The 115,343-nt window shown below is 64.2% G+C and carries 92 protein-coding genes and 1 tRNA gene (2 of these 93 cut by a window edge); 43 read left to right on the forward strand and 50 right to left on the reverse strand.

What is annotated here, in order from left to right:
• The 4 genes in view from AC1Q7F_RS18815 to AC1Q7F_RS18830 are tightly spaced (each overlapping or abutting the next) and all read right to left on the reverse strand, a layout consistent with a single transcriptional unit that may run on beyond the window.
• Positions 1-2,013: the 5' portion of an ATP-binding protein gene (locus tag AC1Q7F_RS18815; RefSeq protein ID WP_492509647.1), read on the reverse strand. Its footprint begins 1,233 nt before the window's first position; 2,013 of the gene's 3,246 nt are visible here — the first part of the coding sequence; its start codon is at positions 2,011-2,013; its stop codon lies off the left edge, out of view.
• Complete coding sequence (locus AC1Q7F_RS18820) at positions 2,010-4,121, reverse strand: trypsin-like peptidase domain-containing protein (RefSeq protein WP_492509649.1); 2,112 nt, start codon at positions 4,119-4,121, stop codon at positions 2,010-2,012. Before AC1Q7F_RS18820 ends, AC1Q7F_RS18815 begins: the two co-directional genes overlap by 4 nt.
• Positions 4,118-5,275 (reverse strand): trypsin-like peptidase domain-containing protein, encoded by a 1,158-nt coding sequence (locus AC1Q7F_RS18825; protein ID WP_492509651.1) that lies wholly within the window; start codon positions 5,273-5,275, stop codon positions 4,118-4,120. The genes AC1Q7F_RS18820 and AC1Q7F_RS18825 overlap by 4 nt, the downstream gene beginning before the upstream one ends.
• Positions 5,265-9,083: a DNA/RNA non-specific endonuclease gene (locus AC1Q7F_RS18830; RefSeq protein ID WP_492509652.1), complete on the reverse strand. Its 3,819-nt coding sequence runs from the start codon at positions 9,081-9,083 to the stop codon at positions 5,265-5,267. The genes AC1Q7F_RS18825 and AC1Q7F_RS18830 overlap by 11 nt, the downstream gene beginning before the upstream one ends.
• Before the next feature lie 817 nt (positions 9,084-9,900).
• Here AC1Q7F_RS18830 and AC1Q7F_RS18835 point away from each other — a divergent pair.
• Both AC1Q7F_RS18835 and AC1Q7F_RS18840 read left to right on the forward strand, forming a co-directional pair.
• The gene (locus AC1Q7F_RS18835) at positions 9,901-10,326 is read left to right on the forward strand and encodes an IS66 family transposase (RefSeq protein ID WP_492509653.1); all 426 of its coding nucleotides are present in this window, start codon (positions 9,901-9,903) and stop codon (positions 10,324-10,326) included.
• Positions 10,327-10,870: 544 nt separating this feature from the next.
• A complete protein-coding gene (locus AC1Q7F_RS18840) occupies positions 10,871-12,076 on the forward strand; it encodes a tyrosine-type recombinase/integrase (protein WP_492509655.1) in 1,206 nt (401 codons plus the stop codon).
• A gap of 56 nt (positions 12,077-12,132) precedes the next feature.
• Here AC1Q7F_RS18840 and AC1Q7F_RS18845 read toward each other — a convergent pair whose 3' ends face one another.
• The gene (locus AC1Q7F_RS18845) at positions 12,133-12,423 is read right to left on the reverse strand and encodes a type II toxin-antitoxin system RelE/ParE family toxin (protein WP_492509657.1); all 291 of its coding nucleotides are present in this window, start codon (positions 12,421-12,423) and stop codon (positions 12,133-12,135) included.
• Positions 12,423-12,632 (reverse strand): addiction module protein, encoded by a 210-nt coding sequence (locus AC1Q7F_RS18850; protein ID WP_492509659.1) that lies wholly within the window; start codon positions 12,630-12,632, stop codon positions 12,423-12,425. Before AC1Q7F_RS18850 ends, AC1Q7F_RS18845 begins: the two co-directional genes overlap by 1 nt.
• 298 nt (positions 12,633-12,930) lie before the next feature.
• Between AC1Q7F_RS18850 and AC1Q7F_RS18855 the strand changes: the two genes are divergently transcribed.
• Positions 12,931-14,661, forward strand: a complete 1,731-nt coding sequence (locus AC1Q7F_RS18855; protein ID WP_492510046.1) for a DUF6538 domain-containing protein — start codon at positions 12,931-12,933, stop codon at positions 14,659-14,661.
• 190 nt (positions 14,662-14,851) lie between these two features.
• On the opposite strand, the gene AC1Q7F_RS18860 is transcribed toward AC1Q7F_RS18855, so the two are convergent.
• Both AC1Q7F_RS18860 and AC1Q7F_RS18865 read right to left on the reverse strand, forming a co-directional pair.
• A tRNA-Arg gene (locus AC1Q7F_RS18860) sits at positions 14,852-14,928 on the reverse strand.
• 120 nt (positions 14,929-15,048) lie between these two features.
• On the reverse strand, positions 15,049-15,252 hold the full coding sequence (locus AC1Q7F_RS18865) for a hypothetical protein (protein WP_492509661.1): 204 nt from the start codon (positions 15,250-15,252) through the stop codon (positions 15,049-15,051).
• 209 nt (positions 15,253-15,461) lie between these two features.
• Between AC1Q7F_RS18865 and AC1Q7F_RS18870 the strand changes: the two genes are divergently transcribed.
• Positions 15,462-15,863: a hypothetical protein gene (locus AC1Q7F_RS18870; protein ID WP_492509663.1), complete on the forward strand. Its 402-nt coding sequence runs from the start codon at positions 15,462-15,464 to the stop codon at positions 15,861-15,863.
• Between the two features lie 113 nt (positions 15,864-15,976).
• Here the strand turns inward: AC1Q7F_RS18870 and AC1Q7F_RS18875 are convergent, their stop codons facing one another.
• Positions 15,977-16,900 (reverse strand): methyltransferase domain-containing protein, encoded by a 924-nt coding sequence (locus AC1Q7F_RS18875; protein ID WP_492509665.1) that lies wholly within the window; start codon positions 16,898-16,900, stop codon positions 15,977-15,979.
• Positions 16,901-17,106: 206 nt separating this feature from the next.
• Between AC1Q7F_RS18875 and groES the strand changes: the two genes are divergently transcribed.
• Together groES and groL are read left to right on the forward strand one after the other, a co-directional pair.
• The gene (gene groES, locus AC1Q7F_RS18880; RefSeq protein ID WP_492509666.1) at positions 17,107-17,397 is read left to right on the forward strand and encodes a co-chaperone GroES; all 291 of its coding nucleotides are present in this window, start codon (positions 17,107-17,109) and stop codon (positions 17,395-17,397) included.
• A gap of 52 nt (positions 17,398-17,449) precedes the next feature.
• On the forward strand, positions 17,450-19,099 hold the full coding sequence (gene groL / locus AC1Q7F_RS18885; protein WP_492509668.1) for a chaperonin GroEL: 1,650 nt from the start codon (positions 17,450-17,452) through the stop codon (positions 19,097-19,099).
• 178 nt (positions 19,100-19,277) lie between these two features.
• Here groL and AC1Q7F_RS18890 read toward each other — a convergent pair whose 3' ends face one another.
• Complete coding sequence (locus tag AC1Q7F_RS18890; RefSeq protein WP_492509670.1) at positions 19,278-19,949, reverse strand: GntR family transcriptional regulator; 672 nt, start codon at positions 19,947-19,949, stop codon at positions 19,278-19,280.
• A 102-nt stretch (positions 19,950-20,051) separates the two neighbouring features.
• On the opposite strand from AC1Q7F_RS18890, the gene AC1Q7F_RS18895 reads away from it, so the two are divergent.
• The 6 genes from AC1Q7F_RS18895 to AC1Q7F_RS18920 all read left to right on the forward strand — a co-directional run bounded on the left by AC1Q7F_RS18895 (position 20,052) and on the right by AC1Q7F_RS18920 (position 28,410).
• Positions 20,052-21,161 carry a serine hydrolase domain-containing protein gene (locus AC1Q7F_RS18895; protein WP_492509672.1) on the forward strand — a complete coding sequence of 370 codons (1,110 nt, stop codon included), beginning with the start codon at positions 20,052-20,054 and terminating at the stop codon, positions 21,159-21,161.
• 154 nt (positions 21,162-21,315) lie between these two features.
• Positions 21,316-23,556 carry an LPS-assembly protein LptD gene (locus tag AC1Q7F_RS18900; protein ID WP_492509674.1) on the forward strand — a complete coding sequence of 747 codons (2,241 nt, stop codon included), beginning with the start codon at positions 21,316-21,318 and terminating at the stop codon, positions 23,554-23,556.
• Positions 23,557-23,746: 190 nt separating this feature from the next.
• Positions 23,747-24,802 (forward strand): methionine ABC transporter ATP-binding protein, encoded by a 1,056-nt coding sequence (locus AC1Q7F_RS18905; protein WP_492510048.1) that lies wholly within the window; start codon positions 23,747-23,749, stop codon positions 24,800-24,802.
• Positions 24,771-25,436, forward strand: coding sequence for a methionine ABC transporter permease (locus AC1Q7F_RS18910; protein WP_492509676.1), 666 nt, complete (start codon positions 24,771-24,773; stop codon positions 25,434-25,436). Before AC1Q7F_RS18905 ends, AC1Q7F_RS18910 begins: the two co-directional genes overlap by 32 nt.
• A gap of 11 nt (positions 25,437-25,447) precedes the next feature.
• Complete coding sequence (locus AC1Q7F_RS18915; protein WP_492509678.1) at positions 25,448-26,227, forward strand: MetQ/NlpA family ABC transporter substrate-binding protein; 780 nt, start codon at positions 25,448-25,450, stop codon at positions 26,225-26,227.
• A 116-nt stretch (positions 26,228-26,343) separates the two neighbouring features.
• The gene (locus tag AC1Q7F_RS18920) at positions 26,344-28,410 is read left to right on the forward strand and encodes an alpha/beta hydrolase family protein (protein ID WP_492509680.1); all 2,067 of its coding nucleotides are present in this window, start codon (positions 26,344-26,346) and stop codon (positions 28,408-28,410) included.
• Positions 28,411-28,539: 129 nt separating this feature from the next.
• Here the strand turns inward: AC1Q7F_RS18920 and AC1Q7F_RS18925 are convergent, their stop codons facing one another.
• The 10 genes from AC1Q7F_RS18925 to AC1Q7F_RS18970 all read right to left on the reverse strand — a co-directional run bounded on the left by AC1Q7F_RS18925 (position 28,540) and on the right by AC1Q7F_RS18970 (position 45,759).
• Positions 28,540-29,283, reverse strand: a complete 744-nt coding sequence (locus AC1Q7F_RS18925) for a FadR/GntR family transcriptional regulator (protein WP_492509682.1) — start codon at positions 29,281-29,283, stop codon at positions 28,540-28,542.
• Between the two features lie 105 nt (positions 29,284-29,388).
• Entirely contained in the window at positions 29,389-30,021 is a 633-nt protein-coding gene (locus tag AC1Q7F_RS18930; RefSeq protein WP_492509684.1) for a 2-dehydro-3-deoxy-6-phosphogalactonate aldolase, read from the reverse strand.
• Positions 30,022-30,033: 12 nt separating this feature from the next.
• Complete coding sequence (locus tag AC1Q7F_RS18935; RefSeq protein WP_492509686.1) at positions 30,034-30,954, reverse strand: 2-dehydro-3-deoxygalactonokinase; 921 nt, start codon at positions 30,952-30,954, stop codon at positions 30,034-30,036.
• 382 nt (positions 30,955-31,336) lie between these two features.
• Positions 31,337-32,878, reverse strand: coding sequence for a carboxylesterase/lipase family protein (locus AC1Q7F_RS18940; RefSeq protein WP_492509689.1), 1,542 nt, complete (start codon positions 32,876-32,878; stop codon positions 31,337-31,339).
• Between the two features lie 80 nt (positions 32,879-32,958).
• Positions 32,959-33,672 (reverse strand): GDSL-type esterase/lipase family protein, encoded by a 714-nt coding sequence (locus tag AC1Q7F_RS18945; protein WP_492509690.1) that lies wholly within the window; start codon positions 33,670-33,672, stop codon positions 32,959-32,961.
• Between the two features lie 182 nt (positions 33,673-33,854).
• Positions 33,855-36,755 (reverse strand): glycoside hydrolase family 31 protein, encoded by a 2,901-nt coding sequence (locus AC1Q7F_RS18950; RefSeq protein ID WP_492509692.1) that lies wholly within the window; start codon positions 36,753-36,755, stop codon positions 33,855-33,857.
• A 97-nt stretch (positions 36,756-36,852) separates the two neighbouring features.
• Positions 36,853-38,481, reverse strand: a complete 1,629-nt coding sequence (locus AC1Q7F_RS18955; RefSeq protein WP_492509694.1) for a DUF5597 domain-containing protein — start codon at positions 38,479-38,481, stop codon at positions 36,853-36,855.
• A 34-nt stretch (positions 38,482-38,515) separates the two neighbouring features.
• Positions 38,516-40,030: a tryptophan halogenase family protein gene (locus AC1Q7F_RS18960; RefSeq protein ID WP_492509696.1), complete on the reverse strand. Its 1,515-nt coding sequence runs from the start codon at positions 40,028-40,030 to the stop codon at positions 38,516-38,518.
• Between the two features lie 147 nt (positions 40,031-40,177).
• A complete protein-coding gene (locus AC1Q7F_RS18965) occupies positions 40,178-43,159 on the reverse strand; it encodes a TonB-dependent receptor (protein ID WP_492509698.1) in 2,982 nt (993 codons plus the stop codon).
• Positions 43,160-43,203: 44 nt separating this feature from the next.
• Positions 43,204-45,759 carry a glycoside hydrolase family 3 protein gene (locus AC1Q7F_RS18970; RefSeq protein WP_492509700.1) on the reverse strand — a complete coding sequence of 852 codons (2,556 nt, stop codon included), beginning with the start codon at positions 45,757-45,759 and terminating at the stop codon, positions 43,204-43,206.
• A 225-nt stretch (positions 45,760-45,984) separates the two neighbouring features.
• Here AC1Q7F_RS18970 and AC1Q7F_RS18975 point away from each other — a divergent pair, with 225 nt between their 5' ends.
• The 3 genes from AC1Q7F_RS18975 to AC1Q7F_RS18985 all read left to right on the forward strand — a co-directional run bounded on the left by AC1Q7F_RS18975 (position 45,985) and on the right by AC1Q7F_RS18985 (position 51,330).
• On the forward strand, positions 45,985-47,595 hold the full coding sequence (locus AC1Q7F_RS18975; RefSeq protein WP_492509702.1) for an alpha-L-fucosidase: 1,611 nt from the start codon (positions 45,985-45,987) through the stop codon (positions 47,593-47,595).
• A gap of 176 nt (positions 47,596-47,771) precedes the next feature.
• Positions 47,772-49,748, forward strand: a complete 1,977-nt coding sequence (locus AC1Q7F_RS18980) for a glycoside hydrolase family 97 protein (RefSeq protein ID WP_492509704.1) — start codon at positions 47,772-47,774, stop codon at positions 49,746-49,748.
• A 331-nt stretch (positions 49,749-50,079) separates the two neighbouring features.
• Complete coding sequence (locus tag AC1Q7F_RS18985; protein ID WP_492509706.1) at positions 50,080-51,330, forward strand: MFS transporter; 1,251 nt, start codon at positions 50,080-50,082, stop codon at positions 51,328-51,330.
• A gap of 312 nt (positions 51,331-51,642) precedes the next feature.
• Here the strand turns inward: AC1Q7F_RS18985 and AC1Q7F_RS18990 are convergent, their stop codons facing one another.
• Positions 51,643-52,938, reverse strand: a complete 1,296-nt coding sequence (locus tag AC1Q7F_RS18990; RefSeq protein ID WP_492509708.1) for a hypothetical protein — start codon at positions 52,936-52,938, stop codon at positions 51,643-51,645.
• Between the two features lie 346 nt (positions 52,939-53,284).
• Between AC1Q7F_RS18990 and AC1Q7F_RS18995 the strand changes: the two genes are divergently transcribed.
• From AC1Q7F_RS18995 to AC1Q7F_RS19010, 4 genes are read left to right on the forward strand one after another with little or no spacing between them, the layout of a single operon-like run.
• Positions 53,285-53,641 (forward strand): helix-turn-helix domain-containing protein, encoded by a 357-nt coding sequence (locus AC1Q7F_RS18995; RefSeq protein ID WP_492509710.1) that lies wholly within the window; start codon positions 53,285-53,287, stop codon positions 53,639-53,641.
• Between the two features lie 38 nt (positions 53,642-53,679).
• Entirely contained in the window at positions 53,680-54,051 is a 372-nt protein-coding gene (locus AC1Q7F_RS19000) for a helix-turn-helix domain-containing protein (protein ID WP_492509712.1), read from the forward strand.
• A complete protein-coding gene (locus tag AC1Q7F_RS19005; RefSeq protein WP_492509714.1) occupies positions 54,048-55,199 on the forward strand; it encodes a hypothetical protein in 1,152 nt (383 codons plus the stop codon). The genes AC1Q7F_RS19000 and AC1Q7F_RS19005 overlap by 4 nt, the downstream gene beginning before the upstream one ends.
• Before the next feature lie 4 nt (positions 55,200-55,203).
• Positions 55,204-56,568: a CAP domain-containing protein gene (locus tag AC1Q7F_RS19010; protein ID WP_492509716.1), complete on the forward strand. Its 1,365-nt coding sequence runs from the start codon at positions 55,204-55,206 to the stop codon at positions 56,566-56,568.
• 54 nt (positions 56,569-56,622) lie between these two features.
• On the opposite strand, the gene AC1Q7F_RS19015 is transcribed toward AC1Q7F_RS19010, so the two are convergent.
• Positions 56,623-57,738: a GGDEF domain-containing protein gene (locus tag AC1Q7F_RS19015; protein WP_492509718.1), complete on the reverse strand. Its 1,116-nt coding sequence runs from the start codon at positions 57,736-57,738 to the stop codon at positions 56,623-56,625.
• A gap of 94 nt (positions 57,739-57,832) precedes the next feature.
• On the opposite strand from AC1Q7F_RS19015, the gene AC1Q7F_RS19020 reads away from it, so the two are divergent.
• Complete coding sequence (locus tag AC1Q7F_RS19020; RefSeq protein WP_492509720.1) at positions 57,833-58,903, forward strand: HupE/UreJ family protein; 1,071 nt, start codon at positions 57,833-57,835, stop codon at positions 58,901-58,903.
• A gap of 7 nt (positions 58,904-58,910) precedes the next feature.
• On the opposite strand, the gene AC1Q7F_RS19025 is transcribed toward AC1Q7F_RS19020, so the two are convergent.
• The 5 genes from AC1Q7F_RS19025 to AC1Q7F_RS19045 form a co-directional block, all read right to left on the reverse strand.
• Positions 58,911-59,345, reverse strand: coding sequence for a putative toxin-antitoxin system toxin component, PIN family (locus AC1Q7F_RS19025; RefSeq protein WP_492509722.1), 435 nt, complete (start codon positions 59,343-59,345; stop codon positions 58,911-58,913).
• A gap of 12 nt (positions 59,346-59,357) precedes the next feature.
• Positions 59,358-59,609 carry a hypothetical protein gene (locus AC1Q7F_RS19030; protein WP_492509724.1) on the reverse strand — a complete coding sequence of 84 codons (252 nt, stop codon included), beginning with the start codon at positions 59,607-59,609 and terminating at the stop codon, positions 59,358-59,360.
• Between the two features lie 77 nt (positions 59,610-59,686).
• Positions 59,687-62,080, reverse strand: a complete 2,394-nt coding sequence (locus AC1Q7F_RS19035) for a glucan 1,4-alpha-glucosidase (protein WP_492509726.1) — start codon at positions 62,078-62,080, stop codon at positions 59,687-59,689.
• A gap of 168 nt (positions 62,081-62,248) precedes the next feature.
• Positions 62,249-62,830: a hypothetical protein gene (locus AC1Q7F_RS19040; RefSeq protein WP_492509728.1), complete on the reverse strand. Its 582-nt coding sequence runs from the start codon at positions 62,828-62,830 to the stop codon at positions 62,249-62,251.
• 388 nt (positions 62,831-63,218) lie between these two features.
• On the reverse strand, positions 63,219-64,571 hold the full coding sequence (locus tag AC1Q7F_RS19045) for an MFS transporter (RefSeq protein ID WP_492509730.1): 1,353 nt from the start codon (positions 64,569-64,571) through the stop codon (positions 63,219-63,221).
• Positions 64,572-64,886: 315 nt separating this feature from the next.
• Between AC1Q7F_RS19045 and AC1Q7F_RS19050 the strand changes: the two genes are divergently transcribed.
• From AC1Q7F_RS19050 to AC1Q7F_RS19065, 4 genes are all read left to right on the forward strand, one after another.
• The gene (locus tag AC1Q7F_RS19050; RefSeq protein WP_492509732.1) at positions 64,887-66,101 is read left to right on the forward strand and encodes a sugar MFS transporter; all 1,215 of its coding nucleotides are present in this window, start codon (positions 64,887-64,889) and stop codon (positions 66,099-66,101) included.
• Between the two features lie 103 nt (positions 66,102-66,204).
• Positions 66,205-67,284 carry a LacI family DNA-binding transcriptional regulator gene (locus AC1Q7F_RS19055; RefSeq protein WP_492509734.1) on the forward strand — a complete coding sequence of 360 codons (1,080 nt, stop codon included), beginning with the start codon at positions 66,205-66,207 and terminating at the stop codon, positions 67,282-67,284.
• A gap of 45 nt (positions 67,285-67,329) precedes the next feature.
• Positions 67,330-68,298: a glucokinase gene (locus AC1Q7F_RS19060; protein ID WP_492509736.1), complete on the forward strand. Its 969-nt coding sequence runs from the start codon at positions 67,330-67,332 to the stop codon at positions 68,296-68,298.
• Positions 68,299-68,526: 228 nt separating this feature from the next.
• Positions 68,527-69,927 carry a hypothetical protein gene (locus AC1Q7F_RS19065; protein WP_492509738.1) on the forward strand — a complete coding sequence of 467 codons (1,401 nt, stop codon included), beginning with the start codon at positions 68,527-68,529 and terminating at the stop codon, positions 69,925-69,927.
• A 10-nt stretch (positions 69,928-69,937) separates the two neighbouring features.
• Here AC1Q7F_RS19065 and AC1Q7F_RS19070 read toward each other — a convergent pair whose 3' ends face one another.
• From AC1Q7F_RS19070 to AC1Q7F_RS19095, 6 genes are all read right to left on the reverse strand, one after another.
• Positions 69,938-71,149, reverse strand: coding sequence for a DUF3667 domain-containing protein (locus AC1Q7F_RS19070; protein ID WP_492509740.1), 1,212 nt, complete (start codon positions 71,147-71,149; stop codon positions 69,938-69,940).
• A gap of 267 nt (positions 71,150-71,416) precedes the next feature.
• The gene (locus AC1Q7F_RS19075) at positions 71,417-72,481 is read right to left on the reverse strand and encodes an efflux RND transporter periplasmic adaptor subunit (protein ID WP_492509742.1); all 1,065 of its coding nucleotides are present in this window, start codon (positions 72,479-72,481) and stop codon (positions 71,417-71,419) included.
• A gap of 293 nt (positions 72,482-72,774) precedes the next feature.
• Positions 72,775-75,882: an efflux RND transporter permease subunit gene (locus tag AC1Q7F_RS19080; protein WP_492509744.1), complete on the reverse strand. Its 3,108-nt coding sequence runs from the start codon at positions 75,880-75,882 to the stop codon at positions 72,775-72,777.
• A 245-nt stretch (positions 75,883-76,127) separates the two neighbouring features.
• Positions 76,128-76,361 (reverse strand): hypothetical protein, encoded by a 234-nt coding sequence (locus tag AC1Q7F_RS19085; protein ID WP_492509746.1) that lies wholly within the window; start codon positions 76,359-76,361, stop codon positions 76,128-76,130.
• Positions 76,362-76,457: 96 nt separating this feature from the next.
• Positions 76,458-77,630 carry a hypothetical protein gene (locus AC1Q7F_RS19090; protein ID WP_492509748.1) on the reverse strand — a complete coding sequence of 391 codons (1,173 nt, stop codon included), beginning with the start codon at positions 77,628-77,630 and terminating at the stop codon, positions 76,458-76,460.
• 302 nt (positions 77,631-77,932) lie between these two features.
• Positions 77,933-78,940, reverse strand: coding sequence for a linear amide C-N hydrolase (locus tag AC1Q7F_RS19095; protein WP_492509750.1), 1,008 nt, complete (start codon positions 78,938-78,940; stop codon positions 77,933-77,935).
• Between the two features lie 384 nt (positions 78,941-79,324).
• Here AC1Q7F_RS19095 and AC1Q7F_RS19100 point away from each other — a divergent pair, with 384 nt between their 5' ends.
• Entirely contained in the window at positions 79,325-80,038 is a 714-nt protein-coding gene (locus AC1Q7F_RS19100) for a hypothetical protein (protein ID WP_492509752.1), read from the forward strand.
• A 102-nt stretch (positions 80,039-80,140) separates the two neighbouring features.
• On the forward strand, positions 80,141-80,578 hold the full coding sequence (locus AC1Q7F_RS19105; RefSeq protein ID WP_492509754.1) for a YbjN domain-containing protein: 438 nt from the start codon (positions 80,141-80,143) through the stop codon (positions 80,576-80,578).
• 56 nt (positions 80,579-80,634) lie between these two features.
• Here AC1Q7F_RS19105 and AC1Q7F_RS19110 read toward each other — a convergent pair whose 3' ends face one another.
• Entirely contained in the window at positions 80,635-81,681 is a 1,047-nt protein-coding gene (locus AC1Q7F_RS19110; protein WP_492509756.1) for an SH3 domain-containing protein, read from the reverse strand.
• A gap of 215 nt (positions 81,682-81,896) precedes the next feature.
• Between AC1Q7F_RS19110 and AC1Q7F_RS19115 the strand changes: the two genes are divergently transcribed.
• Positions 81,897-82,103 carry a helix-turn-helix domain-containing protein gene (locus AC1Q7F_RS19115; RefSeq protein WP_492509758.1) on the forward strand — a complete coding sequence of 69 codons (207 nt, stop codon included), beginning with the start codon at positions 81,897-81,899 and terminating at the stop codon, positions 82,101-82,103.
• A gap of 27 nt (positions 82,104-82,130) precedes the next feature.
• Here the strand turns inward: AC1Q7F_RS19115 and AC1Q7F_RS19120 are convergent, their stop codons facing one another.
• Genes AC1Q7F_RS19120 through AC1Q7F_RS19130 form a run of 3 tightly spaced genes read right to left on the reverse strand, consistent with a single transcriptional unit; the run spans position 82,131 to position 84,225 of the window.
• Positions 82,131-83,552 (reverse strand): helix-turn-helix domain-containing protein, encoded by a 1,422-nt coding sequence (locus AC1Q7F_RS19120; protein WP_492509760.1) that lies wholly within the window; start codon positions 83,550-83,552, stop codon positions 82,131-82,133.
• Positions 83,553-83,575: 23 nt separating this feature from the next.
• Entirely contained in the window at positions 83,576-83,977 is a 402-nt protein-coding gene (locus AC1Q7F_RS19125) for a type II toxin-antitoxin system VapC family toxin (protein WP_492509762.1), read from the reverse strand.
• Positions 83,974-84,225: an AbrB/MazE/SpoVT family DNA-binding domain-containing protein gene (locus AC1Q7F_RS19130; protein ID WP_492509764.1), complete on the reverse strand. Its 252-nt coding sequence runs from the start codon at positions 84,223-84,225 to the stop codon at positions 83,974-83,976. The genes AC1Q7F_RS19125 and AC1Q7F_RS19130 overlap by 4 nt, the downstream gene beginning before the upstream one ends.
• 226 nt (positions 84,226-84,451) lie before the next feature.
• Here AC1Q7F_RS19130 and AC1Q7F_RS19135 point away from each other — a divergent pair, with 226 nt between their 5' ends.
• The 5 genes from AC1Q7F_RS19135 to scpA all read left to right on the forward strand — a co-directional run bounded on the left by AC1Q7F_RS19135 (position 84,452) and on the right by scpA (position 91,020).
• Complete coding sequence (locus AC1Q7F_RS19135; RefSeq protein ID WP_492509766.1) at positions 84,452-85,984, forward strand: acyl-CoA carboxylase subunit beta; 1,533 nt, start codon at positions 84,452-84,454, stop codon at positions 85,982-85,984.
• 185 nt (positions 85,985-86,169) lie between these two features.
• On the forward strand, positions 86,170-88,170 hold the full coding sequence (locus AC1Q7F_RS19140) for an acetyl-CoA carboxylase biotin carboxylase subunit (protein ID WP_492509768.1): 2,001 nt from the start codon (positions 86,170-86,172) through the stop codon (positions 88,168-88,170).
• A gap of 60 nt (positions 88,171-88,230) precedes the next feature.
• Positions 88,231-88,413: a type II toxin-antitoxin system HicA family toxin gene (locus AC1Q7F_RS19145; RefSeq protein WP_492509770.1), complete on the forward strand. Its 183-nt coding sequence runs from the start codon at positions 88,231-88,233 to the stop codon at positions 88,411-88,413.
• Positions 88,413-88,829, forward strand: coding sequence for a type II toxin-antitoxin system HicB family antitoxin (locus AC1Q7F_RS19150; protein ID WP_492509772.1), 417 nt, complete (start codon positions 88,413-88,415; stop codon positions 88,827-88,829). The genes AC1Q7F_RS19145 and AC1Q7F_RS19150 overlap by 1 nt, the downstream gene beginning before the upstream one ends.
• A 40-nt stretch (positions 88,830-88,869) precedes the next feature.
• Positions 88,870-91,020: a methylmalonyl-CoA mutase gene (gene scpA, locus AC1Q7F_RS19155; protein ID WP_492509774.1), complete on the forward strand. Its 2,151-nt coding sequence runs from the start codon at positions 88,870-88,872 to the stop codon at positions 91,018-91,020.
• A 443-nt stretch (positions 91,021-91,463) separates the two neighbouring features.
• On the opposite strand, the gene AC1Q7F_RS19160 is transcribed toward scpA, so the two are convergent.
• Complete coding sequence (locus AC1Q7F_RS19160) at positions 91,464-91,706, reverse strand: hypothetical protein (RefSeq protein ID WP_492509776.1); 243 nt, start codon at positions 91,704-91,706, stop codon at positions 91,464-91,466.
• A gap of 2 nt (positions 91,707-91,708) precedes the next feature.
• Positions 91,709-92,056: a hypothetical protein gene (locus AC1Q7F_RS19165; RefSeq protein WP_492509777.1), complete on the reverse strand. Its 348-nt coding sequence runs from the start codon at positions 92,054-92,056 to the stop codon at positions 91,709-91,711.
• 227 nt (positions 92,057-92,283) lie between these two features.
• Here AC1Q7F_RS19165 and AC1Q7F_RS19170 point away from each other — a divergent pair, with 227 nt between their 5' ends.
• Positions 92,284-92,634 carry a helix-turn-helix domain-containing protein gene (locus AC1Q7F_RS19170; RefSeq protein WP_492509779.1) on the forward strand — a complete coding sequence of 117 codons (351 nt, stop codon included), beginning with the start codon at positions 92,284-92,286 and terminating at the stop codon, positions 92,632-92,634.
• 84 nt (positions 92,635-92,718) lie between these two features.
• On the opposite strand, the gene AC1Q7F_RS19175 is transcribed toward AC1Q7F_RS19170, so the two are convergent.
• From AC1Q7F_RS19175 to AC1Q7F_RS19185, 3 genes are all read right to left on the reverse strand, one after another.
• Positions 92,719-93,837 carry a hypothetical protein gene (locus AC1Q7F_RS19175; protein ID WP_492509781.1) on the reverse strand — a complete coding sequence of 373 codons (1,119 nt, stop codon included), beginning with the start codon at positions 93,835-93,837 and terminating at the stop codon, positions 92,719-92,721.
• A 17-nt stretch (positions 93,838-93,854) separates the two neighbouring features.
• Entirely contained in the window at positions 93,855-95,375 is a 1,521-nt protein-coding gene (locus tag AC1Q7F_RS19180; protein WP_492509783.1) for an AAA family ATPase, read from the reverse strand.
• Positions 95,376-95,442: 67 nt separating this feature from the next.
• Positions 95,443-95,667 carry a hypothetical protein gene (locus tag AC1Q7F_RS19185; RefSeq protein ID WP_492509785.1) on the reverse strand — a complete coding sequence of 75 codons (225 nt, stop codon included), beginning with the start codon at positions 95,665-95,667 and terminating at the stop codon, positions 95,443-95,445.
• A 105-nt stretch (positions 95,668-95,772) separates the two neighbouring features.
• Between AC1Q7F_RS19185 and AC1Q7F_RS19190 the strand changes: the two genes are divergently transcribed.
• Entirely contained in the window at positions 95,773-96,801 is a 1,029-nt protein-coding gene (locus AC1Q7F_RS19190; RefSeq protein ID WP_492509787.1) for a helix-turn-helix domain-containing protein, read from the forward strand.
• 67 nt (positions 96,802-96,868) lie between these two features.
• Here the strand turns inward: AC1Q7F_RS19190 and AC1Q7F_RS19195 are convergent, their stop codons facing one another.
• Positions 96,869-98,854, reverse strand: coding sequence for a Calx-beta domain-containing protein (locus AC1Q7F_RS19195; protein WP_492509789.1), 1,986 nt, complete (start codon positions 98,852-98,854; stop codon positions 96,869-96,871).
• A 161-nt stretch (positions 98,855-99,015) separates the two neighbouring features.
• The gene (locus AC1Q7F_RS19200) at positions 99,016-99,591 is read right to left on the reverse strand and encodes a hypothetical protein (protein ID WP_492509791.1); all 576 of its coding nucleotides are present in this window, start codon (positions 99,589-99,591) and stop codon (positions 99,016-99,018) included.
• 225 nt (positions 99,592-99,816) lie between these two features.
• Between AC1Q7F_RS19200 and AC1Q7F_RS19205 the strand changes: the two genes are divergently transcribed.
• A complete protein-coding gene (locus tag AC1Q7F_RS19205; RefSeq protein ID WP_492509792.1) occupies positions 99,817-101,418 on the forward strand; it encodes a tyrosinase family protein in 1,602 nt (533 codons plus the stop codon).
• A 57-nt stretch (positions 101,419-101,475) separates the two neighbouring features.
• Here the strand turns inward: AC1Q7F_RS19205 and AC1Q7F_RS19210 are convergent, their stop codons facing one another.
• The 3 genes from AC1Q7F_RS19210 to AC1Q7F_RS19220 all read right to left on the reverse strand — a co-directional run bounded on the left by AC1Q7F_RS19210 (position 101,476) and on the right by AC1Q7F_RS19220 (position 104,662).
• Positions 101,476-102,090 (reverse strand): hypothetical protein, encoded by a 615-nt coding sequence (locus tag AC1Q7F_RS19210; RefSeq protein ID WP_492509794.1) that lies wholly within the window; start codon positions 102,088-102,090, stop codon positions 101,476-101,478.
• The gene (locus AC1Q7F_RS19215; protein ID WP_492509796.1) at positions 102,087-102,605 is read right to left on the reverse strand and encodes an RNA polymerase sigma factor; all 519 of its coding nucleotides are present in this window, start codon (positions 102,603-102,605) and stop codon (positions 102,087-102,089) included. The genes AC1Q7F_RS19210 and AC1Q7F_RS19215 overlap by 4 nt, the downstream gene beginning before the upstream one ends.
• Positions 102,606-102,787: 182 nt before the next feature.
• Positions 102,788-104,662 (reverse strand): ATP-binding protein, encoded by a 1,875-nt coding sequence (locus tag AC1Q7F_RS19220; RefSeq protein ID WP_492509798.1) that lies wholly within the window; start codon positions 104,660-104,662, stop codon positions 102,788-102,790.
• A 386-nt stretch (positions 104,663-105,048) separates the two neighbouring features.
• Here AC1Q7F_RS19220 and AC1Q7F_RS19225 point away from each other — a divergent pair, with 386 nt between their 5' ends.
• Positions 105,049-105,780 (forward strand): fimbrial biogenesis chaperone, encoded by a 732-nt coding sequence (locus AC1Q7F_RS19225; RefSeq protein ID WP_492509800.1) that lies wholly within the window; start codon positions 105,049-105,051, stop codon positions 105,778-105,780.
• A 26-nt stretch (positions 105,781-105,806) separates the two neighbouring features.
• Positions 105,807-108,419, forward strand: a complete 2,613-nt coding sequence (locus tag AC1Q7F_RS19230) for a fimbria/pilus outer membrane usher protein (protein WP_492509802.1) — start codon at positions 105,807-105,809, stop codon at positions 108,417-108,419.
• Here AC1Q7F_RS19230 and AC1Q7F_RS19235 read toward each other — a convergent pair.
• Positions 108,385-109,749: an amidase gene (locus AC1Q7F_RS19235; RefSeq protein ID WP_492509804.1), complete on the reverse strand. Its 1,365-nt coding sequence runs from the start codon at positions 109,747-109,749 to the stop codon at positions 108,385-108,387. The two genes, AC1Q7F_RS19230 and AC1Q7F_RS19235, sit on opposite strands and share 35 nt — an antisense overlap.
• Positions 109,750-109,905: 156 nt before the next feature.
• Here AC1Q7F_RS19235 and AC1Q7F_RS19240 point away from each other — a divergent pair, with 156 nt between their 5' ends.
• The 6 genes from AC1Q7F_RS19240 (at position 109,906) to AC1Q7F_RS19265 (ending at position 114,482) form a co-directional block, all read left to right on the forward strand.
• Positions 109,906-110,814, forward strand: coding sequence for a spore coat protein U domain-containing protein (locus AC1Q7F_RS19240; RefSeq protein ID WP_492509806.1), 909 nt, complete (start codon positions 109,906-109,908; stop codon positions 110,812-110,814).
• Between the two features lie 75 nt (positions 110,815-110,889).
• Positions 110,890-111,357: a spore coat protein U domain-containing protein gene (locus AC1Q7F_RS19245; RefSeq protein ID WP_492509808.1), complete on the forward strand. Its 468-nt coding sequence runs from the start codon at positions 110,890-110,892 to the stop codon at positions 111,355-111,357.
• A 55-nt stretch (positions 111,358-111,412) separates the two neighbouring features.
• Positions 111,413-111,835, forward strand: coding sequence for a VOC family protein (locus tag AC1Q7F_RS19250; RefSeq protein WP_492509810.1), 423 nt, complete (start codon positions 111,413-111,415; stop codon positions 111,833-111,835).
• 174 nt (positions 111,836-112,009) lie between these two features.
• Positions 112,010-112,549, forward strand: coding sequence for a MarR family transcriptional regulator (locus AC1Q7F_RS19255; protein ID WP_492509812.1), 540 nt, complete (start codon positions 112,010-112,012; stop codon positions 112,547-112,549).
• A 3-nt stretch (positions 112,550-112,552) separates the two neighbouring features.
• Positions 112,553-113,746: a DUF2336 domain-containing protein gene (locus AC1Q7F_RS19260; RefSeq protein WP_492509814.1), complete on the forward strand. Its 1,194-nt coding sequence runs from the start codon at positions 112,553-112,555 to the stop codon at positions 113,744-113,746.
• Position 113,747: 1 nt separating this feature from the next.
• Positions 113,748-114,482 (forward strand): DUF6065 family protein, encoded by a 735-nt coding sequence (locus tag AC1Q7F_RS19265; RefSeq protein WP_492509816.1) that lies wholly within the window; start codon positions 113,748-113,750, stop codon positions 114,480-114,482.
• Positions 114,483-114,485: 3 nt separating this feature from the next.
• On the opposite strand, the gene AC1Q7F_RS19270 is transcribed toward AC1Q7F_RS19265, so the two are convergent.
• Together AC1Q7F_RS19270 and AC1Q7F_RS19275 are read right to left on the reverse strand one after the other, a co-directional pair.
• A complete protein-coding gene (locus AC1Q7F_RS19270) occupies positions 114,486-115,184 on the reverse strand; it encodes a sulfite exporter TauE/SafE family protein (RefSeq protein ID WP_492509818.1) in 699 nt (232 codons plus the stop codon).
• A 68-nt stretch (positions 115,185-115,252) separates the two neighbouring features.
• On the reverse strand, positions 115,253-115,343 hold the 3' end of the coding sequence (locus AC1Q7F_RS19275; RefSeq protein ID WP_492509820.1) for a hypothetical protein. 326 nt of this gene lie beyond the right edge of the window; 91 of the gene's 417 nt are visible here — the last part of the coding sequence; its start codon lies beyond the right edge, outside the window; its stop codon occupies positions 115,253-115,255.

Genomic DNA, 115,343 nt, shown 5'->3' on the forward strand with positions numbered 1-115,343 from the left:
GGCCATATAAGGCGCGTATTCCGGCTTCCATTGGTGGGCAAGATCATCGACCTCCCCGCCCATGAGGAGGCGCAGATAGAATATCTCCGCCTCGTCGGAGACGTGATCAACCAGACCGCTATTTTCCAAAAATTTGATGGCGGCCGTTCCCACAGCGTGGAACAGCCGGTGGTCATGGCAGCGCATGAGCGACAGCGTGCGCGCCCGCAGCTCTGGATTGTGCCGTATGATGTCGGAACTGTGCCCTGTTGCGTCCCCATGCGGCGATACGATCCACACCTGCTGGCTGAGGGAGTCAAAGGCATGATCGATCCGCTTCGGGTCGATGCCGCAAAGTGGGGCCAGAACCACCCGGGCCATTTGTCGGCTCATCATTCGCACGACGAGGCCGGGCCAGGCCAGCTTCTGCGCATCCGGGTCGCTGATATGCGACAGGACACGCTGCTGGTACAGCCACCCTACGAACTGGGGATCAGCCCTCTCCCCCTCCTTCTCGATCTTCTCGACAAGCTCCGGCCGCTTTTCCGCTGGCGCGCCGCGAAGCAGTTCGACGCTGAGGCGGAGAGCGAGCGGCTCACGGCGGCTGTCGGACATGGAGGCGGCGCCGGCGATCCGTCCGGCCCATGCTTCATTCCAGTCGCTTCCCAACAGACGCTGCCCCAGGAGATTGACCATTTTCACCGCATCCGGATGCGGCAGAGGCTGCAATTCGAGATTGGTGGCGACCCAATCCTGGAACCTGCCTTTTCTCAGTTCAGACACGGCCGTGCGACCTGCGACGACAATCCGCATCCATGCGAAGTTCCGCCCCAAATCATGCAGGAAGGCCAGGACATTCTGTTTGGCAACCGGATTGGCCTGGACGATTTCCATCGTATCCAGGACGAGAAGGAAGGTACGGCCGGTGCTGCTCCTGTCGAGGATAGAACTGATGAAGCTTTTCAACTCAAGATACTGTTCAGGCTCCGTATTCGGGACGGTAGCCATGGCTTTTTCTGGAAACTGCAAGGCCACCTGCCGGCGCACCTCGGCCAAAAGCTGCATTGGATTGGCGCGCGCCAGCGAGGCGCGGTCGAAGTCCAGATAGGCGAATGGGAATTTCGCGGTTTGCGTCAGCGCATGATTCAGCATGAATTTCGCGACCAGCGCCGACTTGCCAAGACCGCCGCGCCCATGAAGCATCACCATTTGCGCGGGCTGCCTGCCGCTACTGAAATAGTTGCTCGCGGTCTTGACGAACCGCGTGACCGTTTCAAGGTTACTTTCAGACCTCAATTCATTCACGAAGATACGCAATGTCCTTAGTTCCTCGTCACGGCCGACGAACCTGTCCCCCGGCGCATCGGCGCCATAGCCCGTCGCGCCGATCACGACGCGCAGCGGGTTCAGCAGTTCGGCCAGGCCGGCACTGCGCTCCAGTTCGGCAAGGGACGGCAGCTCGATGAAATCGACCATCGACAACGCCTCCCGCGCCTTCGCCGCCGCCCGCAGATGGCCGGCCGGCGCGTCGGCGATAGTGGGCCTGCCCTCGCGCAGCATCTGGCGAAGATAGGCGGACGCCAGTTCCTCCTGATTTTCGCCGACTCCGGCGATCACGCGCAGATCCGCGTCCCGCGACGATGCCAGTTGTTCCGACAAGGCGGCAGGCGTGGCGGTGCGCAGGACATGGGCCCGGGCCTCGTCGGACAGCCGCAGGCGCCTGTCCCGTCCGACCTGGATGGCTGCGGCGTGGGACAGCAGGATGGTGTTGTCCGCCTCCGCGGATGCTGGTGCGAGGTCGGACAGTATGAAGCAATAGGCCAGGGCCGCCTGCAGGTTCGCCGGCGTGGATGCCGGCCATGCCGGCGGCCGGGGCGGTGGGGGTAGGGGGATGGCGGCGATGCCGGCAAGCAGGCCCTCTCCGCCGATCTTGAGAAGTAGCTCACTCATCTCGGGTGTCAAAGTGATTGATGACGATGTCAAAGATACCAGAGACGATGATTTGCTTTCTGGAATGTCGGATTCAGTATTCATTTTGCGGAACCTTTCAAAATAAGCCAGATACTCTCTTGCGTAGCATGCATCGCTGCTGAGAATGGCTGGTGCAGGTCCTTCATCTTTTTTATCCAGTGGTCTGAAACCGTGGCCATAATTCCGCACAGATCCTCATTAACCTGCTCCCCGCGTGCCCGCCATATGCCGGACAATACGGATTTCATCTGTTTATCATCCAGTTGATAGGGCCGAAGTTTCTCCAGCGTGACCTCGCCGTCCGTGAGAAAGCCGGGTTTGGTGCCCAGGAACATCCATCGCAGCTGCATCAAATTCGGCAATGACATCCCATGCGCGTGTCCCGCATCGATGATGGCTGCCAGCAATTCCTGCACCTCCGTGGGTGCCGTATCGAAGGGGACATCATCCATCGCGATCCAGATCAGCCGCCATCGCTGCATGTCGCGCCATTCGGCATCTGGCGACCGTGCGATCTGGCGGATTTCCGCCGGAACAGGAATGCCCTGCCCATCCAGCTGTTGCATCGTGATCCGCATGGATTCACGAATATCGATCCGCCGCATCCGGTGGGTGGCCAGCATCCTGTCCAGCCATTCTGGCAAGAGCTTCGACAGCCAGCGTTCGATCTTGTCCCCGTCACCGACACCGTTGGACAATTGCGGGGACGGGCGGGGCGGCATCTGGTCGATCTCGTCGGCGGGTATGCCCAGTGTCTGCAGAAGGGCGCGCAGGAACGCTTCGACCGAACCTGGAAGTCGATTGTTCCTGGCGTCGAACACGATCATGACATCCTGGGAATGCATGTGAGCCTGGGCGATGCTGATGGAGAAAGTCTTGCCCGCTCCCGGCTCCGGACAGGGCGCGCAATAGACGCGCTCGCGCAGGTCGATCATCCCCTCCGTCCTCTCTCGGGCTGCGTTCATCGACCATTCCAGCAGTACGGTGCGGCCGATGATGATGACCTCCTTGCCCTGGACATCCAGCTTCCATTTCAGCACCGGTTCTGTGGGGCCGGTGGTTTCCCGGAGCGGATCGGGCTTCAATGTATCTTCGATCAGGGGCCTAATCTTGTTCAGCATGACCGCCTGGTTGCTTTGCTGGACGCCACCCGGCATGTAGGCGGCGTTGTGCAGCCCGACCAGTTCCAGATCACGGTCGAAGCAGGGCGCGCCGGATGATCCCTTCGCCGCTTCGGTATCATACCGAAAACGGGTGTCGGAAAAGCAGAACTCCTTGAAGCGGCCGGCATCGAACCTGCGCGGATTCCCCCCGGGATGCTGGGAAATGATGATCCGCGCATCCACGCCCAGAAGCGGTTTCTGGAGGGGCAGTTTCACCCAGTTCCGCGGCACCCCGCCCGAGGCCTCGACCGGCAGATCGCCGACGCGGACGGCCAAGCGTACCAAGGCGAAATCCAGGTTGTCCGACAATTGCGCGCGCCGGGCCGCATCGGTGCTGGCGTTCAGCCCGTCATCAGCCAGATAGGCGCTGGATTTGACCAGCCAGTCGGATGCCAGGTTGACGCTGTATGTTCCGGGGTTTCGCTGGCCGGGTTTGCTGATATCGGGCCCGCGCACATGGTCGAAGACGACCTCGAACCGCTGCGGCACGGTCGAAAGTTCGTTGTCGTGCCTGAACAGGTGCATGGTGGTGAGAACGAGATCGGGACCGACAAGGAACCCCGTGCCGCAGACTATCTCGTCGCCGCCATCCTTCTGGCAGGACCCGACGATGAGGCACACCTGATGTTCGATCTCGTTGAAATAGCGGCGCAGATCGGCGCTCTTGAAGAAGCTGTCGCGCCGCGCGTGCATGGCCTGGAGGGCGGAGGCCTGTTCCGGATGCAACACTCCCAGCAGATGGTCCCGCAGATCCGGGGCGAAATCCTTGACCTGTTCGTAGACCGTGCTCAGGAACCGGGTCCGGGCCGCCCCTTCGACCTGTGCCAGTACCGCCGCCGCGATGTGCCGAAGGCGGTCCTCCCTGCCGATGCAGCCCTTGGCGATGGCGTCGAACCCTTCGGCGCCCAGGGCGTTCCTGGCGGCATGGCTCAGCATGCTTTCGGACATGTGCTTGTCAATCAGATCGACAAGCGGATCGATATCGATGGAGAGCGGCATGGCGGTCATTTCAGGAAGCGGTCGAGCGACGGATGGCCGAGCAGGGCACTGGCCTTGATGGCGCGGTTGAAGCCGGTGGTGCTGCCGAAATAATGCAGCCCCTCCACGGCCTGGTCGAGGAAGCCGAACAGGCCGCCGCCGGAGTACCCGCCGATGGTCGACGCATCGTGGGGGATGTCGATGGCGGGGGCGGACGGCACCTCCACCACTTCCCCGAAACTGACGCGCTTGCGTTCGTCGGGATCACCGAAGACGGCCATGACATCGTCGGGAACCTCCGGCATCCGCCCCGGATGGCCGATGACATAGATGCGGCCCAGGTCGCCTTCATCCTGCCGGGACAGCCGCAGGGGTGCGACGGGAGGGCCGCCGACCAGTTCGACCCGCAGGATGGCGACGTCGATGGGATCGGTATCCGCCGCCACGAAGGGAATGTCGGCCACCTTGTACAGGCTGTCTCTCACCGGTCCATTGTCATGGGCGAAATTCAGCATCACCCCATAGTCGCGGCGCGTGCGGGCGGTGCTGGTGCCGGCAACCCGCCTGGCGATGGCCGTGCCGTTCAGCGGCGGGAAAAGCACATGCCTGTTGGTGATCGCCAGGTCATGGGACACCATCCAGGCCGTGCCCTGTATCCAGGGACTGGCCCGCTTGGAGAATATCTGGTCGAAGACCTGGACCGCCGCCACCGACTGGCAGATGGTGAGCAGCGTGCGGCGATGCTCGTCGGCGATGATGCGCCACATGTCGGTATCCGGGATGCCGAGCCCGTCCTCCAGGACCCGCAGGGCGGGGCGCCCGCGCACATGGATGACGGCCTCCAGGGCGCAGACATCGTCTCTGCCGATGGAACCGTTAGAGGAACCGGTCTCCAGCGCCCGCATCGCCCTCTGGGCGCGGGTCACCAGGCGCCGCGCGATGCCCGTGGCCGTCGTCCTGTCCAGGGAGCCGCCGGCTTCCGCCTTCACCTTCACCAGCCGGTCGGCGATCTGCCTGATATCCCTTTCGTCGGGCGGGCCAAGCCGCATGGCCCCGCCGGCTGCTTCCACCGCCTCCTGTGCCCCGCCGCCCGCGAAGGGGACCGGCCGCGTGCCCAGGATGTGGCGGGCCCGGGACGGCGCGGTGGGCAGTCCCGGCAGGTTCCCAAGATCGTCATTCGCCATCGCCCACCGCCCTTCTCATCAATGCGACGCCTTCGGAGCCGAGGCTGTCCCGCAGCCCGGCGGAGACCGCCACCGGCGGCAACGCCTCCACCGCCGCGCGCACCGTGCGCCGGGCACGCAGCCGGTCCAGCACCACGGCCGCCAGTTCCATCGCCTGCATCGGGTTCGTCAGGGCCGGCCCCACCGCTTCCAGTCCCGTGTCGCCGACCAGGCCGCTCAGGAGTTCCCCCACCTGGCGGATTGTGTTCGTGGGCGAGGGGGACAAGACGGCCAGAATGCCCAGCACGCTCTTCGGATCGGCCGCCAGCAGGGCGTCCGCATCGACGATGCCCACGCCGAGTTCGCTGGTGTCGAAGCCTTCCGGGACCCGGGCGGTCTTGCGCAGCAATGCCCGGAACACATGCTGGAGGCGCACGCCCTCCGGCAGGATGGCCAGCAGCTTGTCGCGCCCGTGATGGGCCAGCCAGAGGGCCGCCAGCCCGGCAAGGTTGGCGGTGGCGAAGGAGGTTCCCTGTCCGCCGGACACCGTGCCAAGGCGGGCGTCGGCCCGCAGGACGAATTCCGCCGGGCCCGCGATGTCCACGGCCCCGCCCTTGCTGGACCCCCGCCAGGGCTGGTCCAGGCTGTTGACGCCACCGACCGCGATGACCTCCTCGTAGCGGGCCGGCCAGACCACCTCGCCCACGCAATTGCCCGCCGCCGCGACCACGATGATATCGGCATCGACGGCCTTGCGAACGGCATCGTGCAAGGCGGAACTGAACACGCCGCCCAGGCTCATGGTGATGACATGGGCACCGTTGCGGCGCGCATGGTCGATCGCCTGGGCGACACGGCTCTGGTCGAACACCGCTACGGAGCGGATGCAGCGGATCGGCACCAGCGTGCAGTCCGGCGCGACCCCCTGCATATCTGCTCCATCCGGACTGGCGACGACGCTGCCGGTGCCGGTGCCATGGCCCAGATTGCCGCTGCCTGTCATGGGGTCGATGGGCCCGATACCGCCTTCGACCAAGTTGGCGGCGGCCGGGTGCAAGTGCGCGTTGGGTGGCAGGGCCGGATGGGCGATCACGCCCGTGTCCGGCTGGAAGACCAGGATGCCCTTGCCCCGGGCCGGCCGGCCCATCTGCACCGACCTGGCCCAGGCCTCCCGAACCTTGGTCTTGGCCAGCGCCCAGTCGCGGTCCGCGGGCTTGTCCTCGTCCCCGGCCCAGCACCAGAACGCCCAGTCGGCACTTTCCGGCGATCCGTCGCCGGGTACCGTGCCGTCGGCCTGGAACAGGTCGGACCCGAGATCGGGCTCGACAGTCTCCGCTTCCGACGGCGCCAGGATGAAGCGGGCAAGATCGAACAGGTCCGCCCGGTCGGGCGGCGTTACACCGGGAATGGTCAGCAGCAGATGGCGATCCAGTTCCGCGTCGGCGGCAAACAGCGGCGCCACCTCCACCCGCAGCCCCAGCCGCTCCGCCAGGGCCTCCGCCACGATGTCGGCTAGTCCGCTGGCCCTTACGCAGACGGGATAGCGCAGGGCGAAGCGGATACCCTCGCCATTGCCGCCGGCATCCTGCTCGCGGCGGTAATCGGACAGGGGAAGGTCGGTCAGGACCAGGTCGAACGGCTCGGGCTGCGACGGCGCCTCCCGGACTGTGCCGGCCATGCCATGACGCAACGCCCGCCCGGCCAGACGGGGCGCCTGGTCGGCCTTCCTCATCTCCGGCGTGAAGACGATGCCGGCCATGGCCTCTATATCGGCCAGCGGCACCAGCCGCGGGCCCCAAGCCGGCGAGGCCACGAATTCGAAGGCCACATCGTCCAGGTCCTGTTCCAGGACGAACCCGAAGCAGTGCAGCCGGTCCTCGACCCTGGCCGCCACCACCTTCCAATAGCGCTGCGGGATCTTCACCCGAACCTGTTCCTCGTCGTTGACCCCGATGAAGACGGGGTCATCGGCCGCCAGCACCGGCCCGGAGAAGACGGTCAGGCGCTGGGTCCGGGCCTGTGCCAGGACTAGGTTCTCCAGGTCGCCCCAATTGTCATCGGCCTTGGAGGCGGTGGAGCGATTGAAGCCCGCCACCTGCGGGGAACAGTTGGTGATGTGGTAGGTATCGCCGTTTGCTGCCCGCATCCCCGCATAGGTCCGGCCCCAGGCCACATCCTCGCGGCGGACGAGATGGCCCTTGTCGAAGGCCTTGCGGTCCTTGTTGAAGAACTTGTCGGACAGCTGGTACGCCGCATCCAGGCGCAGGTCGGGAAACCATTTCTCCTGGTCGTTGGGGCCCAGGCCGGACAGGCCCTTGCGGCTGTACATCTCCGGCGGAAGGTCTCCCGGGCGCTTGGCCGCCGGCCGGGCATCCAGGTTGGACGCGGTCACCAGGGCCAGCCGCCGGGCGCGATGCATGGTGATGGAGAAATTGTGATAGGCCAGGACATGGCCGCCGTCCTTCGTCGGGGCCAGCACCGAGGGATCGGCGGGCGCCGGCATCGGCAGATGGAAGCCCAGGAAGTCGGCATCATAGCCCTGGCGGTTGCCATAGTCGGTTTCCCGGTACGGCTCCTGCATCCTCTCCGCCGCGGCATCGGCAAGCAGGGCCCTGTCCGCCGTACCGGGCAGGCCCGCGCCATCGGGCAGCCGCGCCCGCACATCGATCGAGATTTCCAGCGGAACCGTGAAGGTCAGGGGGGCGGCGGCCACGGGAAGGACCAGGTTGAGCGGGGAAGGGGAAGAGGGCGGCGGCGCCTCTCCGCCCTGCGCGTCCACGGCCCGCCAGACATTGTCCCACGGGGTGGGCTGGCGGACCGGAACGCCGACAAAGCGCAAGCCGGCATCGATGACGCGCCCGTCCCGGGCCAGCTCGGCAGCCGGCACCGCGAAATTCGCATCCAGGTACCGGCCGGCGAAATGCAGGCCCACGGCATGCCCGGTCGCGATGTCGATGACGATGGAACCGGAAGCGCCACCCAGGGTGGAGCCGTTATGCGTCAGCGCCGGCACCTCGTGATTGTAGCTCAATATCCGTCGCGGGCGCATAAGCGTGCCTGGCATCAACCGCTTGACGCCGTAGATCCCGTCGAACACCCGATGCTGCACATCGGCCGGGCTGCGGCTGTCGAACGCCGGGTATCCGATGAGCGCCACTTCCCGGCCCTCATTCTCTCCCGCTGCCGTCGCGCTCAATCCGGTCCAGGGCAGCCCCGCCGAGCCGCCCTCCACCTGCAGCAGGGCCATGTCCCAATAGGGATGGATCATCAGGACCTTGGCCACCTTCAGGAAATGCCGTGCCGGGTTCTCGTGTTCGGCAAGGAAATCGACACCGGCCATCTGCCCGGTTATGAAGGTGAGGTCCCGGCTGCCCAGGCCGCGCGTGAAGATTTCAGCCACATGGCGGTTCGTCATCAGCAGATCGGGCCCGACCGCGAAGCCCGTGCCGGCATAGGGAAGCGAGGGGTGGTGGGGAAGTTCCACCCTGCCCACGGACCTGATCGCCGCGGAGAGCCGCTGCTTCACATCCGCTTCGTTCAGATGGGTCCACAGCGAATGGGCGGACAGGTAGTCATTGTTCCTTATGATGATGGCCGGCCGTTTGTCTGGAATGATGATCGCTTCAAGCGAGAACATTTCTTCCGGGGACAGCTCCTTGCCGCCAGCCACCTTCGTCAGCGCTAGGCGGGTTGTCGCCGCCTCACGACCCTGGCCGGCCGTTCCTTCGGCGACGATCTCTTCGAGATTGCCGGAAGGGGCCAAGCCTTTCAGATATGACGCGATCTTCGCTTCATGGGGTAATTGCGGATTCGGGTCGGCTTGCGACATTTTATTTCTCCATTGCCCGTGTCGCGTATCTTGCATTGGTGTGGGAATAAAAACTTATGAGAGAAATTATTCGGCAAATGGTCTTTTATGTATATATTAATTATATTTCTATCAAGTTGCGTTCTGCTAGTCAAGGAAGTTTGTTGTGTTGCACAATAAATGAGTGTGCATTTATTCACGGAACAAAATTTTTAGTGTGTATTGCTATATAAGTATAACTTATAATGGTGTTTTAAGAGTGGTATATTAATGCACATGACCGATGTCGTGTGGGTCTATAATATTTTAGAAATATTATAATATAAATTCAATTACCTGTATTATCATGACAATATAAATCTGAATAATAATTATGTAAAATATAGTTACTTATTAATAATATATTAATCAATAGGTAATTGGATTATTTTATCTATAATAATAGGCTTAAATCTTAGAGTCTACCCGATGTTTATAAAGGCGTCAGATGGAATCTAGAAAAGCCACTTGTCCGCTATCGGCCCCAGAGGAGACTATGCCTTGTCGAAGCATCAGTGAGTCGATATAGAATGTTGTAATTAAATCAACGCAGTAAGCCTGGTATAACGTCGGTCAAATCCTGCCCCCGCATCCACTCATGTTACAAGACCTGCCCAGACAAGTCTGGGCGGGTTGTGGTCAGGATCGCTGCAAGCTTGCTACGAATTTCCCCCGCACACCCTCGCCATGATGGTCGGCGAGGATGTGCGGGAGAAATTCGCCTGTCGGTCCCGCGAGGCGGTAAGCTAGGCACCGGCCCCCTCCCATCCGATCTAAGGTAGCCACTGGTTGATTATGGGTGTATGTGCGGGATGACTGGCCGTTCGGCGGCAGCGAGTCGTCCGCCGCTATGTACCACTATGCCCGCACCCGCGTCGGCGAGCATCTGCAGCGGCACTTGGCCTGCCGCGCCAATCCGGAACGCGCTGAAATGCGGCACGAGAAAAGCCGCCCCCTGATCGACGATCTGGAGCAACGGCTGCGTCACACACGAGCCAGTCTGTCGCCCAAGTCGGATCCTGCCAAGGCCATGGACTACGCCCTGAACCGTTGGTGTGCCATGACCCGGTTCCTGGAGGACGGACGCATATGCCTGTCGAACAACGCCGCCGAACGCGCCCGCGCGGCATCGCCGTCGGGCGCCGGAATTGGACAATCTGTAGCTCCGATGCCGATGGCGTTAGGGCCACCGCCATCTACACCCTCATCGAGACGACAAAGCTGAATGACGTCGATCCTCAAGCCGGGCTCGCCCACGGCCACGACCATCCCGCAAAGGCCATCGCCGACCTCTTGCGATGGAATTGGAAGATTGGGCCTACGCCCGAAGCCTACGTTTTAGGAGCCAGCCGCTAGGCACTTTCAGGTCTGCAAAAAGGCAGCGCAGTTATGCATTCTGTACAAATCCATCAGGGCTGATCACCATGACTGGACCGGAGCATTTGCCCAATTAGGTGGATAAGGTTCCGGGTGCCATGAAATGCTTTATACCCTTGAAGAAGCAGCGTTGATGATTCGCCCTGACGGGCTGGTGTCGGCCAGATCCCTGCGTGCTGAGGTGGCAGCGGGTCGGTTGCGGCCTACCCGCATTGCGGGCAGGATATTCGTCACGCATGACGATCTGACTAATTTCCTGCAAACCGCCCGACAGCCTGACACGCATGCCCGGAAGAATTCCGAGTAGGACAGTCCATCTTACTGTTCATCCGCGACGAAGCTGAGTGCTGTCGCCAATGCGTTGACGAAGCGTAAGGCGCGGTGATTCAAAGATGGCTCACCCGACCAATCACCCGAGCAAAGGCGTGATGGGGCCGCGGCTCGTACCGATATGTACGACCGGGTCGACGGCGCATCGTTGGTACATCCGCTTCCAGGATCCAGTGAAGGGGAAGCGCGATATCTCCACCGGCTGCACGATTGAGGATAAGGCAGGGGCGGAGTTGGCCCTGGCCAAATTCATCCTGCAACGGGCCGCGACCGCGGTGGAGAACGAGATGGCGGCCGTCAGGGCGAAGCGATCAGACGCGGTGACCTGTGGTCAGGTACTGACCATCTACGCAGAGCAACATGCGACAACCACTGCCGACCCGCAGAGGATCGGATGGGCAATCCACGCATTGTCGCCGTTCTGGGCTGATATCCTGGTGTCTGAGGTGCGCGGAGAGACATGTCGCAGATATCTTGAGACCCGTAAGAAATGGGAGCGTATCCCGGAGTCCCATCCTCCTCGCTACCGGTCGGTGGCGGTATCCCCAGCAACGGTCAGGCGCGAATTGTCCACGCTTGCCGCCGCCTTGGCTTACTGCCAGCGGGAGGGCCATCTGCTCGAAGCGCCGACCGTCTGGCGTCCGCCCGCATCTGCCCCGCGGGAGGCCTATCTTTCGCGTCAAGAGGTGGCGCGTCTGATCCGGGCGGCGCGGAAGGATGCGAGGTCGGGCCGGCACCTCGCGCTCTTCATTCTCCTCGCCTACTACACGGGACGCCGGAAAGAGGCGATCCTGACGCTGCAATGGGCACCAAATTCCGATGGCGGACATGTCGATCTCGAAAAAGGCGTGATCGATTTCCGTCCCACGGGTCGGGTAGAAACGGCAAAGCGCCGTGGACGACTGGAGATTCCCGACAGGCTTCTCCGGTTTTTGCGCCATGCTCGTCGGCGGACCCGCACGCATCTGTTCGAGTACGGACCGCATAACCGGCCCATCCGGGACGTTAAGCGGTCGTTCGCCTCAGCAGCAAGGGCGGCCGGCTTGGACCCCGAAATCGTCACCCCCCACATACTCCGGCACACCTGTATCAGTCATCTGGCGCAAGCCGGCGTGCCGCTGTTCGACGCTTGTCAATGGGTCGATGTCACCATGGAGACGGCGGAGAGGGTCTATGCCCATAACGATGGACGGCATGACAGAGTGCGGAACGCGCTGGGACAGGGTGGGCGGATGAGGCTCGCCCATCCATTACCCCCCAGCCTTTAGGGTGAAGATATAAGATTTGCGTAGTTCCGTGGCCAAATGAGGATTGTGCCGTCATGTCATGTGCGCTGCTGCCACTGGCGTGGGTCGCGGCGGTCATGGAAACAGGCGACGATCTCCACCTCGCCCGGGAGGATGCGGAAAACCAGCCCATAGGGGAAGCGGCGAAATCCGACGCGGCGAATGTCCCGCCGTATACAGGGAAACTGATGCGGATTGTCGCGCAGGCGCTCCAGCAGACGTTCGAACTCGTCAAGGAAGCGGGAGGCCAGCTCCTCGCGGATGCCTCCGTACCACGCCAGCGCGTCGCCCAGTTCGGCCTCGGCGGCAGACGTCAGGCGGACGCGCATCACGCGCGGCGACGGCGAAGGTCGGCCAGCGCCTCGAAGGCGTCGCGGCCTTCGCCCGGCTCGGCATCCAACATGGCCAATCGCCGGTCCAACTCAGCGGCCTGGGCGTTGGTGAGCGGCACCGCGTCATGGTCGATGCTGTCGCAGAGGTCCGCAATCAGGTCGAGCCGCTGCTCGGTGGTAAGATGGCTGAAATCCAGTGTCGACATGCTTGGCACTCCAACTCGTCCTACGTTCGTACCGTGGCTCGCCACCGCGGCAGAGATCATAATTTGGGCCCGCGCGGTCCGTTCCGCAATGTCCATGTCAGCCGGCCGGTATCAGGCAGGACGGCGTTTGTCGGTGGGGTGATGTCGTTGCTGGAGGGCGAGAGGTGTGGGACGCGATCCTCGAGGTGGGTCGGTGGGCCCTGCAATGGATGTTTCATCGCTCAATCATCGCTCAAACCCCCGCCAAACGACGCCAAAATCAGTGCAGTTCAGTAAGCTGAAACCCGCAGAAACCTTGATGATTGGGTGCTTTTCCGCCAAAAACCTCGGCGCTCCGAAGGCAGAGGCCGATGGTTCGAATCCATTCGGGTCCGCCACTTCTTTCCTAGAATCCCAGATACCCGTGAAGCATCGACGGGGAAATATCCCAGGTCGATCAGGCGCTTGCGCCGCACCAGATGCCTCACCGGGCAGCGCTAAATACCCCGAAAATTCCGGCCATTCCCCCATCGTCCCAGCCGAGTGTCGCACAGCAGCGTCACACAACGCGGGCCGGTGCGGTGGTGTAAGTAATAGTAATCATTCAGAGAATCGTGTTCGCACCTGTGTCACAACGGTGTCGCACATTCAGCGGAAACGGCGGTTCCCAGGGCTGTGGCGGCGGGGTGCTGTTTATCAGTTTCGAATGCGGGTTCCTGCCGATCTGGTGCCAGTGCTCGGCCGGACCCACATCTCCAGATCACTTGGCATTTCGCGGTATCAGGATGCCTTCCATGCTGCACGCAAGCTCGCTTACGAAATAGAAGTCCAATTCGATGCCATGCGAGGTGCTGGGCCTGAGAGCGGGAGTGACGAAGTTAAATTGCCAGCAGCTTCATCGGAACTGGTCGGCGTTCGACCGGTTTGTGCGCCAAGCGAAACTGTGGACGGTGACGCTGTCACTCTGGCCGGTGCATTTCAGCAGTATCTTGCCGACTCGGCTTCGAAACGTTCCTCGAAGACCCTGCTCGCTTACCGAACAACGTTCAACCTATTGACCGAGATTATAGGCGGCGAAGCCCCGCTGACGAAAATAAGCCGCGACGTCTGCCGCCGGTTCATGAGCACGCTGACCGCGCTGCCGTCCAACGCCCTCAAGAAATTCACCGGGAAGACGCTGATGGAGATCGCTGATCTCAACGTGGATGGAAGCGACCGCATAGGCGCAGCAACGGTCAACGGCTACATGAACAAGCTTTGCGGATTCCTAAATTGGGCGGTTAAAGAAGAGCTGATCGCGAAGAATCCTGCGCAGGGCCTCCGCGTACATGATCCGGTGAGAGGCAGGGACAAGCGGAAGCCTTTTTCAATCGACCAACTCAACAGGATTTTCTCGGCTCCGCTTTACTCGGGGTGCAAAAATGATGGGAGCGGCTACGCCGTCGTCGGTTCGGCAAAACCACGAGGAGCAAGATTCTGGATTCCGTTGATTGCGCTGTTCTCAGGGATGCGCCTCAATGAGGTGTGTCAGCTCGATACGTCGGATGTCCGTGAATTCGACGGTGTCCTTTGCTTTACAATCACGGACAGGGATTTGGATGGCACCAAGCACTCCGACAAGAAGCTGAAAACAAAGTCGAGCGAACGAATAATCCCTGTTCATCCGTCCCTGATCAAAACCGGCTTCAGAAGATACCTGTCAGATCGACGAGTTCATGGGGACAAGAAGCTCTTCCCTGAGGTTGGGCTTGCAAAAACAGGCTATTTTTCTGACACTTTCAGCCCCTGGTTCCGACGCTTCCTTCAGAATGCGGGCGCCGACCGGCCCCAAACATGCTTCCATAGCTTTCGTCACAATTTTCGGGACGGCCTTCGTGAGGCTGGCCTGCACCGAGACCTCGTGCACGCCCTCGGCGGGTGGGAGTCCGCTGGAACAGGTTCGTCGGTGTCGGACTTTTATGGCAGCGGGTTCCGACCTCAGACATTGCTCGATGCGATCAGCAAAATCGATTTCCCAGGCCTCAATCTTGCGCATCTTGATGAACGCTGATCGCCACCGCACCGGCCCGCGTTGTGTGACGCTGCTGTGCGACACTCGGCTGGGACGATGGGGGAATGGCCGGAATTTTCGGGGTATTTAGCGCTGCCCGGTGAGGCATCTGGTGCGGCGCAAGCGCCTGATCGACCTGGGATATTTCCCCGTCGATGCTTCACGGGTATCTGGGATTCTAGGAAAGAAGTGGCGGACCCGAATGGATTCGAACCATCGGCCTCTGCCTTCGGAGGGCAGCGCTCTATCCAGCTGAGCTACGGGTCCATACCGGCACCGGAGAGCATTTCCGGGCGGCGCGGACCATAGCGCATCGGTCCGGCCGGTGCAAATGCTTCGTCGCAGAAAATGCGTTTTGTCGGCAAGCCACGGAAATTACTGGATATTTCAGCCCAACATAGCGCGCAGGGCCTGTCGCGACAGGTCTTTCAGCGCATCGCGCATGCGCTGCAGCTCGTCGGCAGCCGCCTCATAATCCTGGATCAGGCCGCCGACCAGGGTTGCGGGATCGTCGGCCTCGTCCGGGTAGCGGTCGCGGGCCCGGGCCGCGCGACGACGCAGGCGTTCGACGATATCTTCTTCTGACGGCATTGCTCGCCTTCCCTGATTGGGTTCCGACGGCCCTTTAAACATGCCGGGCCGGCGCCGTCACGCCTTTCCTTGGGCCCCATGGCCCACACCCACCCGGAATACCCATCCTGGGTATGACACTTGCTCTACACGCCGGGGGTTGATTTCCGCCTGTTTCCTGCTCTACTCACAGACCGGGGCGGTCATCAATGTGATTGCGAGAGGTCTGCATGTTTTCCGTCATCCGCGGGTCCAGCGCCCTGGCCATGTTTGCCGGGCTGTTGGCCCTTGCCTGCCTGTCATCCGCCGCTCAGGCTGCAACCGACCGGATGGAGGAGGGGTGTACCGTCTCCGCGGCGGGCCGGTGCGACTATACCGCCGGCCGGGAGGGTGTGCACCGCATCCAACTGGCTCTGCCCGCTTCGCGTGCCGACAAGATGCGCGACCTGACGATCGGTGGCCAGCAATGCCCCCTGAGCCGGCAGCCCGCCGATGACGGCACTGTCAATCTGGCCTGCTTTGCCTATCTGTCGGGTGGCGTCACCTATCAGCTGACCGTGCCGGCTGGCACGCCGGTCAGCATCCTGAAGGCTGATCCCGCCAATGGCGAGCCGGTGACCCTGATCCCGTAACCGCCCGGCGCCAGGGCAGCCACACCCAAGGCCGGCGACCGCCGGCCCGCCGCTTGGTAGCGGCGTGAGCCAAGCCCGCGGATGCGGGCGCCCGGCGCCTGAGACAACGACCCTCAGTGCGGCTTCACGCCCGTTGGGTGTTCGATGCTGTTCAGCGCCTCCGCCAACCGGTGCGAGGCGCTGCCCCGCTTGGCTGGCTGCTGCTGCACCGACGCGTCGGGCGACCAGCCGGCCAGAAAGATCACCTCGAACGTCGCCGGCACGGTGCCGTCCGTTTCCCGGAACAGCGCCATATAGCGTTCGGCGGCCCGGATGATCACTTCGCGCCGCGTCGGCCGTTTCAGCCGCGACAGGGCGGCATTGGCCTCCCCCATGCCGCGCAGATCGCGCATCAGGCGGAACGGATCGGGGTAGGAGACGGTGAGCGTATCCATATCGGCCACCGGCAGGGCGAATCCGGCCCGTTGCAGCAGGCCGGCAGCATCGCGCAATCCGGCCATGGGGCTGATCCGGGCCGACACGCCGCCCGTCACTTCCATCTCCGCCTCCATTAGCGACCGGCGCAGCTCGAACAGGCTGTCGCCGCCCAGCATGGCGGCGATGAACAGCCCGTCGGGACGCAGGGCCTGGCGCACCTGGATCAAAGCCCCCGGCAGGTCGTTGACCCAATGCAGCGACAGGTTGGATATCACCATGTCGAAGGAACCGGGTGCGAAGGGCAGCGCCTCCTCATCCGCGGCCAAGGCCGGGCTGCCGGTATTGGCGCCGGCCAGCCGGGCCATGGATGGGGACAGGTCGGCATGGATCATACGGGCGATGCCGTTGCGCCCCTTCAGGACCCCCTCCACCTCGCCGCCATGGCAGCCCAGGTTCAGGACACGGGGGAAGTCGCGCCGGATCATGTCCAGCCGCTCCCCCAGCCGTTCCGCCACCTCGCGCAGCAGGAAGTCATGGGCGCCCATCTCCCCCGCCGCGCGGTCGCGGCGCTGGCGGATCAGGGGGCGGTCGAACAGGAACATGGTGTCGGCGTCGTTCATGCCCTTGCCATACTCCGCCCGGCGGGCGCTGGCAACCGGCCGAACGGCCGGCGCGCCCCGTCCTGGTCATGGCAATGTCATCGAATTATGACAGAGCCCTTCTTGACAGTCGGGGCCGGGATGATTAGGTCTCTGGCACTCACCGGGCATGAGTGCTAACAACAGGCTCACGCCCACCCCCTTTTGCCTTATCAGGGAGAGATCCTATGAAGTTCCGTCCGCTGCACGACCGCGTCGTGGTCAAGCGCGTTGAGTCCGAAAAGAAGACGGCCGGCGGCATCATCATCCCCGACACCGCCTCCGAGAAGCCCCAGGAGGGCGAGGTGGTCGCCGTGGGCCCGGGTGCCCGCGACGAGGCCGGCAAGCTGGTGGCGCTCGACGTCAAGGCCGGCGACCGCGTCCTGTTCGGCAAGTGGTCGGGTACCGAGGTGAAGATCGACGGTGTCGAATTCCTGATCATGAAGGAAAGCGACATCATGGGCGTTCTGAACGCCTGAGTCGGATCACCTGATCTACGCCTGACCCCATAGAATTCAAAGGATTAGAGCAATGGCTGCCAAGGAAGTTAAGTTCGGCTCCGACGCCCGCGCCAAGATGCTGCGCGGCGTGGACATTCTGGCCGACGCCGTGAAGGTCACCCTGGGTCCCAAGGGCCGCAACGTCGTGATCGAGAAGAGCTTCGGCGCTCCCCGCATCACCAAGGACGGTGTCTCGGTCGCCAAGGAAATCGAACTGGCTGACAAGTTCGAGAACATGGGCGCCCAGATGGTCAAGGAAGTGGCGCAGAAGACGGCCGATCTGGCCGGCGACGGCACCACCACCGCCACCGTGCTGGCCCAGGCCATCGTGCGTGAGGGTGCCAAGGCCATCGCCGCCGGCATGAACCCGATGGACGTGAAGCGCGGCGTCGATCTGGCGGTCGCCACCGTCGTGGCTGACATCCAGGCCCGTTCCCGCAAGGTCACGACCAACGACGAGATCGCCCAGGTCGGCACCATCTCCGCCAATGGCGAGGCCTTCATCGGCGCCAAGATCGCCGAGGCCATGGCCCGCGTCGGTAACGAAGGCGTGATCACGGTCGAGGAGTCCAAGAGCCTGGACACCGAGCTGGACGTCGTCGAAGGCATGCAGTTCGACCGCGGCTATCTGTCGCCGTACTTCGTGACCAACGCCGACAAGATGATCGCGGACCTGGAAAGCCCGTACATCCTGCTGTTCGAGAAGAAGCTGTCGGGCCTGCAGGCCATGCTGCCGGTTCTCGAAGCCGTCGTGCAGTCCTCGCGTCCCCTGGTCATCGTCGCCGAAGACGTCGAAGGCGAGGCCCTGGCCACGCTGGTGGTCAACAAGCTGCGTGGCGGCCTGAAGATCGCCGCCGTCAAGGCCCCGGGCTTCGGTGATCGCCGCAAGGCGATGCTGGAAGACATGGCCATCCTGACGGGCGGCCAGGTCATCAGCGAAGATCTGGGCATCAAGCTGGAAAACGTGACGCTGGACATGCTGGGCCGCGCCAAGAAGGTGACGATCAGCAAGGACAACACCACGATCGTCGATGGTGAAGGCTCCAAGGACGACATCCAGGCCCGCATCGCCCAGATCAAGGCCCAGATCGAAGAGACCACCAGCGACTATGACCGTGAGAAGCTGCAGGAACGTCTGGCCAAGCTGGCCGGCGGTGTTGCGGTTCTGCGCGTCGGTGGTGCGACCGAGGTCGAGGTGAAGGAGCGCAAGGATCGCGTTGACGACGCGATGCACGCCACCCGCGCCGCGGTCGAGGAAGGCATCGTCGCCGGCGGCGGCGTGGCCCTGCTGTACGCCACCAAGGCCCTGGAAGCCCTGGCGACGGCCGATGCCGACCAGAAGTTTGGTGTGGACATCGTCCGCAAGGCCCTGCAGGCCCCGGTCCGTCAGATCGCCCAGAATGCCGGCTTCGACGGCTCGGTGATCGTCGGCAAGCTGCTGGAGCAGGCCGACACCAACCACGGCTTCAACGCCCAGACCGGCGAATATGGCGACATGTTCAAGTTCGGCGTCATCGACCCGACCAAGGTCGTGCGCGCCGCCCTGCAGGACGCCGCCTCCATCGCCGGCCTGCTGATCACCACCGAAGCCATGATCGCCGAAAAGCCGGCGGCCAAGTCGGCCCCGGCCGGCGGCGGCGGCATGGGTGGCATGGGCGGCATGGGCGACATGGACTTCTAAGAAGTCTGGCGTCGTTCAGCCGAACCGGCCTGAATGCGAAGACCCCCGGCGGAGCGATCCGCCGGGGGTTTTTGTATGTGGGGACGATCGCCGTAGGTCAGGTCGAGCAAAGCGAGCCCTGACAGGAACGGATCGAAGGCCATATCTGTCAGGGCTCGGGCTTCGCCCTCGACCTGACCTACGGCCCTGGTACCCTCCCCTCCCGCGCCCGCAACCACTCCATCACCGGCTGCTTGCCCCACTGCATGTTCCGCCGCAGCAGGTCGCAGGCACCGGCAAGGTCGCCACGGCCCAGCGCGTCCATGATCCGCTCATGGTCATCACTCGCCGCTTGAACGCGCGGCCGTTCGCGCAGCAGGGCCAGTTCATAGCGCCGGGTCCGCAGAATGACGGTGTCGATCATATCGACCAGGATGCGGTTGGGGCAGTCGGCCAGCAGCAGCAGATGCCATTGATTGTCCAGATCGATGGCCCGCTCGCCATCGCCGGCATTCCGGAATTCCTCATTGATCGCCGCCAGTTCGGCCAGCCGCTCCCTCGACGGCAACGGGCAGGCCGCCAGTGCCGCGGGATCCAGGATCGGCCTGATGTCGTAAAGCTGGTCGAACTCCGCCACGCTCAGCGGCGCCACACTGTGCCCATGGCCGGTCAGGCGCAGCAGCGTCCCTTCCGACGCCAGACGGTTCAGGGCTTCGCGCAGCGGTGTCCGGCTCACGCCCAAGGCCGCCGCCAGCTTCACCTCATTGATGCGCTCCCCATCGGCCAGGCGGCCGTCCAGGATCATGGCGCGGATGGAGGCCGCGACGCTGGCGCTGATGCTGCTGCGCGAAATCGGCTCCACCCCGTACATCACTTGCTCCATTGCCTATATACTGTATACAGAACACAGATATCGGTGGCTTTCCAGTGAAAGCGGCCGGAAAGAACCGCCGACCGGCCCGAATGGAGGAGCATGAAGATGAAAATTGCGGGATGGGCTCTGATCGCCCTGTGCTGCCTCGCCCCCGTGACGGCAGCCGCGCAATCGCCGCCCAAGGATTGGGAAACCGGCGATCCCGCCTCTGCCGGCTTCGACCCGGCCCGCCTGGCGGCGATGACGACGGCGATCGAGCGTGGCGACTTCCAGAAGATCACCAGCGTCACCATCGTCCGCAATGGGCGCCTGGTCTATGAGCATTATTTCGATGAGGGCGGCCGCGAGGCGCCGCGCAACACCCGATCGGCGACGAAGACGGTCACCGGCATGCTGGTCGGTCTGGCCATCGCCGACGGCGCCCTGCTCGGCGTCAAGGCCCCCGTCGTCCCCTTCTTCCCCGAGCTTCAGCCCCTGCAGAACCCCGATCCGCGCAAGGACAGGATCAATGTGGAGGATTTCCTCACCATGAGTTCCCTGCTCGAATGCGATGACAGCAACTCCTTCTCCCGCGGCAACGAGGAGCGGATGTATCTGGTGGAGGATTGGGTGCGGTTCACGCTGGACCTGCCCATCAAGGGCTTTCCGCCCTGGACCACGCCACCCAACCTGTCGCCGCATGGCCGCAGCTGGAGCTATTGCACCGCCGGCACGGTGACCCTGGGCGCCGTCATCCAGCGCGCCACCAAACAGCCGGTCCAGGAATATGCGCAACAGCGCCTGTTCGCGCCCATGGGCTTCGGCCCCGTGGAATGGCAGATGACGCCGGCCGGCAATGCCATGACCGGCGGCGGGCTGGGCCTGCGCAGCCGCGACCTGGCCAAGCTGGGGCAACTTTATCTCGATGGCGGCGTCTGGAATGGCCGGCGCCTGATCCCGGCCGACTGGGTCGCCACCTCCACCAGCCCCCATGCCCAGGTCGATGATCAGACCGACTATGGTTATCTCTGGTGGATCAAGCGCCTGAAGACGGCGCAGGGCGAGGAAACGGCCTGGCTGATGAACGGCATGGGCGGCAACAAGGTCGCTGTGTTCCCCCGGCTGCGAATGGTCGTGACCATCACCACCACCAACTTCCGGGTCCGGGACGCCCACGCCCTGTCCGAACGTATCCTGACCGACCATGTGCTGGCCGCGGTCGGGAAATAGCCGTCTTCGCCAGCGCTTTAGCGGGGACTTGTCAATGGAGGCACCACCCAGGACGCCATGTCCCACCTGCCCATCCGCCTGCATCAGTTGACAGCGCACCCGGCGTCGGGGACAAGCTAACACCCGTTGCCCGCAACCCGAGACGCTGTCGAAGATGCACCCTGCCCGGACCTATCGCCGCCTGCTCCTGTCCACGGCGCTGGCATTGGGCTTGTCCGGCACGGCGCTGGCCCAGGCAGCGCCCGCCCCGGCTGACACATCGGCAAAGGAAACCGGCCAGCCGGTCCTGCTCTCGGCCGAGAGCGTGGATTACGACCAGGACCTGGGCATCGTCACGGCGCGGGGCAAGGTGGAACTGTCGCAGGGCGGGCGCCTGCTGCTGGCCGATACGGTCAGTTTCTCGGAAAAGACCAACGTCGTCACCGCGTCGGGCAATGTCTCCATCCTGGAGCCGACGGGCGAGGTGATGTTCGCCAATTACACCGAACTGACGGACGATCTGCAGCAGGGCTTCGTGGACCAGGTTCGCATCCTGCTGTCCGACAATTCCAAATTCGCGGCCCTGCAGGGGGAGCGGCGCGAGGGCCGCTATACCCGCATGGAGAATGCCGTCTATTCCCCGTGCGAACTGTGCGCCACCGACCCGACGCGCCCGCCCATCTGGCAGATCCGGGCGGCCCGCATCACCCATGACCAGCAGGCCCGCGACGTCAATTACCGCGACGCCACACTGGAGGTGGCGGGCATGCCCGTGATGTGGCTGCCCTTCTTCGGCCATCCCGACCCCACGGTCGAACGGCGCAGCGGCTTCCTGACGCCGGGCGGCGGCATCAGTTCCGACCTGGGCACCTATGCCCGCATCTATTATTTCTACGATATTGACGAGAGCAAGGATTTCACCCTGGAGGTGACGCCCAGCACGGAGGATGGGCTGCTGCTGGGGGGTGAGTATCGCCAGCGTCTGGCCACCGGCTCCATCACCCTGTCCGGCAGTGCGGTCTATGCCGACCGCGCGCGCGAGACCACGGCCGGCGTGGTGGAGAAGAAGGATTTCCGCGGCCATATCTTCGGCACCGGCCGCTTCGATATCGACGAGAACTGGCGCTGGGGTTTCGATGTCAAGCGCGTGACCGATAACACCCACCTGCTGCGCTACGACTACAGCTGGGAGGATATCCTGGCCAGCCGCGCCTTCGCCGAACGGTTCGAGGGGCGCGATTACCTGGCCCTCAATGTCTATGATTTCCAGGATCTGCGCCCCGGCAACCTGGAGGAGGAACCGCTCGTCCTGCCCATGGTCACCTATAGCGCGCTGGGTGAGCCGGGCGGGCTGCTGGGCGGGCGCTGGTCGGCCGATGCCGGCTTCCTGTCGCTGCTGCGCTCCAGCGGCAATGACACGCGCCGCGTCTCCTCGGCCGCGGGCTGGCGGCGCGATGACATCACCGGTTTCGGCCTGGTTTCCGTGCTGAAGGCGGAGGCGCGGGCCGACGGCTATTGGGTGTCCAACCTGCGCCGGGCCGACGGCACGGTGGAACCCGACGACAAGGTGCGCCTGCGCGCCTTCCCGCATGCCGACTGGACCGTCAGCTTCCCCCTGGCCCGCCAGGACGAGACGGTGCAGACCCTGGTGGAACCCATGGTCATGCTGTCGGCCGCCCCCAATTACGACAATAATGCCAACATCCCCAACGAGGACAGCCAGGATATCGAGTTCGATTACACCAACCTGTTCCGGGCCTCACGCTATCCCGGCATCGACCGGCTGGAGGGTGGGCAGCGCCTGACCTATGGCGTCAAGGCCGGCCTGTTCGGGTTCGGCGGCGGCTCCTCCACCCTGTTCTTAGGCCAGAGCCAGCGCCTGCAGGGCGATGGGGATTTCCCCGGCGGGTCGGGCCTGCGCCGGCGCACGTCCGACGTGGTGGGCAAGCTGGAACTGACGCCCAGCCCCTGGATGGACATCTCCTATTCCTTCCGCCTGGACAGCGAGAACCTGGCCCAGCGCCTGCACGACGTCTATGGCGTGTTCGGGCCGCAGCAGTTCCGCGTCTCCGGCTCCTATGTCTATCTGGACAAGCTGACCCAGGATGGCGGGCTGGCCACCCGCAACCGTGAGGAACTGACCCTGGGCATCTCGTCCGCCCTTACCGACCGCTGGTCGGTGGGCGTGAACCATCGGCGCGACCTGGCACCCGGCGGCGGCCCCGTCCTGTCCAGCGCCACCCTGACCTATCAGGAGGATTGCCTGACCTTCCAGCTGGTGGCCGAACGCGACAGCACGCAGCGCACCGGCATTGATCGCGGCGACCGTCTGTTCTTCCGCGTCGCCTTCAAGAATCTGGGCGAGTTCATGAGCCCGTCGCTTTCCGGTTCCGTCTTCGGTCAGCAGGATCAGTGATAGTATCAACATAAATAATTGTGTATTATACCTCACACCACATGCCAGCCGCGTAAATTCGCCGATTGCCCGCCGGCCATCGCCACTTCACTCTTTGCCCTGACAGCAATCCAGGGCAGGATCGGCCAGCGACCGCCCGATGAGTGACATGGACCCGATTGTGACAGGACCGGATGCGCCCGAGGCCGTTATGGTGCGGCTGGCGGGTATCGCCAAGACCTTCCATGGCAAGGATGGCCGCACGGTTGCCGCCCTGGCCGGGGTCGACCTCGACATTCCCAAGGGCGGCATCACCGCCATCGTCGGCCCCAGCGGGGCCGGCAAGAGCAGCCTGCTGCGCGCCGTCAACCTGCTGGAACGGCCCGATGCCGGCACAATCATCGTCGGCGGCCGTGACCTGACGGCCCTGGATGAGGCGGGCCTGCGCGGTGCGCGGCAATCCATCGGCATGATCTTCCAGCATTTCAACCTGCTGGCCAACCGCACCGTGGCCGGCAATGTCGCCCTGTCGCTGGAACTGGCCGGCTGGTCCGCCGACCGCATCGGCCCGCGCGTGGCCGAACTGCTGGATCTTGTCGGCCTGACCGACAAGGCGGGCCAATATCCCGCCGCCCTGTCCGGCGGACAAAAGCAACGCGTCGGCATCGCCCGCGCGCTCGCCCCCAATCCGCAACTGCTGCTGTGTGACGAGGCGACGTCGGCGCTGGATCCGGAAACCACCCGCCAGATCCTGGCCCTGATCCGCCGCATCAACCGTGATCTGGGCCTGACCGTGCTGCTGATCACGCATGAGATGGCGGTGGTGCGCGAGGTGGCGGACCAGGTGGTGGTGCTGGAGGCCGGACGCATCATCGAACAGGGTGCCGTCGCCGACGTGTTCGCGCATCCCGCCCACCCCACCACCCGCCGCTTCCTGCTGGGGGAGACGGGGACGGAGTTGCCGGCCGATCTGGCCGCCCGCCTGTCGCCCATCCCCGTCCCCGGCGGCGCCACCCTGGTCCGTCTGCATGCGGTGGGGGCGATTGCCGCCTCTCCGATCCTGTCCGACCTGGGCGGCCAGGGCATCGCCGCCCGCCTGATCGCCGGCCGGGTACAACCCCTGGGCGACCAGCCGTTTGCCGGCCTGATCGCCGCCCTGTCCGGCGATGATGGGGCCATCGCCACCGCCATCCACCAATTGCGCACCCGTGGCGCGGAGATCGAGGTTCTGGGACATGTCGCCACAGATGCTGTCGCTGCTGGCTGACGCCACGGTCCAGACATTGCTGATGGTCCTGGTGGCGGGCGGGCTGGCCACCTTGGCCGGCGTGCCGCTGGGCCTGTTCCTGGCCTTGTCCGGGACCGGCGACCTGCTGCCCCGCCCGGCTTTGCAGCGCGCCCTGGGCCTGCTGGTCAATGCCACCCGTTCCACCCCCTTCATCATCCTGGTGGTGGCCATCGTGCCGCTGACAAGGCTGCTGACCGGCACCTCCATCGGCACCGCCGCCGCCACGGTGCCGCTGACGCTGGCCGCCATCCCCTTCATCGCGCGGGTGGTGGAAGGGGCCGTGCGCGAGGTCGATCACGGCCTGCTGGACGCCGCCCGCGCCATGGGGGCGACCCCCGGCCAGGTGGTGACCAAGATCCTGCTGCCCGAGGCACGGGCCGGCATCGTCCGCGGCCTGACGCTGGCCGCCGTCAATCTGGTGGGCTATTCCGCCATGGTGGGCGCGGTCGGGGGTGGCGGCCTGGGCGACCTGGGCATCCGCTATGGCTATCAGCGCTTCATGCCGGAAATGATGCTGGCCGTGGTGCTGATCCTGATTATCGTGGTGCAGGCCCTGCAATCGGGCGGCGAGGCCCTGGCCCGCCGCCTGGACAAACGTCACCCCGGAAGCTGAAGGTTCGACCCATGCGCATTCCCACCCTGCTCGCCCTGGCCGCCGCCCTGCTGGCCCCCCTCGCCGCGGATGCGGAAACCATCCGCATCGGCGTCACCCCCGGCCCCCACGCCCAGATCATGGACGTGGTGAAGAAGGAGGCGAAGGCCCAGGGCCTGGACCTCCAGGTCCTGGAATTCAGCGACTATGTCGTGCCCAACACCGCCCTGGCCGATGGCGACCTGGATGCCAATTCCTTCCAGCATCAACCCTATCTGGACAACCAGATCGCCGACCGCGGCTTCAAGCTGGTCAGCGTCGCCCAGACCGTGACCTTCCCCCTGGGCATCTTCGCGTCCAAGGCCAAGTCGCTGGACGCGCTGCCCAAGGGCGCGAAGATCGCCATCCCCAACGATCCCACCAATGGCGGCCGCGCGCTGCTGCTGCTGAACCGCGAGGGGCTGATCGGCGTGGATGGAAAGGCCGGGCTGAAGGCCACGATCCTGGACATCACCCAGAACCCGAAGAATTTCAAGATCGTGGAACTGGACGCGGCCCAGCTGCCGCGCAGCCTGGGCGACGTGGACGCCGCCGCCATCAACGGCAATTACGCGCTGGAGGCCGGATTGGACCCGATCAAGGACGCCATCGCCCGCGAACCCGCCAACGGCCCCTATGCCAACATCATCGCCGTCAAGGTGGGGGACAAGGACAAGCCCTGGGTGAAGAAGCTGGTATCGATCTACCAGTCCGCCCCGGTGAAGGCCTTCATCGAGACGGAGTTCAAGGGGGCGGTGGTCCCGGCCTGGTGAGGGCCGCCCCCGACACAATTGTCACCGCCTCGTAACGCCTTTGTTACAGCCCTGTTCGCCTGAGCCTGGCCCTGTCATCCTCGCGCCCAAAATCCTGTCGGACGGAGGATGTATAAATGCGATTGCGGACCCTGGCCCCTGTGGGCCTGATGCTGACCGGTGCCGCCCTGGCCCTTGCGGGCCCGGCGATGGCGCAAGCCAAGAAAGTGATGAGCGCCACCGACATGTGGGGGATGAAGCGGCTGGCCGCGCCCGCCTTGTCGCCCGACGGCAAGTCGGCGGTGGTTTCCGTCTCCGTCTATGACCTGAAGACGGACAAGCGCGCGGCCGATCTCTGGCTGTTCCCCGTCGATGGCGGCCCGGCGCGCCAGCTGACCACCGACCCGGCGGCAGAGGGCGATGCGGTGTGGAGCCCCGATGGCAAGTACATCGCCTTCACCGCCAAGCGGGATGAGGACAAGGCCCCGCAGATCTATGTCCTGCCCGTCGCGGGTGGGGAGGCCAGGCGGGTGACCAGCGTGCCCACGGGCGCGCGCACGCCGAAATGGCTGCCCGATGGCAAGGGCCTGGTGTTCATGACGCGGGTCTGGGCCGATCTCTCCACCTGGGACGACCAGGGCAAGCGGTTGAAGGACCGCGAGGAGAGCAAGATGTCGGCCCGGGTGTGGGACAAGGCGCCCATCGCCTATTTCGACCATTACCTGGATGACCGCGAGAACCATCTCTACGCCACCGATATCGACGGTGCCGCGCCCCGCGCCATCACGCCGGGCAGCGGCGTGTCGGTGCAGTATAATGAAGGCTCCGCCCCCTTCGACATCTCGCCCGACGGCAAGGAGATCGCCTTCCCGGTAAATATCGACAAGGTGGGCAACCGCCCCAATGTCGACCTGTTCACCATCCCGGTGGCCGGCGGTGCCGCCACCAACATCACGCCGGCCAACGCGACCGGCCCCGACAGCAACCCGCTCTATGCGCCCGACGGCAAGTCTCTGGCCTATAACCAGCGCACCCTCTATGGCTTCTATGGCGAGAATGCCAAGCTGATCGTGCGCGACCGCGCCACGGGTGCGACGCGCGACATCACCAAGGACTTCGACCGCTCAGCCAGCAATTTCGCCTGGACGGGCGACAGCGCGGCACTCTACGGCGCCGTGGATGATGCCTCGGTCCAGCGCGTCTATCGCTATGACGCCAGGGGCAAGGACAAGCCGCAGCGCGTCACCGACGGCACCACTGGCGACGTGACCGATGTGGAGGTGGCGGGCAAGACCCTGGTGGGCCTGCGCCAGTCGATCAGCGCGCCGGGCGAGCTGGTGGCCATCGATGCGAAATCCGGCAAGATCCGCGACATCTCCGCCGCCAATGCCCAGGCCCTGTCGGGCTTCCAGTTGGGCAAGGTGGAAAGTGTGGCCTATAAGGGGGCGAATAACGCCGATATCCAGATGTGGGTGGTCTATCCGCCAAACTTCGACCCGGCGAAGAAATATCCGGCGATGATGCTGGTCCATGGCGGCCCGCACAATGCCATCACCGATGCCTTCAGCTATCGCTGGAACGCCCAGGTCTTCGCCGGCTGGGGCTATGTCGTCACCTGGCATAATTTCCATGGCTCCAGCGGCTTCGGCCAGGCCTTCACCGACAGCATCAATCCCGAATGGGGGGAGGTGCCGTACCAGGACACGATGAAGGCCGCCGACTGGCTGGCATCCAAGCCCTTCATCGACAAGGACCGCATGCTGGCCGCCGGCGCCTCTTACGGCGGCTACCTGACAAGCTTCATCCTGGGCCGCGAACATCCGTTCAAGACCCTGGTGATCCACGCCGCCGTCTATAACCTCTACAGCCAGTATGCCGCCGATTTCAGCGGCAGCCAGGGACGGTTCAAGGAATTCTGGGACGATCAGGACAATATCGCCCGCAATTCCCCGCACATGCAGGCCGGCAATTTCAAGACCCCGACCCTGGTCCTGCATGGTGAGCAGGATCTGCGCGTGCCCATCAACCATGGGATAGAGCTGTTCAACACGCTCCAGCGCCGGGGCGTGGAAAGCCGCCTGGTCTATTTCCCCGATGAAAACCACTGGGTCCTGAAGCCGCAGAACAGCGTCTTCTGGTATGGCGAGGTCGAACGCTGGGTGAAGGCCCACGTCGCCCCCGGCCCCACGGCTCCGGCATCGTGATGTAAAAAGGGCGGGACCGCGCGGTCCCGCCCCATTTTTTAAGCCTGGGCTGTAAGGCCGCCACACAACTCCACCGTCATCCCGGCGTAAGCCGGGATGACGGTTGGAGAGAGGGTAACGAAGCCCACCTCAATCCGCCCCCTCGTCCCCCTTGGTGGCGGCACTTTCGATCAGGGTCATGGCTTCCAGGATCAGGTGACGCATGGCCACGGCCGCACCCTCCGCATCTCCGGCGATGATGGCGTCCGACACTTTCTGATGGTCGGCGACACTGGCCAGCCGCACGCCCTTGCGGCGGTTGGTCAGGCGGATGGAGGTGCGCAGCGCCGCATCGATGACATCGCGCAGCTGGGCATAGAACCGGTTTCCCGTCGCCTCCAGCACCGCGACATGGAAGGCGATGTCCGAGGTCAGCGGGTCATCATCGCCCAGTTCGGCGGCCTGCATGCGGCGCAGCGCCAGCTGGATGGCGCCCTTGGCCTTCTCATCGGCATGGATGGCGGCCAGCGACGCCGCCACCGGCTCGATCGCCAGGCGCACCTGGGTGAATTCCAGCAGCAGGGTGGGCGAGAATTTGCGCTCCAGCAGCCAGCGCAGCACATCGGGGTCCAGCAGGTTCCAGTTGCGCTCCGGCTCGATCCAGGTGCCCTGGCGGGGGCGGGCCTTCAACAGGCCCTTCGCCGTCAGCATCTTCACTGCCTCGCGCAGCACCGACCGGCTGGCACCCAGGCGCTTGCACAGCTCCGCCTCCGTCGGGAACGGGTTGGCGTGACCATAGGTACCGGTAACAATATCGACGCCAAGTTGCTGGAGGATGCCATAGGTGAAGTTCCGACCGGACTCCGCCCGCAATCCCCGCTCATTCCCGCTCATGCGTTCCCGCTCCCGCATCGCCGGCCCCATCCCCGGGGCACGCGGCTGTTTTCTGTCTCCACGATAGCTATCCAGCAGGCGGAGAGGAAAGGCAAGATACCGATATCAGGTAACCCCGTTCCGCCAGGCCGAAATAATCTGCCGTGCGCGCTCACCCACCTCGGCGGCATCCATGCCCGGCTTGAAAACCTCGCCGCCGACGCCGATTCCGGCCACGCCGGCCTCGCGCCAGGGGCCCAGATTGCCGGCCCCGACCCCGCCCACGGCATAAAGGCGCACATCGCGCGGCATCACCGCCGACAGCGCCTTCAGATGGCCATGGCCATAGGTGGAGGCGGGAAACAGCTTCAGGTGCCGGGCACCGGCCTTGATGGCGGCAAAGGCCTCCGTCGCGGTGGCGAATCCGGGCATGGGCAGCAGGCCCAGAAAGACGGCGCGGGCAATCACCGACGGGTCGCTGTTGGGCGTCACGATCAGCTTGCCACCCGCGGCGGCCACCTGATCCACCGCCGCTTCACTCAGCACCGTGCCGGCGCCGACCAGGCAGGTATCGCCGAAATGCGCCGCCAGCCTGGCGATGCTGTCCAGCGGATCGGGGCTGTTCAACGGCACCTCGATGGCGCGGAAGCCGGCATCGAACAGGGCTCGGCCGATGGAAACCACCGCATCCGGCGTGACGCCGCGCAGGATGGCGACCAGGGGCGTGTCGGTCAGGTGGCGTTCCAGGTTGGCAATCATGGTCTCAGGCTTTCACGACAGGGAAGCGGTATGGACGGAAAACAGCCCGGCCAGCGCAAGGTCGGCGCCGTCCAGGCACGCGGCCGCACGCCCCGCGACGCGCAGGGCAGCCGCATAGGCATCGGTCAGGACGGGGCTGGCCACCAGTGTGACGGGGCCGTCCAGGTCGCCCCGCACCCCCGCCAGCCCGCCGGCCACATCGGCCCCGATCACCAGGCCGGACAGGAAGGACAGCGCATCCTGCGCCGACATCCCCTCCAGCAGCTGGCGCGACCGCGCCTCGAACAGCAGATGCGGCAGGGGGGCATTGGTCAAGGCCCGTTCCACGCCGCGGTCAAAGGCGGCGCCCGGCTGCGGCTGCAACCCGTCCGTACCGCGACCCAGCACAGAGTGCTGGCGCAGCAGCGCGAACAGCTCTCCGCTGAACCCGGTCTGGAAATGCCGGACCGTACCATCCTCTAGCAGCACCCATTTGGCATGGGTACCGGGCAGGCACAGCAGGCGGCGGCCCTGGCCCAGCTCCGGCCGTGTGGCCAGCGCCCCCAATATCTGCGTTTCCTCCCCCCGCATCACGTCAGGTGCGCCCTGCGGGTTGATGGTGGACAGGCCGGGGATGATGGCCATCTCGGCACCGGCCGCCGTAAAGCGGGTCAGACCGGAGGCCAGGGAGCGCACATCGGCCGGACAGGGCTGATACACCGCCTCCACCCAGCCGATCGACGACCCGACCATGCCGCAGAACAAAGCCGGCAGAGGACCATGCACCGCGCGCCAGACGGCGGTGGCCGCCAGAAACGCCGCCTCCACCCGGCCCGGCACGGCCGCCACGCCGGGGCCTTCCGCCCGGTCCAGCGCCGCGCCGTCCCGGCACAGCCAGAGCCGCAAATTGCTGGTACCCCAATCGCCGGCGATGAACAGCCCGTCACCCCGCATCGATGATCCCCCCCGATCCGAATGCGGTGGATATATATGACAAATCCGCCACCTGTAAAGTGTAGGGGCTTGACTAACCTGATTTATACGATAAATAGAAGCCAGTGTGGTGTCGATACCGTTCCCTTTGGGGACGGGTCCCTGTTGGCCCACCCTCCCAACAGACTTGATCCTTCAGGGAACCGGCTCCTGCCTCGCAGGGGCCGGTCTTTTTTGTCGAGCCCAGCAGCACTCAATGATATCGCCTCCCCGGCGAAGGCCGGGGCCCAGGGGCCAAACGCCCGACCTTACGGCGGTGTGATCAAGGCTGCTGAACTGTCGGGCTTGTGATCCTGGGTCCCGGCCTTCGCCGGGAAGGCGGAAAAGGGCATCCCCCCTTCCCCTATGGCCGCCCCTCCATCCGCCGCTCCGTCACGTCCAGGCGCGCCTGGAACGGATCGCGGCTGACGATCGGCCCCTGGTTGGTGAAATCCACCAGCCATTCATCGCCCGCCACCATACGCGGCGCCACCACAGGCTTGCCGTGACCGGGCACGCCGGTACGGGCAAAGCTGGTCCAGTAGGTGCGCAGCCGCGCCGCCATGGCCAGGTCCCCTTTCGTCGCCACGCTGCCATAGCGCGCCAGCACCCGGTCGAAGATGAAGGGCAGTTCCTTGGCATGTGGCGTGCCCGCCCAGCGCGCCCGCATATTCTGCGCGACATAGGAGAATCGATACTGGAACACCGGCTGGCCCGTCGCCGCCAGGGCGCGGGCCATGGCGCGCGCCGGCTCGATGAACATGGCGTCGCCATTGACCCGGTGGCCCACGACCGGGCTGGGATCGTTTCCCGTCGGGTCATAGGCGCGGGCGGCGGCATCGCGCAACGGCCCGAAACCGCCCAGAATCTTGTCCTTGTCGCCGCCGCTGTACCAGCCATCGGCACTGGTCGCCCCCACCATCACGGGCACCCTGGCCGCCTTGCCCGCCCGGAACAGGGCCAGCAACTCTCCGCCCAGCAGTTTCCCGTCGATGACCGGCCCGGAGTAATCGTCCGTACCGCCCAGTGTGGCCAGGTTCAGCGCCCCCACCAGCCGGTCGGCCGGCAGGGCGCGCAGCGCTGCCAGCCCGGCGGCACCCCTATCCGTGATCCCCTGGTTGGCGGCAAAGCGGGCGCCCATCCCCTCCCCCTCCGCCAGGGTGGGGGAGGGCAGCAGGCTGGACCGGCCGCCGCCCGACATGGCGATGGCCTTGTGGAACAGGCCGCGCGCCTCGGGCGCCGTCAGCAGCATATTGACCGACAGGCCCCCGGCACTTTCCCCGAACAGGGTGACATTATCCGGATCGCCGCCAAAGGCACGGATATTGGCCGCGACCCAGCGCAGGGCCGCGATCTGGTCCATGAAGCCGTAATTGCCGACCGGCCCGCCCGCCGCCGTCAGGGCCGGATGCGCGAAGAAGCCAAAGCGGCCCAGCCGATGATTGGCCGACGCCACGACCACCCCATCACGCGCCATCGCCGACCCGTCATAGATGGCCGGCGAGGTGCCGCCATTGACGAAGCCGCCGCCATGGATCCACACCATGACCGGCATTCCCTTGGCCCCCTTCGGCCGCCAGACATTCAGATACAGGCAATCCTCCGCCGGCACCGTGGCCAGCGGCGCGTCGTCGCCGATGAACGGCTTCTGTGCGCAATCCGCCCCATAGGTCTGGGCCGCCCGCACGTCCGTCCAGGGCGTGACCGGTGACGGTGGCCGCCAGCGCAGATCCCCCACCGGTGGGGCGGCGAAGGGAATGCCGCGGAAGCTTTCCACCCCATCCGCCGCCAGCCCGCGCACCGGTCCGCTGGCCGTCGCCACAAGCGGCCCGTCGCCGGCCAGCACCGGTCCCGCCACCAGCATGGCAAGGCAGAGGAAAAACGCCCTGGCCTTCATCTGCGACATCTCCTTCGGTTCCAGAACGTGCACCTGCCGCAGGTCGCGGGTGAGCGACAGCAAACCCCGACAACCGACGGTGCCACCCCTCAAATCCCGCCCAGCGCCTTCAATGCTACCGGCCCCATGGCCAGATAGCCGTCGCGGTTGGGATGCACCGCATCCTTTCCCAGGTCCGCCCTCAGCCCCTTGTCGGCATCGGCCAGCACCGGCCAGTAATCGATATAGACATGTCCTTCCCGCCGGCAAAACCCGGCGATCCAGTCATTCAAGGCCAGGATGCGGTCCGTCGGGTCGCCCACCGACCGGCGCCAATAGACATCACGGGCCGGCGGCACGGAGCCTATGAAAACCTTCATCCCCGCAGCATTGGCCAAAGCCGCCATGGCGGCCAGATTGTCCTGGGTCAGCTTGGCCTCATAGGCGCCGGCATTTTCCGCCACGTCATTGGTGCCGGCCAGGATATGGACGGCGCGGGGCCGCAGCGCCAGCACGTCGGGCGTGAAGCGCAGCAGCATCTGCGCAGTGGTCTGCCCGGAAATGCCGCGCCCGATGAAGCCGTTGGCGGGGAAGAACCCGCCATCATATTCATCGCGCGCCCAGTTCTCGGTGATGCTGTCGCCCATGAACACCACCCGCCGCCGGTCGGCCGGCAGCGCCTTGTCGGTGACATTGGCCGACTCATACCGGCTACGCCGGATCCAGTCCGACGCCTGGAACGGCTCCGCCGCCGCGACCGGCACGGAAGCCAGAAGCGTCGCGGCGGGCAGGGCGACAAGCAGGTGACGGCGGGTGGGGTGCATGGGGACTCCGATGTCGTAGTCGTCAGCAGTGGAACTTTTCTCGCCTTCCCGGCGAAGGCCGGGACCCAGGATCACAGGCACCACCCATCAACACAATGTCGCATGACGCTGCGGCAAGGTCGGGCATCTGGCCCCTGGGCCCCGGCCTTCGCCGGGGAGGCGCTAAAGATTTGCCGTGAGGATCACCGCTTCACCACCACCTGCCCCCCGTCATAGACCACCTCGCGCGTGCCCTTGACCCCGAAATCGGCGGCCTTTGCATCCGCCCCGTCGATCCAGCGCACCCGGATGGTGCGCTTAGGCACCATGCCGGGGAATGTCCCCTGCCGCTGCCCGATGGTCAATTCGCCCGTCGCCTGGTTCCAGGTGAATTGGATGCGGGCGAACTCGCCTTTCTCATAGCCATAAGTCGTCCCCTCATCCTCATACAGGTCGAACGCCCCATCCGCCCCGGCATAGATGGTCAGCAGCAGCGATCCGTCCTGGCTGTCGGCGGTGGATTGCAGCTCCGGCCCCGTGGGGATGATGGACCCTTCCCGCACATAGAGCGGGATCCGCGACAGCGGCGCCTCGGCCACCAGTTCCTGCCCGCCCGGCAGTTTGGCGCCCGTATAGAAATCCACCCAGTTCGCCCCGGCCGGCAGATAGACGGTGCGGCTGACAGCACCCTGTTGATAGACCGGCGCCACCAGCAGCGCCGGGCCGAACAGATATTGCGTACCCAGATCCTTCACCTTGGCATCGGCGGGGAAATCCTGGGCCAGCGCCCGCATGATCGTCCCGTCCTTGTGCCAGGTATCGCCGGCCAGCGTGTAGATATAGGGCAGCAGCCGGTAGCGCAGCTTGGTGTACCAGACCATGGATTTGTAGATATCCGACCCTTCCGGCGCGATATTCCAGATCTCGCGCAGCGGGAACTGCCCGTGGCTGCGGAACAGCGGGCTGAACGCCCCGAACTGGAACCAGCGCAGGTTCAGCTCCCGCCATTCCGCCTGATCGGCCGCCGCCATCGGCTGGGCCTCGAACCGCTTTTCCAGGGCGAAGCCGCCAATATCGGTGGTCCAGTTGGGCAGGCCCGACAGGCTGGTATTGATGCCCGCCGCGATCTGATGCTCCAGATCGACGAAGCGCGACACCACGTCGCCGCTCCACACCGCCATGCCATGGCGCTGCTGCCCGGCGAAACCTGAGCGGGTCAGGATGAAGCTGCGCTGCCCGCCATCATCGCGCCGCTCCCCCTCATACACCGCCTTGGTCTGCATCAGGGGGTAGGAATTGAACACCGCCGCCCCCGGCCCCATGGCCGTGGGCCCGATGCGCAGCTTCACCTCCTCGATCGGCAGGTTGGAATGGACATCCGGCTCGGTATTGTCCAACCACCAGGCATCGACCTTCAGCACGTTCAGCTTGTCGCGCATCTGCCGCCAATAGATGTCGCGCGCCTCCTGGCTGTAGGGATCGTAATGGGCGTTCAGATAGCCGTCGCCGATCCAGTCGCGCTCCCCCTTCTCCACATTGCGGCGATAGATATAGCCCTTGGCGTCCAGCTCCTGGTAATGCGCTGTATTGGGATAGAATTTCGGCCAGACGGAGATCATGAAGCGGGCATTCAGCTTGTGGACCTGCTCCACCATGCCGGCCGGATCGGGGAAGCGGGCCTTATCGAAATCGTGCGACCCCCAGGCATCCTCGGGCCAGTAATTCCAGTCCAGCACGATATTATCCAGCGGAATGCCGCGCTTGCGGTATTCCTTGACGGTGTCCACCACCTCGTCCTGGGTCTTGTACCGCTCCCGGCTCTGCCAGAACCCATAGGCCCAGCGCGGCAGCAGCACCGACTTGCCGGTCAGCTGCCGGTATCCGGCGATGACCCCGTCAATATCGTCCCCGGCGATGACATAATAATCCAGCGCATGGGCCACTTCCGACGACAGGGTCAGGGCGTGGCGGTCGGCCGGCGGCAGCGGGTCCTGGTGGGAAATGCCGATATAGCCGCCATCGGGCTGCCATTCGACGCGGATGTCATGCTGTTTGCCGGCTTCCAGCGCCACCTCGAAATTGTGGAACCAGGGGTTCCAGTTCTGGCGCCAGCGATGGATGATCTCCTTGCCATCCACGAACACGGTGGCGTAGCCCGATGAATAAAGCTGGAACTTGTGGGTGCCGGCCTTATCCGTGCTGATCTTGCCTTCCCATGTCACCTTCTGGCCCGGCGTGTCGCGGGTCTTGTCGGGGCGGCGGGTGCCCCCCACCTCCGCCGGCCAATTGGCCAGATCGTCCAGGTCGCGCCAGTCGATCTTCGCCTCCCGCCGCACCAGCTTCGCCTCGCCATCCTTGGTATAGGTGGCGGTCAGCGCCCCTTCCTTGCCCTCCACATCGAACAGCTTCAACGACCCGTCCAGGTCGGCATAATCATGCGGCACGCCGAAACGGGTGATGGAGTTATTGTCCCACAGCACGCCGTAATTGCGGCTGGACACCACGAACGGCACGGCGATGTCCATATTATGCTGCGCCAGACGCAGGTCTTCACCGTTCCAGTCCAGCACCCCGTTCTGATGCTGTCCCAGCCCGTAAAACGCCTCATCCGTGCCGGGGTTGAAGGTCTGGCTGATCGTGTAATAGTCACGGTCCAGAACCTTCACGGGCGCAATCGTGCCCCGGTCCTTCTCGGCCAGCAGTGGGTTGCCCGCCTTGTCCAGGAAACTTACGGTGCCGGTAGCCAGCGTCAGCTCTGCGGTCAGCTCCGGCGTCTTCACCCGCGCCACCTTGCCATCCTGCTCCACGGTGAACCCACCATTCGCCGGCCCGGCCACGGTGATCAGGCTGGCCGGGATATCCAGGCTGTCGGTCGGCACTGCCGTGACGCGGATGGTCCGGTCATTGATCACCTGCAGGCGCAGCTTCTTTGCCGGTCCCGATGACAAGGTGGCGACCAGACCATCCGGGGTCTGCTGTACGGCACCGGGCTGCACCGCCTGCACCATTTTGTCGCCGCCGGAAACGGCCCCGCCATCGCAACCCGCCAGCAGCAGCAGGGGCAGAAAGGCCGCACGGGCCAGCATCATCGATCGGAAAGTCACGTCGTTTTCTCCCTCGCAAACTGCCAAAACTCATCATCCCAACTGCATTTCCCGTCATCCCGGCGAAAGCCGGGATGACGACAGATCGGACATCAAATCAGTCCACTTTCGTCGGATACGTCCCCAGCCGCACCCGCAGCAGCTGCGCGCGGTCGGTCAGGTTCAGGCCGTAATCGGTCTGGTCGCCGTTCCACACCCGGTCCACGACCCAGGCGCCATCGACGAACCGCCCCTCCTCCACCCGGTCAAAGATCCGGCCGCGACCGGGCTGCGTGCTCTGGATATCCACCCGCGCATGCATGCCGGTGATCAGGTAATCATCCTTACCCATCTCGATCACCACGGCCCCGCCCTTGGGCACCGGGTTACCGGGCGGCTTGTCCATGCCGAACTGGCCCAGCCCATAGGACAGTTCCACCTTCCAGGGTGCCGCGCCCAGGGCGATGATTTCGCTATGCACGGCCTCCGGCTCCGCCCCGCCCCAGACCTTACCCTTCAGGCTGCGTTCGGCGATCAGGTCGGCCACCGGCGCTATGGCGCGATAGGCCAGGGCAAACGGCGCCAGCGTCTCCGGCGTCACCTTTTCCGCCCCCAAGGGCGCGTTGGCATAGCCGGTATAGTCCAGCCCGAACGGGCTGAACCCGATCCCCTGCCGGCCCAGCACCGCAAACAGATAACGGGCATAGACCGCCTTGCTGCCCATCTCCGCCACCATCAGGGCGTTGTCGGGGCGGCCATATTGTTCCAGCGTCTTCGTGTAAGGCGCATAGCCATCCATGTAGATGTCGGGCGCCAGAAAATCGATATGCGGGGCGGCCGCCTTCCACACGTCCAGCACATTCCAGGTCGGCCCGCCGGCGGAATAGGTATAGGGGTCCTGGTCCTTGAACGGGTCGCGCAGCGCGGCGTTCACATAGAGGGGCAGGTCGTATTCCTGCCGGCCGGCGGCGGCCACTTCGTCCACGAAGCGGCCGATATGCCAGGCATGGAAGAATTCATCCGCATCCTTGCCGAACACCTGGACCCAACTGCCCGGCTTCTTGCCCATGGCCTTGACGAGGTCGGCCGGCACCGGCCCTTGGAACAGTTTCTCTGCATCCCGGCCATGGTCACGGATGGCGCCATAGGTGCCGACCTCGTTTTCCACCTGCACCATGATCACAGTGCGCTGCGGGTCCACCTTCTTCAGATGGCGCATGAAGGCCACGAAGGCCTTTTTATCCGCCGCGAGCGTTTCCTTGCCATGCGGGGACAGGGAATTGCGGATAATCCCCCCGGATTCCACCACGCGCGGAAACCGGTCATTGTTCAGCTTGACCCAGGACGGGGCATAGTTGGGGCCATTATTCTTCCAGGTCGCGAACCAGAGCGGGATCAGCCGCACCTTGTTGGCGCGGGCCTGTTCCAGCAGATGGTCGACAAAGCTGAAATCAAACTGGCCTTCCTTGGGCTCAATCTGTTCCCAGGCGATGGGCACCTGCACACTATTGGCCCCCACCGCCGCCACCGCCGGCCAGACCAGCGGCAAGGCGACGGGATAATTGCTGGAATTATTGACCTGGGCACCTAAGATCAGGAACGGCTTGCCATCGACCAGCAGGGCATGACGCCCATCCTGCGTCACCATGCGCGGCAACGGGGCATCGGCGGCCACGGCCGGGCCTGTGGCAACACAAAGCGAGAGAAGGCCCACGGCCAGCAGACGGGAAAAGCGGGGAAACGGCATCACGGCTCCAATCGGGGTCGGGCGCGGACAAGGCTCAGGCGGCGGTGGCCGGGGCCTTGCAGTGACGGTCGATGAAATCGCGGTGGGCCGGCAGGGTGGCGACGGCCCGCTGCACGTAGTCACGATGGCGGGAAAGGCGCTGCTGCAATTCCGCTTCCGGCATGATGTCGGCCATCGGGTCATATCCGACCGGGTCCACCCCCTGCCCCAGGAACACGGCAAGCCAGCTGGCCTCCGCGAACAATTGCCCGTCGAAACGGGCCACGCGGCCCCGGGCACGGAACAGGTCGATCTTGTGTCGCAGACTGTCGGGGATCGGCATGGTCCGGCAATAATTCCAGAAGTCGCTGTCGTCGCGTTCCGTGGCGTTGTAATGCAGGATCAGGAAGTCGCGGATCTGCTCATACTCGATCTCGCTCAACCGGTTGAACTCGTCGCGCGTCGCCTGATCGCGGATGTCGGTGGGCAGCAGGGCCAGCAGGCGGAACAGGGCCGTCTGGATCAGATGGATCGAGGTGCTTTCCAAGGGTTCCAGGAACCCGCCAGCCAGCCCGATACCCAGGACATTGCGCACCCAGGCCTTGTCCCGCCGCCCCGCGGTAAAGCGCAACGGGCGGGCATCGGCCAGGGGGCGGCCATCCAGATGGCCCAGCAGCAACCCCTCCGCCTCCTCATCCGCCATGAAGGCCGATGAATAGACATGGCCGTTGCCGATGCGGTGCTGCAACGGGATGCGCCATTGCCAGCCGGCGGTATGGGCGGTGGAGCGGGTATAGGGCGTGATCTCCCGCCCGCCTTCGCACGGGATCGCCAGCGCCCGGTCGCAGGGCAGCCAACGGCTCCAATCCCTGAACCCCACCCCCAGGGTCTGACCCAGCAGCAGGGAGCGGAAACCGGAGCAGTCGATGAACAGGTCACCCCCGACGCTGCCGCCATCGGCCAGGTCGAGATTGGTGATATAGCCATCTTCCGCCCGCTGGCGGATGCCGGTGATCCGGCCCTCGATCCGCGTCACACCCAACTGGGTGGCGAAATCGCGCAGATAGGCGGCGTAGAGGGCGGCATCGAAATGATAGGCGTAGGAGAGAAGCGGCGCCCCCGCCGGCCCCTGGGGAATTTCCGGCGCGAACCGCCCCTGTTGGGCCGCCACGATGGCGGGGCAGTAATCGCCGACATCGGTTCTGTCTCCCAGGGCGCGGGCGCGCAGCCAGTAATGGTGGAAGGACACGGCATCGATATTGGCGCCATAGCTGCCGAACGGGTGGATATAGCTGTGCCCGGTCCGGGTCCAGTTGCGGAATTCGATCCCCAGCTTGAAACTGGCCTGGGTGCGTGCCACGAAGTCACGCTCATCAATGCCCAGCAGCTGGTTGAAGAACTGGATGGGCGGGATGGTGGCCTCACCCACGCCCACGGTGCCGATCTCGGCGGATTCAATCAGGGTGATGCGGCCCAGACGACCCTTTGTCGCCTTGGCCAGAAGGGCGGCCGTCATCCATCCGGCGGTGCCGCCGCCGACGATGGTGATGTCCAGGGGCTTTTTCTGCATCATCCCTCCTCCCCATACCATCTGCGCCTTTGCGGCGTCTGCGGTAACGGTAACACAATCTTTGGCCAGAAGAAAAAGAAGCCCGGACCGGTGTTGCCACCGGTCCGGAAGTGTCCAGCCCTGGGAGGGGCGTGGGGACCGTTGAGATCAATAATTGGCGCGGACCACGAAGGTGAAGCGCCGGTCGGCATCCACCCAATTGTGCATGGTCAGCTTGCCCGGGAACCCGACCAGCACCTTGGTGCGGGAATTGGACAGGTTGGCCGCTTCGATACCGGCCTTGATATGGTCGTTGATGGTGAAGAAGGCGGACGCGTCCAGCTGCCCGTAATCATCCGCCCAGGCCGGGATGTTGATATTGGCGGCCGTGGTGGTCAGCAGGTAACGCTGACGCCAGTTCCAGGCCAGACGCAGCGAGATGGGTCCCTTCTCATACAGGCCCTGGATATTGTAGGACCATTTCGACATGCCCTCCAACGGCAGGTTGGTCGACCCCTGGACATTGGCCTGCTGGTTGGCATCGAACGGGTTGACGGCGGCGTTGCGCGTGCCCTTGGATTCGATATGCGTGACATTGGCCTGCAGACCCAGCCCGCTGAACGGGTCGGGCAGGAAATCATAGAACTGCGAATAGGCCAGTTCGAAGCCCTTGATGCTGCCCTTGCCGGCATTATAGGGCCGGGTGGCGAAGACATCGCGGGTCACGCCATTGTTGGTGAATTTCACCGTCTGCAGCGTGTTGGTGATGAAATCATAGATGTCCTTGTAGAACACCACGCCCGTCAGGCTGCCGGTCGGGGCGAAATACCATTCCAGCGAGGTGTCGAACTGGTTGGAGCGCAGGGGCTTCAGGTCCGGATTACCGGCACTGCCCTTGAACTGATAGACGCAGTCGGTGACGTTGCCGGGGCCGGCCCCGCTTTGGCAGGTATTCCCGACCAGATGGCCGCCATCGGCGGAAATGTTGGCCGTGGCCTGCAGCTGCTGCAGGTCGGGACGGACGATGGAACTGCCGGCCGCGAAGCGCCATTGCAGTTCATCGGTCAGCTTCACCCGCACATTCAGGCTGGGCAGGAAGTAATCATAGCTCCGCCCCCCCTCAATGGGTGACCGCGCACCGTTCAGGAAGCGAAGATCATCGGCCAGCGCACTGTTGGGATTGATATTGATGCCCGTGGCGGGCTGGACCACGGAGAAACCCTGGCCCGTCGTTTCGGTATGGACGTAACGCAGGCCGATATTGCCATCGACATCCTTGTCCTCACCGAACAGCTTCATCTGATTGGCGAAGCGGATCAGACCATAGGCAGCCCAGGTTTCCTCCTGCTGGCGGTTCACGCCGCCACCCCCACCGGTCTGCGCCTCGTAATCACCATTGAACGGACGCCAGCCGGTCGCCCATTCGGGTTCCTTCTGGATGGAGCGCACGGCATTGGCACCCTCGACATAATTCTTGGCCAGCCGCCCGTCCGGCACCAGGAAATTGCCGGGCAGGTCGATGGCGCCGCGCATGAAATCATCGTCACCATAGGAACGGTAGGGCACCTTGGATCCCGCCTGGTCCAGCGTGGCCAGGCCGGCCCCCGTCCAGCTCTGGCTGATCCAGCCCCAGTTATAGTTGCTGTCACGGGTCACCGCCTCGCGCTTGTTATGGCGCACGCCGAACCGGGCCGAGGCCAGCCAGTCATCGTCGAACGTATATTCGGCATCGAACCGTTCCGCCCACTGGTCGGCCTGGTTGCGCTGATGGTTGTCCATCGCGGCACTGTAGAAATAATTGGCCGGGTTGTTGCGATAGGCGTCGGTGATCGACAGCGTCACCTTGGGCAGCCCGCCCGTCAAATCCAAGGTGGAGGCCGGAACCGCCATCCCGCCCGGCATCTGGTTGAAGATGGTGAAGTCGATCGACTTGGTCTTCGACTTCACATATTGCACATCGCCGCTCAGGCTCAAGGCATCGTTGGGATTGAACTTCACCCGCAGCGACGCATCCTCCGTGGTGGAATAGCGGCGGTTCCAGCGGGCGTCCAGCAGGTCGATATCCTGGGTCGTGCCGGTGCCGTCGGCGGCATTGGCGATGGTGCCCTTGATGAAATAGCCCCGGCTGTCATATTCGAAATTGGTGCCGGCGGCGGGACCATTGCTGGACCCGGTATTCAGGCCCACCACATGCTCCAGTGCCGCCTGCTCGGCGGCGGAGCGCAGGAACTGGGCCGTGATGTCCCAGCGGGCATCGGGGCTCCACTGCACCACGCCGGCGATACCGAACCGCTCACGCTCGAAATCCAGGGTGCGATAGCCCCAGCCATCGGGCACATAGACCGTCTTGCCCGGCGCCACCCCGGCGATGTAATTGCCGGGCTTGTTCGTGTCGGTGGCGGCCGCCCCCACACGCTCGCGATAGGCGTTGACGGAGAAGGTGTCGGCCCGCGTGGCCAGTTCCGAATAGGCCAGATCGACCAGCACGCCGAACTGGCCCAGCTTGTTGCTCTCCCACCGGTCGGAATAGAGCACGGAGCCCGACGGTTTGCCCTTCTTGCGCAGGTCCGTATAGGAATAATCGACCGACCCGGCGATGATCCGCCCCTTGGCATCAAACGGCGTGCGGGTGCGCAGATTGACCACGCCACCCAGGCCGCCCTCGATCAGGTCGGCCGAGGGGTTCTTATAGACATCGACGCCGGCCATCAGTTCCGGCGGCACATCCTCAAACCCCAGGGCGCGGCCATTATTGGCGCCGAAACTGTCACGGCCGTTGAATTCACCGCGCACCAGCGACAGGCCACGGACCTGCACGCCGCTGCCTTCGATCGACAGGCGGTCGGCGTCGCGGCCATTGGCCGTGCGGCCGATGGTGATGCCAGGGATGCGCTGCAGCACTTCCGTCACGCTGCGGTCGGGCAGGGCGCCGATATCGACGGCGGTCACACTGTCCACCAGCTGTTCGGCATTCTGCTTGATGGCCTGGGCCGACTGCACCTGTGCGCGGATGCCGGTGACGATGATCTCTTCCAGCTGGCCCTCGCCGGCCGTCTGAGCCAGTGCATGGCCCGGAAACAGCGCTGTCAGCGCCAGCAGCGAAATGCCGCCCCGGCCCAGCCCCTTACGGCACACCTTGCATCCACTCATCTCGTTCCCCCCATTTTGGCTATTCTTGCTGTGGTTGAACCGCCCTATCGGGCGGCGTTTGGAATGGCGGCGGGACAGATCGCGTCGGAAACGTCCGACACGATCCTGACCGTCGCCAGCGACAGGCCGGCGGGCGCGCCCGTGGCCAGGGTGAAGGGTGTTTGCGTCCGGGCCAGATCGGCCCCGGCCTGTTTGAAGCAGGACAGCCGGATCTTCACCGACCGCCACTGCCCCACGGCCGATGCGGCCAGAACGGGCGTCAGGTCCAGTTCGCCCCCGGCGCCGACCCCGACCCGCACGACACCTTGCGGCACTTGGTCGACGCGGTAGTCCAGCAGCAGGGCATTGCCCAGCGACAGGCGCGCCAGATCCAGCACCGGGCCGCCGGTGACCGTCAGGCCGGCATCGCCCTTGCCGGTCCAGACCAGCGCCCGGCCGGCGCCCTGCAGCCCGCCGGCATCGATCGCCCGCACCGACAGCGCCTCGCCCACCGTGACCGTACTGCCATCATTGCCGACGGGCACCAGGGTCGCGCCCTGGCGCAGGCTGAACCGCCAAGGGGCCGGCGTGCGGCCGCGCACGAAATAGGTGTCGGTGTTGGCCGCCGCCGGTGACACGCCCGACTGTTCGGATAAGGGGCTGGACAGCGCTGTCACGGCAGGCGCCAGCCCCGCATAATCAAGGCCATAGCCCAGCCTGAACAAGGGTGCCGCGCCATGGGCGGCGCTGTCGGGCCAGGCGAAGGACAGGCGCCCCTGGAAATCCCGGCGCGGCTTGCCGTCCCTGTCCCCGATCAGCACATCGGCCACCGCCCCGCCCTCACTGCCCGGCAGCCAGGCGGCGACGAAGGCATCGGACGCGTTGATCTCCGGATTGACCCAGAGCGGCCGGCCCGACAGGAACACCGACACGACCGGAATGCCGCGTGCCTTCAGACGCTTCAGAAGGGCCAGATCCGCCTTGTCGCCCGGCTGATATTCAAGGGTGGGGATGTCGCCCTGCCCCTCGGCATAGGGGGCCTCCCCGAACACGACGACGGCCACGTCCACCTTGTCGCGGGCATTGCCATCCACCGACAGGATGGCCTGCCCGCCCTGGGCCGCCAGCGCCTGTTGCAGCCCGGCATAGATCGACTGCGCATTGGGAAAGTCGCTGTTGCGGTTGCCGGTGCCCTGCCAGGACAGCGACCAGCCGCCCGATTGCCGGCCAATATCATCGGCCCCGCTACCGGCCACCAGCACCCGCGCCCCGCCCTTCAGCGGCAGGACCTTGCCCTGGTTCTTCAAAAGCACCAGCGACTTCGCCGCCGCCTCGCGCGCCAGGGCCCGGTGTTCGGCATGGCCCAGCAGGTCGCCCCTGCCCTCCATCGGCCGCCCCGCCTCGAACAGGCCCAGGCAGAACTTCACGCGCAGGATGCGGCGCACCGCATCGTCCAGACGGGCCATGGGGATGGTCCCGTCCCCGACCTGCGCCACCATATTCTTGAACAGCTTCTTCCAATCGTACGGCGCCATCAGCATGTCGATGCCGGCCAGCACCGATGCCGGGCAATCATCATCCTTGCAGCCCGGCACCTGCCCATGGCCGTTCCAGTCGCTGACCACGAACCCGTCGAAACCCCAGCGATCCTTCAGCACGCCTTGCAGCAGCGTGCCATTGCCATGCATCTTCACCCCCTGCCAGGAGGAGAAGCTGACCATCACCGTCATCGCCCCGGCCTCGATGGCCGGCGGATAGCCGGCCGCATGCACGCGGATCAGCTCATCCTCGCTGACCGCCGCATCGCCCTGGTCGATGCCGCCCGTCGTGGCACCATCGCCCAGGAAATGCTTGGCCGATGCCGCCACCCGGCCTTGCTGGACAGCGCTGTCATCACCCGCCTGGGAAAAAGCACCCTGCAGCCCCTCGACCATGGCGCCGGCATAGCGGCGCACGAGGTCCGGATTTTCGGAATAGCCTTCATAGGTCCGGCCCCAGCGTGGGTCGCGCGGCACGGCCAGGGTGGGGGCAAAAGCCCAGTCGATGCCGGCCGCCACCGTCTCCATCGCCGTGGCCGCGCCGATGCGGCGGATCAGGTCCGGATCGTTGGCCGCACCCAGACCGATATTGTGGGGAAACAGCGTGGCACCCACGACATTGCTGTTCCCATGCACGGCATCGATGCCAAAGATCAGAGGGATGGGCTCATGCCCCGGCCTTTGTTCCAGCGCCACGGCGCGCAAGGCCCGCGCGGTTTCCACCCAGGCGCCAATCCCCGCCCGGTCGGGCGCATTGAACGGCGCGCTGTCCCCACCCGCCAGGACGGAACCCAGCGGATAGGTGCGCAGGTCGGCGGGCGTGATCGAGGGCAGGTCGGCCTGGATCATCTGGCCCACCTTCTCCGCAACACTCATCCGCGCCAGCATGGTGCTGATCTTTGCCTCGGTCGCCGCGTCGCCCAGTTTGGGCGCCTTGACCAAAGGCCAGCGGGCTGGATCGGCGATGCCGGCCTTGCCGTCGGAACCCGGCGGAACCAAGGACGCAATGATACCGGTGGCAACAACCATGTTTGCCGCCAAGCCGCCGGCGATGCCGGCCACAAGGATGGTGCGAAGCTTCATTGGACGCCTTCCCAGCAGGCGTCGGCGCGGCCTTATCAATTGCCGCCTTCCCCGCCTGATTTCCCCCGCTACAACACCCGTCTTGAATTAGGATGTTTATTTTATTAATTCGATGATAGCGCTATCAGGAAGGGCGCGCAAGGGTGTATAAATGATTTATCCTATCAATATGTCCGAATGCGTCGACAGGCGCAGAATCAAGAAAAACGGTGGGGAAGCGACAGGGTGCAGATCACAAGACGCCAAATTCTGGGGGCGGTGCCGGCGGCTGGCCTGACGTCCCTGCCCGCCTTGGCCAATGGGCCTGCACCGTTCCAGCCCCATTGGGACAGTCTGGCCGCCGGCTATCGCACACCCGACTGGTTCCGCGATGCCAAGCTGGGTCTGTGGGCGCATTGGGGGCCGCAATGCGTGCCCGAAGCCGGGGATTGGTATGGCCGCTTCATGTATATGCAGGGCCACCGCATGTACGACCATCACCTGAAAACCTATGGACACCCGGCCGATACGGGCTTCATGGAGATCATCGGGCGATGGAAGGCGCAGAGATGGGACCCGCGCGACCTGATAGTCCGGTACCAGAAGGCCGGTGCCCGCTATGTCGTAGCCATGGCCCAGCATCATGACAATTTCGACTGTTTCGACAGCCGCTATCATGGCTGGAATTCCACCCGCGTCGGCCCGAAGCGCGACATTGTCGGCACCTGGGCGAAACTGGCACGCGAAGCGGGCCTGCGCTTCGGCATCTCCAACCACGGCGCCCATGCCTGGCACTGGTTCCAGACCGCCTATGGCTATGATCCGCAGGGGACCAGGGCCGGCATCCGCTATGACGCCCATCGCCTGACCCGGGCCGATGGCAAGGGCACCTGGTGGGACGGGCTGGACCCGCAGGATCTCTATGGCGGCCCCATGCAGGTACCGCCCGACGGCATCACCTCCCCCAAGGCCATGGATGACTGGCACGACGTCCATACCGGCCAATGGCTGGAAACCCCGCCGCCCGGCAATCCCGCTTTCGTGCGCTCCTGGTATCTGCGGGCATTGGACGCAATCGAGAAATACCGGCCCGACCTGGTCTATTTCGACAATTACGGCCTGCCCTTCGGCCAGGTCGGGCTGGACGTCACCGCCCGCTATTACAACCTGTCGCGCCAATGGCATGGCGGCAGGCTGGAAGCCGTGGTCAATGGCAAGCGCCTGGGGGAGGATCGCCAGCGCCGGGCCATCGTGGAGGATCACGAACGCAGCTTCGTCGATGCCATCCGCCCCGATCCCTGGCAGACCTGCACCTGCATCGGCCAGTGGCACTACGACCGCGCGCTGTATGAACGCGGCGGCTATAAATCCGTGACCCAGGTGGTGCAGAGCCTGTCCGACATCGTGTCGAAGAATGGCAACCTGCTGCTCTCCATTCCCCTGCGCGGTGACGGCAGCCTGGACGCGCTGGAAAGCCGCTTCCTGGACGGTCTGGCCGCCTGGACCGCCACCAACGGGGAGGCGATTTTCGCCACAAGGCCCTGGCGCCGCTATGGCGAGGGCCCCACCACCATCGCCAAGGACGAGGCCAAACAGGCCCCCTTCACGTCGGCCGATCTGCGCTTCACCACCAAGGGCGGAAACCTCTACGCCCTGGCCATGGCATGGCCCGCCGACGGCAAGCTGCGGATCACCAGCCTGGCCGGCGCCGCCGTGGATCGCGCCGACCTGCTGGGCCGCGACGGCACACCCCTGCCCCTGCGCCAGACCGATACCGGCCTGGAAATCACCCTCCCGGACCAACCCAACACCACCCCGATGCTGGCGGTACGGTTGAGGGGGCGGGGGTTGGTGTAGCGCCGACAGATAGTTTTTTCTCGCCTCCCCGGCGAAGGCCGGGGCCCAGGGGCCACAAGGAATACCTCTCCACCGCGTCGATCAACGCGGCTGAAAGGTCGGGCCTCTGACCCTGGGCCCCGGCCTTCGCCGGGGAGGCGAAAGAATCACGCTCCCCATATCCCCCGGAGGAACCCATGCCCGCCCGCCACCTCCCCGCCCTCGCCCTCCTCCTGGCGCTCGCCCTTCCGGCCGCGGCCGCCCCCATCGACCTCGCCTCCCCCGACGGCAAGGTCACCATCCGCCTGGATCAGGACGCGGCCGCCCGGCTGACCTATGCCGTCACCTATGCCGGCACCCCCATCCTCAGCCCCTCCATCCTGGGCCTGGACCTGGAGGGTGAGCGCAAGCCGCTGGTCGGCGGCATGGCGATCACCGGCACCGTTACCCGCGCGAACGACAGTACCTACCGCCTGACCGCCGGCAAGGTCGCCACCGCCCGCGACCGGTACAATGAAATCACCTTGAACCTGACGGAGCAGACCGGCCCCGGCCGCCGGCTGGACGTGATCATCCGTGCCTATGATGATGGCGTGGCCCTGCGCTATCGCCTGCCTTCCCAGCCGGGCCTGACCGAACTGGCGCTGCGCCAGGAACGCACCCGCTTCAGCTTTGCCGGCGATTTTTCCTGCTGGGGCCTGAACCTGGGCCATTTCAAGACCGCGCATGAAGGCGAATTCGACCCCGTCCCCGCCAGCCGCATCCGCCCCACCCATCTCTATGACGTGCCCTTGGTCTGCCAGACCGCCCAAGGCGGCCCGGCCTTCGCCATCGCGGAAGCGGACCTGCGTGATTATGCCGGCCTCTACCTGACCCGGCCCGGCGATGGCGGGCTGGGGGTGGAAAGCGTGCTGTCGCCCCATCCCGATCATCCGGGGCTGGCCGTGCGCCGGCCCCTGCCCGCCGACGGCGCCCTTACCCCCTGGCGCGTCATCCTGCTGGCCCGCCATCCAGGTGCATTGAACGAATCCACCCTGATCACCGCGCTGAACCCCGATCCCGCCTTCGATGCCGGTTGGGTGAAGCCCGGCAAGGCCGCCTGGGACTGGTGGAACGGCTGGCGCGCGCCCGATGCCCAGAATGCGGTGCAGGCCAACGACGCCACCGTCACCGCCTTCATCGACCAGGCCGCCAATCTCGGCCTGGATTACATGCTGATCGATGATGGCTGGTACCTGAATTCCGGCGGGGAGGGCAGCGTGAAACCCGGTGCCGACCTGATGCAGGTCACGCCGGGCCTGGACCTGCCCGCCATGATCGATTATGGGCGCAAGAAGGGTATCGGCCTGTGGCTGTGGATGCACTGGCAGGTGCTGGAACCCAGGCTGGAGGCGGTGCTGGCCCATTACGCCCGCCTGGGGATCAAGGGTATCAAGGTCGATTTCATGGACCGCGACGACCAGAAGATGGTGGAATTCTACCACCGCGTGCTGGGCGTGGCGGCCAAGAACCGGCTGCTGGTCAATCTGCACGGCGCCTACCATCCCACCGGCCTGATCCGCACCTATCCCAACTATCTGACGCAGGAAGGGGTGCTGGGCGCTGAATATAACAAATGGTCCACCCGCATCACCGCCGGCCACAATGTCATGCTGGCCTATACCCGCCTGCTGCTGGGCCCCATGGATTACACGCCCGGTGGCTTCCGCCACGCCGCCCCTGGCACCTTCCAGCACCGTTTCACACTGCCCCTCGTCCAGACCACCCGCGCCCATGGTCTGGCGCTCTATGTCGTCTATGACAGCCCGTTTGCCTGCGTCTCCGACAGCCCCGACGCCTATGCAGGCCAGGATGGCCTGGATTTCATCCGCGCCGTGCCCACAACCTGGGACGAGGTGCGGTTCGTGGCAGGCGAAGTCGGCGACCATATCGCCTTGGCCCGCCGCAAAGGCGATGTCTGGTACCTGGGCGCGCTCACCAACGAACAGGCCCGCCGGGTGGACTTGGCCCTCTCCTTCCTGGGCCCGGGCCGCTTCAAGGTGGAAATCCTGGCCGACGGTCCCGGCCCCGCCGACCTGGCCCGCAGCAACAAGGCATTGACGGCGGCGGACAGCCTGTCCCTGTCGCTGGCGGGTTCCGGCGGGGCGGTCGTCGTGCTGCGGCCGGGGAAGTAAGTCTCCACCAAGTTAAGAAGGGTCACCACATTATCCGCCTTATATCGCCTTCCCGGCGAAGGCCGGGACCCAGGGGCCACAGGATCAAACCGTCAGGCGGCGTTGATCAAAGCCACCGAGAGGTCGGGCGCTTGGCCCCTGGGTCCCGGCCTTCGCCGGGAAGGCGATAAAGGAACGGGCCCGAATTTCCTCCATACCCCCAGACGCCCTACAGCGGTGGGCAGCGCTTCTCCCTCCACCCACCACAGCCCAGCCCTGCAGGAACCGCCCTTAACGGTTTACCATCACCCGCGCATAGTTCGCGCCATCGTCCGTCACCTGCCCCGGTCCCATGTCCGCAGTCCCCCCGGTCGATCAGCCGACCAGCCCCTTCGCCTATGTCCCCTATCGGCTCTACTGGTTCGCCCGCATCTTCGCGATCCTGGCCTTGCAGATGCAGATCGTGGCCACCGGCTGGCGCGTCTATGACGTGTCGGGCAGCGCCATGGCCCTGGGCTTCATCGGGCTGGCGGAATTCCTGCCCTCGATCCTGCTTGTATTGGTGACCGGTCACGTCGCCGACCGGTTCGACCGGCGCCGCGTGATCAATTTCTGCCAGGGGCTGGAAATTATCGCCATGCTGGTCCTGTGGATCGCGCTGTGGGACGACAATACCAAGGCCTTGTGGCCGGCCTTCCTGGCCGTCACCATCCTGGGCACGGCGCGGGCGTTCGAGATGCCGGCGGCCTCATCCCTGGTGCCCAACCTGGTGCCACCTTCCCTGTTCCCCCGCGCCGTGGCGCTGAATTCCTCGGCCTGGCAGGCCGCTTCCATCGTGGGGCCGGCGCTGGGCGGGGTGGGCTATGGCCTGCTCGGGCACTGGATCTTCGCCGTCTGTGCCCTGTTCTTCGTCATCGCCTTCATCCTGGTCCGCTTCATCCGCCTGCCTCCGCGCGTCCAGCCGGCGGCCGCCAAGCAGATCAGCCTGGAAACCCTGTTCGCCGGCTTCCGCTTCATCTGGGGCAAGCCCATCGTGCTGGGCGCCATTTCGCTGGACCTGTTCGCCGTGCTGCTGGGCGGGGCCACCGCCCTGCTGCCCGTGCTGGCCAAGGACCAGTTCGATGCCGGCCCGATGATGGCCGGCCTGCTGCGTGCCGCGCCGTCGGTGGGGGCGCTGGTCACCGGCCTGGCCCTGGCGCTATGGCCGGTGCGGCGGCGCATCGGGCATGTGCTGTTCCTCTGCGTGGCCGCCTTTGGTGTGGGCACCATCATTTTCGGCCTGACCAGTTCCGCCCTGATCGCCGGCGTCGCACTGGTGGTGATGGGGGCGGTGGACATGGTGTCGGTGTTCATCCGCCAGTCGCTGGTGCAGCTGGAAACGCCCGACGACATGCGCGGCCGCGTCAGCGCCGTCAGCAGCCTGTTCATCGGCGCCTCCAACCAGCTGGGCGAGTTCGAATCCGGCGTCACCGCCGCCTGGTGGGGGGCCAGCACCGCCGTCGTGGTCGGCGGCGTCGGCACCCTGGTCATCGTCGCCCTGTGGTGCGCCCTGTTCCCGGCCCTGCGCAAGGTGGACCGGTTCCCCGGTGCACCGCCGGCATAGCGCGCCGCGCCTTGCCGCGACCCACCCTATCACATTGGCCCCACGCCCCGCACGCACCCCACCTGCGCGCCCACCGCAAGGGCCGATTTGTGAATTTTCGAGGGGTGTAGCCTTTCGGACACATTTTTCACTTTTCAAAGCCCGTAGGTTTGGGCTATAAGAAAGTGACTTGACCGTTGCATAAGGGCAACGGTCAGGGACTTTACCTCCTTATGAGGCTCCCTTCATCTCTAGGCCGGCTGCTACAAGCAGCCGGCTTTTTTTTGGCTGAGGGGAAAAGATGCACCCAGATCGGCCAGCCCGCAACTGGTTTCACGCGAAACGGATGAACCTTGTGCGTGGAAACAGGTTGAACGCCATGATGGTGGCGGCCACGAAGCCCATCACGCCGAGATTAAGCGGGAACTGGAAGAAGTTCAGGTAACCCGGCGCCAGCATCATCATGGTCAGGAAGATATAGAAATGGTGGGTGCGCACGAATTGCGGCCCGCGGTCGCGCAGCCGGGTCAGCAGCATGAAGGCCATCAGCACCGCCCCCAGATAGGACCAGTCGGTCAGGCCATGCAGCACCACCCCCGGCACCCCGAAATCGGCATAGGCCAGGATGGGCCCGCCGAAGGCCGGGGTATGGCCCGCCTCCGCCATGCCGGGATAGAACATCTCGTTCAGCAGCGTGGCGCCATAGACGAAGGGCTTACCGGGCCACAGCGCGCGCGGTACCACCCCGATGATCTCCGTCGATGAAATCTCGCCATAGAACAGGTCGGTCAGCCCGTTCTGATAGGCCCGCACGAAATAGGCGCTGTTGGAGTAATAATCGAAATAGAGGAAGATATCGACGAGGTCGGCCGACCCGAAATTCAACAGCACCGCGGCCGACATCACCAGCCCCACCGCCGCGACGGTGGAGACGCGGATCTTGAACCCATAGATCAACATGAAGGCGAAGGCCGTGACCGTATAGACCACCAGATAGCCCTTCGACCCCAGCAGGAACACAAACGGCAGATAGACCAGCCAGGTGGCGATGATCCGCCGCTGGCTGCTGGCCGCCAGCATGGCCAGGATATAGGACACGGCGATCATCGAGACCGCCATCGCATAGAACGGCCCCGCCCCCGCCCGGTGCAGTTGATAGCCGGTGCGCGGGCTCATCAGCCAGTTCAGCAGACCGAAGCTCCAGCTGGCCGTGATCACGAAGGACAGCAGGAACACGCCGAAGAAAATCAGCGCGCATAGGCGCAGCCGCTGCGCCGACATCGGCTGGAAATGGAACCGGTCGATGAAGCGCCCCGCCACATCGTCACGCGACAGATAGAAGATCAGCAGCCCCGCCACGCCGGTGCGCAGGGTGAAATGCAGATTCTCCAGCAGGATCAGGTACTGATAGGTCTGGTCGAACACCCCGTCGGTGAAATGCACCGACGGCCCGGCCAGCAGCCACAGCAGCCGCACCGGCAGCAGCGCGAACACCGTGATGGAATAGGGGTTCAGATACGCGATGCCCAGCAAGCGCGCGAAGAACAGCAGGAACAGCGGTTCCAGCGCGAAATTATAGACGAGGTTCAGCGCGAACAGCGCGTCGTAGAAGGCGTCGATCATGCTCACGGCCGGCCCCTGAATCTGGATGCGACGTTAGAGAAGCGGGACGGGGACGGGAAGTCTTCTTTTCGCATCCACCCATCTTGACGAGGCTGAAACCCTGGCAACTCGGCTGCACCGAAGGTCACAGCCGGCGAGATGGACGCCCCCGGAGTCGCACCGGATTCGGCATTCCCATTCCCCGGCCTAGCCGTTTGCGCCTACCGCTTTCGCCCTAAATAAGCCTATTTCCCAGCATTTGCTTGTATGCGGCCCTGTGAGGAGCGCCCTGCCCGGACCTGTACGAGAGAAAAGTGGTAATCTGTTATAAAGTCGCTTATGTTCGGGACAGACAGAGTTTATGGGGTGACGGATGTACTCACATCCTCAACATGGTGGCGGGGAAGAGGTCAAGGAGCTGCGCCGGCAGGCGGGTGCTTGGCTGAAGAACCGCCGTACCGAGGTCGGATTGACCCAGCGTGCGCTGGCGGAATCCGTGGGCCTTGAATATTACACGATGGTCTCGATGATCGAGGCGGGGCGCGGTCGCATCCCGCCGGACAGCTATTTGGCCTGGGCAGCCGCGCTGCAGATGCAGCCTGCGGAGTTCGTCCGGACCTTGATGCAGTTCTACGATCCCATTACCCATTCCATCCTGTTTGGCGATGCCGGCAGCGCGTCCCCCGATGGCGGGGAAGAGCGGGCGGCGCCCAAATTCCGCGTGATCTGATAATCGCAGCCTGGGCCGAAGAGAGCAGAGCCGTCAGCATGGGTGAGATCGTCTCCATCCAAACCGCACCGTCCAAGGCCGCCCGCCCCGAAGCGGCGGAGCAGGCGGCGCGTGAACGGATGTCGGCCCTGCGGGAACGCCGGGCCGCCTGGGGACGTTGTATCCGTGAGCGGCGGTTGGACAAGGGCTTCACCACCCGGACGCTGGCCGATGTGGTCGGCCTGCCCAGTCCGACGCTGGTCAGTGCCATCGAAAGCGGGCGGGGCCGCCTGCCCGACGGCGTGTTGGCCGGTTGGGCCCGCGCGCTGGCGATGGAGCCGTCCGAATTCGCGGCCGGCTATCTATCCGCCTTCGAACCCGATGCCTTCGCCGCTTTGCGGCAGAACCAAGAAGAAGGGAGGCCGGCATGAGCGCGTCGGCCGAAATATTCCGTTTTCCGGGCCGGGCCTCGACCGGCGGCAATAGCGGCGCCTGGACCAACCAGGACATCGCCGATGTCTATCGCTGCCTGGACCTGTTCGCCCGCCACGGCCTGACGGTGGAGGCCTCTTCCGGCATGTCGGATGAGGGCGATCCCTGGTTCGCGGTCGAGGATGTGTCGACCGGTGACGCGCTGATCCATATTGCGCGCATCGACGGCTTCTTCGTCGTGCATGTGCTGGATGGGGAGACCTGGTCCGGCCAGACGCTGCGCACCGCCCTGTCCCAGATCGACATCTCCGCCCTGTCCGGGCTGGACGCGTTCGGCGATCATGACCTGTCGGGCGCTGGCGCCGATGGCGACGATGACCGCGACGGCACCCATGCCTTCCTGCGCATCGTCAGCGCGGTGGTGGCGGTGCTGACGGCGGACGTGATCGCCAACGCCGTCACGCACGAAGCGGTGGCATCGCCCCTGCCCCCGTCCGGCGCGCCAGACGCTGGCGACCACTATGGCGATGGTATCAAGGCGGCGCTGGATTTGCCAGCGGTGGGCGCCGTGCTGCCGGCCACGCACAAGGATATATCGGCCCTTGCCGCCGCCACCGATCTGCCCGACGTCCAGGCCGTGCCCGCGGTGAAGCTGGACAGGCCCGCCGACCATGAGGTCGCGGCACCCCCGGCAGCACCGACCGCCCATGGTACCGACAGCACCATCCAGGTGGTGACCCATGTGCAGGCGGACGACATTATCGATACGTCCAAGGCCAAGGCCATCGTGGCCGTGGCCGATCATGACACGGGCATCGCCATGGCCTTCACCGCGGTGGGCGGCGACCATGTGCAGGTATCCTTCAACGACAATGCCTATTTCTCCGGGACGGAGAAGAAGGCGGACACATTCTTGGTCATCCTGGGCAAGGACGAGCACGAACTGACGACGAAGCTGGGGAACTTCGAACAGGGGCAGGACAGTCTGGTGATCGAAAAATCCGGTGATACGGGCACGAGCAGCGCCATCATCACGGATTTGGGGGCTTTGGTTGCCAATGGCGAAGCACAGTTGACAGTGGTCGGTCAGGCGACGGTGGAAATCCACCTGTCGGCCCAGGCCTACCCGCTGGCCAACGGAGGTTGAGATCATGAGTTTGGCCGCCGAGACCACCATGTTTGCCGGCAGCGACAGCCTGTCGGTCACCGAACTGGCGCTTTATCACGCCATCAATGATCTGCGTGTTGCCAATGGGCTGGCGCCGCTGAAGCCATCGCTGGACCTGTCGGTCCTGGCCGGGCAGCATGCCGTCGATTTCGACGTCAATGTCGGCTATGCGGCTTGGTCGCAGGTGGGGATCGCCGCCCGCCCTGTCCCCTCGCTGCATCACTGGAGCGATGGCCAGGGCTTCGTGGCCGGCGTTCTGGCGCTGGCATCGGGCCTGAAGCTGACCCTGCCGCAGACCATCGCGGAAAATGCCGAAGGGCTGCTGGCCGGCCATGCGGATACCGACGTGCTGGCCGGCTGGCTGGCCAATCCCGGCACCGCCGGCAACATCCTGTCCACCAGCTGGGACGCCATCGGCGTCGGCATGTCGGGCAGCATGGTCTATGTCTCCTTCGGCAACTATACCGATGGCGCCGTTAAGACCGCCGTGGTCCCGATCCTGGGCACGACCGGCGGCGACAGCATCCGCACCACCGCCTGGGCCGACAATATCCAGGCCGATGGCGGCAATGACGTGATCTATGGCCTGACCAATGGCGACCATGTCGATGGCGGTTCGGGTCTGGACCGCATCACCCTGTCGGGCGCTGCATCCAGCTATACCATCGCTCCCGTCACGGCGGAGAATGGCACCACCTGGGCCGTCATCACCGGGGCGGAGGGTGAGGTCAGCATCCACAATGTCGAATATGTGCAGTTCGCCGACCGGATCATCGACAGCAGCAATTGGGGCGAAAACCTCACCCAGGTGCGCTTCGATGATGGTTTCTATGGTTTGCGCAATGTCGATGTAGCCGCGGCCGTGACCGGTGGCGCCATTTCCTCGCTGGAGGATCATTTCTGGTCGTTCGGCGCGCAGGAGGACCGCGACCCCGCCGCCTTCTTCGACACCGATTTTTATCTGGCGCACAATCCCGACATTGCCGCCGCCATCGCCGCCGGCACGGTGCGCAGCGCGTTCGAACATTATCTGCTGTTCGGGCAGTTCGAAGGGCGTGATCCCAACGCCTATTTCAACACTGCCGATTATCTGGCGCTCAATCCCGACGTGGACGCCGCCATCGCCGCCGGTGCCGTGGGCTCGGCCATCGATCATTACCTGACCTTCGGCCGGTACGAAGGCCGTCTGGCGACGGACCAGTTCAGCGAAAGCTTCTATCTGGCGCGCAATCCCGATGTGGCCGCCGCCGTGGCCGTGGGCCTGTTCGACAGCGGCCTCAGCCATTATCGCCTGATCGGCCAGAATGAAGGCCGCCTGCCCTTCGACGCCGATATCGGCGTCGGCTGATCGGGGGGAACCCGGCCCTTTCGCCTCTCCGGTGACAGGGATCTGGTGCGGCCCCTACCCCGCCGCCTGCGCCACCGCCCGCACACGGAACATGGCGCGTTCGGCCACTTCCAGCAGCGCGGTCACGCTGCTCCCATCCTCCGGCGCCAAGGCTGTGCCCAGGCTGAACTCGACCGGCTGCACCCGGTCCCCCATGTCCAGCGGCACTGACAATGCCGCGCGCAGCCGTGTTGCCGCCGCACCCAGGTCGGCGCGATCCGTCATGCCGGGCAGCAGCAGGGCGAACTGCGCGCCGGTCAGCCGCCCGACCAGCATATCCGGCCCCACCACCTCCCGCAGCCGCGCCGCGAAGGCCGTCAGCAGCCGGTCGCCCGCCGCGTGCCCCAGGCTGCCATTCAGCGCCCGCACCCCCTCCAGCCCCAGCAGCAGCAACCCTTCCTGGCGTCCCGGCACCAGCGCGGCCTGACGCAGGAAGGCGCTGCGGCTGGCCAGCCCGGTCAGCGCGTCGCGATCGGCCAGGTCGCGCCACCATTGCCGATCGCGCGCCATGGCCAGCACCGGGAACAGGCCGGTCCAGCCCAGGCCCCACGCCAGCACCGCCGCCAGCAGCCAGGCTGGCATCCGCGTCTCGCCCTCCATCCCGGCCAGCAACAACCCGCTCCCCCGCCACAAATAGAGCAGGCCCAACCCCACAAACAGCAGCCCCATGCCGCCCGCTGCCGCCCAGGACCAGCGCGGCGCCCGCCAGACCAGCGCCCATCCCGTGCCAATCAGCAGCAGGCTGGCCAGCCCGTCATGGATCACGACATGCAGCCAGGGTCGCCCTGCCGTCACCAGCATCAGGGCCAGGATGCCCAGGCAGCCCATAACCACCGGCCCGCGCCGCCGCCCGGCATCGCCGAACCCACGCAGGGCCAGGGCGCCATCCAACATCAGCAGCATCGATGACAGGGTCAGGCCGCTATTGATGGCGATGCACAGGTCGGGCCGGCTCCAGCGCACGGCCGGCGGCAGCAGATAGGCGGTGACCGACAGCGCCGACGCCGCCAGCCACTGCCCGATCCCCTCACCCCGCCCGCCGGCATGGCGCAACGCCGCCATCACCGCCAGCGACAGGATGCCCGTAAAGCCCAACACCAGCCGCAAGGTCGCGACGTCCGGCTGCCCCATTCCACGCCCCCGTGTCCCTCACGTCAGACACACTGTTTCAAAGGCTTGGTCAAGCTGCTACAGGCTGATCCCGTCCAAGCCGCCGGAAGCCGCCATGAAGCCCGTCCTGTTCCGTCTGCTCGCCCTGATGCTGCTGCTGGCCCCGGCCGCCCACGCGCATGAGATCGGGGACAGCCAGATTTTGCTGGAACCGGGCGACGGCATCTGGACCGCCCGTATCGTGACGGCACCCACGCCGCTGATCAACCGGCTGGAAGGGCTGGCGGGCCAGCCGCCTTCGCACGACCTGACCCAGGAGCAGGCGGCGGCACGCCTGTCCGCGCTCGCCGCCGCCCTGCCCGCCCATCTGCGCGTCACCATCGACGGGGTGCAGATGCCGGCCACCATGGCGGTGGAACAGGTGCAGATGCCGGCTGACCCGTCGCAGCCCGCCTTCCTGGTGCTGCGCGCCGAAGGCCCGCTGCCGGCCGGCGCCACCTCGCTGACCTGGCGCTTCGACCTGTTGTCCGGCCAGCACGCACTGCTGCTGGCCGGGCGCAGCCATTGGGTGGAAGGCGGCGATGAGACCGCGCCCCTGCCCCTGCGCCCCGGCCCGCCGCCCACCCTGGCACAGGTGGTCGGGCAGTATGTGCATCTGGGCTTCATCCATATCGTGCCCGACGGGCCCGACCATGTGCTGTTCGTGCTGGGCCTGCTGCTGCTGACCACAAGGGCGCGCCCGCTGCTGGTGCAGGTGACGGCCTTCACGCTGGCCCATTGCCTGACCCTGTTCCTGGCGCTCTATGGCGTGGTGGAACTGCCGGCCCGCATCGTGGAACCGCTGATCGCGCTGTCCATCGCCTATGTGGCCGTGGAAAACATCGTCGCCCGCCGCCTCACCCCCTGGCGCCCCGCCCTGGTCTTCGCCTTCGGCCTGCTGCATGGTCTGGGCTTCGCGGGCGTCCTGACCGACCTGGGCCTGCCTGATCAGGACCGCGTCGCCGCCCTGATCGCCTTCAATATCGGGATCGAGTTGGGCCAGTTGGCGGTGATCGCGCTGGCCTATGGCCTGATCCTGCACTGGGTCAAGCACCGCCCCTGGTTCCACGCCCGCCTCATCACCCCGGCATCCGCCGCCATCGCCCTGGTCGGGCTGTACTGGACGGTGGAGCGTGTGGTGGGTTAGGCAGCGCCTATGATCGCAGCGCGTACAGCGCCACAAAGGCGGCGGGAGAGAGCACCTCTATTTCTTCGAACGGGTTCAAAACCAGCAGATCATCGTCACCGGTCACGATCACATGGGCATTCCCCGCAACCGCCGCCTCCAGGATATGATTATCCTTGGGATCACGGCACGCCCGGATGGTCCGTGTCGGCACCACCCGCAGCCCCGCTTCCAGATAAGCAGCCAGGAACTTCTGGCGGGTGACCCGGGACGCGTACCTGTCAAATTTCTCCCGCATCAGGACGTCGGCCAGTTCACGTGCCATAGCGTCCGAATAGAGCATGAGGACACCCGACCGCCCGGCAATGTCGAAGCAATCCCGGATAGGACCCGGGCGCGGCCAGAGCACATGGCTGAGCATGATATTGGTATCGAACAGGACAAAGAGGGGATCGGCAGCCATGCGCTTGGTAGATCAGGGCCGCTTGCGCGCCCGCCCGAATATCCGCGCGAACTCCCCATCCTTCATCCCGGTGATCTCGGCGATATCCTCAGGCTCCAACCCGGCCTGGGCTGCCTCCGCACCAAGCTGTTTGGCGGCCTCATTGAACGCGCTGGAACGGCGCTGCACGATCACCGTGACGCGCTCACCCGGCTTCACGCCGGCACCGATCATCTGCATTCCGACATTTTCCGGGGTCACGTCGATCAATAGCGCGTCCGCCATGCTGTCGCCCTCCGTGTGGCTCTCCCCACTATAGGTCAAAAACCGCCCAGGAAAAGGGGCCCGAAGCGCCCCACACCTCACTTCCCGTACCGCGCCACCACCGGTGAATACAGGTCCCAGACCTGGCGGTCGCGCACCGACCGCAGCAGCTTCACATATTCGGCGTGGCTCCAGGCCAGCGGCGTGGCGCTGTTGGTGCCCTCACCGGCCGTATAGCCCTTGGGCGCCACCCCCACCCCGTCCCAGACCTGCTCGGGGATCATCAACCCGTCATTGGCAAATTTCTCCATGCCCCGCACATAGGTCATGCGGATGGCATCCAGGTCAGCGGCACTGGCCCCACCCGGCTTGGCATTGGCCCGCGCCAGCGCGTAATGGCCACGCTCACCGGTGAAGATCGGCCAGACCCGGCCGCGCTGACCCGTGGCCATGCCACCTTGCAGCGGCCCGATGCCGTAATTGGCGCCGTTGGACGCATCCTCGCCATAGCCGTCATTGCCATAGCGGCGCCAGCCCGGATATTCGCGCGGATCGCCTTCGAACCTGAACAGATACTTCACCCGCCAATGGTCGTTGATGCTGGTATCGTCCAGCTCCGCCAGGCTCTCCACGATGCTGGGCGCGTCCGCACGGCGCACGCCATAGCGCACCAGTTCCAGGAAGCCCGCATCCAGATAGGCATCCTCCTGGCCCGCCTCCTGCCCGTTGCGGATCAGCAGCGGGCTCTTGTCGTTGGGATTGTCGTTCTGGGTGATGCGCAGGAAATAGCGCCCGTCGCCATGCCGGCCGCTGGTGGTGAACATCAGCGCCTCGATGCGGGCGTTCACCGCGTCGGCGGCGGCGCGATAGGCCTTGGCATCATCCCCCTGCCCGACCTTTTCGGCGATTTCACCGGCCGCCACCAGGCCGGCCACCAGCGCCGCGGTGGTGGAGGGGGAATAGCCTTCCTGCTCCTCCCAGCGTTCCTGCTGGGTGCGCGGCGGGGTCACGGTTTGCTTGTTCCAATCGACGCCGACCGTGCCGCCCTTGACCAGGAAATCCGCCGCGGGCTTCAGCAGGCTGGCATACATGGCCTTCAGCGCCGCATCGTCCAGCACGCCGGCCTGCCACAGCTTGTAACCCAGCATGATCGGCATGGCCGTCTGGTCCAGCTGCACCGCCACCCATTCGCGCGTGCCGTCGACATGGGTCTTCTGCAGGAACCAGCCCTTGGCCCCCGTCGCCCCCTTGGTGGCATCCGATACCTGGATGGTCTTCAGATAGTTGAAGGCCGCCAGCGGCGTGGCGCTGTCGCCCAATGCCAGCAGCGCCATGGCGCATTGATAGAAATCGCGCGGCCACACCGCCTTGTACCCGGTGGCCAGCTTGGACGCATCCACACTGTCGCCCCAGGGGGCCGACAAGGATGCGATCAGGGCGCCGGCATAGGTCTTGTCCTCCTGCGCCTTCAGCACCAGGGCGGACACGAACGCCAGGCTGCCGCCATCCGTGGCCATGGCCGCCAGATCCTTCAGCGGCGCCAGACCGTTGATATAATCCTCCCAGCCCACGGCCGCGCCCTCGCCATTGTAGCGGGCCAGCGTCGCCGCATAGCCCGCCTTCAACGTGGCATCGGCCGCCGCATTGGCCGCCGCACGGTCGGCCCCGAACGCCACGACGATGTCATAGGTCGCCGTCTGCCCCTCCGCCACCGCCGGCAGCTCGCCCGCCAGCGCCACATTGCCGGCCCTGGACCCGGTCGTATCATATTCGGTCAGCACGCCCCCGGCGCGCAGCCGGGTCAGCCCGTCGGATGTGCCGACAAACCCGACGCTGGCTTTGGCGAAGGGCTGATCGGCCTTGATCACCAGATTGTGCGCGCCCTCCACGGCGTTCAGCGACCCGCCCTTGGTGTCGGCCTTGTCACCGATGCCGGTGCCCGCCATCTGCGGATCGGCTAGCAGCACCGGGGTGATGGTGCCCTTCAGCGCCCGGAAGATCGAACGGACCACCAGCACGTCACGGTCGGGATCGGTGAAGATATGCTTCTCGATCTCGTACCGCCCAGCCTTGTCGCGGTTCACCACCCGATAGGCCAGCGACAGCGGCCGCCCGGCCGCATCCTTGTGCAGGTAATCGACCGCCGTATCCATGTCGTCATATTCGGTATGGACGAAGCCCTCGCCCGTCACCGCGAACTGCAATTCCCGCAGCTGCGCCTCATGGATCAGGCCCTGCATGGTCTCCGTCACCACGCCATGCGCCAGGGAGAACCACACCTTCGAAACGTCACCAGTCACGCCGCCATCGGCATAGCGCCCCTGGACATAGGCCTCAAACGAGGTGCCGATGCCCTGCTTGCCGGAATAGGACAGGGTGGGCACGGCCCCCGGCGCGCCCGGTGCCGTGGCACCCAGCGCCGTTCCGGTCAGCAGCATAGCGCCCAGCGTGGCACCAAGGGTACGTGTGGCGTTCCGCAAGGTCCTGTTCATGTCTCTCCCCAACGTCCGGATATTCGGCCCCGGCTGGTCATCGCCGGGCGTTGGAAAGATTAGTCAGGCATCGGGGCCGGCTTTGTCGGCTGAATACGTATGTTGTGCGGCGCGAAGAAATACGTATGCACCGCCCCTCCCACCGGGAAGGGCGGATTTTCCAGTCCCCTACCTGCTCATATCCAGCACGAAGATCTGCCCGATCTCCAGCACCTGTTTGGCCGCCGCCAGTTGCAGCCCCAGCACGGCCTTGCCCGGTTCCACCGACAGGTTGGACACGCCCGTGGCCTCATACATCTTCCATTCAGGCCCGATGGCCAGCATCCTGTCGCCGAATCCGCTATAGGGTGCCTCCCCCAGTTGCAGGCGCAGGCCCAGTTTGCCCTGCTTGTCGGGCGTGTCGGCCGATACCGTGCGCGCCCAGAAGGCCACCGTGACGGCCTGACCCGGTGTGAAGCCCGCCGTCAGGGGCACATTGACCCCGATACTGTGCGCGGCATCCGATGCGGCCGGCGATGTCACCTGCAACGCCACGCCGCCGCCGACGCCCGGTGTCTTCACCCGCTTGTTCTTCTGGCCCTGGCCATAGACGGTCCAGTCCAGGCGCGTGGGATCATTCATCAGCTTGCCCGGCAATTGCGCCTGCAACGCCGCCAAGGCAGCCTCATCCGCGCGCACCGGCACCGCAATGATACCGCCCGCCAGCAGGGCAACCGCCACCGCCGGCAGGACCCAACCCTTCCTGCTCATTCTTCCTCCCTTTCCCGGTATTGGCACCGGGTTCTTTGGTGGCAACAGTAAAGCGCCGGCGGTGATGGTGATCAATGGGAAATGTGAGCGCTATCATCTGTTGTCGCCATGACTTTGTTTACAGGTTTTTCGCCTCCCCGGCGCAAGCCGGGGCCCAGGGGCCACAAGATCAAACCTCAAAGCTGCCCCGACCAACGCTGCCGACAGATCGGGCGCTTGGCCCCTGGGCCCCGGCTTGCGCTGGGGAGGCGAATACTATGGTTTTTAACTAATAAGTGATTTATGAAGAGAACGACAATCTTAACTTGTTCACAGCTCGCAGGCCTGACACACTCAATGTCGTCCATGTCCACCCCGTGACCGCTAACATTGACAGCGCTAACAACCCTCACCGCCGCCCCAGCCTCTCCACGATCCGCGCATGGCGTCGGAAATCCAGGCGGTAGTCGCGCATGATGATCATCGCCGCCAGGATGCCCAGCAGCGGGATCACCCCCATGACCACGCGCAGCCCCATCTCCGATCCCCCGCCCCCGGCCTTGGTCACCTCGAACCCGTGGAACACCGCCGCCATCAGCAGGCCGGACACGCCCAGCGCGGCCTTTTGCAGGAACGCCGCCAGGCCGAAAATCTTGCCCTCGTCACGGCGGCGGAACCGCCATTCGCTCCAATCCACGGTGTCGGGCAGCATGGCCCAGATGCAGACGGCATAGGCGGTGTGCCCGGCGCAGGCCAGGGCCAGGGGCAGCAACGCGCTCCAATAGCTCCAATGCGGCATCACCGCGAATCCAAGGCTGCCGAGGGCGAACAGGGTGCCGCCGACCATGAAGCCCGTGCGCTTCTCCGTGCGGCGGATCAGCCAGACCCACAGCGGCACACAGGCCACGTTGATGATGCCGAACAGCGCCATGGCCTGGTCGGCCCGCCCCATATCCCCAATGCCATACTTGAAGAAATACAGATAGTTGCGGGCCTGCAGCGGCACCATGGCCTGGGAGATCAGGAGGCACAGATAGAGCTGCACCGTCGGCCCGCCGCGCCGCACCAGCGCCAGGAACCCTTTCAGATCGTCCCACACCCGCACATCCCGCTCCAGCCGTGCCGCCGCCACCGGCTGTTCCCGCACCATCAGGAAACAGGCCACGAAGGCCAGGGCCGACAAGGCCCCGATGATCGACGCGGCGATGGCATAGCCCCGCGCCGCATCCCCGTCGGCGAAATTCTTGGCCAGCCAGGGCATCATCCAGGACACCGCCGCCCCGCCGCCAAAGGCGAACAGCATGCGCCAGCCGGTCAGCGACGTGCGCTCGTCCGCATCACTGGTCATGCGCGCCGACAGCGATGAATAGGGGATGGCCACCACCGTATAGGCCGTGCGCAGCAGCATATGCGTGCCCAGCGCATAGGAAACCGCCGCCGGCCCCACCAGACCGGGCGCGGTGAAGGCCAGGGCCGAACTGGCGGCCAGCGGCAGGGCACCGAACAACAGATAGGGCCGGAAACTGCCCCAGCGCCCGCGCGTGCGGTCGGCGATCAGCCCCATGACCGGGTCGGCGATCCCGTCCCACAGCACGGCCACGAAGAAGGAGATGCCGGCCCAGACCGGCGACAGCCCCATGACTTCCGTCTGGAAAAAAGTCAGGAACAGGGCCATCCCCTGCCAATGCAGGTTCAGCCCGAAATCCCCCAGCCCATAGCCGAACTTCCGGCCCAGGCCCAAAGCGCCCGCCTTACGCTCCACGTCCTTGTCCTCCCAGGGACATGCCGGTAGCGGTGGTTTCCACCTGTCTCCGGCACTTGTTCTTGGAACCCACCTGAACATACGGGCGGCGTTCCTGCCAAGGGCGTTTACGAAATTACCCGAACCACCCCCTTTTCCTGTTGCATCGTTACGGTTTTCGGCGGAAAAAAGGGCCGTTAACGCAAATCAATGTCGACAGCGTTGTCAATTTCTGCGACATGTCGGACAAAAGTAAATCCATGGGAGGTCGCCTTGGCGCAGTCCGGTCCTATTGCCGCATCCGGGGGGGACGGTACGTTCCCGGTCGCCCGTTCGATGCTGCCTTTTACCTTCATGCTGTTCTTCGTCGTGGGGTTCGTGACCGTGCTGGTCGACCCGCTGGTGGCGAAGTTCAAGGCGGCCTTCAGCCTGGGCTATGCCGAGGCGATGCTGACCCAGTTCTGCTATTTCCTGGCCTATTTCCTGATCTCCCTGCCGGCCAGCCGGGTGCTTGACCGCCTAGGTTACCTGCGTGGCGCCATTGTCGGCTTCGTCACCGTCGGCCTGGGCATCCTGCTGTTCGTCCCGGCCATCGAGATCGGGCAGTACTGGGTGTTCCTGGCCGCCCTGTTCATCATCGCCAGCGGCGTGACCATGATCCAGGTGGTGATGAACCCGCTGACCTCGGGCCTGGGACGGCCGGAGACGGCGCCGCAGCGCCTGACCCTGGCCCAGGCCTTCAACTCGGTCGCCACCTTCATCGGGCCGCTGCTGGCCGGTGTCATCATCTTCGACGCGGTGACGGAAGTGGTCCCGGCCGGCGAAGGCTCCGCCACCACCATGCTGCGCGTGCTGGAGACCCCGTGCATCGTGCTGGCCGGCATGATGTTCGCGGTGGCGGCCTTGTTCTGGGCGCTGCGCGGCAAGGAAAAGGTGGTGCGGCGGGAAACCACGCACTGGCACATGCCGTCGCTCACGGAAAATCCCCGCCTGGCCCTGGGCGCGCTGTGCATCTTCGTCTATGTCGGGGCGGAGGTGGCCATCGGTTCGCTGATGATCAATTATCTGGGCCTGGAAAGCACCCTGGGCCTGACTGAAGAGCAGGCGACCAAGTATCTGGCCTTCTATTGGGGCGGGGCCATGGTCGGCCGTTTCGTCGGCTCGGCCGCCATGCTGAAGATCGCGCCGTCGCGCGTGCTGGCCTTCTGCGCCATCATGACCACATTGCTGGCCGCCGTGTCGGGCTTCACCACCGGCCCCTTGTCGGCCTATGCGGCCATCGCCATCGGTCTGTTCAACTCCATCATGTTCCCCACCATCTTCTCGCTGTCGGTGAAGGACATGGATGACCAGACGCCGGCCGCCTCGGGCCTGCTCTGCCTGTCCATCGTGGGCGGGGCCATCGTGCCGGTGCTGACGGGCTTCCTGGCGGACGCCACCAACCTGCATCTCTCGATGATCGTGCCGGTCGTCTGCTACCTGGTCATCGTCGCCTTCGGCCTGATGTGTGCCAAGGGCACGCTGGAAAACGGCTACGGCCGCATCCGGTAACTGTTAGCGATACCCGGGTCCATCAAAACCCTTGCGGCTTTTGATGGACCCGGAGCGCGTTTATGCCGACAATTGCGCCGGTCCAACCGGGAGTTCTTCTGAAATGGCGCAGCCGCATCGCAAGCCGACGATCAACGACGTCGCGGCCCTGGCCGAGGTGTCGATCAAGACCGTCAGCCGCGTCATGAACAAGGAACCCAACGTCCGCGACGTGGTGCGCGAGCGCGTGCAGAAGGCCATCGCCCAGCTGGGCTACCAACCTTCCTTGTCGGCCCGATCACTGGCGGGCGAACGCTCCTTCCTGATCGGCCATTTCTATGGCGATACCGGCGGCCAATATACCCACGATATCCAGCTGGGCATGCTGAACCGCTGCCGCGCGGCGGGATACCATCTGCTGATCGAGGAAATCGCCTATAACGCCCCGGATGTGGAAGAGCGGGCGGCGGCCCTGGTCAATCAGGTGCGCATGGCCGGCGTGGTGCTGACCCCGCCGGTGACCGACAATCCCATCGTGCTGAACGTGCTGCAACGGGCCGGTGTGCCCTATGTGCGCATCGCGCCCGACCGCGACATCGACACCTCGCCCATCGTCCGCATCGATGAATGGAAGGCGACGCGCGACCTGACCGAGCATCTGATCGGCCATGGCCATACCCGCATCGGCTTCATCAAGGGCAAGGCCCAGCACGCCGCCACCCGCCTGCGCTATGCCGGCTTCTGCGAGGCGCTGGCCGATCATGGCCTGGCCCCCATGCCCGACCTCATCGAGGTGGGGGAGTTCAACTATGTCTCCGCCATTCCCGCCGCCAAACGCCTGCTGGAACGGGCCGACCGGCCCACCGCTATCCTGGCATCGAATGACGAGATGGCGGCCGCCACCCTGGCCGTGGCCCATGGCATGGGCCTGTCGGTGCCGGCCGATCTGTCCGTGGTCGGGTTCGATGACATGCCCATCGCCAGCATGGTCTGGCCGCAGCTGGTGACCATCCGCCAGCCGGTGATCCAGATGGCCGAAGCCGCCGCCGATATCCTGCTGGAACTGATCAAGCGCAAGGATGCCGGCGTGTGGGAAAACCCGATGCCCCATCGCCAGCTCGACCATTCGCTGATCATCCGCGGCTCCACCGGACCCGCCCCCGGACAGCCGGGGGCGGCCCTGCGACCCGTACGCAGCGCCTGACTGACCCTCTCTACCCTTTCACCCCTCCGCCTGCCTGGAACGACCATGACCGACGGTACCGCCCCCTTCCTGATCGCCGATATCGGCGGCACCAATGCCCGCTTCGCCCTGGTGGGCCCCATCGGCGCGCCCTATGCCGAACAGGTGCTGCGCTGCGCGGATTATCCCACGCTGCAGGATGCAGCGCTCACCTATCTGAAGATCCAGGATCTGGTGGGCAAGGTGCAGGCCGCCACCTTCGCCGTCGCCTCCCCCGTCACCGGCGATCTGATCCGCATGACCAACCTGGCCTGGGAATTCTCCATCAAGGCCGTTGCCCATGACCTGGGTCTGGCCCGGCTGGACCTGATCAATGACTTCACCGCCGTGGCGCTCGGCATCCCCGAACTGACGCCCGATGATTACACCCAGGTGGGAGAGGGCGAACCGGTGGCAGGTTCCCCCATCGGCGTGCTGGGCCCCGGCAGCGGGTTGGGCGTCTCGGCCCTGGTGCCCGACAGCGCCGGCCATTTCACGGCCCTGGCGACGGAGGGCGGCCATGTCACCATGGCCCCCATCACCGACCGCGAAAGTGCGGTCCTGGGCCAGTTGCGCAAACAGTTCGAACATGTCTCGGCCGAACGCCTGGTCTGCGGCCCCGGCCTGGTGAACCTGTACGAGACGCTGTGCTTCCTGGACGGTGTGGAACCGGAAAAGCTGACGGCCGCCGAAATCTCCGACCGCGCGGTGGGCAAGCGCGACGCGGTGTGTGTGGAGGCGCTGGACATGTTCTGCGCCATGCTGGGTTCTGTGGCCGGCAACCTGGCCCTGTCGCTGGGCTCAAGAGGCGGCATCTTCATCGCCGGCGGCATCATCCCGCGCTTCATGGCCTGGTTCCAGCACAGCCGCTTCCGCAAGCGCTTCGTGGAAAAGGGCCGCATGCGCGCCTTCCTGGGCCCCATCCCCACCTATGTCGTCACCCACCCCTACCCGGCCTTCTTGGGCCTGGCGGCGCATGTGCGGCGGGGGAAGTGAACGGATCAGAGGCGACAAGGCCGTAATCCTTTCTACGCAGAACGCATCACCTCGATTGTGTGACAAGGGTGTGTGACATCACACGGTGCCAAAGGGTGAATTCCACCCTAGCAATCGGCCTGATCCTGGGGGCAATAGCGCTCGCATTCAGATAGAGTCTTCCATGACTTTACAGGCACGGAAACTTGTCATATTACTAAAAACTCTTTGAAGCGCTCTGGTGAGGGCATGTCGATGCAATGGGCGATCAGTCTAGCGCAAAAATTTGGAAAATATATATACAGTGAAATGATTGCACCGATGATATTTTTCAGCATCCTGGTAATTATCATTTTTTCATTTATTGGCATATGCAGAGCAGCCGGCGCCATAGGCTGGTATTTTACAGGAATATCTATTCTTATAGGCCTAAATTATTATTTTTCCTCATCAGTAATTGGAAAAATAAACAGCGGACGCATAACCAAGCGTTTGATATTGTCTTCTGTTCTCTTAATCTCATTACGGCGAACAAAATTCATCCTCGCTCTCTCCACCCTCCCCATCATTATTCCATTATGTCTTTTCAATATCTCTGAGTTCCCTGAAAATTACCTTGAATATTTCTCCATTTTATCATCTGCAGTAATAAATATTTCTGGCTTTACTGAGTCGCTATCATTTGGAGCGGGTTGGGTTTTCCTCACCGCGGGTGGCCTCATCATTCTGATGCCGACTTTCATTCAATGGCTTCGCGTGGAGCGCAGTGCCCTCATCAAAATGGGCAGAAACACAGTCATAGCCTTGAATGCAGCCTCCTTCATCTCCGGTTTCACATTCTTTTCCCATGCAACCATTCCAACCATACGCTCCAAATGGGAGTATTTCACCAGCCTCAAAATCGAGACATCCGTCAACCAATCCATTCGCCATGAAGTCGCGACTGCACTCATGGATCAAATATACAAAAACCAGGAGAATTTCCAAAAATTCATTGCATCAGCGATCCTTGCTTCGGCCGCAGCTAACTTGGCAACTGACAAGATCAAGTATGTCATCCTTGACAGTCTGCGACAAAACCAACCAACAATCGGTCACTATGTCTTCGACAATTCCAGCACCATTATCGAGATTCCGGCACACCAGATCAGTGAATCGATTACCCCACCCCAAACAGTTCGGGAGCTGGAGGAAATTGTCGAAAAATATCAGGCACAAAATGTAAACATCATTGAAAAATACAGAAACGCCCGTGAACTACTTGGCTCTGCGATTTCAACGGGAATAAATACCACGCTTGGACCGATAAATTACAATCTAGACATGATCCTCGACGATTTCGTGGACACCCTCACGGATTCCACCTTGAGGACGATGACACCAGGGGATCGGGCATCGATTGTCGCGTCGGTCTTGAAAATGGATGCGGAATTCAGCGATCTTGCCACTGAGCGGATCACCACACGATATCCGGATAGCTTCTTCGAGCAGCATCTCTCCCCTATTCGGCAGGTGGATGTGGAAGGCTTGAAAACGGTCGAAGCCGCCATGATCCACCCCTTGCCGGCAGGGCGGCCAACAAAGCTCCCCACCCATGTCGATGATGTGCCCGGTAAGGTACCGAAACTGAAGGTCAAGTGGCCGCTCTGAACAGGCCTCCCTACCCCGCCACCCCCATCGACACGATGAAGATCACGAACGTGATGCTGGTCATCAGCGTGATGAACAGCAGCGCCACCGTCCGCCACAGCGCCCCGAAATTGGACAGGCGATAGGTGCCGCGCAGTTGGAAGAACATGTGCACAGGCGGGGCGAACACGATCAGCGACCCGATCAACCCCTCCCATCCCGGTGCGAACTTGATCAGCACGGAGATGAAGATGAATAACAGCGACATGAAGGACAGGGAATAGAGCGAGAAGATGGCATGGTCATACATGGCCACGCCGCGCTTCCAGAAGAACAGCAGCCACAGGAACGGCAGGGAGATGGGGATCAGTAGCCAGGAAAATTTATAGGCCGTGTTCTGCATCTTATAGAGCAGCAGTTCCGGGTTCTTCAGCTTCTTCTTGATCTTCTCTTCCAGCTCCGGATTGCCGATATTGATGTTCAGATCATCCCCGAAATTACGGGTCAGGACCTCCGACAGGTTCTCCGTGACGACCGGGCCGCCCGTGACGATCGTCGGCATATCCGGGACCGCCGCCTTCTCCCCCTCCTTGGGCGGGACGGGCGGGATCAGGGCGACGCCGGCGGCTTCCAGCGCCGCATCCATGGCCTCCACCGATTTCTGCGCGGTCTGCAGGCGGCGCTGCGCCCGGTCACGCCGGCGTTCCTCGCTCTGCGTGTCCTCCCCGGCCTCGCGCGCCTGGGTCAGTTCCGTGATCGCCTCGTCCAGATCGGCCTGCGCTTCGGCCAGCCCGTCGCGCGCCTCTTTCACCGCTTCCTTCTGCTGCTCGATGGGCAGGGCCACCGGCACGTTGGTGCTGACCCCCAGCAGGGAGAAGGACATGAACATCACGAAGACCGTGAACAGGAACATGGCCATGGGCGTGACATAGCGCGCCCGGTGGCCATGGATGTAATCATAGGTCAGCTTGCCCGGCCGGAAGACCAGCATGGGCAGGGTGCGCCAGGCCTTGCTGTCGAAATGCAGGATGCCGTGGAAGAATTCCTCCACGATATGCAGCATGGAGCGATGCAGATGCCCCGCCTGCCCGCAGGCATGACAGAAATCGCCCTTCAGCAGGGTGCCGCAATTGGCGCAAGTCCCGTGCGCACCATGCCCATGCCGCCCACTTTCGCCCTCGATGGCCGCCGCCGCCAGCCCGGCCGTCGTCATCGCGCCGACCGCCTCGATCCCGTCCGTCATGCATAAGCCCCCCGACCCCGGCCTCCCCGGCCCTTGGGTGGCAGCCTGCCAGCGTTGCGGGTGCGAGATCAAGCGATCACGTACTGATTTCGCCGTACGCCTCTATCCTCGTCATCCCGGCGAAAGCCGGGACCCAGGGGCCGCAGGAATAAACGTCTCGGCGGTATCGATCAAAATGGGTTGAAATGTCGGGCACGCTGCCCTGGGTCCCGGCTTTCGCCGGGATGACGAAAATTTGGAGCGTGCTGCAAGCGGTCACATAATTCTTCAGCTCACCTTAGGGTCCAGTTCGACATCCTGTCCCTCGCGCAGCCGTTCGGCCCCGCGCGTCACGGTGCGGTCGCCGTCGCGCACATCGCCCGTCACCTGCACCCAGTCGCCGATGCTGGTGCCGGTCTTCACGGTCACGCGCTCCGCCTTGTTCTGCCCATTGACCTTGAACAGATAGGTGCCGTCGCCGCGCAGCACCAGCGCGTCGCGATGCACCGCCACCACCTGTTCCGCCGTGGCCGAGGGCAGGCCGACCCGCACGGCCGACCCGACGATCCAGTTCTGCTCCCCCCTGGGCAGGGCCACCCGCACCTCGAAGGTGCGGGACTGCGCCTCGCCGATGGCGATGATGCGGGTCACCTTGCCACGCGTGGCCAGCCCCTCGACCTCCAGCGACACCTCGCTGCCCTCGGCGATGTGGCGGGCGATGGAGACGGGGGCCTGGGCCCGCACCTCCACCTGGTCCACGGCCACCAGACGGGCCACCTTGACGCCGGGTGCGGAATATTCACCCAGTTCCAGCATGCGCTCGGCCACCTGGCCCGCAAACGGCGCCTTGACCACGGTGCGCTCGATCTCCAGCGCCGTGCGGTCGCGGCTGGCCTGGGCGCGGACAAGATCCTGGGCCAGCACGTCGCGCTTGCTGTTGGCCTCCTCCAGCTTGGTGATGGTGGCCGTGCCGCGCTCGGCCAGCTGGCGCTGGCGGTCCAACTCACGCTCCTGGAAAATCAACTGGCTTTGCAGGCTCTTGATCTGCGCCTCATACTGGCGCAGTTCCAGGCGCAGCAGCCGGTCATCGACCCGCGCCAGCGCCTCGCCCGCCGCCACCTTGGTCCCGGCTTCGGCCACCCAGGTGACGCGGCCCGACACTTCCGCCGCCACGTCCGCATCCTGGCGCGACATCACGCTGCCCGGCACCTGCAGCACCGGCGCCATCTGGCGCAGGCTGGCGGCCTCCACCTTGACCTTTGCCGCCGGCGGCGGCGCCTGCTGGGCCGAAGCCGGCAGCACGAGGGCACCCAGCAGCAGGGCGGCGGCGATCTTGTGCGGGATGCGGTTCATGGCGACCTTCCGTCTCGGGCGGGCGGGGATATTGCACCCTTGTAATCAAAACGCGGTTAACTGCGGGTTTCGATATGTAACGGGTGTGTAAAGGCGGAAAATAGGCAGGGATGATGATTTCCTCGGCCCCCGCACAAACAAATAATCGCCTCCCCGGCGCAGGCCGGGGCCCAGGGGCCACAAGCCCTACCTCTCAACAGCGTCCAGCGAGGCTGCGTAAAGGTTGGACCCTTGGCCCCTGGGCCCCGGCTTGTCACCGGGGAGGCGTTAAAGGACTGGAAGATCGGCGTCGATTATTCCGCCGCCAGCCGCGTCACCTTCGCCCCATAATCGGGCGCCGGCTCTGCCTGCGCCTTATCCTTCTCGCCCAGCCGCAGCAGGGCCGGCAGCAGCAGCAGGGTGAAGACCGTCGACACGGCCAGCCCGCCCGTCAGCACCGCGGCAATGCCGCGATAGATGACGCTGCCCTCGCCCGGCACCATGATCATCGGCGCCATGCCGGCCACGGTGGTCAGGGTGCCCATGAAGATCGGCTGGATGCGGGCGCGCAGGGCCATATGCACGGCTTCGGCCCTACCCTTGCCCTCCGCCTCGCACATCCGGGTCTCATCGACCAGCAGGATGGCATTATTGACCACGATGCCCAGCAGGATGATGAAGCCGATCATGGTCAGCAGGTCCAGCGGCTGGAACGTGAACAGGTTGGTGAAATCCAGCAGCGCCAGACCGCCAACGGTCGCCAGCGGGATGGAGATCATCACCATCGCACTGTCCTTGGCCGACTTGAACAACAGCGCCATCAGCAGGAACAAAAGGCCGAGCGCGATGATGAAATTCTTGCCCATCGCCGCCACCGTGGCGTCCAGCCGGTCCGCCGACCCGCCATAGCGCAAGGTACCATCCGCCGGCAGGAAGGCCCGCAATTGCGGCTCGATATCCCGCTTCAGCATCACCATGACATCTTCGAGCGCGATATTCTCGCCCGGCTGAAGGTTCAGGGTGATGGTACGGCGGCCATCGACGCGGGTGATGCCGGACGGCCCCACCTCGCGCGACACGGCGACCAGCTGCCCCAGCGGCACCACCGCACCCGACGGTGTCGCCACCGGCACCTGCTCCAGCTCCTCCGGCCCCGTCCATTCGGGCGAGCGCAGGATGATGTCCAGCCGGTTCTGCCCGTCGAAATGCTCGCCCAGCCACAGACCATCGCCCAGCGCGCGCACCACCTGGCCCACCTGCACGCGGGTCCAGCCCACTTCGGAGATGCGGCGGTCATTGGGCATGACGGTCAGCTGCGGCTGCGCCATTTCCGGATTGGGGTTGGACCAGGATTGCACATCGGGCAGCTTCTCGCGCAGCAGGGCCAAGCCCTTGGTCGCCGCCTCCGACAGGGCGGCCGGATCGGACGATTGCAACAGGATGGAGACATTGCCCTCCGCCCCCAGCCCGCCGAACAGATTGCCGCGGTTGGGGAAGCCCTGGACGTCGGGGAACCCGGCCAGGATCTCGTTCTTGACGATGCCCATCATCTCGTCCAGCCGCTCCGGGTCCTCCAGCCGCACGGCGATGGACCCGCCGCCCGGCCAGCCGATGAAGTAGAAATTCTTGGCCTTGGGCTGCTTCTCACCGGTATAATAGGGCATGAACCGGTCGACCACGACCTTGGCCACCTCCTCCTTCGCCAGATCGACGGAGGTGCCGACGGGGAAGTTCAGGAAGGCATCCACACTGTCGCGCTTCACGGGCGGCAGGTACGACATGGACGGGAACAGCAGGTACGACCCGCCCAGCGACAGGGTGACCAGACCGGCGATCACCGCCGCGCGTTTCCGGTTGTTGCTGGTCAAATCCATGATGCGCAGCGACAGCCATTCCACCCACTTCGCTTCGCCGCCCATGCGCGGTGTCACCTTCATCAGCTTGGCCGTGGCCACCGGCAGGACGGTGGCGCAGACGATCAGGCTGATGGTGACCCCCACGGCGATGGTCAGCGCCAGATCGGCGAAGATCTGGCCCTCGACCTCGCGCATGAACACGATGGGCACGAAGGTGATGACCGTGGTGGCGGCCGACGCGAACAGGGCGGAGATCACGCGCCGCGTGCCCTCGTGGCTGGCCTCGTCATTGCCCATGCCGCGGTCGCGCATGCGCACGATGTTCTCCAGCACCACGATGGCACTGTCGATCACCATGCCGACCGCAAAGGCCAACCCGGCCAGCGAAATGACATTGATCGACCGCCCCGTGATGGCCAGCACGGCGAACAGCGACAGCAGCGAGATGGGAATGGTCATGGCGACCAGCAAGGTCAATTGCGTGCGCCGCAGGAACAGCCACAGCACGGCCACGGCCAGCACGATGCCCGACACCAGATTGCCGGTCAGCAGGCCGATGGCGCTCTCGATATAGACCGACGGATCGAAGCTCTGATTGTTGGTCAGGCCCTTGCCCGCCATCTCGCCATCGCGCAAGCTCGCCATCAGCGCCTTGACCTCGGTCAGGGTGGCCAGGACATTCGCCCCCTCCCGGCGGATGACGCGCAGGCCGATGGCCTCATTGCCATTCTGATAGCTGTACTGCCATTGCCGGCCCAGCTGCACCTTGACCTCGGCCACGTCGCCCAGCTTCACCGGCCGCCCGTCACGCCATTCCAGCACCAGATCGCTGAACTGTTCCGGCTTGAACCGGCCCTTGTAGCGGACGGTATAGATGCGCCGCCCATCATCGACGAAGCCACCCGTCACATCCTGCGCCCGGCCGACCAGGCCCGACACGGTGGGGATGGTGATGCCGTATTGGGCCATCTTGAACGGGTCGAAGATGATCTGCACTTCCTGCTGCGGCGCCTCGGCCTGCCCGCCGAAATCCACCCGCGCCACGCCCTGGATCGCCTCGATCCGGGGGATCACATCCTCGATGATGTAATGATACTGGTCGGTCAGGATGCCCGGCGTCCCCGGCAGCTTCTGCACGAAATAATAGATCAGGGTCTCATTGGCATTGTCGCCCCCACCCATGATCAGGCGCGGCGGGTCCGCATCGGCGGGGCGGGACGGGATGCGGTTCAACCGGCTGATGACATCCAGCATGGTCTGCTGCATGTCGGTGCTGGCATCGAACTCCAGGCTGACGAACGCGCCGCCGGGATTGGCGAAGCCCTGCATCTCGGTGACGCCGGGCAGGCCCTTCATCACATCCTCGATGGGCTCCAGGATCTCGCTCTCGATCTCCTGCGGCGACGCCGCGCGCCACGACGCCTCGATGCCCAGCGTCGGCTGCTTGACCTCCGGGAACAGCTGCACCGGCAAGGTCAGGATCGACCAGACCCCCAGCCCCAGCACCAACAGCACGGCAACGGCCAGCGCCGCCGGATTGCGCAGACCCAGTTTGATGATATCCATGGCCGACCCCTACCCGCGGGAATTTTGGAATTCTGGCACGGGCGGTTACGGCCGTCCGAAGACCGACCCGCCCATGGGACCACCATAGGCGGGGGCTTGTAACGTGTCTGTGGGGCTTGGTTAATGGAATGTGGAGATTTGTAACGGGGCGTTACATTGGGGACATCCGGGCGACAATGCCTGTGCGCCCGGGTGCGGGAGAGGGGGACCAAGGCCGGGCCGTGAGTGGATGGGTGGGCTCTCGGTCAGGTCGCACAGAAGGCATGAACATTCAACTTGTCCACCAACCCTTGGTTTGACGGACAAGCGATGGCAGAGGGGGATTCCGCGAGGCGATACAGTGCCTGCAGTGACGATACCGTCGCCGAAAACACTGGCCCAGAGGCGAAATCGCTATGGATAAATGGAAAATAAACCCGATACCTTGGAACGGCTGCATCCATGCCGACGTCCAGCACCGAGGGGTTGACCGCCATCATTGATAAAATCTTCAATGACAGGGTCCGGTCGTACGAACACCGTCAGTCTATGGGCGACGGATGTGGAAACTGTCGCCCATAGACTGGATCGCGCGGTCAACGCATGGAATAGAAGGCGTAGGTGTGACCACCTTTTTGTGAATTCAAGTGCGCAGTGAAGGTGCGGGTGACGCCACCGTCCGAGGTGGTGCTGGTGGAGTCCTGCACTCCCTGATGTTGAGTGCGGTTTGAAAAATCATCGAGCTTTGTCTTGGCATTAAGATCAACGAGCACTTTGTTATCATGCTTTAGCGGCACCTCCCAGCCCAGCATGGGCTTGACGGCGCCGCCGGGTATAGGCGCCATGCGCATGGCCCCGCGTGTACCGATCAAGGCAGCGGAACGCTTGCTGACACATAGAAAGCCGGCAAAGACGATTTCCTCCTGCCCTTCCTCGATATGAAAGACGGCCTTCGCGGGAATCGTGGGCACCACCTTCGCCAGGTCGTTGGTGCTGGTGAATCCGGCCCTGCATTTGCCGTGAGAGAACACGATCTCGGCCATGGTCAGAGGAGCGTCGGTGTCATTGATGATGATGTAGGTACCGATAGCACTCATACAACAGAAAATCAGGATCGGGATCATCATGAGCATGATGACGGTAAAGAACGCCGCGCCCGGGGCGAAGCGGCACATCAAGGCTGCCTTGGTGGCCGCCACGACCAGCAGCCGGCGGTTCGCCCAGACGCGATTCCGGTTCTTCTCGATATAGCTGATGGCGGCATCGACCCCTTCCTTGCTGAAGGCAAGGATGCCCATGTCGTAAAGGATGTTGGCGATCTCTTCATCGGACTTTTTCTCCATCGACTGGAAGCCCGCCATGATCGCGCAGATATCGGTCTTCACCCTACTGCCCTTGGCGCTCATATACTTTTCCGCCCGCGACTTCTGCCAACCCCAGACGGGGATGATCGAGGGGTCGTCGGGAAACGTCTTGGAACTGCTGGCACCGACAAGTCCGTGCATCCCGAACAGACCCAGCGGATTGGCGGTCTCGTCCGTTGAGGTAAACAACCGTGCTAGTTCCGGCTCCGTCTCGGCCAGGGCCTGAATCTGCCCTTCGAAATGGCGCCGGTATTTCTCGAATGCCTCCTCCAAGGCCGCGTCGCCGCCCTTCCAGACCTCGCGCCAATCGACGCCACGGTGCTGGAACTCGTGAGCGATGATCTCCTCCAGGATGGGGGTCATCTCGATCTGGTCATTATCCTCGGGAATATCCTGCGTATCCATCTTCGGTTCCTTTTCAGTTTTCACTCGGCGGCACGGCACTTACATCATGAGGATGTGACTTATCACCCCAGCGCTGACCCCTGCTGACGTTGCAGCGACTGGCCCCGTCCGCCAAACCGAGGTCTGGTGGACAGATGGAACGTTTCTGCTTTTTCTGCTTGGCGGGGCTTTTCCCCTTCATGTCGTCCCCTTGACGCGGACCGAAGCCATGACGCTCGTGCCGGTCGTCGGAACGCTGTCAGGTACGGCGTTCCGGTGATGCGGGGCATCACGGGCGGACGTTGCCAATCTTGGGCCAGGCCTCAAGCCGGCAGCAGCTCGAGCGCGGTGGGGGCCGTCGGGATCGGCAGCTGCTTGTGGTTGAGGCGCTCGAAATTCAGCCCCGGCAGGGAAATGCGATAGACCAGCGGGCTTTCATAGGTGCGGAACCGCAGTTCGCGGTTGGTCAGGTCCTTCACCACGATCCATTGGGTGTAGTCCTGCTCCTCCTCGCCCTTGTGGTTGAGTGATCGCACCGTGCCCTTGGCGATGTCGACATTGTTCAGCAGGTGAAAGGCCAGTTGCACAGCCTCCTCGGCCGATGTGGGGGGCTCGGCCCATTGGCGCAGATAGGCCGTGCGCACGAAGCGCGAGGGCGGGGTATAGTCGCCGGGAATGCCGCGCAGGCCGCTGCCATGGCCGTTCATGACCGGGGCGTAGCCGTTAATTTCCGGCATTTTCGGATCCCAGGCCGTCAGGCCGGCATAGTTGGCCAGATTGTCGTAGTGCCACGGCAGGAAGGGCCGGTTGGTGCAGATGCCCACAGGATTGTCGCGGACGATCGCCTGGCCATCTTCGAATTCGACCACGATGCTGGCACCCGTGGCATCGACGATGGGGAAATGCTGCGGCAGCTGGTCGGCCAGCAGCTTGCTGGCCACGACGCGCAGCTTGTCGCCGGCAAAGGCCTCGCGCACCTCATCGACCGTGGCGAAATGCGCCAGCACGTAATCGACGAAGGCATAGGGCTGCACATTGACGGCGCCCGGCAAGGACTGCTGATAGACCGTGCCCGGCATCCACAGCATGCCGGCCGACAGGCCGGCGGTGTTCAGCCCGTCGCTGACCAGCGGCAACCCGAAACTGCTGGCCCCGACATAACCGTAACGGGGGGTGACGGTCTGCGCATCCTCATGCCCCACGCCCAGCGCGAAGCTGTGCCCGGGGGCGCGGATCAGCACCTTGGAATGCAACGGGTCGCCGAACTCCTGGCTGCGTCCGACCACCCGGATCTTGTTGTCGGCCGTCGTCAGCAGGAAATGTGTGCACATGGCTATTCCCTCCTCTGGATCGTTTGTGGCGCCATCCTTCACGCTAAGGCTGTATTTTATAGCCAGATGCAAAATGATTTACAATCAAAACTATAAAACAGGATAGCCAGAAAATTTCTGATCGGTTGTGTTTTTGGCCATTTCGACTCCGACGGACTACCACGGCGCCGGGCGGGCGGAGATGGCCTTGACCATGCAGTTGCGATCCAGGCACCGCCACTGGCGCATTCCGCATGCAGGTTTGGCAGCATGGCGAGAATGGCGCGCAGTTGACGGCAAGGCCGATACCAGGGCAAACCCGCCGCCCCGGGGCACCTTGTCCCTGTAACCTTCCCCCTCCGCCATGCGAATATCCCTGGGTCATTCCCCCCAAGGACCACCCCCTTGCGCCTCCCCCTCGCCCTCCTCACCACCCTGGCCGTCACCCTCCCCGCCGCCGCGCAGACCACAGACCTGCGCTGCGGCCCTGATCTTTATCGCCCCGGCATCATCCTCACCGCGTCGCCCGTCTGCGGCAGCGTCTACAGCGAACACATCCCCGATCTCGGCCGCCTGCATCTGGGCATCTTCCATTCGCTCGACCGGTCCAAACCCGACGAGGCCGCCGGCCGGGTCATCAACCTCACCGCCGGCACCTTCTACCGCCTCACCGATGAACTGGCCGGCTTCACCGATTACGGCATGCGGATCGAGGATGGGCATCCGGCCTTGGCGCTTTACCAGGACATCATCCATTACGCGTCCGACGACCTGCGCTTCTTCGCGGGCTATGAGGGGGTGCGGTTCATCAACCGCTTCAACCGCGCCTATGACAGTTTCCACATTGCGGCGGAGCGGAATATCCGTCTGGACCAGGGCAGGCTGGTCATCGACCTTGTCGCCATGGCCTATTGGACACGGAAAGGCGATGGTGCCGCCGCCGACAGTTTCTCCGGCCTGAACCCCTGGGTGGAGGTGACGTACCAGCCCTGGGCCACCACCGGCCCGCGCTGGCGCCGTGTGCTGCGCTTCTATACCCAGGTTGCGGGCTTCACGGGCCAACCGGGGCGGCCCGGCCTGTACCTGACGGGTTTCGCCGGCCTGCGCACCAGCTTCTGACCCCCTCGACGCCGCACCGAACCGAAATGATTGCCACCCGCCCCCTGCCCGTTGCATGGTCCCGCCGCAATGAAACGCGCCCGGCTGGGAAAGGATCATCGGATGCTGGACAATCTGTTGCGCGGCGTGACGCTGGCCGACCTGGAGGCCGCGATGGCGCGGCTGGGCCTGCCGGCCGAACCGGATCTGACACAATCGGGATCGCCCGTGCTGCGGTCGGCCATCGGCGGCCTGACCTTCAATGTCCGCCCCGGCGCCCTGATCGACCCGGCGGCCGGGCGCTATGGCGACTTTAATTTCAACCTGATGTTCCAGGTGCAGGAGAAGTTCGATGCCAGCCTGCTGAACCAGTGGAACCGACACAAGCGCTTCGCCCGCCTGTCCTTGCGCGATGATTTCCTGGTGCTGGACATGGATTGCCTGTCCGTGGGGATATCCGGCGACCAGATCCTGGCCAGTCTCGAACTCTGGGGCCGGCTGGTGGTGGAGGCGCTGAACTTCCTGCGCACCGCCCATGGCGGGGTCGCCGGCAACAGCTGACAATGAAAAGGGGCCCGGCACCACCGCCGGACCCCGTCTCGCTCAACAGGCCACGCTCACCCGCCCGGACGCAGATTGCGGGCGGAGACCCAGCCGGTCTGGCCGGCACCATTGGTCACCTTCCACCAGCCGGCATTCTGCTCACCCACGGCGGTGACGCTCTCGCCCGCGGTCAGCTTGCCGATCACCGGATCATTGGTGGACGGCCCGCCGCGCAGGTTCAGGTTGGTCACCACCTTATAGGCATTGCCCGCCACCAGGGCCGGGATCACGGCAACGGCGGTGCTGGCCGGGGCCGGCGGCGGGGCGGCCTGGGTGGCGGCCGGGGCCGCCAGCTTGGCCTGGATGGCCGGCATGGCGCGCACCTGCTCCACCAGCTTGTTATGCGCATCCAGGAAGGCGGCGGCCACCACCTTGCCGATATCGGTGGAGGCATAGGACCCGCCCAGCCCGCCGATGGGCAAGGCGCCCAGCCCGCCGGCGCCAAAGGCGAAGCCGACATCCTTGTGCTGGGCGGAGCCTTCCGCCACCGCTTCCTGCACGCCGGTGCGGACATCGGTCAGGGTCAGCATGGTCTGGGCCTGCAGGTTCGTGGTCTTGATGGCACCCGCAACCACACCCGCGATGCCGGGCAGGAAGGCACCCAGCCCGGCGCCGCTGCCGCCGGCATTGCTGTCCTGGAAAATGACGTTGGGGGTGATCAGGAAATCGGCCGCCACCATCTGGCCGCCACCGACATTCGATCCGCCCTGCAGGGTGCCACCGGCGGCCAGCGCCCGCTCCTGCTGCATGCGCTGCAGGGCCTGGCCGCGATCGACGACGCGGAAACAGCCCGACTGCGTCATCATCAGGCGCAGCAGCGGCACGGGAGAGGTCAGGCCGGCCTGCGCCAGGCCGGGAATATCCTCTTCCACCAGGGCGGCAGTGCCCAGCGGGCGGTCGCACTTGATCAACTGCGTCGCGGCCTGGGTGCCGGCCGCCCCGCCCGACCCGGACACCATGGACCCGCCGCTGCCCAGCTTCGTGCCCGACGACACGCAACCCGACAGCAGACCGGCCGCCGCCAACAGGGCGCCCAGCCTCGTGACAACATTCTTCCCCATCACCATCCCCTTTGACCAAAAATACAACTGTCATCCGCGTGACAAATGTCACGGATGCTGGAAGCTTTCGTTGAATAGAGTATTCAACCGCATACGTTCTTGATCTGAATAGTGCAGTATTGATTTTATCATTATCAATCCGTAGTTTTACGGATATGACCTTCATCTATCAAGAAATGCTGGTCCGGACAGGAACAGCACCGGGGAACGGGGATATGTTGTCGGCAAAGGAAATCGATTGCCTGCGCTGGGCGGCGCAGGGCAAGACGGCGCATGAGACGGGCGTGATCCTGGGGATCAGCCGGCGCACCGTGGAACAGCATCTGGGGGCCGCGGCCGGCAAGCTGCGGGCCAATAACCGCACCCATGCGGTGGCCCTGGCCATGGCCAGCCACACGATCACCCTGGATATACAGCCATAGGTCGCGGGTGGACGTCAGCGCCCCCCCTCAACTGACGCTGTACGGCACCACACGCCGCTCATGCGCATCCACGCGCAGCGCCTTGCCGATGGGCGGGAAGGCGCGGTGACGGCATTCCAGCCGGTCACAGACCTTGCAGTTGGACCCGATGGGCACGGCCGCATCCACATCGCGCAGATCCAGCCCGGCCGAATAGACCACCTGATCGGCATACGCGATCTCGCAGCCCAGACCAACCGCCGACTCGCGCGGCCGCGACAGATATGAATTGCCCTTGGCCACCACGGTGCGCGCGATGCACAGATATGTGGCGCCATCCGGCATCCGCGCCTGCTGCACCAATATCCGCCCCGGCTGGGCAAAGGCCTGATGCACGTTCCACAGCGGGCAAGCCCCGCCGAACCGCGCGAACTGGAACCGTGTGGCGCTGGACCGTTTGGCGATATTGCCGGCCATGTCCACCTTCACGAAATAGAAGGGCACGCCCGGCATGCCCGGCCGCTGCATGGTGGACAGGCGGTGGCACACCTGCTCGAAACTGACATTGAAATGCGCCGACAGCCGGTCGATATCGTACCGCATGCGCTGCGCCTCGGTCAGGAAGCGCTTGTAGGGCAGGATCAGGGCGCCGGCGAAATAATTCGCCAACCCCACCCGCAGGATCGACCGCGCCTCGATGCTGGACAGCCCGGCCTCGGCCACCAGCCTTTCCAGCTCCACCCCGTAATCCAGCAGCGCGATCTGGTGGGCCGCGAAGAATGTCCGGCTCTCGCGCGGCGTGCCTTCCGATACCAGCAATTCCCGGTCGTCGGGATCATAGCGCCACAGCACGTCATGGCGGGCCAGCAGGGGCGAGACCCGGATGGTCACCCCGTGCCGGTCGGCCAGATGCTGAGCCAGATGTTCCAGCAGCCGGTCCTTGGAGAAATGCCCGCCCTCGAACAGGTCTTCGGCCGCATGGTCCAGCGTGGCGAAATGGTTGCGCTGCTGCTGCACGAAATCGCGCACCTCGTCATAGGGAAAGGCCGCCGGCCCGATGGCCGTCTCGTCCCCGCCCATCTTGTCGACCAGCCCCTTATATTCCTCGTCCAAACCTTGATAGGCGCGATAGAGCTTCAGGAACTGCCCCATGATGCCGGGTGCGGCCCGCACCGCGTCACGGATGCCGGCGAATGTCACCGCCTCATCGGCAAACAGCGGATCGCCCAGCAGCTCGCGCAGCTCCGACGCCAGCCTTGTGTCGCTGTCATCGGCGAAATGGCTGGGCTCCACCGCGAAATAGGTCGACAGCCGGATGACGGCGGCCGCCGACAAGGGCCGCTGGTTATTCTCGATCTGGTTCAGATAGGAGGTGGACAGCCCCACGGCCGCGGCCAGCTGCGCCTGGCTGATGCCGCGCGTCTCGCGCAGGCGGCGGATACGTTCCCCGGCATAGATCTTGGCGGTCATTGCTCAATCCCCCTCCGGGGCCATCACAGGTTCAGATCCAGAACCTGGCGCCCGCCCCGGGCCACCAGCTTCAACGCACGCCGATCAAAGCTGGCGAAGACATCGCCGCCATCGGCAGCACCGCAATGCGCGATGACCCCATCTGCGAAATCACCACCGGCTTCAAGCACGACCAGCCCGGCTTCCACCGCCGGCTTGTCGGTACGAATTTTCGGGACGGCCAGCAAACGGCCGATGGCGGCCGCGATCTCCCGGCTCTCCTTGCGATAGACGGCTTGCAGGACCCATACGAACTCGCACAGCGACAGCAATGTCACCGTGACCGTCGCGCTTTCGGTCAACAGACGCGCCGCCCGGACGGACTGGACCGGGTCATCCATCATCGCCGCCCGGACCAGCACATTGGTGTCCGCCGTGATATTCACCGCTTGCCTGCCCATCCCGCCGCGATGGCCTCGTTCATCTGCTCGACGGAGGGGGCCTCTGGCAGAGGGGATTGCAGGCAGCCGATAAAGCTGTCGATCCCTTGCTTGGGCGCTGCCCGTACTTCGACCCGGCCGGACGGCAGCATCTCCACCTCCAGCTGATCGCCCGGTGCCGCCCCCAAATGCTCCAGCACATCCTTGCGGAAGGTAACCTGGCCTTTGGACGTCACTGTCAGCATCGTGCCCATCATCACCTCCCGATATGATCACGGGGATAGTAAGGCAAAAAATGCCTTACTTCAACGCAGCCATGCCCTGCCGATCTCTTCTATACGCCGATTTGCGAATTTGCAAAATTTGCAATCCACACGGCTCGCCTTCGCATTTATGCACCTATCTACGCCTTCCCCTGATGCAGCATAATTTGCAAACTCCGCCCAACCTACCGACAACCATCGACCGGGGCGGATACAAATGCAGGACGTGCTGTTGAAGCTGGAAGAAATGCGCTCCGGCGCCCGTCAGGGTGGCGGGGAGAAGCGCATCGCCAGCCACCATGCCAAGGGCAAGCTGACAGCGCGGGAGCGCATTGAGATCCTGCTGGATGACGGCTCGTTCGAAGAATGGGACATGTTTGTCGAGCATCGCTGCGCCGATTTCGGCATGGCGGCGCAGAAGGTCCCCGGCGATGGCGTGGTCACCGGCCATGGCACCATCAATGGCCGCCTGGTCTTCGTCTTCTCCCAGGATTTCACGGTCTTCGGCGGCTCCCTGTCGGAGGCGCATGCCGAGAAGATCTGCAAGATCATGGATCAGGCCCTGAAGGTGGGTGCGCCCGTCATCGGCCTGAATGACAGCGGCGGTGCCCGCATTCAGGAAGGGGTGGCCAGCCTCGGCGGCTATGCCGAAGTGTTCCAGCGCAATGTCCTGGCATCCGGCGTCGTGCCGCAGATCAGCCTGATCATGGGCCCGTGTGCCGGTGGTGCCGTGTACAGCCCGGCCATGACCGACTTCATCTTCATGGTGAAGGATAGTTCCTACATGTTCGTCACCGGCCCCGACGTGGTGAAGACGGTGACGCATGAGGTGGTGACGGCCGAAGAACTGGGCGGGGCCATCACCCATTCCTCCAAGTCCGGTGTGGCCGATCTGGCCTTTGAGAATGACGTGCAGGCGCTGCTGGAAACCCGCCGCCTGGTGGATTTCCTGCCGCTGTCGAACCGGGAAAAGCCGCCCTCGCGCCCCACGCCGGACCTTGCCGACCGGCCGGAGATGAGCCTGGATACCCTGATCCCGGCCAATCCCAACAAGCCCTATGATATGAAGGAACTGATCGCCAAGATCGTGGACGAGGGCGATTTCTTCGAGATTCAGCCGGAATATGCCAAGAACATCATCACCGGCTTTGCCCGCATGCAGGGCTCGACCGTCGGTTTCGTGGCCAACCAGCCCATGGTCCTGGCCGGCTGTCTCGACATCGACAGCGCCATCAAGGCCGCCCGCTTTGTCCGCTTTTGTGATGCCTTCAACATCCCCATCGTCACCCTGGTGGATGTCCCCGGCTTCCTGCCCGGCACGAGCCAGGAATATAACGGCATCATCAAGCATGGCGCGAAACTGCTGTTCGCCTATGCGGAGGCGACCGTGCCCAAGGTCACCCTGATCACCCGCAAGGCCTATGGTGGTGCCTATGACGTGATGGCGTCCAAGCATCTGCGCGGCGACGTCAACTATGCCTGGCCGACGGCGGAAATCGCGGTGATGGGGCCGAAAGGGGCGGTGGAGATCATCTTCCGCGCCGATATCGGCGACGCCGCCAAGATCGAGGCACGGACCGAGGAATATCGCCAGAAATTCGCCAATCCCTTCGTGGCGGCAGGCCGTGGCTATATCGACGATGTCATCATGCCCCACAACACCCGCCGCCGCCTGTGCAAGGCCTTGTCGATGCTGAAGAACAAGCAGCTCCAGAACCCCTGGAAAAAGCACGACAATCTGCCGCTTTGACCCGACGCCGCCCTCTTTTCGTCATCCCGGCGCAAGCCGGGACCCAGGGGCCAAGCGCCCGACCTGCCCGCCGCTTCGACCAAACGCAGCGGTGAGGTTTGATCCAGTGGCCCTGGGTCCCGGCTTTCGCCGGGATGACGAGAAAAGAACACAGAACGCACAGCGCCCTGCACGAGGCCCCGCCCATGTTCAAGAAAATCCTCATCGCCAATCGTGGCGAGATCGCCTGCCGCGTCATCAAGACCGCCCGCCGCATGGGCATCAAGACGGTGGCCGTCTATTCCGACGCCGATGCCGGTGCGCTGCATGTGGAGATGGCGGATGAGGCGGTGCATATCGGCCCCGCCCCCTCGGCCCAATCCTACCTGATCGCCGACAAGATCATCGCGGCCTGCAAGCAGACCGGCGCCGAGGCGGTGCATCCCGGCTACGGCTTCCTGTCGGAAAAGGCCCCGTTCTGCGAAGCGCTGAAGCAGAACGGCATCACCTTCATCGGCCCCGATGTCCACGCCATCGGCGCCATGGGCGACAAGATCGAGAGCAAGAAGCTGGCCAAGGCCGCCGGCGTCTCCACCGTTCCCGGTTACCTGGGCGTCATCAAGGATGATGAGGAAGCGATCCGCATCGCGCGTGACATCGGCTTCCCCGTGATGATCAAGGCATCCGCCGGCGGCGGCGGCAAGGGCATGCGCGTGGCCTGGAATGAAGGCGAAGTGGCGGAAGGCTTCCGTTCCGCCACCAATGAGGCACGCAGCTCCTTCGCCGATGACCGCGTGTTCATCGAGAAATACATCACCGAGCCGCGCCATATCGAAATTCAGCTGCTGGCCGACAGCCATGGCAACGCCGTCTATCTGAACGAGCGTGAATGCTCGATCCAGCGCCGCCACCAGAAGGTGATCGAGGAAGCGCCGTCGCCGTTCCTGGATGCGGCCACCCGCAAGGCCATGGGCGAACAGTCGGTGGCGCTGGCCAAGGCGGTGCAGTACCGCTCCGCCGGCACCGTGGAATTCATCGTCGACAAGGACCGCAATTTCTACTTCCTGGAAATGAACACGCGGTTGCAGGTCGAACATCCGGTGACCGAAATGATCACCGGCCTCGACCTCGTCGAACTGATGATCCGCGTGGCCGCTGGCGAACATCTACCCCTCACCCAGGAAGATGTCGGCATCCATGGCTGGTCGCTGGAGGCCCGCGTCTATGCCGAGGAGCCGACCCGTGGCTTCCTGCCCTCCACCGGCCGCGTCACCCGCTACCGCCCGCCGGTGGAGGGTAAGCGCGAGGACGGCGCCATCGTCCGCGTCGATACCGGCGTGTATGAGGGTGGTGAGATCAGCATGTATTACGATCCGATGATCGCCAAGCTGATCACCTGGGCCCCCACGCGTGATCAGGCGACCGACACCATGGCCGATGCGCTGGACGGGTTCCAGATCCGCGGCGTGGGCCACAATATCTCCTTCCTCACCTCCCTGATGCAGAAGCAGCGCTTCCGCGACGGTCGCCTGACCACAAACTTCATCGCGGAGGAATACCCCGACGGCTTCCACGGCCTGACGCCCGACCCCGCCGTGCGCGACCGCCTGCTGGCCCTGGCCACCGTGCTGCACCACCGCCGCGCCAGCCGCGACGCCATGATCTCGGGCCAAGTGGCGGGCCATGCCTTCCACGTGGCCCAGGACTGGGTGGCCCGTGCCGACCGCCAGAACCACAAGGCCCACCTGTCCTTCGCCGGCGGTGCCGCCACCGTCACACTGGACAGCGGCCCGCACACCATCCTGGGCGACTGGGAAATCGGCCAAAGCCTGTGGGAAGGCACCGTCGCCGGCGTCGCCATGACCGTGCAGGTCGATATCAAGGGCACGTCGTGGGTCCTCACCCATGGCGGCTTCGCCTTCGTGGTCGACGTCCTGACCCCGCGCGCCGCCGAACTGGCCGAGCTGATGCCGGTGAAACTGCCCCCCGACATGTCCAAATATCTGCTGTCCCCCATGCCCGGCCTGCTGGTCTCAGTATCGGTCAAGGAAGGCGAGGCCGTGAAGGCCGGTCAGGAACTGGCGGTGGTGGAAGCCATGAAGATGGAAAACATCCTGCGCGCCGAGGCCGACGGCACGGTGAAAAAGGTCCACGCCGCCAAGGGGGCAAGCCTCGCGGTGGATGAGAAGATCATCGAGTTTGAGTGAGCGCCCAGGGTCAGTGTGTAACGTTGACACTGCCTTTTCACAACAGGTAGATTGCCCATCATGAGAAGTGCCGATCTGATCCGGGAAGTGCAGAAGGGAGGCTGGGTGCTGGATCGTGTGCGCGGTTCCCATCACGTCTTCCGGCACCCGGATCGGCCCGGCATCCTGGTCGTGCCGCATCCGAAGAAGGAACTCGGCACAGGCTTGGTTCAGGCAATCCGCAAACAGGCAGGTCTCGTGTGATGCGCTATCCCATCCTCATCGAACCCGGCAGTGACAACAGCGCCTTTGGCGTTGTGGTGCCCGACCTGCCCGGCTGTTTCTCGGCGGGTGACACGCTGGACGAGGCCCTGGACGCCGCCAAGGAGGCGGCCTCGGCCTGGATCGACGCCACGCTGGACGCAGGCGGAACCATTCCCGCCCCGTCCCCGCTCTCGGCGCTGACCGCCTTGCCCGATTATGCGGGCTGGACCGTTGGCATCATCGACCTGGACGATGTCGTAGCCGATGACACGATTGAGCGGGTGAACATCACCCTGCCCCGCCGCGTGCTGCGCCGCCTGGATGATCTGGCCGCCGCCCGGCACAAAAGCCGGGGCGGCCTGATCACCGAACTGACCCTGCATGCCCATGAATTGGGCCTTTCCACCACCCCCTGATACCAATTCCGGCCCAGATGCCGCCTTCCGGAGCCCTCCTATGACCCAGTTCCCCGCCAAGACCCTCGCCGACTGGGAAGCCCTGGCCACGAAGGATGCCGGCAAGGATGCCCAGCTCTCCGACCTGACCCGCACGACGGCGGAAGGGCTGGCGGTCAAGCCGCTCTACACGGCCGAAGACCTGGAAGGCCTGGAGACCACCGGCACCCTGCCCGGCTTCGCGCCCTTCACGCGCGGCCCCCGCGCCACCATGTATGCGGTGAAGCCCTGGACCATCCGCCAGTACGCTGGCTTCTCCACGGCCGAGGCCAGCAACAAATTCTACCGCGCCAATCTGGCCGCAGGGCAGATGGGCCTGTCCGTGGCCTTCGACCTGGCCACCCATCGCGGCTATGACAGCGACCATCCCCGCGTCGTGGGCGATGTCGGCAAGGCCGGCGTGGCGATTGACAGCGTGGAGGACATGAAAATCCTGTTCGACGGCATCCCGCTCGACAAGATGTCCGTCTCCATGACCATGAACGGCGCCGTGCTGCCCATCCTGGCCATGTATATCGTGGCCGGCGAGGAACAGGGTGTGGACACGGCCAAGCTCTCCGGGACCATTCAGAATGACATTCTGAAGGAGTTCATGGTCCGCAACACCTATATCTACCCGCCCGAACCCAGCATGCGGATCATCGCCGATATCATCGAATATACGGCCAACCACATGCCCAAGTTCAACTCCATCTCCATCTCCGGCTATCATATGCAGGAGGCCGGGGCCACGGCGGTGCAGGAACTGGCCTTTACCCTGGCCGACGGCCTGGAATATGTCCGCGCCGCCCTGGCCAAGGGCCTGAACGTGGACAAATTCGCCCCGCGCCTGTCCTTCTTCTTCGCCATCGGCATGGACTTCTTCATGGAGGTGGCGAAGCTGCGCGCCGCCCGCCTGCTCTGGGCCAAGCTGATGGACAAGCATTTCCAGCCCAAGGATGTCCGCTCCCTGGCGCTCCGCACCCATTGCCAGACCTCGGGCGTGTCCTTGACCGAGCAGGACCCCTACAACAACGTCATCCGCACGACGATTGAGGCCATGGCCGCCATCATGGGCGGCACCCAGTCCCTGCACACCAACAGCTTTGACGAGGCCCTGGGCCTGCCCACCCCGTTTTCCGCCCGCATCGCCCGCAACACCCAGTTGATCATCGCCGAGGAAACCCGCATCCCCCACGTCGTCGACCCCCTGGGCGGCAGCTATTATGTCGAACACCTGACCGCATCCCTGGCCGAGGCCGCCGAAAAGCTGATTACCCAAGTCGAGGATATGGGCGGCATGACCAAGGCCGTGGAAAGCGGCCTGCCCAAGCTGATGATCGAGGAAGCCGCCGCACGGCGTCAGGCCCGCATCGACCGGGGCGAGGAAGTCATCGTCGGCGTCAACAAGTACCGTCCCCAAAACCCGGAAAAGGTGGACGTGCTGGACATCGACAATACCGCCGTGCGCGAGGCCCAGGTGGCCCTGCTGCACCGCATCCGCAGCAGCCGCGATGAATCCAAGGTCCGCGACACCCTGGCGGCCTTGACCAAGGCGGCGGCCGAGAAATCCGGCAACCTGCTGGCGCTGGCCGTGGACGCCGCCCGCGCGCGGGCCACTGTGGGGGAGATTTCCGACGCCATGGAAGAGGTGTTCACAAGGCATCGCGCCATCATCCGCTCCGTCTCCGGCGTCTATGGCGCGGCCTATGAGGGCGATGCCGGCTTCGCGCAGATCCAGAAGGACGTGGCCGACTTCGCCGAGACGGAGGGCCGCCGCCCCCGCATGCTGGTGGTGAAGATGGGCCAGGACGGCCATGACCGCGGTGCCAAGGTCATCGCCACCGCCTTCGCCGATATCGGCTTCGACGTCGATGTCGGCGCCCTGTTCCAGACGCCGGAGGAGGCCGCCCGCCAGGCCATCGAAAACGACGTGCATGTCGTCGGCGTCTCCAGCCTCGCCGCCGGCCACAAGACCCTGGTCCCGCAACTGGCCGCCGCCTTGAAGGCACAGGGCGCCGGCGACATCCTCATCGTCTGCGGCGGCGTCATCCCGCCCCAGGATTACGACTTCCTGCTGAACGCCGGCGCATCGGCCATCTACGGCCCCGGCACCAACATCCCCAAGGCGGCGGCGGAGATCATGGCGATGATCCGCGCCAAACGCCCCTGACCCCTCCCCATAATAACCGCCCCTCGCCCACGCAAGTGGGAGAGGGAGGGGCCCGTCGGCCCCCGCCGACGGGAGGGTGAGGGAACGACGCCGCCAGCCCCAGCTTCAGCCCACCCAGTCCCGCCCCAACCAGCCCTCCTGTTCCCGTCATCCCGGCGCCAAGCCGGGACCCAGGGGCCACAGGATCAAACCGATACGCTACGCCAAACGCCCCTGATCCCTCCCCACAATAACCGCCCCTCGCCCACGCAAGTGGGAGAGGGAGGGGCCCGTCGGCCCCCGCCGACGGGAGGGTGAGGGAACCACGCCGCCAGCCCCAGCTTCGGCCCACCCAGTCCCGCCCCAACCAGCCCCCCTTTTCCCGTCATCCCGGCGCCAAGCCGGGACCCAGGGGCCACGCGCCCGACCCATCGCCAGCCACAGGCGCCCGCCCACAGCGCCGCTCACCCCTCCGTCTCCCACCGGCCATTCCCCCAACTCCATGGCCACCACCACAACGCAGCACTGACCCAGCGCCGCCGCACCATGCCCCAGCCCGCCGAGACTGGCTGGCCGCACCGTTCACAGGCGACGTCGCGCACCGACCGCACCGTCCCGTCCAGCGCCGGCACAGACCGGCCGCAGCCGCAACAGACGGCATGCCAGTGCCATTCCCGCACGCTGGCCGGGATGGCGTTCCCCCCCATCCTCAGATCATCTCCTGTCGCCACCGATCCCCGCCCCCGGCCGCGAACAACGCCATGGCCGACAGGTCATCGCAGGCACTGTCCAGCAGTTTCAGGGTCAGCGCGCCAAAGGCCGAACTGCGCGTATGCCCCTCCTGGCGCAGCCGGTCCCCCACCAGGGTGACCTTCCGCCACACATCCTCCAGCCCCAGGGCCGGTGCGCGCACCAGTTCCTCCACCAGTGCCGCCTGCTGCCGGTTGCGCTCCGCCCGCGCCTCGTCTTCCAGCCCGGAGACGGGCAGGCTGAGATCAACCAGCCGCTCATACAGCCGCCGAACCGGCGTATCGCCACCACCCGGCTCCCGCCTCATCCATCCCTCCTTCGCCTGAGCGCGCATCATCGCGTAGGTCAGGTCGAGCCGAAGGCGAGCCCTGACATCTGCCGGCACCGTCGCTTGGTCACGGGTTCGCCTCCGCTCACCCACAACCCACCCACAACCCGTGGCACCTTCGCGTTCATGATGCATACTACGTCAATATCCATAAGTTACGCAATATTCTGCGTTTCTGAGGGTTGGATGCCGTAGTATGATCCGGTATGAGCACTGATATCCGTTTCGGACTCCGACTGAAGCAGCTTCGCAATCAACGCGGCTACAGCCAGGAAAAGCTGGCTGAGATGACCGAGCTGTCTCCCGAAGCCATCTCCAACCTGGAACGCGGCATCAACCTGCCCGGCCTCGACACGATCGACGCCCTGCGCACCGCCCTGGAAGTCCAGGTCTGGGAATTACTGGATTACATGGGCACCGCGCCTGCCCCCGACGCCATCCGCCAACGGCTGGAAAGCCGTCTGCTGACGACGGTGCGGCAACTCGACCGGGATTTGTTGGAAGTGGCGGTGGAGCAGGCGGAGAGTTTGCTGGGATATGTGACGCGCCAGACCTGAGCTTCCCAGCCGCCGCCCCTTTCGTCATCGCGGTGAAAGCGAGCTCCAGGAGCCACATGCCTGACCTGTCGGGCGTCTTGGGGGTTATGAAATCCCCATCTTTGAATCGGCAGCAAGAGAGGATGCCACCTTTCTTACAAGATCGGCAATAAAAGATGTATAATGAACATTCTTTAAATCCATATCCAGAGAAAAACGTATTCTCTCTGGATACGAATTTAACATACTTTTAGATGATATTGTTTTAATTAAGCTGTCTGGGAATTTTAATTTTGCAATAATTTTTGATCTTTGGCTTTCAATTAAAATTCCATGTATAGACTTCGCAGAAATTGCTAATTCAGTCTCAGATTGGCTAGATTTTTTAAAATTTATCAATGACCACTCTTTCATTTCTATTTGAGACAAATTTGGAAAACTTGGGAATGCCTCTAAGAATTCGGACCTTATGGAATCTAAAGAATGATTCATAGAAAGGTAGAAATCCAGAACATGTGGGCCGATGTAGTTTTCGACTCCCCAACCATCCGTGACGTGGAAGAAAAATAATGGATTATTTCCAATATTTACAAAATCTTCGTCTATTACTTTTATACTCATGAGAGCCTTATGAGTAATATCTGCTGTTCCATTTTTCTTCAACGGAGGTGGATTCGAACACATATCTCTATCACATATACATCCACCACGTATGGATTCACCAAATTCATATTCAATAATCGCTCCTAACGGAGTTCCGCCGCCATTATATGCCCGAATCACTACATGGTTTGGATTAAATCCCAAATAAGGAAGCGCTCCATTGATGATATATCGATATACGTTGCCGTCATTTACGGCATTCTCAACAAATAAATGTGGAGGGCACTGGAACCACCAGTCGATATCTTTAGCATGTACATATTTCTTTCCCACTTCATTATCGGGAAGACAGGTATCATTTGGCTGAATAATTATATACTTACCGACCTTTTTTAAAGAGGCCATGTAATCTTGAGAGCGCTTATTTATAACATTAATGGCTCTCTTGGACTGAGGGCCAAGTGTTATCAATTTTCTAATCCTAGATATCAATCTAGGATTTATAGAAAAAAGAATATTTTTACTGAGGTGATGCATTATTAATTTATCAAAAAGCAATTCATACGATTTGAATTCGCTATCCGAAATATTCATAAATAAATTCGATAGTGTGACATACATATTCTATCTCCTTGAAATTAAGAGAAAAACCCGACTGGCCACTCATCAATTACGCCACATTCGTCAAAATTCATTTTTCGAACAAATGAGAAAGAATTACTTGTATCCTTTTCAACAATATATATGCCTATTTCGTCCGCAGAAATGATTCCTTCAGAAATTAAAGTCGCTAGTCGCGAAATAAGATTTTCACTGTGAGTCTCGACAACAATCTTTAAACTACTGAGCTCCGTGTTCATGTCCTTTGCAGCTGAGACAAAAAGATCAGCTAAGTTTGCTTGCAGAGCAGGATGCAAGTGTAATTCTGGCTGCTCAACTGAAAACAATGCATCTATAAATGCATCATCGAGCGGATCTTTACGCTCTCTTACCGCGTGCAGTTGAGCAACTACAGGTATTATTTGCGAAAAACCAAATCCAACGTCTGCGATATTTTCGAATATATCTGACCCCGGCACCCCCACTTTTAAACTTACATGGCCAGGGCCAGACTTTTCAACCATAATATGATGCCCACAAGCATCATACATAAGCTTATTAAAAGAAACCTTCCCATCTTCAGTTAAAGAGTTAATATACATCGCCGTATTACTTCCGTCGTATGATATTTTATTTACAGCCAACTCTTGCAATCTATCGAATCTTTTTCCACTCGCTCGCTGAGGTCCAATATGTGCCGATCTCAAGAAATATTTCTGCAACTTCTGCTGTAAATAACGACTAATTCTTGGAAGATCGTTAATCATAGACGCATCAGACACGTTCTTTGATGTATGACTATTTATCTTACTAGATACAGTGTTCGGGAAATGATTAAGAAAGCCCTGGCAATAGTTTTTATGAACGAAAATAAAATCTCTTGAAAAAAGCGCCCTCTTTTCAGTTGATGTCTTGCCATGCAAAACACCGTCCAAAGCCATATCCATACCCTCGTAGAATGCAGGCAGCCTCGCAGAAAACCGCCGAACCGAAGACTCCTCATAGGACCTGAGTATCTCGGGCACCAAGGTCTTTGCGTCAGCAAAATAGTTTGTTCCATGCGTTGAATATTTTTTACCGTCAATTTGAAATCCATTTATTCTTCCACCCTCCCCTAAGTTGACGGAAAGCTTTTGGTCAGAAATAAAAATATCAAAAGACTTAAAAATAGTCTTATTGTCTTCTGGGTATAAATGTAAGGCATATTCAATAGTCATGTCTTTTTGCATTTTCCGTTCATGATCACGCAATAAGCGATAGTATGGAGACTCAAATTCAAAGAAATCATGCGCCTCAATTTTAAAGCCAATCGTCAACAATCCACCTGACGACTTGTGCGTCATAACATCCGTTATATTCCCCATGTCCACAGATTCAGAGCTCCATAAAATTGGAGAAGAGCTTTGCCTTTCAAGAGATTGCTGTATCAGCGGAAAAAGACGCGTTATGGAGCTTTTTCCAGAGCTGTTCTTTCCTAATAGAATTGTAATTGGCTTAATATCTATATTGGTCTTTCCTTTAAATGCCCTATAGTTTTCCATATATATGGACTTCAACATAATACCTCCACCCCGTTGTCTTCGAGATGATTTTCATCGAAATACGATGAATTTTGCTAATACAATATTAGCAAAATTCATTAAATAGAAAAATTCCCTCACCGTAAACAACAAATTTCGCAATGCCAAGATTGATGGCGAAGACGTTCTTATCGGAATCATATTCGACCGCGCAGACCGGTCCCGGCCACAGAGCCTCCCCCGTCAGGTCGGCGCGGTACGCGTTATAGATCACCCCCTGGTCGTCCCGGTATAGCGGCATTGCTCCCCCTTCCCCATCCGGGGTCAGCATCGCGCATCGATCCGCTGACCACGAACCCCCACCCACTCTTGCCCTTTCGCTTGACTTGATATAGGAATATTATCCAGATCAAATTCCCAAGCCCCGGAGCCCCCCATGCCACAGCCCCGCCTGACCGACCCGCCCGCCACGGACCTTCCCCTGGACCCGGCCTATGACGATCTGACCCCGACCGAGCAGGCGGAATCCTGGTGGCGCGGGTCGGATGATGCGGAGGCGGTGCGGGCCGGTGACGATGTCGAATGGGCCCATGAGGAATATTTTCCCTCCGGCCTGGGCCGCTCGCGCCTGAATGATGAACAATGGGCCCGCGTGGCGCATTTCATCGCGTCCGGCGTTTCGGTGATGGAGGTGGCGAAATATTTCGGGGTTTCCCGCACCACCATCTGGCGCGGGATGCAGCGCTCCGCGGGCCTGCGCTATCGCATTCAGCATGAACGCCAGATGTTCCAGCGGGAAAGCGACAACCGTTTCGTGGCCCTGCGCCATGCCGTGGTGGACGGGTTGCAGCAGGCGATCAGCGCCGGCAATGTCCGCGTCCTGCTGTGGGCGGCGGATCGGCTGGATCTGGGCGGCACCATCCTGCCGGAGTCTGAACGGCTGCCCATCCGCCGCCCCATCCCGCGCGCGGCCCGCGCCCCGGCCGCCGTGCGGGACATCCTGGCGACGGCCCGCGATCAGGTTGCCCCCCTGCCGCCCGACCCGCCGCCACCGCCGGCCCCGGCCCCGATCCCAGACCCGGCCCCGGCCGATGCACCGGCCAGCCCCCCGGCCGACACCGACGCGATCCTGGCCGCCCCCGACGCGATGGCGGTCCCCCCGCCCGACGCCCCGGCCCCGCTGCTTGCCGGCGGTGACCGCACCGGCACCACCGACCCTGGTGCGGCGCCGCCCGTTTGCGTCACTCTGGCCCCGCGCCGGGCGCGCGAACGGGTGCGGGCGCTGCTCGCCAAACGCAAGAAACAGCGGCCGCCGATCCCGCAACTGGCAGAGGATGTGGATTTCCGGGACACCGAAGCGATGTTGATCAAATCACAACATAGCCACCGCCTGCCGCGCCTGGTCTGCGACGCGGCCGAACCGCTGAACCCCTATCGCCCCTTGCGCCATTACCGCTGGCCATGACCAGCCATATGCAACACACACCCACGATGTGTTGCACTTGGTTGCACGCCACCGTCAGGAGACCCGATCAGGCAATCCCGAACCAGTCCGCATCCACCGGTGCCGCCCGTCCCTCGCCATAGCCGAACACCAGGAAATGCTCCAACCCTGACGACTGGATGTTGGCCAGGTCGGGATTGGCGGCGATATAGGCGGCGACGTTGAAATAGGGGCTGGCGCTGCGGCCCTCATGGATGCCGAAATTCAGCCAGTGCGACAGGGCCGCCTTGGCATCCGTGCCGAACGCCGCGCCCAGATCCTGGTATTTGGACAGATAGTAATTGGCGTCGAAGAAAATGTCGGGCGCGCGGCCCTCGCCCCGGCCATACATCTCCCAATGCTGGCGCCCGCTGCTGAAGCCCCCGGCCTGCACGGCGGCGGCCACGTCGGGATTCTGGCGCAGATAGAAGGCCTCATCCACCAGATTGATCTCCAGCCGCCCCTTCTCGCCATAGCCGAACTTGACCCAATGATCATGGCCTGACGCATAGGTGCCGGCCGTCACCGCCGCCGCGACATCCGGGTTGAACAGCAGATAGGCCTGCTCGTCAAAGGCGCTGGTGGTGGGCAGGGTCTGCAGGAAATGCGCCGACTTGTTGAAGACCAGCACCTCGATATTGCTGAGGATGTCGGTGCCGTCGGGCGCATTGGCGCGGTTGTCCCGCACCTCCAGCGTGCCGTCGGCCAGGGTCGTCATTGTGTAATCGCTCTTGTTCCCGGTATAGAGCGCCGTATCCACGCCGGCCCCGCCATCCAGCCGGTCATTGCCCGCCCCGCCCGACAGGATATCGGCCCCGCCACCGGCATTGACCGTGTCATTGCCCGTCAGGCCCAGCAGCCGTTCCGGCAGGGCCGTGCCGGTCAGCGTATCGGCCAGCCCGGTACCGACGAGGCGCCGGGCGATATCATCGTCGGTGATGGTGACATCGATGCGCGTGCTCAACCCGCCATTGACGATGGCATTGACGGCCGACGACAGCTGCACATAGAAGTTTTCCGGCCCTTCCGGGATAGCGTCGGGATAGATCGGCACCTGGATGACCAGCTGCGTCTGCCCGGCCGGGATGGTTCCCGCCCCGCCCAGGGGCAGGTAATCCACCCGGTCGGTCGCCGTGGTGCCGGCCATATGATAGGTGAAGCTGACATCGACCGTCTGGGCGGCCGACAGGGTGACGGTGATCGGCACATAGGTGGTGCCCGTCCCCTCCGCCGCCGCCCCGGCGCTCACGCTGAGGGTCGGCGGGGTATAGGCGGGGGCCGTCGTGCTGGGCGATGTCAGGTAGCCGGAAATGTCAGGCACGGAAAAGCGCGGCTCGGTCCAGCTCGTATCGATCATGGCCCGGATGGCGGCCTCGTCGGTCGTGCCGTAATAATTGCCGCTCAGATGCGTCTGGCTGACATCGCCGTAAATGGTGAACAGCCGCTGACCGTTGGAGAAGAAATTATTGCCGATCACCGTGAAGGCGCTGCCCTGGATAGGGCCCAACGGATCGCTGTAATCGAAATAGCTGTTATTCTTGAAGGTGGCGCCACCCAGGCTGTAGATCGCACCGGACGCGATGAACACATTGTTCTCGATGACCGCGCCCCCGCCCGCCCGCAGATAAGGCCAAGTATAGCTGGCAAAGCTGGTGCTGTTGAAGGTGGAATTGGTGAGGGAGAAGACGGACCCGACATCCTCCGCCACCATATTGATGCTGCCGCCGGTGAAGATGGTGTTATCGATCTGGAGCGACCCGCTGAAATAGGAATAGCCCGAAATGGAGCTATTGTTGAAGCGCACGGGATTGCCCGCATCACCATCAAGCACAAGGTTGAAGGCGGTGGTGAAATGCGAATCCTGTATGACCGCGCCACCCCGGACGGTCACGGCGCCACCGGTGAAGGTGGAATTGCCGACGGTGACACCGCCTTCGATGGTCAGTTTCGCATTGTTGGTAAAACTTACCTGCGCGTCGTTGATCACCGTGCCAGCGCGCCAGACGGTGTCTTCGCTGATGATAATGGCTGCCATCTTTTCCTCGTCAGGAAACCGGCGCCCGCGCGGATCGGGGAACCCCATCCCCTTGCGCGCGATATCGCCGGCGTTTCCGCCCCCGGAACCCGAACCCTACCATTCCGCATCAAGGCGGCAATAGACAGACAGAAGGGATAGGATGCGAAGTCACACCCCCCTCACCCGACCCGGCGCAGCCCCGGTGCCGCCCCCTGTCGTACCCGGCGCCCGTAATGCAGGTTCCAGGCCCCCACGCCCGCCGCCGCCAGACCCCAGCCCAGCCACAGCCAGCCCTCAATATCCGCCAGTATCCGCGTCTCATGCAGGATCAGCAGGGATGCCGCCAGCATGGCCACCGCGCCCCAGGGCCGCAGCAGTTCCAGCAGCATCAGCCCGCGCGGCTGCGGCACCACCAGGCGCAGGGGCCGGTCCATCGCCACCTGCCGGCAGCCCAGCAGCATGACGCCGACGGACCCCAGGATCAGCACCATGAACATGCCCCACAGCGCCATCATCCCCGCCCAGCGCCCCCAGAGCAGCAGCAGCGGCCCCGCCGCCAGCACCAGCAGCAGCGACAATGCCGACAGGACCAGCCCCGCTTTGGCCATCCACCCTGACCATCCCGGCTTCACCTGTGCCACGCGCAGCCAGGCGCCCTCCGGCATGGCAATAGGTTGGGGCCGCACCCGCTCCCCCGTCAGGTCCAGCCGGGGGGAAAGATAGAGCCCGCCCTGGTCATCGCGATAAAGCGGCATAGGTCCCCCTCATCTCTGGAGCCTCCACCATGGCGTCGCGCCCGCAGCGGCACAGCCAAACTCTTGCCTTTTCCGTCAAACCGGGATATAGGAATATAATCAGATGCGCCTTCTGCGGCCGCAGCAGGCATAGCCCATGCACACACCAAAACGCGCATTGCCGCGTGACTTGTTCGCCGATAGCGCCTATGTTTCACCGCTTTTACGGATCGTGAGGAGATGGAAATGCGCGTGACGCGACGTGATCTGCTGGCGGGTTCGGCGGCCCTGGCCGGCCTGGGCACGATGCCGGCAACCGGATTGGCGGCGACGACCCGCCTGCCCCGCTATGTCCGCCACGACGTGTCCACCCCCGAGGGCCAGCGGATGCTGAAGGGCTATGCCCGGGCCGTTGCCACCATGCTGGAGAAGCCGGCGACCGATCCGCACAACTGGTTCCGCAACGCTTTCGTCCATTACATGGACTGCCCGCATGGCAATTGGTGGTTCTATGTCTGGCACCGGGGCTATGTCGGCTATGTCGAACAGACCATCCGCAAATATAGCGGCATGGATGATTTCGCCTTTCCCTATTGGGACTGGAGCCACCTGCCCCGCCTGCCGGCCGGCATGTTCGAGGGCCCTTTGACGCCCGTGGCCGATGCCTTCGCGAAATACGCCAAGGATCTGCCCACCTTTACCGCCTTCATCCAGCCGACGCTGCAGGCCTATTTCAACAGCCTGAACCCGTCGCAGAAGGTGCAGCAGAACCTGCGCGGCAACACCGATTTCGGCAAGCTGTGGGACGGCGTGGCCGGCACCAACGGCGTCGATATCGGCGACCGTGCCTATGCCCAGACGGACAGGGCCCGATACCCCACGGCCACCAACCCCGACCTGGCCCCCAAGATCGCCGGCTATTGCAGCCCGCCGGAGGTGGCCAAGGGGCTGGCCCCGCGGCTGTTCAATGCCGGGGATGACCAGACCAGCTTCACCAGTTCCAAGACCGCCTCCCACAATGCCATGCCGCAGAGCGGGGTGACCTTCTTCTCCCTGCTGGAGAACAATCCACACAACAAGACGCATAATTTCATTGGTGGCGCCTTCGATGGTCCCGGCAACTGGGGCAATGGTCCGTTCGGCAACATGACCAACAACCTGTCGCCGGTGGACCCGATCTTCTTCCTGCATCATGCCAACATGGACCGGCTCTGGTGGATGTGGGAGGACAAGCAACGGGCGCTGGGCCTGCCCACCTTGCCGACCGATCGCCAGACGCTGGCGGAATTCAAGAGCGACCAGTTCCTGTTCTTCTGGACGGCCGAGGGCAAGCCCGTGCTGAATGGCCGGGCCGGCGACTATATCGACCCCGCCCGCTTCGATTATCGCTATGGCCCACCCGTGGGCAGCGAACTGACCGATCAGGTGGCCACCCTGTCGCAGGAGAAGGTGGCCCCCAAACGGCGCCTGCTGGCCTCGGCGCCCAACGCCCCGGCGGTGGAGGCCCTGTCCGACTGGTCCATCGGTACGTCGTCTGGTGTGCTTCAGGCGGCGATCACCTTTACCCGGCCCAACAGCCCCGGCACGCCCCGGCGCTACAGCGTGCTGCTGAACGCGCCCGACGATGTGAAGACCGCCGGGCCCGACAGCCCCTATTATACCGGCTCCATCGATTTCTTCGGCGGCCCGATGCCGGGGATGGCGCATCGCTACCGGTTCAGCGTGACACTCAATCCGGAACTGGTGGCAAAGGCCGGCGGGCACCTGGATCTGCGTCTGGTACCCGCCCCGGCCTGGCCCGACGCCCCGGCCCCGGCCATCGAGGAACTGGAGATCCGCGGTACCTGACATGAAGCACCGATCCCGGCGGCAGAAGGTTTGCCCCTGCCGCCGGGATCGGCCTCCTCAGTCGGCGACCTCCTCATATTGCCGCAGCAGCCGGCGCAACCGCTGCCCCTCCGGCTTCAGCCGCCGGTGATAGCGCCAGGCATGGATGCAGGTGGCCAGGGTGAAGCCCATGCCGGCCAGCAGGGTGAAATCGCGGATATTGCGCGCACTCATCTTGCCGACATCGCCCAGTTGCATCACCGCCAGCGCCAGGGCGGCCAGGAACAGCGGCACCGCCACCGCCAGAATCCGCACCCGGCGCATCGCCGCCTCGTTCTGGGCCAGCAGGGCGCGCAGATTGCCGGGCAGCGACGGGCCGGGTGCCGCCGCCCCCGTCCCTTCCCAGCCCCGGCGCACCACCAGCCCATAGACACCCCAGGATATCGCCAGCATCAGCAGTGCCCCCCATTCCCGCGCCGGGTCGACGACACCGCGCCAGACGATGGCATAGAGCGCCACCAAGCTCCATCCGCCCAGCGCCACCCCCACCAGCCCCATGCGCAGCCAGAAATCCCGCCGCCGGCGCGATACTTCGCCCATCAGGCTGTCAATCAGATACAGGCCCGCTGCCTGTTCCGGCCGGTTGGCCGCCCCGGTCCAGGCGCGCTCCAGCATGTCCATATCCATGCTCATTTCTCTTCCTCCTGCGCTTGTGTTTGGGATATAATTCCTGTCAACCGGGCCCTGGCGCGCGTCAGCCGGACGCCGACGGCGCTTTCGCCCATCTCATGCATCTGCGCGATGTCGCGGTACGCCACCCCGTCCAACGCCAGCAGCAGGATCGACCGGTCCAGGGCCGGCAATTGCCGGATGGCGGCATAGAGCCGTTCCAGCATCCGCACCTCGGCGGGGTCGGCGGCCAGTTCCGTGCGCCGCATGGCCTCTGCGGCGGCGGCGGCATCCCGCCGCGTGCGCCCATTCTCGCTGCCCTGCCAGGTGAGCGCACGATTATGGGCGACACGGTAGATAAAGGTGATGGGCTGGCAATCGCCGCGAAAGGCTGGCATGGAACGCCACACGGCCAGCATCAGTTCCTGCAGAAGGTCCGGCTGGTCGGCGGGCGGGGCAAAGCCCCGCGCGACCCGGTGCAGCAGGTCCAGATGCATCCGCATCCATTCCCGGAACATCGCCTCGCGTCCACCATCCATCATCCGCTCCCGTTCGATCCGATGGATTAGACAGGTGTCGGCCCCGGTTCCTTACAAGGAAATGGAAAATTCTTTGCGAGCATTCACGCAAAGGTACCCCAGGCCGGCGACCGCCGGCCCGCCGCACGTGCGGCGTAAGCCAAGCCGCCGGATGGCGGCGCCCGGCGCTTGAGGGCACGGCGTTACGCCGCCGGCTTGGTTTCCTGCGGCAGAACAGCGGAAAGGGTACCGATCAGATGTTCAAGCTTGATGGGTTTGGCCAGGAAGGCCTGCATGCCGGCATCGCGGCATTGCTGACGGATCTCCGCCGACAGGTTGGCGGTCAGCGCCACGATCGGCACCCGTGCGCCCTGGCCGCCCATGGCGCGCAGCCGGCGGGCGGCCTCCAGCCCGTCCATGTCGGGCATGGACAGGTCCATGATGATGGCATCCACGGGCCGCTCGCGCACAATGGCCAGGGCGTCGGCGCCGTTACCGGCCTGCAGCACCTCAGCACCCCGCTGGACCAGCAGTTCGGTGGCGACGAAGCGGTTCACCTCATCATCCTCCACCAGCAGGATGACGGGGGGGCCGCCGGCACCTGTCGGCAATGCTGCCTGGATCGGCGCATCCTGGCGGGGCCGGTCCACGGGCAACGGCACCAGCGGCAGGCACAAGGTGAACTGGCTGCCCTGGTCGGGATCGCTTTCCACCATCAGGCTGCCGCCCAGCATGTCGGTCAGCGACCGGGCGATGGACAGGCCCAGGCCGGCCCCCCCAAAGCGGCGGGTGATGGAATTGTCGGCCTGGCTGAACATCTCGAAAATCTGGTCCAGCTTTTCAGGCGGGATGCCGATGCCGGTATCCACCACCTGGAACCGCACCCAATGCATGGGCGACGGGGCAGTCAGGCCGGGCACCGATCCCGGCGCCTCCACCCGGTCCACCGACAGGGTGACGCGCCCGTGCTCGGTGAACTTCACGGCATTGTCCAGCAGGCACAGCAGGATCTGGCGCAGGCGCTTGGCATCGGTGACCACGCCCGACGGCACCCCGTCACCCGTGCGCAGGCTCAGGGACAGGCTCTTGCGCTCCGCCCGGGGGCCGACGGTGGACATCAGGTCGCCCAGCAGCAGGCCCAGATCGACGGGACCCGGCTCCATCTCCAACCGCCCGGCCTCCAGCCGCGCCATGTCCAGCACATCGTCGATCAGGGTCAGAAGCGCGGCGCTGGAACTGCCCATCACCTCCAGCAGCCGGATCTGCGCGGCGTTCAGATTATGGGTCTCCAGGATCTGGAGGCAGCCCTGGATGGCGTTGATGGGGGTGCGGATCTCATGGCTGATGGTGGCCAGGAATTCCGACTTGGCACGGTCGGCGGCACGCGCCTGTTCGGCCGCCACCTCCGCCGCCGCCCGCTCCGCCGCCATCCGGTCCATCATGCGCAGCAAGGCCGCCGCCGCCGTCCCCATGGCCACAGCCACCACGACGATGGGCAACGCGTAATAGAAGATCTGATTGCCCAGCGTGGACGGGTCCAACACATCGCCGGGTCGGTTCAGCAACAGGTCGGCGGCATAGGCGGTGTTGACCAGCACCATGATGGTCATCGCTGCCAGCAGCACCCATTCCGGCAGGCGCCGGGGCTGCACACTCCCCAGACAGACCAGGGCAACGGCCAGCGCCACCTCGATGAAACCGCAATTCAACAGTTCGCGCAGCACCCCGTCATTGCGGGCCAGGGCCACGGCCACCAGCACCGACACCAGCAACCCGCCCGCCAGCCAGCGGCGCCAGCGCAGGCGGCGGCCGGCATAGATGGCCGCACCTTGCGTGAAGAGAAAGAAGACCAGGTTGTAAAGCGTGTCGCCCAACAGCGCGATGGCACCGGTGGCCGGCGTGAAGGGCCCCGTCACCAGGCTGATCACCGGGAGGGCCAGTAACGCTGTGCCGAAGGCCAGCGCCCACCAGAGCGCATAGGTTTCCCGCCGCCCATGCGCCCAGATGACAGCCAACAGCCCACCCGCCCCCAGAAGGGGGGCGACGTTGACCAACAGCAGGGCATGTTCCAGGTTCATGTTCGTCAAATTGACAGCGGCATCGATAAACAGAAGATTGCGTAGAAGGTCCATCTTGCAACAACGCCGCACAATACGCAATCTCCAGCGCAGGAATTGGGCGGCGAACAGCATCTATAGTCGCATACGCTTAATATACCCGACTCATTCATGAACACATTAACATGGATTTGCCTGGATTTTTTCGCGTTAACTTGTCACAAGGCTCACCAGCTCCACCTGCCGGCATCAGGCCGGCCTGCGCATCGGGTTATCTTGTCCTGCGCTTCGTTATAGCAAATGATTGGTCGATATGATTCAAAGGTCTGTCCGATGTGAATAAGCCGTCGGGCCAGGGGGGCCGTCCCAGGCGACGGCAAGGGAACGCCAATCCGGGACGCATGGTCATGAACAATCTCATCCGCGGGCTGCTGCTGACGATGGGGGTGCTGCTGCTGGGCAGCGCGCCCGCCGCCGCCTTCCGCCTGATCCCCATCGAAATGGAATTCGAACCGTCGGGCCGTGGCGCCACGCAGATCTTCCGCGTGGAGAATGACACGCAGCTGCCCATCGCCATCGAGGTGCATATCACCGGCCGCAAGATGGGACCCGATGGAGAGGATCTGCCGGCGGAACGGTCCGACGACTGGATCATCTTTCCCGAGCAGATCGTGCTGGAACCCAACCAGAGCCAGTCGGTGCGCGTGCAATGGACCGGCAGCGCCACGCCCGACCGGGAACTGGCCTTCCGGCTGATCGCCGAACAGCTGGATGTCGATATCGGCCAGGCCCCGACGGAAGGCGGCAAGGTCAAGCTGCTGGTGCAGTACAAGGCCTCCCTTTATGTCACCCCGCCCGGCGTGAAGCCGCAGATCAATGTGCTGAGCGCCGGCCCGCGCCAGCTGGTCGACGGGGTGGTGATGGAGATGCAGGTGCGCAATGACGGCACCGCCCACAAGATCCTGAAGGACCCGACCCTGACCCTGTCGGCGGGCGGAAAATCCGTAACTGTCCAGGCCGACCGGCTGGGCGGCCTGGCGGGGGAGAATGTGTTGCCCGGCGTGACGCGCCACTTCCTGCTGCCCTGGCCGGGCGACCTGCCCAAGGGTCCTTTGCAGGCCAAGTTGAACCTGCCCTGATCTGACACAGCCCCCCGCCTCTGATCATGCGCCCCCCCCTTCCCCTCTCTCTCCGGCAGTACCGGCTGCTGGCCATCGCCGGCCCGTCGGCGCTGGCACTGGCGCTGACGCCGGTGCGGCTGGCGCTGGGTGCGGGGTCGGAGGTGGTGCCCGCCGCCACGCCCAATCCGCCACCGGCAGCACCCAAGATCACGGCGGATGAGCTGTTCAAGAAGGCCTTCGGGCAGAAGAAGCAGGCCGCCACCAGCCAGAAGGCCGACATCCCCGTCTATTTCGACGGATATGAGATCGGGCAGGTGCCGGCCGTGGTGTCGCTGAACGCCGATGACACTAAGGTCGACCTGCGCAAGCTGGCCGAGCTGCTGCGCCCCATCGCCCAGGAAGAGCCGCTGAAGGCGCTGCTGGCCCAGGCCGGCCCCGATGGGCATGCCGCCCCCGCCCGCATGGCGCGGGCCGGCATCCAGCTCGCCTATGATGGTGGCGACCAGCTAGTCAAGGTCACGGTGCCGGCGGCGGCGCGCAAGCCGCGCGACCTGTCGGTGCTGGAACGCGGTGCCGCCGCCCGCGCCTATACGATCGTGCCCCAGGCGGACCTGTCGGCCCAGATGAACATGCGGGCGGCGGTGGAATATCTGTCGGTGCCGACAGGCCTGGGCGATGATGGTCTGGGCCCGCTTTCCGTTTCTTTCGAGCCCGCCATCAACTGGAAGGGCTGGGTGGTGGAAGGAGAGATCAATTACCGGGAGGATGCCACCCGCACCCTGTCGCGGGGCCCGGTGCGCATGATCCATGACTTTGTCGACTTGGGCATCCGGTCCCAGTTGGGCGACCTGTCGGTGCCGGTGACAGGCGCGCAGGTGGGGCGCGCCATGGCCGGCATCTCGGTGGCCAAGAACTTCTCCATCCGTCCCTACGACCTGGTACAGCCCGGCGGCAACCGCGAATTCATTCTGGACAACCCGTCGGTCGTGGAGGTCATCGTCAATGGCCGGCCTACCCGCACCTTCCGCCTGGAGCCCGGCCCCTACAACCTCAACAATTTTCCCGGCGCATCCGGCACCAATGACGTGCAGATCCGCATCACCGACGCCTTCGGACGCGAACAGACCATCGACTTCCCGTTCTTCTTCGACAGCCAGCTGCTGGCCGCCGGGGTGCAGGAATATGGCTACAGCCTGGGCGTGCCCTCGCAGGTGGTCGATGACAAATATACCTATGACGAGAAGGACCCGATCCTGTCGGCCTATCACCGGGTCGGCGTCACCGACAATTTCACCCTGACGCTGGGCACCCAGATCGACAAGACCGAAACCAGCGTCACGGCGGAGGCTCTGGTGGCCACATCTCTGGGCACGTTCGGCATTGAACCCGCCGCCTATCTGCGGCGCACGGATTGGGGCCCCGACGAAACTCCAGCCGACAGGAAGCACGGGTTTGGCGGCACGCTGCGTTATCGTTCCTATACCAACGGCGCCTCGGTACTGGACAGCCAGGCCATCACCGCCCAGGTCAGTTACTACGACCCGAACTACCGCTCCTTCGGCTCCACCTTCGTGTCCAACACCAAGCTGGATGCCGCCGCCCGTATCAGCCACCCGCTGTTCGCCGACATCACCGCCTCGCTGGGCGGGCGCTACCGCCTGACACGGGGGACCAATGAGGGTGACAGCTACAGCGCCGACCTGGCGCTGCGCCGCCGTCTGTTCGAAACCGGCAATATCGACCTGACATTCAGCCATGGCCGCGACGGGTTCGGGGTCAAGGAGACGGGCGTCTATCTCACCACCCGCTTCATCTTCGATGGCGGGCGGCAGAGCGCAGGCGCCAGCATCGACACGATCTCCCGGCAGCAGCGCCTGGACTGGCGCTTCCAGTCACTCTACAGCGTCAACGCCTTTTCCGGCGGGCTGGAATTGCTGAACGAGAAGGGGACAGCCGGCGACCGGGTGCAGGGCAACCTGAACTACACGCACCAGCGCTTCGACGCGCAGTTGCGGCAGGACACGGTGCGGCGCAGCCTGAACGATGCCAAGGGCATCGAAAGCCGCACGCAGTTGACGGCGGCCACCGCGCTGGCCTTCGCCGACGGGCATGTCGGCGTCACGCGGCCCATCAGCAACAGCTTCGCCATCATCGTCCCCCATCCGCGTCTGGCCGGAAAGGATGTCGGCGTCGATCCGGTGGATGACCGTTATGTCGCGGAGACGGACTGGCTGGGCGTGCCTGTGGTGCCCAACATTTCCGCCTATCTGGTGCGGCCCATCCTGCTGGACGTGCCCGACGCGCCGGCCAATTACGATCTGGGGGAAGATCGGCCGGCGGTGCAGCCCGGTTACAAGTCGGGCACCATCATCACCATCGGCACCGATGCCATCGCCTCGCTGGTCGGCACGCTGGTGGCGGCCGATGGCAAGCCGGCCTCACTGCTGTCGGGTGTGCTGCGGCCGGTGGGTATCAAGGATGCCAAGGATCTGGCCTTCTTCACCAACCGCGCCGGCCTGTTCCGCATCGACAGCGTGCGCCCCGGCGACTGGCAGCTGATCATCGCGGGCATGGAGAAGAAACCCTTCCCCATCACAGTGCCGAAGGAGGCGGAAGGCATCGTCAAGCTGGACCCGATCCAGCTGCCAGGCGGTTGAGGTCGGGCCGCCGGTCGGCCCAGTCGGTGTCGCACTGATAGGCATGGCCCAGCGTCACCAGCACCCCCTCCCGCCAGGGGGTGGACAGCAACTGGAGGGAGATGGGCATCCCGCTCGCATCCGCCCCGCAGGGCACGGCCAGCCCCGGCAGGTCCAGCCAGTTGGCGATGCGCACATAGCGGCTGAAGGGCAACCGCCCCTCATCCGCGTCGGCCAAGGCCGGTGCCGTCAGGGGAACGGTGGGGGTCAGCAGGACGTCGTAATCCTGCGCCCAGGCATGAAACCGCGCCTGCTCCTGCCCCTGCACCCTGATCAGCCTGGATAATTCCGTATCCGTAATGTCCTGGCCGCTGCGCAGCCGCCCCCGCACGCTGCTATCCATTTCGGAACCGTAATGTTCAATCCGTTCCCGCCATAGCCGCCAGGCCCGCCCCGCCATCAGCAGGCCCGACGGCTCCACGCAGGCCACCGGATCGATGGCCGGCGCCACCTCCACCAGCCTGGCGCCCAGCGCTTCCAGCCTGGCCAGCGCCGTCAGATAGGCGGCCCCCACCGCCGTCTCCACCCCGTCCAGCAACCGGTCGGGCAGCACCGCCAGCACCAGCCCGCGCGGGCTGGCCGCCAACACCTCGCCGGCATCGAACCGTGCTTGCCGCGCCAGCTTGGACCCGGGCGCCACCGGCCCCGCCGCCGGGTCCAGCATCACGGCCAGCAGGTGGGCCACCTCCTCCACGGTCCGCGCCATGGGGCCGATCGTGTCCAGCTCCGGGCACAGCGGCAGGCAGCCCGCCATGGGCACCCGTGCCTGCGTCGGCTTCAGCCCGACGATATTATTCAGCGCCGACGGGATGCGGATCGACCCGCCCGTGTCGGTTCCCAACGCGGCATCAGCCAGACCGGCGGCCACGGCCACCGCCGACCCGCTGGACGATCCGCCCGGCACCCGCACCGTGGCAGGATCCCAAGGGTTGCGCGGCGTGGCGGTGGCGCGGTTGATGCCCCAGGTACCGAACGCCAGCTCTACTGTGTTGGCCTTGCCCAGCGCCAGCATGCCGGCACCCATCAGCGATGAGACCGCCGCCGCATGGGCCGGCGCTTCCCCCACCACGGCCGTGCGGCACCCCCCGCCGGTGGGCAGGCCGCGCAGGTCCAGCAGATCCTTCACCGCCAGGGTGCGGCCAGCCAGCGGCCCCTTGAGTCCCGCCTTGTCCTGCCGCCATGCCTCCTCCCGCACCCATTCCGGCTCCACCAGGGCGAAGGCGCGCAGATGCGGGTCGAGCCGGGCGATGCGGTCCAGGGCGGATTCGGCGACGCGGGCGAAATCGGTCATGGCGGATGGGCTGCCTTCACAAGGGATGCGCCATCATAGCGGCTGCGCCGGCCCGATCTATGCTTTTGGTTCCCACCGAACCGCTTGGATTGCCGGCCCCGGAACTGGCATTGTCATTGCATCCACCTGTGGTGGTGCCGATGATGTGGAATGAAGATGCCGACCGCCCCCCGCCTGCCCCGTTCCGTTCTCGCCCTGGCCGCGTGCCTGCTGCTGGCCGCACCGGCCCCGGCAAAGGATAGCGATCGCTGCGAAATCGACATCAACAGCATCGACCGGATCGAACCGACGGCCGAATACGATCCCTATGGCGGCAACGCCACCGGCTATCACGCGGTGGAACTGGAGCATGATGACGGCCCAGCCTGCGCCCTGCTGGTCGGCATCGACGATGGCGGCAATGGCAGCCGCGTGCTGGAAAGCTCCAAGGACCGGCTGGTCTATGACCTGTACAAGGACAGCCGGCTCAGCCAGCGGGTGGGCGACATTCGGGGCAATGAAAGCAACATGTTTGCCCTGCAGATGGACAAGAAGAACGACGAGGCGTCGATCCAGATCTTCTCCAACATCCCCGGCGGGCAGCTGGTGCCGAAGGGCACCTATTCCGATCGCGTGACGGTCAATGTCTATCAGCTGGTCGACGGGATTCCCGTCGGCCCCATCGCCTCGCGCACGGCCCAGGTCCGCACCAAGGTGCGGACGGTGGTCACCGCCAGCGTCATCGTCAATGGTGTCGCCCGGCCCCTGAACGGATCGGTGGGCACGCTGGATCTGGGTGACCTGACGCGCGGCAGCAATGGCCGCTTCGACCTGGATATCAGCGGCAATGGCGATTACGCGCTGTCGCTGTCATCGGAAAATGGCGGAAGGCTGGTCACGTCCGGCGGCGGCGGCATCGATTACCAGCTTTATGTTTCCGGCCGCGCCGTATCGCTGAGCCGGGGTGCCAATGTCGATCTGGGCAGTGCCGGGCGCTATGAGATGCGGGTGGAAACGGGAACGCCGGGCCAGGTCCTGGCCGGCACCTACCAGGACAACTTGATCTTGACCATCACCGCCAACTAAGATGATGGCGTGAATGACCGTCACGGCGCGGGATAAACCGCCGTGGTTGCCCAGAATGGGTGGAAAGGATCTGCCATGGTGCGGATGGGAAGTTTCATCAAGGGCGGAACCGTCACGGTCTGCCTGCTGCTGGCGGCACCGGCCGCCTGGGCGCAATCTGCCCAAGGCACCATCACCTTGCGCGCCACCGTCGCCGCCACCTGCGCCATCAGCCTGTCTACCGGCAACGCCACCCTGGACCTCAGCGGCGGTGGTGCCAATATCCCCGTGGCGACGGTCGATGAACGCTGCAACGCCGCCAACGGCTATACGGTCAGCCTGTCGTCCAAGAATGGCGGCAGCCTGTCGTCGGGCAGTGCCACCATCGCCTATACGCTGCATTATGGCGACAGCAACAGTGCTGCCGACGGGTCGCTGGCCGCCAGCCGGGCGGTCACCGGCACAGGGCGCCAGACGGTTTTGTCCGTCTCCGTCCCCGACGGCACCCAGCGCCAGGCCGGCCAGTACGAGGATACGGTGACCATCGCCATCGCCGCCAAGTGATGCCAGTATCATGCAGGCTGCCGACCGGCGGCCCGGCGATTGAGGGAACGCAAATATGACCATCCGCCCGCGCTTCCACCTGGCCTTTCCCGTCCATGACCTGGCCGCCGCCCGCGCCTTCTATGGCGGGTTGCTGGGCTGTGCGGAGGGGCGGAGCAGCCCGGAATGGGTGGATTTCGACCTTTACGGCCATCAGATCGTGGCGCATCTGGCGCCGGGCGAATGCGGGGATGCCGACACCAACCCGGTGGACGGGCACGACGTGCCCGTGCGCCATTTCGGCCTGATCCTGGATTGGGACGATTGGCACGCCCTGGCCGACCGGTTCACCGCCGCCGGCCAGCGCTTCATCATCGAACCCGGCGTCCGCTTCAAGGGCCAGGTGGGCGAACAGGCCACCATGTTCCTGCTCGACCCGTCCGGCAATGCGCTGGAGTTCAAATCCTTCCGCGACGAAAGCATGATCTTCGCGCGCTAAAACCAACACATTCCCCAAATGACCTATGTCACAGGGGCGTGCTAAAATACATCCTATGCTCTTGGCGTTGGTTGTCGCACACGTTAATCTGTGCGATAGGCGGGACGGTTACTTGTTGGCCCGGCGAGCCAAAAGGCGGTCATGATGGGTGACGAGGGGCGGGGCTTTGGAACAATGATCAGACTGACCCGCATGGGTGATGCACCCATTGAACATCTCACGCCCGACCGCGGCGAAGCCCCGGTCAGCGAAGTCTCGCTTTATGCAGATATCGCCCGGGTTATCGACCATATGCAACGCCGTTTGCATGACGTGGTGCGGGTGGAGCTGGGACGTATCGGCGTCGATGACATCAGCCCCATGCAGGTGCTGATGCTGCTGAATATCGGCCATGACGAACTGACCGTCCGCGACCTGATGGAGCGTGGCTATTATCTGGGCTCCAATGCCAGCTACAATCTGAAGCATCTGGTCGAACAGGGCTATGTCGATCGTGGCGCGTCAGCCCGCGACCGCCGTGCCGCCCGTTTGCGCTTGTCGGAAAGGGGCGAATGGTTGTGCACGGAGATCGGCAAGCTTGAAAGCCGGCAGGCCAGCCAGCTGCTGCGCACGCCGTCCGATGCCCATGACCTGGACACGACCTACCGCATGCTGCGCCGGCTGGAGCGGCTGTGGGGCGATGTCGTGCGCTATGACAGCCGCGGCCAGGACTGATCGATGATGATGCCCCCGAACACCGGGGACCCAGAGGGCCCCCTGCGCCCCATCCTGCGCTCCCGGCTGAACAGCAGCGACGTCGATCGCCTGCTGCACCAGCCCGGCGCGGGCCCCCGCATCGACACCGTGACCAAGCTGGTCATGGAGATGGAGGAAGGGGACCTCACCGACGCGGAGAAGCGGCTGGCGGTGGACATTCTGCGCGCCTTTGCCGCCGACGCGGAGGCGGAGGTGCGGGCCGCCGTCGCCTGGCAGATCCATAACAGCCCCATCCTGACCGGCGACATGGCGGAAAAGCTGGCCCGCGACGTGGCCCAGGTGGCCGTACCCATCCTGAAATATGTGGATGGCCTGCCGGAGAAGCTGCTGCTGGAGATCGTGGCCGAACGCGACCCGCAAAAGCAGCTGGCCATCGCCGGCCGCCGCACCGTGTCGGCCGCCGTATCCGCCGCCCTGGTGGAAACCGGCAATGTCGTCACCGTCGTGCATCTGCTGCGCAACAAGGGGGCGGCGGTGCGGGTGGCCACCCTGAACCGCGCAGCCGAGCGCTTCGGGCAGTTCCGCATCGTCGCCGACAGCATCGCCGCCCGGCCGGAGGTGACCATGGCGGTGGTGGAACGCATGATCGCCCTGGTGTCGGAGGATGTGCGCCAGCAGTTGATCCGCGACCATAATATCGAACCGGCGCTGGCCAAGCGCCTGGCGCAGGGCGGGCGGGAGGCGGCGACGCTGCGTATCCTGCAACCGCTGCTGCTGTCGCGCGACGATGCCGAGATGGTGGCCAAGCATCTCTATCGCCAGGGCCGGCTGACGCCACAGGTGCTGTTCCGGGCCCTGTGCGCCGGCGATCTGGAATTGTTCGTGGCCGGCATGGCGGCGCGGGCCAATATCACGCCGCAGGCCGCCGGCATTCTGGCCTGGGATGATGGCATCCTGGGCCTGCATTGCCTGATGGAGGCGGCGAACATTCCCGGTGCCCTGACCGCGCCGTTCCGCACGGCGCAGCAGGTGGCGCTGGAGACCGACTATGCCAGCGGCGAATGCACGCGTGAGCGGTTCCAGCAGGCGGTGCTGGAGGTGTTGTTCGACAAGTTCGCCGACACGGCGGAACGGGAGATCGATGAACTGCTGATGCAGATCTCCGACCAGCCCGGCATCGATATCGGCGCGGCGCTGAACCCCATGCGGGCGTGAGATGAAGCTCACCTGCTTTGCCATGCATGACGAACCGCCGCTGCTGCGCGCCGCACCGGCCACGCGGGACTGGATGGACGTCACGCCGCACGCCTATGCCTATCGCTGCCTGCCACTGAACATCGCCAATGCCCATGGCTGGGAAATCCTCTGCCGCACCGGCTTCACCGCCCATTGGGATGGGGGTGTGGGCAAGGATGCCATCGCCATCACGCCAGACCCCGGCACCGTGGCTCCGGCGATCAGCCATTTCGGCTCCGGCGTGCTGACCTTCCATATCGAGGCGGTGTTCCGCACCGAACCGGGCTGGAGCCTCTATGCCCAAGGCCCGGTGAACGCGCCCAAGGACGGCATCGCCCCCCTGACCGGCATCATCGAGACGGACTGGGCGCCCTACAGCTTCACCATGAACTGGAAATTCACCGCGCCCGGCCGCGTGGCCCGGTTCGTGGCGGGGGAGCCGTTCTGCGCCCTCTTCCCCGTGCGCCGTCGGCAGCTGGAGGATGTGCAGCCGGAAATCCGCTCCATCAAGGACGACCCGGACCTGGAGCGGCAATTCCAGGAATGGTCGTCCGGCCGCATGCGCTTCAACGCTGAACTGGCCCAGCCCGGATCACCCGCCCAGGCGGAGAAATGGCAGAAAAGCTATTATCTGGGCCTGCTGCCCAACGGCAGCCCGGCCGACCCCGATCACCTGATCAAGCTGCGCCCGCCGGGGTTCGTGGACAAGCGCTGATCATCACACCATGTGCCAGGCCATGCGGCCCACCAGCACGGCATTGACCAGCATCAGCACCGGTGTCAGCCTGGCCGCCACCCCACGCCAGCGGTTGGCCGCCGCCCCGCCCAGCAGGCCGATGGCCAGCAGGGCCGGCACCGTCCCCGCCCCGAAGGCCGCCATCATCAATATGCCCGATGCTGCATCGCCGGTCCCCATGGCCGATGCCAGCCCCGCATAGACCAGCCCGCAGGGCAGCAGACCCAGCGCCAGCCCCAGCAGATAGCCGTTGATCCCGCCAGGATTGGCGAACAGCGGACGCAGCGGCTTGGTCAGCGCACGGCCCACCCTTTCCGCCCAGCCGCCACCCGTGCCGCCGGCCAGCCGCGGAAACAGGCCCACCAGCCCCTGGCGCAGGAACAGCAGGGCCGCCAGCGCCAGGATGGCCGCCAGCAGCCAGGCCAGGCCTGTCGCCCTGGTCACAACGCCGCCGCCGGCCGCGACCAGCCCGCCCAGGGCCGCATAGGTGGTGATCCGACCCAGATGATAGGGCAGCAGCATCGACCCCCGCGCACGGGTCAGCATCGGACCGGGCAGCGCCGACAGGGCCCCGGCCTGGGCCAGCACGAAGGGCCCGCACATGCCCACGCAATGCGACAGGCCGCCCAGCATCCCCGTCGTGAACATCGCCGCCGCCAAAGACCACACCATGTCGTTCATGCAAAATCCCCCTGGACGCCGGCGCCGTTATGGCATGCGGGGAGGCGGCCTGCGTTGATGCGGATCAATCATTCGCCCGGCGAACCAGAAGGTGCCGGGGGCCGACCGCCGCGCCACCAGACCAGGGCGGTAACGGCACCCGTCATACCGCCGGTGAGA

This window comes from Niveispirillum sp. GW835-FHT14G11, from assembly GCF_058793615.1.

Excerpts from the sequence above, each read along its gene's own strand:
- AC1Q7F_RS19115 (WP_492509758.1), top strand. The coding sequence starts at position 81,897 with ATGTTGTCGGCAAAGGAAATCGATTGCCTGCGCTGGGCGGCGCAGGGC.
- AC1Q7F_RS19255 (WP_492509812.1), top strand. The coding sequence starts at position 112,010 with ATGATCAGACTGACCCGCATGGGTGATGCACCCATTGAACATCTCACG.
- AC1Q7F_RS19160 (WP_492509776.1), bottom strand. The coding sequence starts at position 91,706 with ATGGGGGGGAACGCCATCCCGGCCAGCGTGCGGGAATGGCACTGGCAT.
- AC1Q7F_RS19265 (WP_492509816.1), top strand. The coding sequence starts at position 113,748 with ATGAAGCTCACCTGCTTTGCCATGCATGACGAACCGCCGCTGCTGCGC.
- AC1Q7F_RS19030 (WP_492509724.1), bottom strand. The coding sequence starts at position 59,609 with ATGGCGGACGCGCTATTGATCGACGTGACCCCGGAAAATGTCGGAATG.
- AC1Q7F_RS18915 (WP_492509678.1), top strand. The coding sequence starts at position 25,448 with ATGCGCATTCCCACCCTGCTCGCCCTGGCCGCCGCCCTGCTGGCCCCC.
- AC1Q7F_RS19010 (WP_492509716.1), top strand. The coding sequence starts at position 55,204 with ATGAGTTTGGCCGCCGAGACCACCATGTTTGCCGGCAGCGACAGCCTG.
- AC1Q7F_RS19015 (WP_492509718.1), bottom strand. The coding sequence starts at position 57,738 with ATGGGGCAGCCGGACGTCGCGACCTTGCGGCTGGTGTTGGGCTTTACG.
- AC1Q7F_RS18980 (WP_492509704.1), top strand. The coding sequence starts at position 47,772 with ATGCCCGCCCGCCACCTCCCCGCCCTCGCCCTCCTCCTGGCGCTCGCC.
- AC1Q7F_RS18965 (WP_492509698.1), bottom strand. The coding sequence starts at position 43,159 with ATGAGTGGATGCAAGGTGTGCCGTAAGGGGCTGGGCCGGGGCGGCATT.
- AC1Q7F_RS18925 (WP_492509682.1), bottom strand. The coding sequence starts at position 29,283 with ATGAGCGGGAATGAGCGGGGATTGCGGGCGGAGTCCGGTCGGAACTTC.
- groL (WP_492509668.1), top strand. The coding sequence starts at position 17,450 with ATGGCTGCCAAGGAAGTTAAGTTCGGCTCCGACGCCCGCGCCAAGATG.
- AC1Q7F_RS18995 (WP_492509710.1), top strand. The coding sequence starts at position 53,285 with ATGTACTCACATCCTCAACATGGTGGCGGGGAAGAGGTCAAGGAGCTG.
- AC1Q7F_RS19170 (WP_492509779.1), top strand. The coding sequence starts at position 92,284 with ATGAGCACTGATATCCGTTTCGGACTCCGACTGAAGCAGCTTCGCAAT.
- AC1Q7F_RS19130 (WP_492509764.1), bottom strand. The coding sequence starts at position 84,225 with ATGGGCACGATGCTGACAGTGACGTCCAAAGGCCAGGTTACCTTCCGC.
- AC1Q7F_RS18870 (WP_492509663.1), top strand. The coding sequence starts at position 15,462 with ATGTTTTCCGTCATCCGCGGGTCCAGCGCCCTGGCCATGTTTGCCGGG.
- AC1Q7F_RS19050 (WP_492509732.1), top strand. The coding sequence starts at position 64,887 with ATGCTGCCTTTTACCTTCATGCTGTTCTTCGTCGTGGGGTTCGTGACC.
- AC1Q7F_RS18865 (WP_492509661.1), bottom strand. The coding sequence starts at position 15,252 with ATGCCGTCAGAAGAAGATATCGTCGAACGCCTGCGTCGTCGCGCGGCC.
- AC1Q7F_RS19075 (WP_492509742.1), bottom strand. The coding sequence starts at position 72,481 with ATGAACCGCATCCCGCACAAGATCGCCGCCGCCCTGCTGCTGGGTGCC.
- AC1Q7F_RS19035 (WP_492509726.1), bottom strand. The coding sequence starts at position 62,080 with ATGAACAGGACCTTGCGGAACGCCACACGTACCCTTGGTGCCACGCTG.
- AC1Q7F_RS18970 (WP_492509700.1), bottom strand. The coding sequence starts at position 45,759 with ATGAAGCTTCGCACCATCCTTGTGGCCGGCATCGCCGGCGGCTTGGCG.
- AC1Q7F_RS18905 (WP_492510048.1), top strand. The coding sequence starts at position 23,747 with ATGGTGCGGCTGGCGGGTATCGCCAAGACCTTCCATGGCAAGGATGGC.
- AC1Q7F_RS18895 (WP_492509672.1), top strand. The coding sequence starts at position 20,052 with ATGAAGATGAAAATTGCGGGATGGGCTCTGATCGCCCTGTGCTGCCTC.
- AC1Q7F_RS18820 (WP_492509649.1), bottom strand. The coding sequence starts at position 4,121 with ATGACCGCCATGCCGCTCTCCATCGATATCGATCCGCTTGTCGATCTG.
- AC1Q7F_RS18825 (WP_492509651.1), bottom strand. The coding sequence starts at position 5,275 with ATGGCGAATGACGATCTTGGGAACCTGCCGGGACTGCCCACCGCGCCG.
- AC1Q7F_RS18935 (WP_492509686.1), bottom strand. The coding sequence starts at position 30,954 with ATGCGGGGTGACGGGCTGTTCATCGCCGGCGATTGGGGTACCAGCAAT.
- AC1Q7F_RS19165 (WP_492509777.1), bottom strand. The coding sequence starts at position 92,056 with ATGAGGCGGGAGCCGGGTGGTGGCGATACGCCGGTTCGGCGGCTGTAT.
- AC1Q7F_RS19105 (WP_492509754.1), top strand. The coding sequence starts at position 80,141 with ATGCTGGACAATCTGTTGCGCGGCGTGACGCTGGCCGACCTGGAGGCC.
- AC1Q7F_RS18920 (WP_492509680.1), top strand. The coding sequence starts at position 26,344 with ATGCGATTGCGGACCCTGGCCCCTGTGGGCCTGATGCTGACCGGTGCC.
- AC1Q7F_RS18910 (WP_492509676.1), top strand. The coding sequence starts at position 24,771 with ATGTCGCCACAGATGCTGTCGCTGCTGGCTGACGCCACGGTCCAGACA.
- AC1Q7F_RS18855 (WP_492510046.1), top strand. The coding sequence starts at position 12,931 with ATGATTGGGTGCTTTTCCGCCAAAAACCTCGGCGCTCCGAAGGCAGAG.
- AC1Q7F_RS18890 (WP_492509670.1), bottom strand. The coding sequence starts at position 19,949 with ATGTACGGGGTGGAGCCGATTTCGCGCAGCAGCATCAGCGCCAGCGTC.
- AC1Q7F_RS19090 (WP_492509748.1), bottom strand. The coding sequence starts at position 77,630 with ATGGATACGCAGGATATTCCCGAGGATAATGACCAGATCGAGATGACC.
- AC1Q7F_RS19225 (WP_492509800.1), top strand. The coding sequence starts at position 105,049 with ATGAACAATCTCATCCGCGGGCTGCTGCTGACGATGGGGGTGCTGCTG.
- AC1Q7F_RS18985 (WP_492509706.1), top strand. The coding sequence starts at position 50,080 with ATGTCCGCAGTCCCCCCGGTCGATCAGCCGACCAGCCCCTTCGCCTAT.
- AC1Q7F_RS19145 (WP_492509770.1), top strand. The coding sequence starts at position 88,231 with ATGAGAAGTGCCGATCTGATCCGGGAAGTGCAGAAGGGAGGCTGGGTG.
- AC1Q7F_RS19135 (WP_492509766.1), top strand. The coding sequence starts at position 84,452 with ATGCAGGACGTGCTGTTGAAGCTGGAAGAAATGCGCTCCGGCGCCCGT.
- AC1Q7F_RS19005 (WP_492509714.1), top strand. The coding sequence starts at position 54,048 with ATGAGCGCGTCGGCCGAAATATTCCGTTTTCCGGGCCGGGCCTCGACC.
- AC1Q7F_RS19085 (WP_492509746.1), bottom strand. The coding sequence starts at position 76,361 with ATGATGGCGGTCAACCCCTCGGTGCTGGACGTCGGCATGGATGCAGCC.
- AC1Q7F_RS18840 (WP_492509655.1), top strand. The coding sequence starts at position 10,871 with ATGGCTCACCCGACCAATCACCCGAGCAAAGGCGTGATGGGGCCGCGG.
- AC1Q7F_RS19060 (WP_492509736.1), top strand. The coding sequence starts at position 67,330 with ATGACCGACGGTACCGCCCCCTTCCTGATCGCCGATATCGGCGGCACC.
- AC1Q7F_RS19065 (WP_492509738.1), top strand. The coding sequence starts at position 68,527 with ATGTCGATGCAATGGGCGATCAGTCTAGCGCAAAAATTTGGAAAATAT.
- AC1Q7F_RS18945 (WP_492509690.1), bottom strand. The coding sequence starts at position 33,672 with ATGCACCCCACCCGCCGTCACCTGCTTGTCGCCCTGCCCGCCGCGACG.
- AC1Q7F_RS19220 (WP_492509798.1), bottom strand. The coding sequence starts at position 104,662 with ATGAACCTGGAACATGCCCTGCTGTTGGTCAACGTCGCCCCCCTTCTG.
- AC1Q7F_RS19200 (WP_492509791.1), bottom strand. The coding sequence starts at position 99,591 with ATGCCGCTTTATCGCGATGACCAGGGCGGGCTCTATCTTTCCCCCCGG.
- AC1Q7F_RS18875 (WP_492509665.1), bottom strand. The coding sequence starts at position 16,900 with ATGAACGACGCCGACACCATGTTCCTGTTCGACCGCCCCCTGATCCGC.
- AC1Q7F_RS19120 (WP_492509760.1), bottom strand. The coding sequence starts at position 83,552 with ATGACCGCCAAGATCTATGCCGGGGAACGTATCCGCCGCCTGCGCGAG.
- AC1Q7F_RS19260 (WP_492509814.1), top strand. The coding sequence starts at position 112,553 with ATGATGATGCCCCCGAACACCGGGGACCCAGAGGGCCCCCTGCGCCCC.
- AC1Q7F_RS18960 (WP_492509696.1), bottom strand. The coding sequence starts at position 40,030 with ATGCAGAAAAAGCCCCTGGACATCACCATCGTCGGCGGCGGCACCGCC.
- AC1Q7F_RS19140 (WP_492509768.1), top strand. The coding sequence starts at position 86,170 with ATGTTCAAGAAAATCCTCATCGCCAATCGTGGCGAGATCGCCTGCCGC.
- AC1Q7F_RS18930 (WP_492509684.1), bottom strand. The coding sequence starts at position 30,021 with ATGATTGCCAACCTGGAACGCCACCTGACCGACACGCCCCTGGTCGCC.
- AC1Q7F_RS19270 (WP_492509818.1), bottom strand. The coding sequence starts at position 115,184 with ATGAACGACATGGTGTGGTCTTTGGCGGCGGCGATGTTCACGACGGGG.
- AC1Q7F_RS19095 (WP_492509750.1), bottom strand. The coding sequence starts at position 78,940 with ATGTGCACACATTTCCTGCTGACGACGGCCGACAACAAGATCCGGGTG.
- AC1Q7F_RS19245 (WP_492509808.1), top strand. The coding sequence starts at position 110,890 with ATGGTGCGGATGGGAAGTTTCATCAAGGGCGGAACCGTCACGGTCTGC.
- AC1Q7F_RS18955 (WP_492509694.1), bottom strand. The coding sequence starts at position 38,481 with ATGCCGTTTCCCCGCTTTTCCCGTCTGCTGGCCGTGGGCCTTCTCTCG.
- AC1Q7F_RS19235 (WP_492509804.1), bottom strand. The coding sequence starts at position 109,749 with ATGACCGATTTCGCCCGCGTCGCCGAATCCGCCCTGGACCGCATCGCC.
- AC1Q7F_RS19110 (WP_492509756.1), bottom strand. The coding sequence starts at position 81,681 with ATGGGGAAGAATGTTGTCACGAGGCTGGGCGCCCTGTTGGCGGCGGCC.
- AC1Q7F_RS18830 (WP_492509652.1), bottom strand. The coding sequence starts at position 9,083 with ATGTCGCAAGCCGACCCGAATCCGCAATTACCCCATGAAGCGAAGATC.
- AC1Q7F_RS19250 (WP_492509810.1), top strand. The coding sequence starts at position 111,413 with ATGACCATCCGCCCGCGCTTCCACCTGGCCTTTCCCGTCCATGACCTG.
- AC1Q7F_RS19190 (WP_492509787.1), top strand. The coding sequence starts at position 95,773 with ATGCCACAGCCCCGCCTGACCGACCCGCCCGCCACGGACCTTCCCCTG.
- AC1Q7F_RS19175 (WP_492509781.1), bottom strand. The coding sequence starts at position 93,837 with ATGTATGTCACACTATCGAATTTATTTATGAATATTTCGGATAGCGAA.
- AC1Q7F_RS19210 (WP_492509794.1), bottom strand. The coding sequence starts at position 102,090 with ATGAGCATGGATATGGACATGCTGGAGCGCGCCTGGACCGGGGCGGCC.
- scpA (WP_492509774.1), top strand. The coding sequence starts at position 88,870 with ATGACCCAGTTCCCCGCCAAGACCCTCGCCGACTGGGAAGCCCTGGCC.
- AC1Q7F_RS19055 (WP_492509734.1), top strand. The coding sequence starts at position 66,205 with ATGGCGCAGCCGCATCGCAAGCCGACGATCAACGACGTCGCGGCCCTG.
- AC1Q7F_RS19025 (WP_492509722.1), bottom strand. The coding sequence starts at position 59,345 with ATGGCTGCCGATCCCCTCTTTGTCCTGTTCGATACCAATATCATGCTC.
- AC1Q7F_RS19180 (WP_492509783.1), bottom strand. The coding sequence starts at position 95,375 with ATGTTGAAGTCCATATATATGGAAAACTATAGGGCATTTAAAGGAAAG.
- AC1Q7F_RS19150 (WP_492509772.1), top strand. The coding sequence starts at position 88,413 with ATGCGCTATCCCATCCTCATCGAACCCGGCAGTGACAACAGCGCCTTT.
- AC1Q7F_RS19230 (WP_492509802.1), top strand. The coding sequence starts at position 105,807 with ATGCGCCCCCCCCTTCCCCTCTCTCTCCGGCAGTACCGGCTGCTGGCC.
- AC1Q7F_RS19240 (WP_492509806.1), top strand. The coding sequence starts at position 109,906 with ATGCCGACCGCCCCCCGCCTGCCCCGTTCCGTTCTCGCCCTGGCCGCG.
- AC1Q7F_RS19020 (WP_492509720.1), top strand. The coding sequence starts at position 57,833 with ATGAAGCCCGTCCTGTTCCGTCTGCTCGCCCTGATGCTGCTGCTGGCC.
- AC1Q7F_RS18940 (WP_492509689.1), bottom strand. The coding sequence starts at position 32,878 with ATGTCGCAGATGAAGGCCAGGGCGTTTTTCCTCTGCCTTGCCATGCTG.
- AC1Q7F_RS19080 (WP_492509744.1), bottom strand. The coding sequence starts at position 75,882 with ATGGATATCATCAAACTGGGTCTGCGCAATCCGGCGGCGCTGGCCGTT.
- groES (WP_492509666.1), top strand. The coding sequence starts at position 17,107 with ATGAAGTTCCGTCCGCTGCACGACCGCGTCGTGGTCAAGCGCGTTGAG.
- AC1Q7F_RS18900 (WP_492509674.1), top strand. The coding sequence starts at position 21,316 with ATGCACCCTGCCCGGACCTATCGCCGCCTGCTCCTGTCCACGGCGCTG.
- AC1Q7F_RS18850 (WP_492509659.1), bottom strand. The coding sequence starts at position 12,632 with ATGTCGACACTGGATTTCAGCCATCTTACCACCGAGCAGCGGCTCGAC.
- AC1Q7F_RS19000 (WP_492509712.1), top strand. The coding sequence starts at position 53,680 with ATGGGTGAGATCGTCTCCATCCAAACCGCACCGTCCAAGGCCGCCCGC.
- AC1Q7F_RS19040 (WP_492509728.1), bottom strand. The coding sequence starts at position 62,830 with ATGAGCAGGAAGGGTTGGGTCCTGCCGGCGGTGGCGGTTGCCCTGCTG.
- AC1Q7F_RS19195 (WP_492509789.1), bottom strand. The coding sequence starts at position 98,854 with ATGGCAGCCATTATCATCAGCGAAGACACCGTCTGGCGCGCTGGCACG.
- AC1Q7F_RS19185 (WP_492509785.1), bottom strand. The coding sequence starts at position 95,667 with ATGCTGACCCCGGATGGGGAAGGGGGAGCAATGCCGCTATACCGGGAC.
- AC1Q7F_RS19205 (WP_492509792.1), top strand. The coding sequence starts at position 99,817 with ATGCGCGTGACGCGACGTGATCTGCTGGCGGGTTCGGCGGCCCTGGCC.
- AC1Q7F_RS19070 (WP_492509740.1), bottom strand. The coding sequence starts at position 71,149 with ATGACGGACGGGATCGAGGCGGTCGGCGCGATGACGACGGCCGGGCTG.
- AC1Q7F_RS18845 (WP_492509657.1), bottom strand. The coding sequence starts at position 12,423 with ATGCGCGTCCGCCTGACGTCTGCCGCCGAGGCCGAACTGGGCGACGCG.
- AC1Q7F_RS19215 (WP_492509796.1), bottom strand. The coding sequence starts at position 102,605 with ATGGATGGTGGACGCGAGGCGATGTTCCGGGAATGGATGCGGATGCAT.